The sequence below is a fragment of the Neoroseomonas marina genome, from assembly GCF_012927745.1.
GTDB lineage: Bacteria > Pseudomonadota > Alphaproteobacteria > Acetobacterales > Acetobacteraceae > Neoroseomonas > Neoroseomonas marina.
This window is the reverse complement of record NZ_JABBKX010000001.1, coordinates 770,653-878,948: the sequence shown is the minus strand read 5'-3', so window position 1 is coordinate 878,948 and position 108,296 is coordinate 770,653. Positions and strand designations below refer to the sequence as shown.

The 108,296-nt window shown below is 71.7% G+C and carries 115 protein-coding genes (2 of these 115 only partly in view); 73 read left to right on the top strand and 42 right to left on the bottom strand.

Translation table 11 applies throughout. The features are described from left to right. The 13 genes from rpsN to rplQ all read left to right on the top strand — a co-directional run. On the top strand, positions 1 to 54 hold the 3' portion of the coding sequence (rpsN, locus tag GWK16_RS04320; protein ID WP_170052690.1) for a 30S ribosomal protein S14. Its footprint begins 252 nt before the window's first position; the window shows 54 of its 306 coding nt (coding positions 253-306); the start codon falls outside the window, past its left edge; the stop codon is at positions 52 to 54. A gap of 13 nt (positions 55 to 67) precedes the next feature. Continuing rightward, entirely contained in the window at positions 68 to 466 is a 399-nt protein-coding gene (gene rpsH / locus GWK16_RS04315) for a 30S ribosomal protein S8 (protein ID WP_168040322.1), read from the top strand. Positions 467 to 482: 16 nt separating this feature from the next. Next, positions 483 to 1,016, top strand: a complete 534-nt coding sequence (gene rplF, locus GWK16_RS04310) for a 50S ribosomal protein L6 (protein ID WP_168040324.1) — start codon at positions 483 to 485, stop codon at positions 1,014 to 1,016. After that, positions 1,016 to 1,378, top strand: coding sequence for a 50S ribosomal protein L18 (gene rplR, locus GWK16_RS04305; RefSeq protein WP_170052689.1), 363 nt, complete (start codon positions 1,016 to 1,018; stop codon positions 1,376 to 1,378). The genes rplF and rplR overlap by 1 nt, the downstream gene beginning before the upstream one ends. Before the next feature lie 12 nt (positions 1,379 to 1,390). Beyond that, positions 1,391 to 2,023 (top strand): 30S ribosomal protein S5, encoded by a 633-nt coding sequence (rpsE, locus tag GWK16_RS04300; protein WP_168040328.1) that lies wholly within the window; start codon positions 1,391 to 1,393, stop codon positions 2,021 to 2,023. After that, positions 2,016 to 2,204, top strand: coding sequence for a 50S ribosomal protein L30 (rpmD, locus tag GWK16_RS04295; protein WP_168040330.1), 189 nt, complete (start codon positions 2,016 to 2,018; stop codon positions 2,202 to 2,204). Before rpsE ends, rpmD begins: the two co-directional genes overlap by 8 nt. 4 nt (positions 2,205 to 2,208) lie before the next feature. Further along, on the top strand, positions 2,209 to 2,697 hold the full coding sequence (rplO, locus tag GWK16_RS04290) for a 50S ribosomal protein L15 (protein WP_170052688.1): 489 nt from the start codon (positions 2,209 to 2,211) through the stop codon (positions 2,695 to 2,697). A gap of 96 nt (positions 2,698 to 2,793) precedes the next feature. Continuing rightward, the gene (secY, locus tag GWK16_RS04285; RefSeq protein WP_170052687.1) at positions 2,794 to 4,152 is read left to right on the top strand and encodes a preprotein translocase subunit SecY; all 1,359 of its coding nucleotides are present in this window, start codon (positions 2,794 to 2,796) and stop codon (positions 4,150 to 4,152) included. A 25-nt stretch (positions 4,153 to 4,177) separates the two neighbouring features. Then, positions 4,178 to 4,831, top strand: coding sequence for an adenylate kinase (locus GWK16_RS04280; protein WP_170052686.1), 654 nt, complete (start codon positions 4,178 to 4,180; stop codon positions 4,829 to 4,831). 146 nt (positions 4,832 to 4,977) lie between these two features. Beyond that, positions 4,978 to 5,355: a 30S ribosomal protein S13 gene (rpsM, locus tag GWK16_RS04275; protein WP_168040338.1), complete on the top strand. Its 378-nt coding sequence runs from the start codon at positions 4,978 to 4,980 to the stop codon at positions 5,353 to 5,355. A gap of 1 nt (position 5,356) precedes the next feature. After that, entirely contained in the window at positions 5,357 to 5,764 is a 408-nt protein-coding gene (gene rpsK, locus GWK16_RS04270; protein ID WP_168040340.1) for a 30S ribosomal protein S11, read from the top strand. A gap of 49 nt (positions 5,765 to 5,813) precedes the next feature. Next, the gene (locus GWK16_RS04265) at positions 5,814 to 6,827 is read left to right on the top strand and encodes a DNA-directed RNA polymerase subunit alpha (protein WP_168040342.1); all 1,014 of its coding nucleotides are present in this window, start codon (positions 5,814 to 5,816) and stop codon (positions 6,825 to 6,827) included. A gap of 27 nt (positions 6,828 to 6,854) precedes the next feature. Next, positions 6,855 to 7,280: a 50S ribosomal protein L17 gene (gene rplQ / locus GWK16_RS04260; RefSeq protein ID WP_170052685.1), complete on the top strand. Its 426-nt coding sequence runs from the start codon at positions 6,855 to 6,857 to the stop codon at positions 7,278 to 7,280. Positions 7,281 to 7,782: 502 nt separating this feature from the next. Here rplQ and GWK16_RS04255 read toward each other — a convergent pair. The 3 genes from GWK16_RS04255 to GWK16_RS04245 form a co-directional block, all read right to left on the bottom strand. Next, a complete protein-coding gene (locus GWK16_RS04255; protein WP_170052684.1) occupies positions 7,783 to 8,205 on the bottom strand; it encodes a hypothetical protein in 423 nt (140 codons plus the stop codon). Between the two features lie 152 nt (positions 8,206 to 8,357). Continuing rightward, positions 8,358 to 8,978 carry a hypothetical protein gene (locus tag GWK16_RS04250; protein WP_170052683.1) on the bottom strand — a complete coding sequence of 207 codons (621 nt, stop codon included), beginning with the start codon at positions 8,976 to 8,978 and terminating at the stop codon, positions 8,358 to 8,360. A gap of 6 nt (positions 8,979 to 8,984) precedes the next feature. Then, positions 8,985 to 9,950 carry a Bug family tripartite tricarboxylate transporter substrate binding protein gene (locus GWK16_RS04245; RefSeq protein WP_170052682.1) on the bottom strand — a complete coding sequence of 322 codons (966 nt, stop codon included), beginning with the start codon at positions 9,948 to 9,950 and terminating at the stop codon, positions 8,985 to 8,987. Positions 9,951 to 10,090: 140 nt separating this feature from the next. On the opposite strand from GWK16_RS04245, the gene GWK16_RS04240 reads away from it, so the two are divergent. Then, the gene (locus GWK16_RS04240) at positions 10,091 to 10,813 is read left to right on the top strand and encodes a carbonic anhydrase (protein WP_170052681.1); all 723 of its coding nucleotides are present in this window, start codon (positions 10,091 to 10,093) and stop codon (positions 10,811 to 10,813) included. Here GWK16_RS04240 and GWK16_RS04235 read toward each other — a convergent pair whose 3' ends face one another. Next, positions 10,814 to 11,218, bottom strand: coding sequence for a ketosteroid isomerase-related protein (locus GWK16_RS04235; RefSeq protein ID WP_248291087.1), 405 nt, complete (start codon positions 11,216 to 11,218; stop codon positions 10,814 to 10,816). Positions 11,219 to 11,299: 81 nt separating this feature from the next. Between GWK16_RS04235 and GWK16_RS04230 the strand changes: the two genes are divergently transcribed. From GWK16_RS04230 to GWK16_RS04215, 4 genes are read left to right on the top strand one after another with little or no spacing between them, the layout of a single operon-like run. Further along, on the top strand, positions 11,300 to 12,169 hold the full coding sequence (locus GWK16_RS04230) for a glycine--tRNA ligase subunit alpha (RefSeq protein ID WP_170052679.1): 870 nt from the start codon (positions 11,300 to 11,302) through the stop codon (positions 12,167 to 12,169). Continuing rightward, positions 12,162 to 14,492, top strand: a complete 2,331-nt coding sequence (glyS, locus tag GWK16_RS04225; RefSeq protein ID WP_170052678.1) for a glycine--tRNA ligase subunit beta — start codon at positions 12,162 to 12,164, stop codon at positions 14,490 to 14,492. Before GWK16_RS04230 ends, glyS begins: the two co-directional genes overlap by 8 nt. A gap of 13 nt (positions 14,493 to 14,505) precedes the next feature. Next, positions 14,506 to 17,178, top strand: coding sequence for a pyruvate, phosphate dikinase (gene ppdK / locus GWK16_RS04220; protein WP_170052677.1), 2,673 nt, complete (start codon positions 14,506 to 14,508; stop codon positions 17,176 to 17,178). Between the two features lie 9 nt (positions 17,179 to 17,187). Beyond that, on the top strand, positions 17,188 to 18,342 hold the full coding sequence (locus tag GWK16_RS04215; protein ID WP_170052676.1) for a hypothetical protein: 1,155 nt from the start codon (positions 17,188 to 17,190) through the stop codon (positions 18,340 to 18,342). 136 nt (positions 18,343 to 18,478) lie between these two features. Here the strand turns inward: GWK16_RS04215 and GWK16_RS04210 are convergent, their stop codons facing one another. Then, positions 18,479 to 19,222, bottom strand: coding sequence for a polysaccharide deacetylase family protein (locus tag GWK16_RS04210; RefSeq protein WP_170052675.1), 744 nt, complete (start codon positions 19,220 to 19,222; stop codon positions 18,479 to 18,481). A gap of 83 nt (positions 19,223 to 19,305) precedes the next feature. On the opposite strand from GWK16_RS04210, the gene GWK16_RS04205 reads away from it, so the two are divergent. Further along, positions 19,306 to 19,740, top strand: coding sequence for a GNAT family N-acetyltransferase (locus GWK16_RS04205; RefSeq protein ID WP_170052674.1), 435 nt, complete (start codon positions 19,306 to 19,308; stop codon positions 19,738 to 19,740). On the opposite strand, the gene GWK16_RS04200 is transcribed toward GWK16_RS04205, so the two are convergent. Then, complete coding sequence (locus GWK16_RS04200) at positions 19,737 to 20,192, bottom strand: methyltransferase family protein (RefSeq protein WP_170052673.1); 456 nt, start codon at positions 20,190 to 20,192, stop codon at positions 19,737 to 19,739. The genes GWK16_RS04205 and GWK16_RS04200 overlap by 4 nt on opposite strands. Beyond that, complete coding sequence (gene ygfZ / locus GWK16_RS04195) at positions 20,189 to 21,013, bottom strand: CAF17-like 4Fe-4S cluster assembly/insertion protein YgfZ (RefSeq protein WP_170052672.1); 825 nt, start codon at positions 21,011 to 21,013, stop codon at positions 20,189 to 20,191. Before ygfZ ends, GWK16_RS04200 begins: the two co-directional genes overlap by 4 nt. 73 nt (positions 21,014 to 21,086) lie before the next feature. Between ygfZ and GWK16_RS04190 the strand changes: the two genes are divergently transcribed. The 3 genes from GWK16_RS04190 to GWK16_RS04180 are packed head-to-tail and all read left to right on the top strand — an operon-like array spanning position 21,087 to position 23,976. Beyond that, on the top strand, positions 21,087 to 22,025 hold the full coding sequence (locus tag GWK16_RS04190) for a glycosyltransferase family 9 protein (protein WP_170052671.1): 939 nt from the start codon (positions 21,087 to 21,089) through the stop codon (positions 22,023 to 22,025). Beyond that, the gene (locus tag GWK16_RS04185; protein WP_338144401.1) at positions 22,022 to 22,864 is read left to right on the top strand and encodes a glycosyltransferase family 2 protein; all 843 of its coding nucleotides are present in this window, start codon (positions 22,022 to 22,024) and stop codon (positions 22,862 to 22,864) included. The genes GWK16_RS04190 and GWK16_RS04185 overlap by 4 nt, the downstream gene beginning before the upstream one ends. Further along, on the top strand, positions 22,861 to 23,976 hold the full coding sequence (locus tag GWK16_RS04180; RefSeq protein WP_170052670.1) for a glycosyltransferase: 1,116 nt from the start codon (positions 22,861 to 22,863) through the stop codon (positions 23,974 to 23,976). The genes GWK16_RS04185 and GWK16_RS04180 overlap by 4 nt, the downstream gene beginning before the upstream one ends. Here the strand turns inward: GWK16_RS04180 and GWK16_RS25680 are convergent. After that, positions 23,946 to 25,175 carry an O-antigen ligase family protein gene (locus GWK16_RS25680; RefSeq protein ID WP_170052669.1) on the bottom strand — a complete coding sequence of 410 codons (1,230 nt, stop codon included), beginning with the start codon at positions 25,173 to 25,175 and terminating at the stop codon, positions 23,946 to 23,948. The two genes, GWK16_RS04180 and GWK16_RS25680, sit on opposite strands and share 31 nt — an antisense overlap. Positions 25,176 to 25,329: 154 nt before the next feature. Between GWK16_RS25680 and radA the strand changes: the two genes are divergently transcribed. From radA to GWK16_RS04155, 4 genes are all read left to right on the top strand, one after another. Then, positions 25,330 to 26,736, top strand: a complete 1,407-nt coding sequence (radA, locus tag GWK16_RS04170) for a DNA repair protein RadA (RefSeq protein WP_170052668.1) — start codon at positions 25,330 to 25,332, stop codon at positions 26,734 to 26,736. Between the two features lie 32 nt (positions 26,737 to 26,768). Then, positions 26,769 to 27,326 (top strand): CvpA family protein, encoded by a 558-nt coding sequence (locus tag GWK16_RS04165; protein WP_170052667.1) that lies wholly within the window; start codon positions 26,769 to 26,771, stop codon positions 27,324 to 27,326. A gap of 8 nt (positions 27,327 to 27,334) precedes the next feature. Then, on the top strand, positions 27,335 to 28,792 hold the full coding sequence (purF, locus tag GWK16_RS04160) for an amidophosphoribosyltransferase (RefSeq protein ID WP_170052666.1): 1,458 nt from the start codon (positions 27,335 to 27,337) through the stop codon (positions 28,790 to 28,792). An 82-nt stretch (positions 28,793 to 28,874) separates the two neighbouring features. After that, positions 28,875 to 29,585, top strand: coding sequence for an SDR family NAD(P)-dependent oxidoreductase (locus GWK16_RS04155; RefSeq protein WP_170052665.1), 711 nt, complete (start codon positions 28,875 to 28,877; stop codon positions 29,583 to 29,585). On the opposite strand, the gene GWK16_RS04150 is transcribed toward GWK16_RS04155, so the two are convergent. Continuing rightward, positions 29,577 to 30,125 (bottom strand): hypothetical protein, encoded by a 549-nt coding sequence (locus GWK16_RS04150; RefSeq protein ID WP_170052664.1) that lies wholly within the window; start codon positions 30,123 to 30,125, stop codon positions 29,577 to 29,579. The genes GWK16_RS04155 and GWK16_RS04150 overlap by 9 nt on opposite strands. A 105-nt stretch (positions 30,126 to 30,230) precedes the next feature. Between GWK16_RS04150 and GWK16_RS04145 the strand changes: the two genes are divergently transcribed. From GWK16_RS04145 to GWK16_RS04115, 7 genes are all read left to right on the top strand, one after another. Further along, positions 30,231 to 30,881, top strand: coding sequence for a tetratricopeptide repeat protein (locus GWK16_RS04145; protein WP_170052663.1), 651 nt, complete (start codon positions 30,231 to 30,233; stop codon positions 30,879 to 30,881). After that, positions 30,881 to 32,218: an outer membrane protein assembly factor BamB family protein gene (locus GWK16_RS04140; RefSeq protein WP_170052662.1), complete on the top strand. Its 1,338-nt coding sequence runs from the start codon at positions 30,881 to 30,883 to the stop codon at positions 32,216 to 32,218. The genes GWK16_RS04145 and GWK16_RS04140 overlap by 1 nt, the downstream gene beginning before the upstream one ends. 15 nt (positions 32,219 to 32,233) lie before the next feature. Beyond that, the gene (gene der, locus GWK16_RS04135; RefSeq protein WP_170052661.1) at positions 32,234 to 33,595 is read left to right on the top strand and encodes a ribosome biogenesis GTPase Der; all 1,362 of its coding nucleotides are present in this window, start codon (positions 32,234 to 32,236) and stop codon (positions 33,593 to 33,595) included. A gap of 77 nt (positions 33,596 to 33,672) precedes the next feature. Next, positions 33,673 to 34,845, top strand: a complete 1,173-nt coding sequence (locus GWK16_RS04130; RefSeq protein WP_170052660.1) for an FkbM family methyltransferase — start codon at positions 33,673 to 33,675, stop codon at positions 34,843 to 34,845. Positions 34,846 to 34,946: 101 nt separating this feature from the next. After that, a complete protein-coding gene (locus tag GWK16_RS04125; RefSeq protein ID WP_170052659.1) occupies positions 34,947 to 35,606 on the top strand; it encodes a sulfotransferase family 2 domain-containing protein in 660 nt (219 codons plus the stop codon). Next, complete coding sequence (locus GWK16_RS04120) at positions 35,606 to 36,271, top strand: sulfotransferase family 2 domain-containing protein (protein WP_170052658.1); 666 nt, start codon at positions 35,606 to 35,608, stop codon at positions 36,269 to 36,271. The genes GWK16_RS04125 and GWK16_RS04120 overlap by 1 nt, the downstream gene beginning before the upstream one ends. 48 nt (positions 36,272 to 36,319) lie before the next feature. Beyond that, a complete protein-coding gene (locus GWK16_RS04115) occupies positions 36,320 to 37,138 on the top strand; it encodes a YdcF family protein (RefSeq protein ID WP_170052657.1) in 819 nt (272 codons plus the stop codon). On the opposite strand, the gene mltG is transcribed toward GWK16_RS04115, so the two are convergent. The 4 genes from mltG to GWK16_RS04095 all read right to left on the bottom strand — a co-directional run bounded on the left by mltG (position 37,068) and on the right by GWK16_RS04095 (position 40,953). Then, positions 37,068 to 38,159, bottom strand: coding sequence for an endolytic transglycosylase MltG (gene mltG / locus GWK16_RS04110; protein WP_170052656.1), 1,092 nt, complete (start codon positions 38,157 to 38,159; stop codon positions 37,068 to 37,070). The genes GWK16_RS04115 and mltG overlap by 71 nt on opposite strands. Positions 38,160 to 38,172: 13 nt before the next feature. Next, a complete protein-coding gene (gene fabF, locus GWK16_RS04105; protein ID WP_170052655.1) occupies positions 38,173 to 39,456 on the bottom strand; it encodes a beta-ketoacyl-ACP synthase II in 1,284 nt (427 codons plus the stop codon). Between the two features lie 31 nt (positions 39,457 to 39,487). After that, positions 39,488 to 39,727 carry an acyl carrier protein gene (locus GWK16_RS04100; protein ID WP_170052654.1) on the bottom strand — a complete coding sequence of 80 codons (240 nt, stop codon included), beginning with the start codon at positions 39,725 to 39,727 and terminating at the stop codon, positions 39,488 to 39,490. A gap of 248 nt (positions 39,728 to 39,975) precedes the next feature. After that, positions 39,976 to 40,953, bottom strand: coding sequence for a Bug family tripartite tricarboxylate transporter substrate binding protein (locus GWK16_RS04095; RefSeq protein WP_170052653.1), 978 nt, complete (start codon positions 40,951 to 40,953; stop codon positions 39,976 to 39,978). A 161-nt stretch (positions 40,954 to 41,114) separates the two neighbouring features. Between GWK16_RS04095 and GWK16_RS04090 the strand changes: the two genes are divergently transcribed. From GWK16_RS04090 to GWK16_RS03995, 20 genes are all read left to right on the top strand, one after another. Beyond that, the gene (locus GWK16_RS04090; RefSeq protein WP_170052652.1) at positions 41,115 to 41,675 is read left to right on the top strand and encodes a chromate transporter; all 561 of its coding nucleotides are present in this window, start codon (positions 41,115 to 41,117) and stop codon (positions 41,673 to 41,675) included. Beyond that, the gene (locus tag GWK16_RS04085) at positions 41,672 to 42,196 is read left to right on the top strand and encodes a chromate transporter (RefSeq protein WP_170052651.1); all 525 of its coding nucleotides are present in this window, start codon (positions 41,672 to 41,674) and stop codon (positions 42,194 to 42,196) included. Before GWK16_RS04090 ends, GWK16_RS04085 begins: the two co-directional genes overlap by 4 nt. 175 nt (positions 42,197 to 42,371) lie before the next feature. Next, on the top strand, positions 42,372 to 43,772 hold the full coding sequence (locus GWK16_RS04080) for a dipeptidase (protein ID WP_170052650.1): 1,401 nt from the start codon (positions 42,372 to 42,374) through the stop codon (positions 43,770 to 43,772). A gap of 63 nt (positions 43,773 to 43,835) precedes the next feature. Continuing rightward, a complete protein-coding gene (locus tag GWK16_RS04075; RefSeq protein ID WP_170052649.1) occupies positions 43,836 to 44,156 on the top strand; it encodes a hypothetical protein in 321 nt (106 codons plus the stop codon). Between the two features lie 366 nt (positions 44,157 to 44,522). After that, complete coding sequence (locus GWK16_RS04070) at positions 44,523 to 45,938, top strand: FAD-binding oxidoreductase (protein WP_170052648.1); 1,416 nt, start codon at positions 44,523 to 44,525, stop codon at positions 45,936 to 45,938. Then, positions 45,845 to 46,822 carry a glycosyltransferase family 2 protein gene (locus tag GWK16_RS04065; RefSeq protein WP_338144413.1) on the top strand — a complete coding sequence of 326 codons (978 nt, stop codon included), beginning with the start codon at positions 45,845 to 45,847 and terminating at the stop codon, positions 46,820 to 46,822. The genes GWK16_RS04070 and GWK16_RS04065 overlap by 94 nt, the downstream gene beginning before the upstream one ends. A 99-nt stretch (positions 46,823 to 46,921) precedes the next feature. Continuing rightward, positions 46,922 to 48,073, top strand: a complete 1,152-nt coding sequence (gene lptF, locus GWK16_RS04060; RefSeq protein ID WP_170052646.1) for an LPS export ABC transporter permease LptF — start codon at positions 46,922 to 46,924, stop codon at positions 48,071 to 48,073. Further along, positions 48,070 to 49,194: an LPS export ABC transporter permease LptG gene (lptG, locus tag GWK16_RS04055; protein ID WP_170052645.1), complete on the top strand. Its 1,125-nt coding sequence runs from the start codon at positions 48,070 to 48,072 to the stop codon at positions 49,192 to 49,194. The genes lptF and lptG overlap by 4 nt, the downstream gene beginning before the upstream one ends. A gap of 4 nt (positions 49,195 to 49,198) precedes the next feature. Then, positions 49,199 to 51,505: an LPS-assembly protein LptD gene (locus GWK16_RS04050; protein WP_170052644.1), complete on the top strand. Its 2,307-nt coding sequence runs from the start codon at positions 49,199 to 49,201 to the stop codon at positions 51,503 to 51,505. 63 nt (positions 51,506 to 51,568) lie between these two features. Then, positions 51,569 to 52,939, top strand: coding sequence for a peptidylprolyl isomerase (locus GWK16_RS04045; protein ID WP_170052643.1), 1,371 nt, complete (start codon positions 51,569 to 51,571; stop codon positions 52,937 to 52,939). A gap of 10 nt (positions 52,940 to 52,949) precedes the next feature. Further along, entirely contained in the window at positions 52,950 to 53,783 is an 834-nt protein-coding gene (gene rsmA / locus GWK16_RS04040; RefSeq protein ID WP_338144400.1) for a 16S rRNA (adenine(1518)-N(6)/adenine(1519)-N(6))-dimethyltransferase RsmA, read from the top strand. Between the two features lie 93 nt (positions 53,784 to 53,876). Next, complete coding sequence (locus tag GWK16_RS04035; RefSeq protein ID WP_170052642.1) at positions 53,877 to 54,440, top strand: hypothetical protein; 564 nt, start codon at positions 53,877 to 53,879, stop codon at positions 54,438 to 54,440. A 100-nt stretch (positions 54,441 to 54,540) separates the two neighbouring features. Further along, positions 54,541 to 56,052 (top strand): replicative DNA helicase, encoded by a 1,512-nt coding sequence (locus tag GWK16_RS04030; protein WP_170052641.1) that lies wholly within the window; start codon positions 54,541 to 54,543, stop codon positions 56,050 to 56,052. Next, positions 56,045 to 56,509, top strand: coding sequence for a GNAT family N-acetyltransferase (locus GWK16_RS04025; protein ID WP_170052640.1), 465 nt, complete (start codon positions 56,045 to 56,047; stop codon positions 56,507 to 56,509). Before GWK16_RS04030 ends, GWK16_RS04025 begins: the two co-directional genes overlap by 8 nt. Continuing rightward, complete coding sequence (gene alr, locus GWK16_RS04020; RefSeq protein WP_170052639.1) at positions 56,509 to 57,600, top strand: alanine racemase; 1,092 nt, start codon at positions 56,509 to 56,511, stop codon at positions 57,598 to 57,600. Before GWK16_RS04025 ends, alr begins: the two co-directional genes overlap by 1 nt. Before the next feature lie 4 nt (positions 57,601 to 57,604). Continuing rightward, positions 57,605 to 58,390, top strand: coding sequence for an MlaE family ABC transporter permease (locus GWK16_RS04015; protein WP_168040442.1), 786 nt, complete (start codon positions 57,605 to 57,607; stop codon positions 58,388 to 58,390). 160 nt (positions 58,391 to 58,550) lie between these two features. After that, complete coding sequence (locus GWK16_RS04010; protein ID WP_170052892.1) at positions 58,551 to 59,318, top strand: ABC transporter ATP-binding protein; 768 nt, start codon at positions 58,551 to 58,553, stop codon at positions 59,316 to 59,318. A gap of 177 nt (positions 59,319 to 59,495) precedes the next feature. Then, positions 59,496 to 60,071 carry a peroxiredoxin gene (locus GWK16_RS04005; protein ID WP_170052638.1) on the top strand — a complete coding sequence of 192 codons (576 nt, stop codon included), beginning with the start codon at positions 59,496 to 59,498 and terminating at the stop codon, positions 60,069 to 60,071. A gap of 136 nt (positions 60,072 to 60,207) precedes the next feature. Next, on the top strand, positions 60,208 to 60,744 hold the full coding sequence (locus tag GWK16_RS04000; protein ID WP_170052637.1) for a carboxymuconolactone decarboxylase family protein: 537 nt from the start codon (positions 60,208 to 60,210) through the stop codon (positions 60,742 to 60,744). Between the two features lie 358 nt (positions 60,745 to 61,102). Then, positions 61,103 to 61,987: a TauD/TfdA dioxygenase family protein gene (locus GWK16_RS03995; protein WP_170052636.1), complete on the top strand. Its 885-nt coding sequence runs from the start codon at positions 61,103 to 61,105 to the stop codon at positions 61,985 to 61,987. Between the two features lie 243 nt (positions 61,988 to 62,230). Here GWK16_RS03995 and GWK16_RS03990 read toward each other — a convergent pair whose 3' ends face one another. From GWK16_RS03990 to GWK16_RS03965, 6 genes are read right to left on the bottom strand one after another with little or no spacing between them, the layout of a single operon-like run. Continuing rightward, the gene (locus GWK16_RS03990; protein WP_170052635.1) at positions 62,231 to 63,730 is read right to left on the bottom strand and encodes a Ppx/GppA family phosphatase; all 1,500 of its coding nucleotides are present in this window, start codon (positions 63,728 to 63,730) and stop codon (positions 62,231 to 62,233) included. 16 nt (positions 63,731 to 63,746) lie between these two features. After that, positions 63,747 to 65,912, bottom strand: coding sequence for an RNA degradosome polyphosphate kinase (locus tag GWK16_RS03985; protein ID WP_170052634.1), 2,166 nt, complete (start codon positions 65,910 to 65,912; stop codon positions 63,747 to 63,749). Positions 65,913 to 65,921: 9 nt separating this feature from the next. Then, positions 65,922 to 66,677 (bottom strand): HdaA/DnaA family protein, encoded by a 756-nt coding sequence (locus GWK16_RS03980; protein WP_170052633.1) that lies wholly within the window; start codon positions 66,675 to 66,677, stop codon positions 65,922 to 65,924. Continuing rightward, positions 66,674 to 67,846: an AI-2E family transporter gene (locus GWK16_RS03975; RefSeq protein WP_338144399.1), complete on the bottom strand. Its 1,173-nt coding sequence runs from the start codon at positions 67,844 to 67,846 to the stop codon at positions 66,674 to 66,676. Before GWK16_RS03975 ends, GWK16_RS03980 begins: the two co-directional genes overlap by 4 nt. Next, the gene (locus GWK16_RS03970) at positions 67,843 to 68,454 is read right to left on the bottom strand and encodes a CDP-alcohol phosphatidyltransferase family protein (RefSeq protein WP_170052632.1); all 612 of its coding nucleotides are present in this window, start codon (positions 68,452 to 68,454) and stop codon (positions 67,843 to 67,845) included. Before GWK16_RS03970 ends, GWK16_RS03975 begins: the two co-directional genes overlap by 4 nt. Beyond that, positions 68,438 to 69,175 carry a hypothetical protein gene (locus tag GWK16_RS03965; RefSeq protein ID WP_170052631.1) on the bottom strand — a complete coding sequence of 246 codons (738 nt, stop codon included), beginning with the start codon at positions 69,173 to 69,175 and terminating at the stop codon, positions 68,438 to 68,440. The genes GWK16_RS03970 and GWK16_RS03965 overlap by 17 nt, the downstream gene beginning before the upstream one ends. A 147-nt stretch (positions 69,176 to 69,322) precedes the next feature. Here GWK16_RS03965 and purM point away from each other — a divergent pair, with 147 nt between their 5' ends. From purM to GWK16_RS25675, 3 genes are all read left to right on the top strand, one after another. After that, positions 69,323 to 70,399, top strand: a complete 1,077-nt coding sequence (gene purM, locus GWK16_RS03960) for a phosphoribosylformylglycinamidine cyclo-ligase (protein ID WP_211187119.1) — start codon at positions 69,323 to 69,325, stop codon at positions 70,397 to 70,399. Between the two features lie 61 nt (positions 70,400 to 70,460). Further along, on the top strand, positions 70,461 to 71,138 hold the full coding sequence (purN, locus tag GWK16_RS03955) for a phosphoribosylglycinamide formyltransferase (protein WP_170052629.1): 678 nt from the start codon (positions 70,461 to 70,463) through the stop codon (positions 71,136 to 71,138). Positions 71,139 to 71,166: 28 nt separating this feature from the next. After that, positions 71,167 to 71,328 (top strand): aa3-type cytochrome c oxidase subunit IV, encoded by a 162-nt coding sequence (locus GWK16_RS25675; RefSeq protein WP_209442080.1) that lies wholly within the window; start codon positions 71,167 to 71,169, stop codon positions 71,326 to 71,328. A 177-nt stretch (positions 71,329 to 71,505) separates the two neighbouring features. On the opposite strand, the gene ndk is transcribed toward GWK16_RS25675, so the two are convergent. Both ndk and GWK16_RS03940 read right to left on the bottom strand, forming a co-directional pair. After that, positions 71,506 to 71,928 carry a nucleoside-diphosphate kinase gene (gene ndk / locus GWK16_RS03945; RefSeq protein ID WP_170052627.1) on the bottom strand — a complete coding sequence of 141 codons (423 nt, stop codon included), beginning with the start codon at positions 71,926 to 71,928 and terminating at the stop codon, positions 71,506 to 71,508. A 97-nt stretch (positions 71,929 to 72,025) separates the two neighbouring features. Continuing rightward, the gene (locus GWK16_RS03940) at positions 72,026 to 72,826 is read right to left on the bottom strand and encodes a 2-keto-4-pentenoate hydratase (protein WP_170052626.1); all 801 of its coding nucleotides are present in this window, start codon (positions 72,824 to 72,826) and stop codon (positions 72,026 to 72,028) included. 161 nt (positions 72,827 to 72,987) lie between these two features. Here GWK16_RS03940 and GWK16_RS03935 point away from each other — a divergent pair, with 161 nt between their 5' ends. Continuing rightward, positions 72,988 to 74,856, top strand: coding sequence for an ABC-F family ATP-binding cassette domain-containing protein (locus GWK16_RS03935; protein WP_170052625.1), 1,869 nt, complete (start codon positions 72,988 to 72,990; stop codon positions 74,854 to 74,856). 1 nt (position 74,857) lies between these two features. Here GWK16_RS03935 and GWK16_RS03930 read toward each other — a convergent pair whose 3' ends face one another. After that, positions 74,858 to 75,034 (bottom strand): hypothetical protein, encoded by a 177-nt coding sequence (locus tag GWK16_RS03930; RefSeq protein ID WP_170052624.1) that lies wholly within the window; start codon positions 75,032 to 75,034, stop codon positions 74,858 to 74,860. A 170-nt stretch (positions 75,035 to 75,204) separates the two neighbouring features. On the opposite strand from GWK16_RS03930, the gene GWK16_RS03925 reads away from it, so the two are divergent. After that, on the top strand, positions 75,205 to 76,170 hold the full coding sequence (locus GWK16_RS03925) for a Bug family tripartite tricarboxylate transporter substrate binding protein (RefSeq protein ID WP_170052623.1): 966 nt from the start codon (positions 75,205 to 75,207) through the stop codon (positions 76,168 to 76,170). Positions 76,171 to 76,173: 3 nt separating this feature from the next. Here GWK16_RS03925 and GWK16_RS03920 read toward each other — a convergent pair whose 3' ends face one another. The 4 genes from GWK16_RS03920 to GWK16_RS03905 are packed head-to-tail and all read right to left on the bottom strand — an operon-like array spanning position 76,174 to position 79,945. Next, a complete protein-coding gene (locus GWK16_RS03920) occupies positions 76,174 to 76,623 on the bottom strand; it encodes a DNA polymerase III subunit chi (protein WP_170052622.1) in 450 nt (149 codons plus the stop codon). 4 nt (positions 76,624 to 76,627) lie between these two features. Further along, positions 76,628 to 77,041: a hypothetical protein gene (locus GWK16_RS03915; RefSeq protein ID WP_170052621.1), complete on the bottom strand. Its 414-nt coding sequence runs from the start codon at positions 77,039 to 77,041 to the stop codon at positions 76,628 to 76,630. Then, positions 77,038 to 78,465: a M17 family peptidase N-terminal domain-containing protein gene (locus GWK16_RS03910; protein ID WP_170052620.1), complete on the bottom strand. Its 1,428-nt coding sequence runs from the start codon at positions 78,463 to 78,465 to the stop codon at positions 77,038 to 77,040. The genes GWK16_RS03915 and GWK16_RS03910 overlap by 4 nt, the downstream gene beginning before the upstream one ends. A 10-nt stretch (positions 78,466 to 78,475) precedes the next feature. Next, positions 78,476 to 79,945 carry a leucyl aminopeptidase gene (locus GWK16_RS03905; protein WP_170052619.1) on the bottom strand — a complete coding sequence of 490 codons (1,470 nt, stop codon included), beginning with the start codon at positions 79,943 to 79,945 and terminating at the stop codon, positions 78,476 to 78,478. 110 nt (positions 79,946 to 80,055) lie between these two features. Here GWK16_RS03905 and cysQ point away from each other — a divergent pair, with 110 nt between their 5' ends. The 3 genes from cysQ to GWK16_RS03890 all read left to right on the top strand — a co-directional run bounded on the left by cysQ (position 80,056) and on the right by GWK16_RS03890 (position 82,105). Next, positions 80,056 to 80,826: a 3'(2'),5'-bisphosphate nucleotidase CysQ gene (gene cysQ / locus GWK16_RS03900; protein WP_170052618.1), complete on the top strand. Its 771-nt coding sequence runs from the start codon at positions 80,056 to 80,058 to the stop codon at positions 80,824 to 80,826. Then, a complete protein-coding gene (locus tag GWK16_RS03895; RefSeq protein WP_170052617.1) occupies positions 80,823 to 81,794 on the top strand; it encodes an L-threonylcarbamoyladenylate synthase in 972 nt (323 codons plus the stop codon). Before cysQ ends, GWK16_RS03895 begins: the two co-directional genes overlap by 4 nt. A 116-nt stretch (positions 81,795 to 81,910) precedes the next feature. After that, positions 81,911 to 82,105, top strand: coding sequence for a hypothetical protein (locus GWK16_RS03890; protein ID WP_170052616.1), 195 nt, complete (start codon positions 81,911 to 81,913; stop codon positions 82,103 to 82,105). Positions 82,106 to 82,429: 324 nt separating this feature from the next. Here GWK16_RS03890 and GWK16_RS03885 read toward each other — a convergent pair whose 3' ends face one another. Further along, positions 82,430 to 83,392: an alpha/beta fold hydrolase gene (locus GWK16_RS03885; protein ID WP_170052615.1), complete on the bottom strand. Its 963-nt coding sequence runs from the start codon at positions 83,390 to 83,392 to the stop codon at positions 82,430 to 82,432. A 124-nt stretch (positions 83,393 to 83,516) separates the two neighbouring features. Here GWK16_RS03885 and GWK16_RS03880 point away from each other — a divergent pair, with 124 nt between their 5' ends. Then, a complete protein-coding gene (locus GWK16_RS03880; protein WP_170052614.1) occupies positions 83,517 to 84,497 on the top strand; it encodes a Bug family tripartite tricarboxylate transporter substrate binding protein in 981 nt (326 codons plus the stop codon). Between the two features lie 39 nt (positions 84,498 to 84,536). Here the strand turns inward: GWK16_RS03880 and GWK16_RS03875 are convergent, their stop codons facing one another. The 6 genes from GWK16_RS03875 to GWK16_RS03850 form a co-directional block, all read right to left on the bottom strand. Next, positions 84,537 to 84,896, bottom strand: coding sequence for a low affinity iron permease family protein (locus GWK16_RS03875; RefSeq protein WP_338144398.1), 360 nt, complete (start codon positions 84,894 to 84,896; stop codon positions 84,537 to 84,539). Positions 84,897 to 84,999: 103 nt separating this feature from the next. Then, on the bottom strand, positions 85,000 to 85,740 hold the full coding sequence (fabG, locus tag GWK16_RS03870; RefSeq protein ID WP_170052613.1) for a 3-oxoacyl-[acyl-carrier-protein] reductase: 741 nt from the start codon (positions 85,738 to 85,740) through the stop codon (positions 85,000 to 85,002). Positions 85,741 to 85,753: 13 nt separating this feature from the next. Beyond that, complete coding sequence (locus GWK16_RS03865) at positions 85,754 to 86,401, bottom strand: hypothetical protein (RefSeq protein ID WP_170052612.1); 648 nt, start codon at positions 86,399 to 86,401, stop codon at positions 85,754 to 85,756. Positions 86,402 to 86,482: 81 nt separating this feature from the next. Then, the gene (fabD, locus tag GWK16_RS03860; protein WP_170052611.1) at positions 86,483 to 87,442 is read right to left on the bottom strand and encodes an ACP S-malonyltransferase; all 960 of its coding nucleotides are present in this window, start codon (positions 87,440 to 87,442) and stop codon (positions 86,483 to 86,485) included. Positions 87,443 to 87,537: 95 nt separating this feature from the next. Further along, entirely contained in the window at positions 87,538 to 88,347 is an 810-nt protein-coding gene (locus GWK16_RS03855) for a class I SAM-dependent methyltransferase (RefSeq protein ID WP_170052610.1), read from the bottom strand. 393 nt (positions 88,348 to 88,740) lie between these two features. Further along, positions 88,741 to 89,715, bottom strand: a complete 975-nt coding sequence (locus tag GWK16_RS03850) for a Bug family tripartite tricarboxylate transporter substrate binding protein (protein ID WP_170052609.1) — start codon at positions 89,713 to 89,715, stop codon at positions 88,741 to 88,743. A 456-nt stretch (positions 89,716 to 90,171) separates the two neighbouring features. On the opposite strand from GWK16_RS03850, the gene rpsF reads away from it, so the two are divergent. The 5 genes from rpsF to GWK16_RS03825 all read left to right on the top strand — a co-directional run bounded on the left by rpsF (position 90,172) and on the right by GWK16_RS03825 (position 93,784). Then, positions 90,172 to 90,645, top strand: a complete 474-nt coding sequence (gene rpsF / locus GWK16_RS03845; protein ID WP_170052608.1) for a 30S ribosomal protein S6 — start codon at positions 90,172 to 90,174, stop codon at positions 90,643 to 90,645. 6 nt (positions 90,646 to 90,651) lie between these two features. Further along, on the top strand, positions 90,652 to 90,930 hold the full coding sequence (gene rpsR / locus GWK16_RS03840) for a 30S ribosomal protein S18 (RefSeq protein WP_168043298.1): 279 nt from the start codon (positions 90,652 to 90,654) through the stop codon (positions 90,928 to 90,930). A 25-nt stretch (positions 90,931 to 90,955) separates the two neighbouring features. After that, the gene (locus GWK16_RS03835) at positions 90,956 to 91,861 is read left to right on the top strand and encodes a hypothetical protein (protein WP_170052607.1); all 906 of its coding nucleotides are present in this window, start codon (positions 90,956 to 90,958) and stop codon (positions 91,859 to 91,861) included. Further along, positions 91,858 to 92,433: a 50S ribosomal protein L9 gene (rplI, locus tag GWK16_RS03830; RefSeq protein ID WP_170052606.1), complete on the top strand. Its 576-nt coding sequence runs from the start codon at positions 91,858 to 91,860 to the stop codon at positions 92,431 to 92,433. Before GWK16_RS03835 ends, rplI begins: the two co-directional genes overlap by 4 nt. Positions 92,434 to 92,554: 121 nt before the next feature. Then, positions 92,555 to 93,784 (top strand): SAM-dependent methyltransferase, encoded by a 1,230-nt coding sequence (locus tag GWK16_RS03825; RefSeq protein WP_170052605.1) that lies wholly within the window; start codon positions 92,555 to 92,557, stop codon positions 93,782 to 93,784. Here the strand turns inward: GWK16_RS03825 and GWK16_RS03820 are convergent. From GWK16_RS03820 to GWK16_RS03810, 3 genes are read right to left on the bottom strand one after another with little or no spacing between them, the layout of a single operon-like run. Beyond that, positions 93,781 to 94,704 (bottom strand): AEC family transporter, encoded by a 924-nt coding sequence (locus GWK16_RS03820; RefSeq protein WP_170052604.1) that lies wholly within the window; start codon positions 94,702 to 94,704, stop codon positions 93,781 to 93,783. The genes GWK16_RS03825 and GWK16_RS03820 overlap by 4 nt on opposite strands. A gap of 3 nt (positions 94,705 to 94,707) precedes the next feature. Then, the gene (gene gmk / locus GWK16_RS03815) at positions 94,708 to 95,343 is read right to left on the bottom strand and encodes a guanylate kinase (protein ID WP_170052603.1); all 636 of its coding nucleotides are present in this window, start codon (positions 95,341 to 95,343) and stop codon (positions 94,708 to 94,710) included. Next, positions 95,333 to 96,238 carry a YicC/YloC family endoribonuclease gene (locus GWK16_RS03810; protein ID WP_170052602.1) on the bottom strand — a complete coding sequence of 302 codons (906 nt, stop codon included), beginning with the start codon at positions 96,236 to 96,238 and terminating at the stop codon, positions 95,333 to 95,335. Before GWK16_RS03810 ends, gmk begins: the two co-directional genes overlap by 11 nt. A 29-nt stretch (positions 96,239 to 96,267) precedes the next feature. Between GWK16_RS03810 and GWK16_RS03805 the strand changes: the two genes are divergently transcribed. Beyond that, positions 96,268 to 97,050: an SDR family NAD(P)-dependent oxidoreductase gene (locus tag GWK16_RS03805; protein WP_170052601.1), complete on the top strand. Its 783-nt coding sequence runs from the start codon at positions 96,268 to 96,270 to the stop codon at positions 97,048 to 97,050. 50 nt (positions 97,051 to 97,100) lie between these two features. Here the strand turns inward: GWK16_RS03805 and GWK16_RS03800 are convergent, their stop codons facing one another. Next, complete coding sequence (locus GWK16_RS03800; RefSeq protein ID WP_170052600.1) at positions 97,101 to 97,625, bottom strand: DUF1993 domain-containing protein; 525 nt, start codon at positions 97,623 to 97,625, stop codon at positions 97,101 to 97,103. A gap of 253 nt (positions 97,626 to 97,878) precedes the next feature. On the opposite strand from GWK16_RS03800, the gene GWK16_RS03795 reads away from it, so the two are divergent. Continuing rightward, the gene (locus GWK16_RS03795) at positions 97,879 to 98,967 is read left to right on the top strand and encodes an acyltransferase family protein (RefSeq protein WP_170052599.1); all 1,089 of its coding nucleotides are present in this window, start codon (positions 97,879 to 97,881) and stop codon (positions 98,965 to 98,967) included. Here the strand turns inward: GWK16_RS03795 and GWK16_RS03790 are convergent. The 3 genes from GWK16_RS03790 to GWK16_RS03780 all read right to left on the bottom strand — a co-directional run bounded on the left by GWK16_RS03790 (position 98,964) and on the right by GWK16_RS03780 (position 101,957). Further along, positions 98,964 to 99,851 carry a DMT family transporter gene (locus GWK16_RS03790; RefSeq protein ID WP_170052598.1) on the bottom strand — a complete coding sequence of 296 codons (888 nt, stop codon included), beginning with the start codon at positions 99,849 to 99,851 and terminating at the stop codon, positions 98,964 to 98,966. The two genes, GWK16_RS03795 and GWK16_RS03790, sit on opposite strands and share 4 nt — an antisense overlap. An 88-nt stretch (positions 99,852 to 99,939) precedes the next feature. Then, the gene (locus GWK16_RS03785; protein ID WP_170052597.1) at positions 99,940 to 100,626 is read right to left on the bottom strand and encodes a nitroreductase family protein; all 687 of its coding nucleotides are present in this window, start codon (positions 100,624 to 100,626) and stop codon (positions 99,940 to 99,942) included. After that, a complete protein-coding gene (locus tag GWK16_RS03780) occupies positions 100,623 to 101,957 on the bottom strand; it encodes a dihydroorotase (RefSeq protein ID WP_170052596.1) in 1,335 nt (444 codons plus the stop codon). Before GWK16_RS03780 ends, GWK16_RS03785 begins: the two co-directional genes overlap by 4 nt. A gap of 106 nt (positions 101,958 to 102,063) precedes the next feature. Between GWK16_RS03780 and GWK16_RS03775 the strand changes: the two genes are divergently transcribed. Then, complete coding sequence (locus tag GWK16_RS03775; protein ID WP_170052595.1) at positions 102,064 to 103,038, top strand: patatin-like phospholipase family protein; 975 nt, start codon at positions 102,064 to 102,066, stop codon at positions 103,036 to 103,038. A gap of 12 nt (positions 103,039 to 103,050) precedes the next feature. Here GWK16_RS03775 and GWK16_RS03770 read toward each other — a convergent pair whose 3' ends face one another. Beyond that, positions 103,051 to 103,743 (bottom strand): trypsin-like peptidase domain-containing protein, encoded by a 693-nt coding sequence (locus GWK16_RS03770; protein ID WP_170052594.1) that lies wholly within the window; start codon positions 103,741 to 103,743, stop codon positions 103,051 to 103,053. Between the two features lie 191 nt (positions 103,744 to 103,934). Beyond that, positions 103,935 to 105,125, bottom strand: coding sequence for a ribonuclease D (gene rnd, locus GWK16_RS03765; RefSeq protein WP_170052593.1), 1,191 nt, complete (start codon positions 105,123 to 105,125; stop codon positions 103,935 to 103,937). Between the two features lie 113 nt (positions 105,126 to 105,238). On the opposite strand from rnd, the gene GWK16_RS03760 reads away from it, so the two are divergent. The 3 genes from GWK16_RS03760 to GWK16_RS03750 all read left to right on the top strand — a co-directional run. After that, positions 105,239 to 106,189, top strand: a complete 951-nt coding sequence (locus tag GWK16_RS03760; RefSeq protein ID WP_170052592.1) for an aldo/keto reductase — start codon at positions 105,239 to 105,241, stop codon at positions 106,187 to 106,189. 191 nt (positions 106,190 to 106,380) lie between these two features. After that, positions 106,381 to 108,183: an aspartate--tRNA ligase gene (gene aspS / locus GWK16_RS03755; RefSeq protein WP_170052591.1), complete on the top strand. Its 1,803-nt coding sequence runs from the start codon at positions 106,381 to 106,383 to the stop codon at positions 108,181 to 108,183. A 34-nt stretch (positions 108,184 to 108,217) separates the two neighbouring features. Beyond that, a protein-coding gene (locus tag GWK16_RS03750; RefSeq protein WP_170052590.1) for an EipB family protein crosses the window boundary here: on the top strand, positions 108,218 to 108,296 show its 5' portion. The gene runs 782 nt beyond the window's last position; the window shows 79 of its 861 coding nt (coding positions 1-79); the start codon lies at positions 108,218 to 108,220; its stop codon lies off the right edge, out of view.

The following is a 108,296-nucleotide window of genomic DNA, read 5'->3' as shown; positions in this document are numbered from 1 at the left end:
CGGGAACTGGCCTCCAAGGGCCAGATCCCCGGTGTGGTCAAGGCGAGCTGGTAAGGAAGGACCGGCCATGTCCATGTCCGATCCGCTGGGCGATATGCTCACGCGCATCCGCAACGCGCAGGCCGCTCGGCAGTCGCGCTGCAAGGCGCCGGCGTCGAAGCTGCGCGAGAACGTGCTCGAGGTGCTGAAGCGCGAGGGCTACATCCGCGCCTGGCGCACCGAGGAAGTGCGCCCCGGCATCCGCTTCATCGATATCGAGCTGAAGTATTCCGAGGGCGAGCCCGCCATCAAGGAGATCACCCGCGTCTCCAAGCCGGGCCGGCGCGTCTATTCGAAGATCGCGGAGCTGCCGAAGTTCTACAACGGCCTCGGCACCTCGATCCTGTCCACGCCCCGCGGCGTGATGAGCGAGAACGAGGCCCGCGCCGCCAATGTCGGCGGCGAAGTCCTCTGCCGCGTGTTCTGACGGGAGGCGAAGGAAGATGTCTCGCGTTGGGAAGTATCCCGTGCCGGTGCCGTCGGGCGTCTCGCTCGCGCTGGCCGGCCGCACGCTGACTGCCAAGGGCAAGCTCGGCGAACTCAAGCTCGACCTCACGGACGACGTGGACGTCGAGATCAAGGCCAACGAGGTCGCGGTGTCGCCGCGCCGCACGGACCGCCGCGCGCGGACCATGTGGGGCACGACGCGCAGCCTGATCAACTCCATGGTGACGGGCGTTTCCACGGGCTTCTCGAAGTCCATGGAGATCAACGGCACCGGCTACCGCGCCGCGGTGCAGGGGTCCGATCTGGTGCTGAACCTCGGCTACAGCCACGAGATCCGCTACGCGATCCCGAAGGGGATCAAGATCACCTGCGAGAAGCCGACCGCCATCAAGGTGGAAGGCACGGACAAGCGCCAGGTGGGGCAGGTGGCGGCCGAGATCCGCGCGTACCGTGGTCCCGAGCCCTACAAGGGCAAGGGCGTCAAGTACGACAACGAGACCATCCTCCGGAAGGAGGGTAAGAAGAAGTAATGGCCAGCAAGCTCGATCTCGAGGCGCGGCGCCGCCGCCGCCTCCGCTTCCAGCTCAAGCAGAAGTCCGGTGGGCGCGCGCGCCTCTCGGTCTTCCGTTCGGGCAAGCACATCTACGCGCAGGTCATCGACGACAAGGCGGGCCGCACCGTGGCGGCCGCCTCCTCGCTCGAGAAGACGATGCGCGAAGGGCTGAAGACCGGCGCCGACAAGGACGCGGCGACCGCGGTCGGCAAGCTGGTGGCCGAGCGGGCTCTCGCGGCGGGGGTGACGGAAGTCGTCTTCGACCGGGGCCCCTATCTCTACCATGGGCGCGTGAAGGCGCTCGCGGACGGCGCCCGCGAGGGCGGGCTGTCGTTCTGAGGGTGATGAAGCATGGCACGTGAACCGAGGACCGGCGGCGAGGGTGGCGGCGAAGGCGGGCGTGAGCGCCGTGGCCGCCGCCGCGACGGTGACCGCGACAACCGCCAGGAGCGCCAGGAAGGCGACGAGCTGAAGGACAAGCTCGTCACCATCAACCGCGTCGCCAAGGTGGTGAAGGGTGGCCGGCGCTTCTCCTTCGCGGCCCTGGTGGTCGTGGGCGACGAGAAGGGCCGCGTTGGCTGGGGTGCGGGCAAGGCCCGCGAGGTGCCGGAGGCGATCCGCAAGGCGACGGAGCGTGCGAAGCGCACGATGATCCGCGTGCCGATGCGCGAGGGCCGGACCCTGCACCACGACGTGATCGGCGAGTTCGGCGCCGGCCGCGTCATCCTGCGCGCCGCCCCGGCGGGTACCGGCATCATCGCCGGCGGCCCGATGCGCGCGGTGTTCGAGACGCTCGGCATGGGCGACGTCGTCGCCAAGTGCACGGGCTCGGCGAACCCGCACAATATGGTGAAGGCCACCTTCGCCGCGCTGCAGCGCTGCACGTCCCCGCGTGCCGTCGCTTCCCGCCGCGGCAAGAAGGTCGCCGACATCCTGGGCCAGAAGAAGGACGCCGCCGAGGCGACGGAGGCCACCAGTGTCTGAGCAGAAGAAGACCGTGAAGGTGACCCAGCTCGGGTCCCCGATCGGCCGCAAGCCGGGCCAGAAGGAGACCCTCATCGGTCTCGGCCTGAACAAGCGCCATCGCACGCGCGAGCTGGAGGACACTCCGGCCGTGCGCGGGATGATCCGCAAGGTGGCCCACCTGGTGAAGGTGGAGGGCTGAACCGATGAAGCTCAATGAACTGCGCGACAACGAGGGCGCCCGCCCGAAGTTCAAGCGCATCGGCCGTGGCATCGGCTCCGGCAAGGGCAAGACCGGCGGCCGCGGCGTGAAGGGTCAGAAGGCCCGCACCGGCGTGTCGATCAACGGGTTCGAGGGCGGTCAGCTCCCGATCTATCGTCGCATGCCGAAGCGCGGCTTCGTGAACGTGTTCCGGAAGGACTACGCGGTCCTGAACCTGGGCGCGCTGGATGCGGCGATCGAGTCGGGCCGCCTGCCGGCTGACCAGGCGATCGACGAGACGGCGCTGAAGGCGGCCGGCGTGGTCCGTTCCTCGGCGAAGTTCGCCGGCGTGCGCCTGCTCGCCAAGGGCGAGATCAAGCGCGCGGTGAACATCACCGTCTCCGGCGCCTCGGCGGCCGCGATCGCGGCGGTGCAGGCTGCCGGTGGCAGCGTGACCGTCACCGCGGCGCCGGCGGAAGCCGCGTCCGAGTGACCCTTGCCCCTGGCCGGGCAGAGGCTTAGGTCAGGGTCCGGTCTACGCTGCGGCGCGCAGGGGCACCTGTGCGCCGCAGTGCTGAGGAGATAACGCATGGCGTCCGCTGCCGAGCAGGCGATGTCGAACCTCAACTTCGGGGTTCTGGCGAAGGCGACCGAGCTCAAGAAGCGCATCTGGTTCACCCTGGGCGCGCTCATCGTCTACCGCATCGGCACCTATGTGCCCGTCCCCGGCGTCGATGCCGCGGTGATGGGCGAGATCCTGGCCCAGCATGGCGGCGGGATCCTCGGCATGTTCGACATGTTCACGGGCGGCGCGCTCGGGCGCATGACGGTCTTTGCCCTGAACATCATGCCCTACATCAGCGCCTCGATCATCGTGCAGCTGATGACGGCGGCGATTCCTGCCTGGGAAGCGCTGAAGAAGGAAGGCGAGGCGGGGCGCAAGAAGCTCAACCAGTACACCCGCTACCTCACCGTCATCATCGCCATCTTCCAGGCGTGGGGGATCGCGATCGGGCTCGAATCGATGCGCGGGCAGTTCGGCGCGGCGGTCTACGACCCGGGCTGGTTCTTCCGCTTCTCCTGCGTGATCACGCTGGTCGGCGGGACCATGTTCCTGATGTGGCTGGGCGAGCAGATCACCGCGCGCGGGGTCGGCAACGGCATCAGCCTCATCATCTTCGCGGGCATCGTCGCGAACCTGCCGCACGCCCTGATCACGACCCTGGAGCTGGGTCGGACGGGGGCGCTGTCGACCATCTTCATCATCGCCTTCCTGATCATCGCGCTGGCCGTGATCGCCTTCGTGGTGTTCGTGGAGCGTGCCCAGCGCCGGATCCCGGTGCAGTATCCGAAGCGCCAGGTCGGCAACCGCATGTTCAGCGGCGAATCGACGCATCTGCCGCTCAAGCTGAACACCTCGGGCGTCATTCCGCCGATCTTCGCCTCCTCGTTGCTGCTGCTGCCGGCGACGGTGGCGGGGTTCTCGACCGACCCGACCCAGGAAGGCTGGCTGCAGACCATCACCGCGATGGTGGCGCATGGCCGGCCGCTCTACATGGCGCTCTACATGGCGCTGATCATCTTCTTCGCCTTCTTCTACACCGCGGTCGTGTTCAATCCGACCGAGACGGCGGACAACCTGAAGAAGTACGGCGGTTTCGTGCCGGGCATCCGCCCCGGCCAGCAGACGGCGGACTACCTCGATCGGGTGCTGACGCGGTTGACCGTGGTCGGCGCCATCTACCTCTGCATCGTCTGCATCATCCCGGAGATCCTGATCAGCCAGTACGGCGTGCCCTTCTACTTCGGCGGCACTTCCCTTCTGATCATCGTCTCGGTCACCATGGACACGGTGGCGCAGGTGCAGTCGCATCTCTTCGCCCACCAGTATGAAGGCCTGATCAAGAAGGCCAGACTGGGTGGGCGCGGCATGCCGCGCCCGCGCTGATGCCGGCGATGGGGGAAGGACACGGATGAACCTGATTCTGCTGGGCCCGCCCGGGGCCGGTAAGGGGACGCAGGCCAAACGGCTGGAAGACCAGTTCGGGATCGCCCAGATCTCGACCGGCGACATGCTCCGGGCCGAGGTGAAGTCGGGCAGCGAGATCGGTCTCAAGGCCAAGGCGATCATGGAGCGGGGCGAACTGGTCCCCGACGAGGTGATCACCGCGATGCTCGCCGCCCGGGTCTCCCGCCCGGATTGCGCCAAGGGCTTCATCCTGGACGGCTTCCCCCGCACCGTGCCGCAAGCCGAGGCGCTGGACCGGATGCTGACGGAGAAGGGCCTGAAGCTCGACCACGTGATCGAGCTGAAGGTCGACGACGGCGCCCTGGTGGAGCGCATCGCGGGGCGCTTCACCTGCGCCAAATGCGGGGCCGGCTACCACGACACCTTCAAGCCGACGACGAAGCCCGGCGTGTGCGACAATTGCGGCGGCACCGAGTTCACCCGCCGGGCGGACGACAACGCCGAGACGGTCAAGGCCAGGCTCGAGGCCTACCACCGGCAGACGGCGCCGCTCCTGCCCTACTACGCGGCCCAGGGAAAGCTGAGCGGCGTGGACGGCATGGCGGCCATGGACGAGGTGGGGCGCCAGATTGGCGCAATCCTCTCCGGGAAGGGTTGACTCTATGGGGGGCGGGGGCTAGATCGCCCGCTCCCGCGACCGGGCATGCCCGGCCGCCGTTCATCGTTGCATGGATTTGTTCACTGCGCCGAAGGGGTCGATGCCCCGCACGGCAATTATCGGGGCTGAGCCCCAGGAGAGGCACTGTGGCGCGCATCGCCGGCGTGAACATCCCGACCAACAAGCGGGTGCTCATCTCGCTTCGCTACATCTTCGGCATCGGGCCGCAGAACGCGAAGGACATCTGCGGCAAGCTCGGCATCCCCGACGATCGTCGGGTGAACCAGCTGACCGATGACGAGGTCCTCAAGATCCGTGAGCTGATCGACCGCGATTATCGCGTCGAGGGTGACCTGCGTCGCGAGCAGGCGATGAACATCAAGCGCCTGATGGACCTGGGCTGCTACCGCGGCCTGCGTCACCGCAAGGGCCTGCCGGTCCGCGGCCAGCGCACCCACACCAATGCCCGCACCCGCAAGGGCAAGGCCGTGCCGATCGCCGGCAAGAAGAAGGTGACGAAGTAAGATGGCCCGCGAACCCCGCGGCGGCGCCGCCCGTGGCCCCGTCAAGCGCAAGGAACGGAAGAACATCACGTCGGGCGTCGCCCACGTGCTGGCGTCGTTCAACAACACGATCGTGACCATCACGGACGCCCAGGGCAATGCCATCGCCTGGTCGTCCTCCGGCTCCCAGGGCTTCAAGGGCAGCCGCAAGTCCACCCCGTACGCGGCGCAGGTCGCGGCGGAGGATGCCGGCCGCAAGGCGCGCGAGCACGGCATGGAGACGCTTGAGATCATGGTGAGCGGCCCCGGTTCGGGCCGCGAGTCGGCGCTGCGCGCCCTTCAGTCGGTCGGCTTCTACGTGACCGCCATCAAGGACGTGACGCCCATCCCGCACAACGGCTGCCGCCCGCGCAAGCGCCGCCGCGTCTGAACCAGACGCGCCGCTGACCCCCGCACGGCCGCCGACAGGAGATTGAAGAGTGCTCGAGAGGAATTGGCGTTCGCTGATCGAGACGCAGAAGTCCGTCGAGATGGGCGCGGACCCGCTGCGCACGGCGACCGTGGTGCTGGAGCCGCTGGAGCGCGGCTTCGGCATGACGCTCGGCAACGCGCTGCGGCGCGTGCTGCTGTCGTCGCTGCAGGGCGCGGCCGTGACCGCCATCCGCATCGACGGCGTGCTGCATGAGTTCAGCTCCATCCAGGGCGTGCGCGAGGACGTGACGGACATCGTCCTGAACGTGAAGCAGCTTGCCATCCGGATGCAGGGCGAAGGTGCGAAGCGCCTGCAGCTCACCGCGACCGGCCCGGGCGAGGTGACCGCCGGGCAGATCCAGACCACCGGCGACATCGAGATCGCGAACCCCGAGCTGGTGCTCTGCACCCTCGACGACGGCGCGAAGCTCGCGATGGAACTGACGGTCGACGTCGGCAAGGGCTACGTCCCGGCCGCGGAGAACCGCCCGGAGGACGCGCCGATCGGCCTGATCCCGGTGGACGCGATCTATTCCCCGGTGCGCCGCGTGGCGTATCGCGTGGAACCGACCCGCGTCGGCCAGAAGACCGACTACGACAAGCTGATCCTGACGGTCGAGACGGACGGCACGCTGGCCCCCGAGGATGCCGTCGGCGTCGCCGCCCGCATCCTGCAGGAACAGCTGCAGATCCTGATCAACTTCGACGAGCCGCGCGCGCGCGTCGAGGAAGAGATCCGCGACGACCTGCCGTTCAACCGCAACCTGCTGCGCAAGGTCGACGAGCTCGAGCTCTCGGTCCGCTCGGCGAACTGCCTGAAGAACGACAACATCGTCTACATCGGCGACCTGGTTCAGAAGACCGAGCAGGAAATGCTCCGCACCCCGAATTTCGGGCGCAAGTCGCTGAACGAGATCAAGGAAGTGCTCGCCTCGATGGGCCTCGGCCTCGGCATGACCGTCACCGGTTGGCCGCCCGAGAACATCGAGGAACTCGCGAAGAAGGTGGAGGAGCCCTTCTGAGGGCTCACCCGGTAAGGATACAGAACCATGCGTCACGGAATTGCCGGGCGTAAGCTCAGCGTCACCTCCGCCCATCGCGTTGCCATGTTCCGCAACATGGCGACCTCGCTGCTGAAGCACGAGCAGATCACGACCACCCTGCCGAAGGCCAAGGAGCTGCGCCCGTACGTCGAGCGCATCATCACCCTCGGCAAGCGCGGTGGCCTGCATGCGCGCCGCCAGGCGCTCGCGCAGATCCGCGACGAGAAGATCGTGGCGAAGCTCTTCACCGAGATCGCCGACCGCTACAAGACCCGTCAGGGCGGCTATTGCCGCGTCCTCAAGGCCGGCGTGCGCTACGGCGACGCCGCGACGATGGCGGTGATCGAGCTGGTGGACCGCAATGTGGCCGCGAAGGGCCAGGACAGCGGTCCGAAGCCGGAAGCCGCGACGGAAGAGACCGCCGAGTCCTGATCCTCGGGATCGGCACGGAGTTCGAAGGGGCGGATGGGCAACCATCCGCCCTTTTCATGTTCGTGGTTTGCGGGCCCGGCGCCGGCGAATGGATACACGATCAGGTAGGCTGCCGGGCCGACGAAGGCCGAAACGGCGAGCAGAGTGCTGATCAGCGCCTCGATCGGCCGGACGAAGATCGCCGACCCCGACTGGCGGATGCGTAGCGCTGTGATCTGCCCCGTCTGCGAGGACGGTGCCTCCGGGGCGTTGATGGTCAATACAAACCACCACGCGACCCAGAGCAGGATGAGGAGTCCGCAGAGGAGGAGAGCCATCAGCCGGTGGTCGCGGTGCCCGGGCTCCCCCGCGGCGGGCAGGTCGTCCCGGCCAAGGTGGGTGCCAGCGTATCCGGCATAGCGCCCGTCCAGGCCGACGCTCGCACCTCGATGAGGGTCGTGTCGCGACCTGTGCTGTCCGCCATTTGGCTGCTCCTGCACCGGCGGGCCGGCTTGCCCCGCGGCTACCGCCTGCCCTCCGGTGCCGAGGGCCGCGGCCCCATCGCCTCCGCCAGCGCCGGGATGAATTCGCGCAGGCCCTCGCGCAGCGCCTCGGGCCAGGCGCGCGGGTCGGGCGGGACCGACAGGCGCACGCTGCCGTTCTCCGTGAGCAGCATGAAGATCCGCTCGTCATGGACGTCGAAGGCGAGGAAGGCACCCCCGTCGCGGCAGCCTTCCGGCCTGCAGCCGAAGCCGTAGACATACCGGTCGCCGGCGAGCGCCACTGGCGGGCCCGGATCGCGGAGCCTGGCGGCCAGCGAACGGCGATGTCCGCCGCTGTTGAAGCGCAGGCCGGTCGTCAGTTCGGGACGCTGCGCGAGGGCCAGCACCGGCTGCCCGATCACGGCCGTGATCGAATCCTGCGCGGCGACAGGCATGGCGATCATCAGCGCCAACAGGATCGGCGGGACCGAACGCCGCCCGAAGCCGCCCCCACTGCCGGGTCCATCCGCGGATCGCCGAAGGCGAGCCGCCCATGCCAGAAAGAGCGGAGCGGCCGAGGAGGTTCTCCTCCCTCGCATCGTCGACAACGGCATTCTCACCCCTTCACCATGTGACCGATCGCCGCCGCCGTCGACACCAGTGCGAGGACGCGCCGTGGCGCGATCCATCGTTCGGGCATGCGGCAGACGATCGACAGCACCCATCCGGCCAGCATCACCATCACCAGTCCCGCCACGAACCCCGCTAGCACCCCGGTCCCGAGCACCAGCGCTGCGTCGACCGTGTCTTCCCAGGCGAGCGGCACGAAGGCTTGGGCGTAGGCGCCGATCCGGGTGGTCGCGACGGCGGCGGCCAGGACGGGGCCGGCCCTGCGCCGCGGCAAGCCCCGCCACGCCAGTCCGGCGACGACGAGCCACCAGGCCACCTCGAGCAGTCGCTCGGGCCGCGACATGGCTTCGCCCGGGATCCAGCCATTGTCGCCCGGCACACCCAGTCCTGCCCGAAGCAGCACCGCCGCTGCCGCCCCGGCGCACGCCCATCCCGCCAGGCGCGGGAGATCCCCTGGCCCGCCCAGCAGCAGGGCGAGCGCGATGCCGCCGAGCACCGCCGGCATCCGCTGCGCCTCCTGTGCCGCCAGCGCGCCGCCATACAACGCCCCGTCCGGCACGAGCCAGAACAGCCCCAGGACGGCGACGGCGAGCAGCGCAAGTCGCATGCGCGGCTACTCGATCCGGATGTTCGCCTCACGCACCAGCGTCGTCATGGCGGCCCGGCCCTCCGTGACGTAGCGCGCGAAGTCCGCCGGTGTGCTGCCCACGGGGATGGCACCGAGCCGGTCGAGCCGGGCCCGCACCTCCTCCTCCGCCAGGCTGGCGGCCAGCGCCTGCTGCAGCCGCGCGGCGATCTCGGGGCTCGTGCCGGCGGGGGCGAACAGGCCGACCCACTCGCTCACGTCGAAACCCGGCAGGCCGGATTCGGACAGCGTCGGCACATCGGGCAGGTTCGCCAGCCGCTGCGCCGAGGCAACGGCGAGGAAGCGCGCCCGCCCGCTCTCGACCACTGGCCGCGCCGAGAGCGCGGTGATGAACACCCCGTCCAGCGTGCCGGCGGCCAGGTCGCGCGCCGCGTCGGCGCCGCCGCGATAGGGCACGTGCTGCACCTCGATCCCGGCTTCGCGGGCGAAGCGGGCGAGGCCGAGATGCCCCGCCGTCGCATTGCCCTGGGTGCCCATGTTGATGGTGTTCGGCCGCGCCTTGGCGAGCGCGATGAAGGCCGCGAGGTCGCGTGCCGGGAAATCGGCCTTCACCGCGACCACCTGCGGGAAGGTGCAGACTTGGCTGATCGGCAGGAAGGCCGTCGCGTAGTCGAAGGTCAGGCCGCGCAGCAGGGCATGATTCACGATATGGGAGGACGCATCCCAGAGCAGCGTGAACCCGTCCGGCGCCGACCGCGCGACCTCGCCGCCGCCGATCGATCCGCCCGCGCCGGTGCGGTTCTCGACCACGAAGGTGGTGGACAGCCGCTCGCCCATCCGCGGAAGCACGGTGCGGGCGGCGGAATCGGCCGCGCCGCCGGGCGCGAAGGGCACCAGGACCCGGATCGGCCGGCCGGGCCAGGGCTGGGCGAGGGCAGGGGCCGCGATCGGCAGCACGGCTGCCGCAAGCGCGGCGCGACGGGTGATCGGCATGGCGGGCCTCCGGGCGTATCGCGCCTCCTCTGCGGGGCGCCTCAGCGGCCGTCAAGCCGCCGCTTGAAGCCCGGGCCGGCCCTGCGCCAAGGTCCGCTTCCGCACCCGAGGCACAAGGGGGCGGAGGATCCGGGAACGCCATGACCGAGACGCTCGATCACCTCTTCGACCGGAACCTGGAATGGGCGGAGCGCAAGACGCGGGAGGACCCGACCTTCTTCCGCCGCCAGTCGGAACAGCAGACGCCGACCTATCTCTGGATCGGCTGCTCGGACAGCCGGGTGACGGCGAACGACGTGCTGGGCCTCGATCCGGGGGAGGTCTTCGTCCACCGCAACATCGCCAATGTCGTGCACACCAGCGACCTCAACATCCTCTCGGTGCTCGAATACGCGATCGACACGCTCGGCGTGCGGCATGTGATCGTGGCCGGGCATTACGGCTGCGGCGGGGTGCAGCGGGCGATGGTGGACCGCCGCGGGGCGCTGGTGGACCACTGGCTGCAGCCGCTCTCGATGTTCTTCCGCAAGCATCGCGCGGTATTCGATGCCATGCACGACGACCGGCGGCGCTTCGAACGGCTCTGCGAGGTCAACATCGAGATGCAGGTCCGCCGCGTGGCCGCGACGCCGATCGTCGAGAATGCCTGGGCGCGCGGCGCGGAACTGCACCTGCATGGCTGGATCTACGGCATGCATGACGGGCTGCTGCGCGACCTCGGGCCGCATGTCTCCTCGATCGCCGAGCGCGACTCGCTGCCCGCCATCGACACCTGCGTGCACCACAGGCCGGAGCCGGTCAGCGCGCTGCGCCGCCACGCCATCTCGGCCTTCGGCGCGGCGCCCTGCTGCAACGGCGGCTGATCAGCCGCCCACCTGCCGGATCCAGTCCTGCAGGTTGTAGTGCATGGTCACCCGCGCGATCCGGCCGTCCCGGATGTCGTAGAAGGCCCCGGCCGGCAGGCGGTAGCGCTGGCCGGCCGCCGGCGGCAGGCCCTCATCGGTGGCGAGGTATTCGCCCTCCACGATGAATTCGGCCGACGCGCGGGTGCCGGTCGGTTCGGCCATCACCACGATGTCCACCAGGCGTTCGCGATAACAGCGGTCCATCCGGGCCATGAAGGCGGCGAAGGCCTCGCGCCCCACCTCCCGGCCGCCCTGGTTCACGTCGTGGGCGACATCCTCGGTCAGCAGCGCCAGCATCGCCGGGCGATCCCCCCGGTTGAAGGCGTCGAGGTAGGCGCGGATGAGGTTCGCAGCGGTGTCCAAGGCGGTTTCCTTGCCGGTTGAGGGTCTGGCGCCTATAGGTGCGCCGCAACACAGCCCCGCGCCAGACCCTCCGGATTGCCCATGCCGCAGAAGCCCCCGAGCTTCCAGGACATCATCCTGCGCCTCCATCGCTTCTGGTCGGAGAAGGGCTGCGTCATCCTCCAGCCCTACGACATGGAAGTGGGCGCGGGCACCTTCCACCCGGCGACCACGCTGCGCGCGTTGGGTCCCAAGCCCTGGAAGGCGGCCTATGTGCAGCCCTCCCGCCGGCCCTCGGACGGCCGCTACGGCGAGAACCCGAACCGGCTGCAGCATTATTACCAGTACCAGGTCATCCTGAAGCCGAGCCCGGCCGACCCGCAGGGCCTGCTGATCGAATCCTACCGCGCCCTCGGCATCGACCCGTCCCTGCACGACATCCGCTTCGTCGAGGACGATTGGGAGAGCCCGACCCTCGGCGCCTGGGGCCTCGGCTGGGAGGTCTGGTGCGACGGGATGGAGGTGACGCAGTTCACCTACTTCCAGCAGGTCGGCGGCATCGCCTGCGAACGGCCCTCCGCCGAGCTCACCTACGGCCTCGAGCGCCTCGCGATGTACATCCAGGGCGTGGAGAACGTGTACGACCTCGCCTTCAACGACGACGGCGTGAAGTATGGCGAGGTCTTCCTGCGCGCGGAGAAGGAGTACAGCGCGCACAATTTCGAGCACGCGGACGTCGCGATGCTGTTCCGCCACTTCGAGGACGCGGAGAAGGAATGCGCCGCGCTGCTGGAGCGCGGCCTCGCGCTGCCGGCCTATGACCAGTGCATCAAGGCGAGCCACCGCTTCAACCTGCTCGACGCGCGGGGCGCGATCAGCGTGACGGAACGCGCCGCCTATATCGGCCGCGTGCGCAACCTGGCGAAGGGGTGCTGCGAGTCCTGGCTCGCGGGGGAGACGGCCGGTGCCTGAACTGCTGCTGGAACTGTTCTCCGAGGAAATCCCGGCGCGGATGCAGGCGCGGGCGGCCGAGGACCTCGCCCGCCTGTTCGCCGAACGCTGCGCCGCGCTGGTCGAGGCGCCGCCCGTCACCTTCCACGGCCCCCGCCGCATCGGTCTGTCCGCCCTGCTGCGCGCCGCGGTCACCACCGAGGGCAAGGAGGAACGCGGACCCCGCATCGGCGCCCCCGACCAGGCGCTGGACGGCTTCCTGCGCAAGCACGGCGCGACGCGCGATGCGCTGAAGCAGGAAGGCCAGTTCTGGGTCCTGTCCAAGCCGGGCGAGACGGTCGAGGCCCGCGCCCTCGTCGCCGCCGCCATCCCGGCCATCATCCGCGCCTTCCCCTGGCCCAAGTCGATGCGCTGGGGTGGCTCCTCGCCGATGGCGTGGGTGCGGCCGCTCAAGCGCATCCTGTGCGTGCTCGACGGCGCCGTGGTGCCCTTCGACCTGCGCGCCGGCGAGGATGACGGGCATGGCCTTGCCTCGGGCAACGAGACCGAGGGCCACCGCATCATGGCCCCCGGCGCCTTCGCCGTGCGCGGCCTGACCGACTACCAGGAAGGCCTGCGCGAGCGCCGCGTGGTGCTGGACGCCGCCGAGCGCGCACGCGAGATCCGCGACGGCATCGCGGCGCTGGCCGCGGCCGAGGGCCTGACGGTGGTGCCGGACGAGGGCCTGGTCACCGAGGTCGCCGGCCTGGTCGAATGGCCGGTGCCGCTGCTGGGGCGCATCGACGACGCCTTCATGGACCTCCCGCCCGAGGTCATGCGCACGACGATGCGCGTGAACCAGCGCTACTTCGCGCTGCGCCAGGCGGATGGGTCCGCCGCGCCGCGATTCGCGCTGGTGGCGAACATCGCCGCCCCCGATGGCGGGGCGTCGATCGTCGCGGGCAATGAGCGCGTGCTGCGCGCGCGCCTGTCGGATGCGCGGTTCTTCTGGGACCTCGACCGCAGGCAGTCGCTCGAATCCTTCCTGCCGAAGCTCGATTCCGTGGTGTTCCACGCGAAGCTCGGCACGCAGGGGCAGCGCGTCGCGCGGCTCGAACGCCTCGCGCGGATCATCGCGACGAAGGTCGGGGCCGATCCGGCCGATGCGGCCCGCGCGGCGCGGCTCGCCAAGGCCGACCTCGCCTCCGGCATGGTGGGCGAGTTCCCCGAACTGCAGGGCGTGATGGGCCGCTACTACGCCCTCGGCCAGGGCGAGAAGCCCGCGGTCGCCGAGGCGATCGCCGCGCATTACCGCCCCCTCGGCCCGGGGGACGAGGCGCCGGCCGAGCCGGTGGCGATCTCCGTCGCGCTCGCCGACAAGCTCGATCAGCTCGCGGGCTTCTTCGCCGTGGGCGAGAAGCCGACCGGGTCCGGCGACCCCTTTGCGCTGCGCCGCGCGGGGCTCGGCATCATCCGCATCGTGCGGGAGAACGGGCTGCGGCTCGCCCTGCGGCACCTGCTGGAAGAGGCGATGGCCGGCTATGTCGATCAGTGGCGCCACTCGCCCTGGATCGCCGCCGACCCGAAGCAGGTCGCCACGCTGATCGAGAACCGCGAGATCCGTCAGGAATTGCTCGAGACCGCCGCCCGGTTGGAAGGCGAGGGCTGCGCCGCGAATGAACGGATCCTGGTGCGGCTGATGGACCTCGGCCACGTACCCGCCCTGCGCGAGCGCGGCATCTCGGTCTTCGTCGCGCCGCAGACCGGCTCCTCCGGCGAACTCACCCGCGTGTTCCGCGCGACCGACGCGGTCGAGGTGCCCAAGGCTGCCGCGCTCGGCCGCGAGCTGATGGACTTCCTCGCGGACCGCCTGCGCGTCCAGCTCCGCGCCGAGGGCACGCGCCACGACGTCGTCACCGCCGTCCTCGGCGCTGCGCCGGACGACGACCTGAACCGCCTGCTCCGTCGCGCCGATTCGGTCCGCGCCTTCGTCGAATCCGAGGCCGGGGCCAACCTCCTCGCCGCCCATCGCCGTGCCGCCAACATCCTCCGCATCGAGGAAAAGCGCGACGGCCACATTTACGATACCGGCTACGAGCACCACCTTCTGAAGGCGCACCAGGAGGAGGCGCTCGCCGCCGCGCTGGAAGCGGCCGCCGCCCGGATCGAGCTCGACCTCTCGGCCGAGGATTTCGAACGCGCGATGGAGGCCATGGCCACGCTGCGCGCTCCGGTGGATGCCTTCTTCGACAAGGTGATCGTCAACGATCCCGCGCCGGAACTCCGCCGCAATCGCCTGAAACTACTCGCACGCCTCCGCGCCGCGATGGACGCGGTGGCGGATTTCTCGAAGATCGAAGCCTGAGGGGGAGCCCCCGATGACGCAGTGGGTCTACAGCTTTGGTGCCGGCCGCAACGAGGGTCGCGCCGACATGCGCAACCTGCTTGGGGGCAAGGGCGCGAACCTGGCCGAGATGGCCTCGATCGGCCTGCCGGTGCCGCCCGGCTTCACGATCACGACCGAGGTCTGCACCTGGTACTACCAGAACGGCGAGACCTATCCCTCGGACCTCGAGGCGCAGGTGAAGGCCGGCCTCGCCCGCGTCGAGGAAGCCGTCGGGACGAAGTTCGGCGACCACCACAAGCCGCTGCTCGTCTCGGTCCGCTCCGGCGCCCGCGTCTCCATGCCCGGCATGATGGACACGGTGCTGAATCTCGGCCTGAACGACGCGACGGTCGAAGGGCTGGTGACGGCCTCGGGCGACGCCCGCTTCGCCTGGGACAGCTACCGCCGCTTCATCCAGATGTACGGCTCGGTCGTCCTCGGCGTGGATCACCACCGCTTCGAGGAAATCATCGAGAACGAGAAGCTCGACACCGGCAAGATCGAGGACACCGAGCTCACCGCCTCCGAATGGCACCGCGTGGTGCACGGCTACAAGGAGATGGTGCGCGAGGTCACCGGCAAGCCCTTCCCGCAGGATCCGTGGGAACAGCTCTGGGGCGCGATCGGCGCCGTGTTCTCCTCCTGGCAGAACCAGCGTGCCATCACCTATCGCCGCCTGCATGACATCCCCTCCGAATGGGGCACCGCGGTCAACGTCCAGGCCATGGTCTTCGGCAACATGGGCGAGGATTGCGCGACGGGCGTCTGCTTCACGCGCGATCCGTCGACCGGCGAGAACATCTTCTACGGCGAGTACCTAATCAACGCGCAGGGCGAGGACGTCGTCGCCGGCATCCGCACCCCGCAGCCCATGTCCGAGGCCCGCGCCAAGCCGGGCGAGCGCAGCATGGAAGCCGCCATGCCCGCCGCCTATGCCGAGCTGGTGAAGGTGCGCGAGACGCTCGAGCGCCACTACCGCGACATGCAGGACATCGAGTTCACGGTCCAGTCGAACAAGCTCTACATGCTGCAGACGCGCAACGGGAAGCGCACCGCGGCCGCGTCGCTCAAGATCGCCGTCGACATGGCGCGCGAAGGGCTGATCGACCACGCGGAAGCCGTGAAGCGCGTGAACCCCGCAGCACTCGACCAGCTGCTGCACCCGACCCTCGACCCCAAGGCGCCGCGCAAGATCCTGGCGAAGGGCCTGCCGGCCTCGCCCGGCGCGGCCTCTGGCATCGTCGTCTTCTCGGCCGATGAGGCCGAAGCCCGCGCGCAGAAGGGCGAGGCCGTCATCCTCGTGCGCATCGAGACCTCGCCCGAGGACATCCACGGCATGCATGCCGCCAAGGGCATCCTGACCACGCGCGGCGGCATGACGAGCCACGCGGCCGTCGTCGCCCGCGGCATGGGCCGTCCCTGCGTCGCCGGCTGCGGCGGCGTCTCGGTCGACTACAACAACCAGGTGCTCTCCTCCGGCGGCGTGCAGGTGCGCGGCGGCGAGGTGCTGACCATCGACGGCGGCACCGGGGAGGTCTTCGTCGGCCCCGTCGCCATGATCGAACCGCAGCTGTCGGGCGACTTCGCGACGCTGATGGGCTGGGCGGACGAGGTGCGGCGACTCAAGGTCCGCGCCAACGCCGAAACCCCGCTCGATGCCGAGACGGCCCGCAAGTTCGGCGCCGAAGGCATCGGCCTGTGCCGCACCGAGCACATGTTCTTCGACCCCGAGCGCATCGGCGCCGTGCGGCAGATGATCATGGCGGAAACCGAGGCCGGCCGCCGCGTCGCGCTGGCCCGCCTGCTGCCCTTCCAGCGGCAGGATTTCGTCGACCTGTTCCGCATCATGGCCGGGCTGCCGGTCACGATCCGCCTGCTCGACCCGCCGCTGCACGAATTCCTGCCGCACACCGACTACGAGATCGCGGAGGTCGCGTCCTCCCTCGGCACCGATGTCGAGGCGATGCGCCGCCGCGCGCAGGAACTGTCGGAAGCCAACCCGATGCTCGGTCATCGCGGCTGCCGGCTCGGCATCTCCTTCCCCGAGATCTACGAGATGCAGGCCCGCGCGATCTTCGAGGCCGCCTGCCAGATCGGCAAGGAAACCCACAAGGCGCCGCATCCGGAGATCATGATCCCGCTGGTGGCGACGCGGCGCGAGCTCGAGATCACCCGCGCGCAGGTGGATCGCGTCGCGCAGGAGGTCTTCGCGGAGACCAAGTACCATGTCGAATACAGCGTCGGCACGATGATCGAGCTGCCGCGCGCGGCTCTGACCGCCGATGCCATCGCCGATGCCGCCGACTTCTTCTCCTTCGGCACCAACGACCTGACGCAGACCACCTTCGGCCTGTCGCGCGACGACGCCGGCAAGTTCCTGCCGCTGTATGTCGAGAAGGGCATCTTCCCGAAGGACCCCTTCGTGTCGATCGACCCGGACGGCGTCGGCGCCCTGGTGAAGATCGCCTCCGAGAAGGGGCGGCGGGTGAAGCCGGACCTGAAGCTCGGCATCTGCGGCGAACACGGCGGCGACCCGTCCTCGATCCATTTCTGCGAGAGCGTCGGCCTCGACTACGTGTCCTGCTCGCCCTACCGCGTGCCGGTCGCACGCCTGGCCGCGGCACAGGCGGCGCTCGCGGGCGGCGGCGGCGACCGCACGGCCTGAGCCCCCGGCGTGGCCGCAGACGAGGAGGACAACGGTCGCGTAGCGCGGATGCGGCGCATCTGGGTTCGCTCGACGATCATCGCGACGGCCGGCGCCTTCCTCGGCGGCGTCGCTGTCATCGGCGCGCAGTACTTCCTGCTCGCGATCAGCACGGGGTACCCGCCCTTCGTGCAGTCCATCCGCTGCCAGGCCCTGGGCGACCCGCACGCGCTGCCCGAGGCCGAAGCACCAGCCATCGCGATGTTCGGCGCCGGTGCCATGGCATCCGGCCTGCCCGAGGATGGCGGCCCGCTTCTGCTGCCGAGCGTCGTCGCGGGAGCCACCATATCCTGCACCGTGGAGGCGCCCGGCGCCGATTACGCCGCATGGACGATGGGCGGGCCGCGCCCCGACTACCGTGCGGGCCCGCTCGACAGCGATGCCAGTTGCCAGGGGCGCGAGACCTTCACGAGCCAGGGCGCGCAGGGCCTTCGCGTATCCGCCTGTCAGAACTATGTGCTGGCCGTGCCGGGGTTGCATCTGCTCTCGGTCAAGGTGATGTCGCGCGGCGCACCAGCGGTTGACCGCGGCCAGATTGCGGTGCTGGTGCGCGCCCCGCCACCGCCGCCGCCCGCAGCGCAGCGTATCCAGGCCACGGTGGTCACCATGCCCCACACGGCGGCATTGGAACGACGCCAGACGATTTCGCAGACCCTGTCCGAGCGCGGGCTCCTGCCGACCGACCGCAGCTATGCGCGCGTGGTCTACCGCCTGGCGCCGGGCGAACGCTTCCTCGACGCGCGGTTCGAACCGCGCAACGCCGCGCATGCCTCAGCCGTGCGGGTGGGGCTGGACGCCGACGGCATGACGGTCAGGGCGCGCTTCGCCCTGCGCAGCGGACCCATCATCGACCGGTACAACGGTTGGCTGAACGGGGACGCCGTGGTGCGGGTGGAAGTGAGCCAGCCCGGGGATGCGATCGAGCTTCCCGAAGCCGTCCTGCCGGTTCCCGGCAGCGTCCTCCTTCGGTTGCCGGTGGGTGTGGCGGTCACGCAGGTGCGACTCAGGCGACCGGACACCGGTGCCCAGGCGGAAGCACCGCTCGGCGGAACGATGCTGCTCGGTCACGCCCGGATCGAGGTCCGGATGTCCGAAGACGGGCTGCAATTGGTCGCGAGCCGCTGAGGCGACGGTGCCGAAAGGCGACGTTGGACCGCGCCCCAATGCCGCGGGCGACGGCCGACATGGCGTGCGGGCGGGGATGCCCGGCATGACCGGAACAGTTGGCCGGGCCAGCGTCCAGGAGGGATGAGCGCCGCGATCACACCCGCGATGGCGCGTCGGCTTCCTCGACGGGCACGGCGTCGAGCGGCACCAGCCGGAACCCGCGTTCCGCCAGCCGCGCCACGCCTTCGACGACGCCCGGACCGCTCGGGCGTTCGGGATGGTTGGTGTGGGCGATGATCACATCGCCATCCCGCGCGGCGGCGATGCGCGCCGCCACGCGGGAGGCCGGCAGCGACGCGCCTTCATCGCCGTTCACCGAATAGCCGGCAACCCGCAGGCCCGTGGCGCGGATCGCGGCAAGCGCCTCGGGGCTGTAGAGCGCCGTCGCGCCGCGGAACCAGCCCGGCGCCGGCGCGCCGGTGGCGAGGACGGCGGCGGCGCCGCCTGCGACCTCGCGATGCACCGCCTCGATCGTGCCGGCGACCGCGACGCCGTAGAGCCGCCCCGCACCGAGCACCGCCGGGACATGGCGCGCGCCGTGGTTCTGCAGGGTGAACAGGTCCGCCCGCCCGCGCAGCAGCGCGACCGTATCCGGGTTGGCGCGCAGCCAGACGCCCGTGACGAAGATCGTGGCCGGCAGGCCGAGCCGCACCAGACCGCCCAGCACCCGCAGATCCGCATGCCCCGAACAGGCATCGAGCGTCAGCGCCACGCGCGGCGGCGCGCCGGGCGCCGGCGCAAGGCGCAGCCGTGGGGAGAGATGCGCGTCCGCCCGCGCCGGCCGCGCGGCCAGGGCGACCGCCGCGACCAGCGCGCCGCGCCGGCCGATGGCGGGCATGCAGCAGCGGCACGGGAACGGCTTCGGATCCATCGCGGGCGGAGGCGTAGCATCGGCGCCTGGCCTGGTCGATGATCCGCTTCATGGACATCGATACCTGGCCCGAAGGCACCGCCCTGACCGTGGCCGAGGACCCCGAGCCGGGCTTCCGGGCCGAACTCGCGCGACAGATCCACGCCTTCCACGGCCAGACCGTGCCTTACGACGCGCGCCGCTTCGGCCTCGCGCTGCGCGACGCGGAGGGACGGCTGCTGGGCGGCGTGTCGGCGGTGACGAGCTGGGGCTGGCTGTTCATCGAGGCCGCCTGGGTCGATGCGGCACTGCGCGGCCAGGGCACCGGGCGGCGGCTCGTGCAGCGCGCCGAGGCGCAGGCGCGCGACTGGGGCTGCCACGCCGCCTGGCTCGACACCTTCCAGGCGGAAGGCTTCTACCTCGCCCTCGGCTATGAACGCTTCGGCGTGCTCGAGGATTATCCCGCCGGCCAGTCCCGCGCCTTCCTGCGCAAGCGGCTCGCCTAGACCCAGCGACGCACTCGCCCCCGATACGCTTCGTAGGCCGCCCCGAAGCGCGTCGCGAGGTAGGCTTCCTCCTTCGCCACCACCAGCCGGTCGAGCACCAGGTGGCTCGCTACCACCGCGACCCAGCCCCAGAGGTCGCCCCAGCGCAGCGCGAAACCGGCCACGCCCAGGATGAAGCCGAGATAGATCGGGTTGCGGCTGAAGCGGAATGGGCCGGTCTCGACCATCGCCGTATCGGGCTTGTCGGGCCGCGGATCGTTGCCGGCCTTCAGCATCACCAGCAGCGCCCAGCCGATCAGCGCGATGGCCGCGAAGATGACCAACCCGCCGAGTTCCGGCAGAGGCGGGCCGATCCGCACCGGCACGATGCGTTCCAGCCCCCAGGCCACGGCCAGCAGCGCGGCGACCATCACCGGCGGCGGGATGCGCACGCCGGGGCCGTGGTCGCTCATGCCTCCTCGCGGGCCGGCAGGCGCATCCAGGCGGCGATGCGGGGAACCAGGCGCGCCTCGCCCGCCGTGAAGGGCGCGCGGTCCAGCGCATCGATCCGCAGCAGCGCGATGCCGGTCCCGTCGCGGCCGGAGCGCATCTCGCCGATCTCCGCCCCCGCGGCATCAGTCACGATCGTCCCGCGCGCGGGCAGGGGGCCGTCCACCGCGACCGGCACCAGCCGTCGCTTGATCAGCCCGCGATAGCGCGTCCGCGCCGTCAGTTCCTGGCCCATGTAGCAGCCCTTGGACCAGGACACGCCGTTCAACTCGTCGAAGCCGGCTTCGAGCAGGACCGACTTCTCGCGCTCCATATCGCGCGACCCGTCGGGCAGGCCGAGCGCGAGGCGGTGGCGGTCGTAGTCATCGGCCGTGGCATCGGTCGCGAGCGGCGCATGGGACAGCACCCGCCAGCCCGCCTCGGGCAGGCGCGGATCCGGCACCACGATGTCACCGGCACCCGGCGCCGCGCCCCAGGCGGCGTGGACGTGCCAATTTTCCGACGCATCGCGCAGCGTCACCTTGGACCGCAGCCGGAAGCGCCCGAGCCGCGTGGCGAGGTCCCCGATCTGCGCCCGCTCGGCGTCCAGCAGGAAGGCGTCCTCGGTCGCGACGACGAAGAAATCCGCGAGCCACTTGCCCTGCGGCGTCAGCAGCGCGCTCCAGGCGGCCTGGCCGGGCACGAGGTGGGTCACGTCGTTGGAAACGAGGCCCTGCAGGAAGGCGGCCCGGTCCGGGCCGGCGACCTCCAGCACGCCCCGGTCGGGGAGGATGGCGAGACTCATGACCTGTCAGGTGTGCCGGATCGGCCACGGCTGCAACCTCCCCCCCCGGTCCGGAGCGTGATACAGGCGCCGCGTGCGCGTCCTCTTCATCACCTCGACCCGGATCGGCGACGCCGTGCTGTCGACGGGGCTGCTCGACCACCTGATGCGGGAGCATCCGGTGGCGCGCTTCACCATCGCCTGCGGGCGGGTGGCCGAGGGCGTCTTCAGCCGCATGCCGGCGCTCGAGCGCCTGATCCCGATCGAGAAGAAGCGCTACGGCCTGCACTGGCTCGGCCTGTGGTGGCAGGTGGCCTTCCGGCGCTGGGACCTGGTGGTGGACCTGCGCGGCTCGGCGATCGCCTGGATGCTGCTGGCGAAGCGGCGGGCAGTGATGCGCGGCGGGCGGCGGCCGGGGCATCGGCTGCTGCATATCGCGCAGACGCTCGGCATCAGCCCCGCGCCACGCCCGGTCGCCTGGTTCGGGCCGGCGGAGGAGGCGAAGGCCGCCGCCCTGCTGCCCAAGGGCGCGCCGGTGCTGGCCTTGGGGCCGACCGCGAACTGGGTGCGCAAGGTCTGGCCGCCCGATCGCTTCCTGACCCTCGCGCGGCTGCTGACCGAACCGGGCGGCGCGCTGGAAGGGGCGCGGATCGCGGTGCTCGGTGGGCCAGGGGAGCAGGAGCGCGCCATGGCCGCCCCCGTCCTGGCGGGACTGCCCGACGCGGTGGACCTGGTCGGGCAGCTGGACCTGCCCGAGGCGGCCGCGGTGCTGTCGCGCTGCGCGCTCTATGTCGGCAATGATTCCGGGCTGATGCATCTCTCGGCCGCGGCGGGGACACCGACAATCGGGTTGTTCGGACCGACCCCGGCCTCCGAATACGCGCCGGTGGGCGTCCGGGCGCTCGCGGTCCTGGCCAAGGGGCCGCCGGGCAACGCACCGATGGGCGCTCTCTCCGCGACCCGCGTCGCGGAACAGGCCGCTGCCCTTCTCGCTCGCCCCGATCCCGTCGAACTGGGGGAGGCGGTGTCGTGAGCGCGCCCGATGACCGCATTGCCAAAGGGCCCGGAGGCCTGAATCGGCCGTGCCCGACCAACGGCGCCCCGCGCCTGTCCGCCCTCATCGTCGCGCGCAACGAGCAGGAACGCCTGCCCGATTGCCTCGCCTCCGTCGCCTTCGCCGACGAGGTCGTCGTCGTCCTCGACCGCAGCACCGATGCGAGCGCCGAGATCGCCAAGGCCGCCGGCGCCCGCGTCGTCGAAGGCGCCTGGGAACTGGAAGGCGCGCGCCGCAACACCGGCATCGACGCCTGCACCGGCGACTGGATCCTCGAGGTCGATGCCGACGAGCGGGTGAACCCCGCTTTGGCCGAGGCCGTGCGCGCGACCATCGCCACCAGCACCCATGCCTGGCACCAGGTGCCGGTCGACAATTACGTGGGCGACCGGCTGGTTAAGTACGGCTGGGCGGGGTCCTTCGGCACGACCTCCGTGCCGCGGCTGTTCCGCCGGGGGGCGAAGCGCTGGCGGGCGCAGCGCGTCCATCCGGGGCTCGACTGGACGGGCAAGGAAGGACCGAAGATCACCACCGGCGCGCTGGTGCACCTGGTGGATCGCGACATCTCGGACATGCTGCGCCGGCTCGACAAGTATTCCTCGGCCAAGGCGGCGGACCTGCTCGCGGGCGGGGATATCGGCACGCTGCGCGCCAATGTCCGGCGCTTCTTCTCACGCGGGTTGAAGTCCTACGTCTCGCGCAAGGGCTACCGCGAAGGGGGCTGGGGCGTGCTGCTCGCGCTCTGCACCGGGGCCTTCCCGCTGCTGTCCTACCTCAAGGCGCGGCTCGAACCCGAACGCCACCGGCCGGCGCCGTGATCCTGATCCTCACCCAGTGCTTGCCGCCCGATCCGGGCGGCATCGAGGTGCTGGTGGGCGGGCTGGCGACGGCCTTCGCCGGATCGGGCGAGGAAGTGCTGGTCCTCGCCGACCGCATCCGCGGCAAGGGGCTTGCCGAGCCTGCCTGGCCGCAGGGCGTCACGGTGCGGCGCTTCGGCGGGCCGAAGCCGTTGCGACGCCTGGCCAAGGGCTTCGCGGCGCGGAGGCTGCTCGCGCGCGGCGGGGTGCAGGCGGTGGTTACCGATACCTGGAAGAGCGCGGCGCTGCTGCCGAAGCGGGCCGGCCTGCCGGTGCTGGTGCTGGCGCATGGCAATGAGGTGCTGCCCGTCGCCTCGGCGCGCCGGGTCGCGCGGCGGCGCGACGCCTTCGCGCGGGCGACGGTGGTCGCGGCGAACAGCGCCTATACGGCGGCGCTGGTGCGCGAGGCCCTCGGCAATGCCGCCCCTAGGGTCGAAATCGTCCCCCTGCCGTTGCCCGCCCCGGTCGCGGCGACGCCCGAGGCAACGTCCTGGGCCGCGAGCCTTGCCGAAGGCGCAACGCCGATCCTCGCGACGCTCTCGCGCCTCGAACCCCGCAAGGGCATCGACCAGGTGATCCGCGCCTTGCCGGCGCTGGCCGCGACGCATCCCGCGATCCGCTTCCTCGTCGCCGGCGGCGGGCCGGACCGGGCGCGGCTGGAGGCGCTGGCCGCCTCCGAAGGTGTCGCCGACCGCGTCCGCTTCCTCGGCCGCATCGACGAAGCGCAGAAGGCTGCGCTGCTTGCCCGCGCCGACCTCTTCGCCATGCCGGCGCGGCGCGAGGGCAACTCGGTCGAAGGCTTCGGCATCGTCTATCTCGAGGCCGCCTGGCAGGGCTGCCCGTCGCTCGCCGGCCGCGAGGGCGGCGCCGCCGAGGCGGTGGCGGACGGCGAGACCGGCCTGCTCTGCGACGGCGCCGATCCCAAGGCCGTCGCCGCGGCGCTCGACACGCTGCTTGCCGATCCCGCGCGTCTCAAGGTGATGGGCGCGGCCGCCGCCGCCCGCGTGCGGGCCGACTTCCTCTGGCAGCACGCCCTGCCGCGCTACCGCGCCTTGCTCGGCCTCAAGGCCTGAAGCGCGGCTGCGACCAGCAGCGCGAAGCCGATCCACCATTCCTGCCAGACGCCGTAGGACAGCATCCCGGTCACCGCGCCGGCCGCGAGCGCGCCGACCGCGCCTGGCCCGATCCGCGCCGCCGCGAACCCCAGCGCCACCGCGAGCCAGGCCGCCAGCGCCGCCCCCGCCACGCCGAGGTCGAGCCAGATCTGCAGCGCCGCGTTGTGGGGATGCAGCGGCAGCCGCTGCGGCTGCGGCCGCGCGAACCAGGCCCGCGATTCCGGGGAGGTCAGGCCGAAGCGGTCGAGCGTCTCCTCCGGGAACAGGTCGCGCCCGCCCGGGATCGTCCGACCGCTTTCCGCACCCCAGCCGAGCAGCGGCTTCTCGGCGATGCGGCCCTCCACGAAGTCCCAGATCAGCACGCGATGCGCCGCACTCATGGGAATCCGCTCGAGGGACGGCAGATTCGGCCGCGCCGCCACGACGACCAGCGGCGCCGCCAGGATCGCCGCGCCGACGAAGGCGCCGATCAGCCGGCCGAGTTGCTGCGACGAGACCCGCGCCAGCACGAACACCGCCACGCCGATCACCCCGCTGATGCGCGCTGATTCCGCCGGGATCACCAGCGCGACCGCGAGCGTGCCGACCACCAGCGCCGCCCGCGCCTTCCACGGAATGCCAGGCAGGGCGGCCACGATCGGCGCCAGCACCGCCATGACCGAGACCGCCGGCTTGAGGCCGTAGACAAGCTCGACCCGCGCCTCGGCCAGGCCCCGCACCCCGGCGCGGATCGCATGTCCGGTGAGCATGTCGAGCCCCGCCAGCCCGGCGCCCACGGCAAGCCCCGCGAACAGGGCACGGGACAGCAGCCGCGGCGCGGCGGGGTCCTCGGCCACCACCCGCACCGTGGCGGCGCCGAGCAGCACGAAGCCCGCGAATTTCACACCGGTCACCACGGATCGTGCCGGATCGATCGCCCAGGACGCGCTCGCCGTCGCCAGCGCGGCGAGGCAGAGCAGGGGCAGCAGCGGCCCTTCGAGGCGTGGCCACGGCCAGGTGCCCGTCGCCCGGCGATGGGTGACCACCGTCGCCACCAGCCCGATCGTCACCGCCAGCGCGATGCCGCGGAACTGCAGCACGCCGATCGCGGGCACGAGAAGGAGGAGGATGGCGATGGGCAGGCTCGGCGCCTGCGCCGTCCTGGCGTCGGTGGTCACGTGAGGCCGTTCCGCTGGGTCCCGATGGGTGGTGGAAGCATGGGGGGCAGGGGATGTCCAGGAGGCTTCCGGCCCGGCCGCCCGACCGCTTCCCGCGCGGCGCGAAACGGCGCACACCCCTTTCGCCCCGATCGCTGGAGAAGACCGAGTCGCCATGGCGCGCGATAAGACCCGCTTCGTCTGCCAGGCCTGCGGCACGGTCCACCCCAAATGGCAGGGCCGCTGCGAGGGCTGCGGCGAATGGAACACGCTCGCCGAGGAAGCCCCCGCGCCGCGCGGTCCCGGCCCGGCGGCCAAGGCGGGCGGCGGGCGGCGTGTCGAATTCGTCGGGCTGAAGGGCGAAAGCGCGCCCCCGCCGCGCATCCCGACCGGCATCGCGGAACTGGACCGGGTGCTCGGCGGCGGGCTGGTCGCGGCCTCGGCCGTGCTGGTCGGCGGCGATCCGGGCATCGGCAAGTCCACCATCCTGCTGCAGGCGGCCGCCCGCGTGGCCTCGGCGGGCCGGCGCGTGCTGTACGTGAGCGGGGAGGAGGCAGTGGAGCAGGTCCGCCTGCGCGCCGCCCGGCTCGGCCTGACCGAGAGCCCGATGGCGCTCGCGGCCGCGACCGCGCTGCGCGACATCGTCGCGAGCCTTGAGCAGGAGACCGACGCCGCGCTGGTGGTGATCGATTCCATCCAGACCGTCTGGCTCGACGCCCTCGATTCCGCGCCCGGCACGGTCGCGCAGGTGCGGGCCTGCGCGGCGGAGCTGATCCGGCTGGCCAAGGCGCGGGGCTTCGCCATCGTGCTGGTGGGGCATGTCACCAAGGAAGGCACGCTGGCGGGACCGCGCGTGCTCGAGCACATGGTCGACGCGACGCTGTATTTCGAAGGCGACCGGGGCCACCAGTTCCGCATCCTGCGCGCGGTGAAGAACCGCTTCGGCGCGACGGACGAGATCGGCGTCTTCGAGATGACCGGCACCGGCCTGGTCGAGGTCGCCAACCCCTCCGCGCTCTTCCTCGCGGAACGGCGCGGCAACGTCTCGGGCAGCGCGGTCTTCGCGGGCATCGAGGGCACGCGGCCGGTGCTGGTCGAGGTCCAGGCCCTGCTGTCCCCGTCTTCCGGCGGCACGCCGCGGCGGCAGGTGGTGGGCTGGGATTCCGGGCGGCTGTCGATGCTGCTCGCGGTGCTCGAGGCGCGCTGCGGCATGTCGCTCGGCCAGAATGACGTCTACCTGAACATCGCGGGCGGGCTGCGGATCGCCGAACCGGCCGCGGACCTCGCGGTCGCCGCCGCCCTGGTCTCGGCCGCGACGGACCGCCCGACCGATGCCGAGGCGGTCTATTTCGGGGAGGTCGGTCTGTCCGGGGAGGTCCGCCAGGTCGCCCAGTTCGAATCCCGCCTGCGGGAGGCGGCGAAGCTCGGCTTCACCGCCGCGACCCTGCCCCGACGGATCGCCCGCGGCGCCCGCCCGGCCGCCCCGCCGCCGGGGATGTCGCTCAGCGAGACCGGGCACCTCGCGGACTTGGTGGCGGTGTTTGCGGAAAAGTCGGTGAAGCCCCGTCGTGCCGGGCCGTGACGCGGTGCAGCCCGGCGGCTATAGGGGGCGCGATGACCTGGGTGGACGGTGTTTTCGCGGCGGTGGTGCTGGTCTCGGCCCTCGTCGCCTTCTTCCGCGGCCTGGTGCGGGAGGTCCTGAGCCTCGGCGCCTGGGTGGGCGCGGCGGCCGCGGCCTTCTTCGCCAGGCCCTACCTGCTGCCGCACACGACGCAGTTCATCGATCCGCCCTGGGCCGCTGACGCCGTCGGCGCCGGCGGCGTCTTCATCGTCGCGATCATCATCCTCAAGGTCCTGACCAACATGATCGCGGACCGGGTGCAGGACTCCGCCATCGGCGGCGTGGACCGCGTGCTGGGGCTGCTTTTCGGCGCCGCACGGGGTGCGGTGCTGCTGGTGGTTGCCTATATCCTCGCCGGGATGTTCGCCCCCGAGACCGCGGCCTGGCCCGAGCCCGTGAAGCAGGCCCGGAGCCTGCCCTTCATCGCGGAAGGCGCGCGCATCGCCGTCGAGAAGGTGCCGGAACACTACCGGCCCCGCCTCGTCCCCCCGCCGGTGCCGCCAGGCCCGACCGTCGACGACCTGTTGCGCCCGCCGGCGCGCACGAATTGAGGACTGCCATGGACGCCCTGCCCTGGGACGACGACAAGCCGCATGAGGAATGCGGCGTCTTCGGCGTTTGGAACGGCGGCGACGCCGCGGCGCTCACCGCGCTCGGCCTGCACGCCCTGCAGCACCGCGGGCAGGAAGCGGCCGGCATCGTCACCCTCGACGAGAAGGGCCTGTTCCACGCGCACAAGGGCCTCGGCCTGGTGGGGGACAATTTCGGCGAGGCGAAGGTCATCGCCTCGCTGCGCGGCGGCGCGGCGGTGGGCCACAACCGCTATGCGACGACCGGCGAAACGGCGCTGCGCAACGTCCAGCCGCTCTATGCCGATTTCGAGTTCGGCGGCTTCGCGGTCGGCCACAATGGCAACCTCACCAACGCCCAGGTGCTGAAGCGCGCGCTGGTGCGGCGCGGCTGCCTGTTCCAGTCCACGACGGATTCGGAAGTCTTCATCCACCTCATCGCTATCAGCCTCTATTCCACCGTGCTGGACCGGCTGATCGACGCGCTGAAGCAGGTGCAGGGCGCCTACAGCCTGGTCGCGCTGCATAACGGCGCGCTGATCGGGGCGCGGGATCCGCTCGGCGTGCGGCCGCTGGTGCTCGGCCGCCTTGCGAATGGCGGCCATGTGCTGGCGTCGGAGACCTGCGCGCTCGACATCGTCAGCGCCGAATTCGTGCGCGACATCGAGGCCGGCGAGATCGTCGTCATCAACGACGAGGGCGTGCGCAGCGTGAAGCCCTTCGGGCGCAACGAGGGCCGCTTCTGCATCTTCGAATACATCTACTTCGCGCGCCCGGACTCGGTGATGGAAGGCACGCCGGTCTACGAGACGCGCAAGCGCATCGGTGCGGAACTCGCCCGCGAATCCGGCGTCTCGGCGGATGTCGTCGTGCCGGTGCCCGATTCCGGCGTGCCCTCGGCCATGGGCTACGCGGCGGAGGCGGGCATTCCCTTCGAGCTCGGCATCATCCGCAACCACTATGTCGGGCGCACCTTCATCGAGCCGACGGACCAGATCCGCAATCTCGGCGTGAAGCTGAAGCACAGCGCGAACCGCCCGATGCTCGAGGGCAAGCGCGTCATCCTGGTCGATGACTCGATCGTGCGCGGCACCACCAGCCGCAAGATCGTGGAGATGGTCCGCGCCGCCGGTGCCAAGGAGGTGCACATGCGCATCTCCTCCCCGCCCACGACCCACTCCTGCTACTACGGCATCGACACGCCGGAGCGCGCGCAGCTGATGGCCGCGAAGCACGACGTGGAGGAGATGGCGCGCATCATCGGCGCCGACAGCCTCGCCTTCATCTCCCTCGACGGCCTCTATCGCGCGCTCGGCCGCAAGGGCCGCGACCCTCTGAAGCCCGAGTTCTGCGACGCCTGCTTCACCGGCGAATATGCCATCCCGTTGACCGACTGGCAGGACAACAGCGACCGCCAGCTGTCGCTGCTGCAGCCGGCCGGCGCCTAGGCCCAGGTCCCCAGTTCCCGCGGGCCGTCCGGCCTGCGGCGGGAGGGCGACACCCTCCCCGGACGTCACCGAGAGATCCTTCATGACCGACCTGACTGGCCGCGTGGCCCTCATCACCGGCGCCTCGCGCGGCATCGGCGCGGCGGTGGCCGTGGAACTCGGCCGCCGCGGGGCGCAGTGCATCCTCGTCGCACGGACCCAGGGCGGCCTCGAGGAGATCGACGATGCGATCCGCGCGGCGGGCGGCCTGCCCGCGACGCTGCTGCCGCTCGACCTGCAGAAGCGGGCGCAGGACGTGGACATGCTCGGCCCGTCGATCGTCGCGCGCTTCGGCCGGCTCGACATCCTGGTCCACGCCGCGGGCGTGCTGTCGAAGCTGACGCCGGTCGCGCACATCCAGCCGCGCGACATGGAGGAATCCCTCGCGGTGAACCTCTCGGCCGCCTGGCGGCTGATCCGCACCTGCGACCCGCCGCTGCGCGCGGCGCCGGCGGGACGGGCGGTGGTGCTGACCGATGCGGTCGCCTCCGCACCGGCCGCCTATTGGGGGCTGTACGGCGCGGCGAAGGCGGGAATGGACCATCTGGTCCGCTGCTGGGCGGCGGAGGTGGCGACCACGCCGCTGCGGGTGAACCTCGCCGATCCCGGTCCCGTGGCGACGCAGCTCCGGGCCAATGCCTTCCCCGGCGAGATGCCCGGCACGTCGCGCAGCCCGTCCGAGGTCGCCCCGGCGATCGCCGATCTCTGCGCCGAGACCGAGACCCGCCACGGGGAGACGATCCGCCTAGGGTGAGGTCGGAGGCTGCAGCATCTGCGCGGCCGCGCCGGCGGCGATGCCCCCGGTGACCGGTTCCGGCACGCCTGAACCGGGTTGGATGACGGGTGGCGGAGCGGCGGCCGGTGTCGGCGGGGTGGCGGGTTCGGGCGGTCCCGGGGAGGGCAGGGCGCGGGCGATGCGGCCGATCCAGCCGATGCGGTTGTTCTCCTGCGCCGGGTTCAGCGTCGCCGGGCCGTCGGCAACCCCGCGATAGGCCGGCCAGGCCGCGGGCGGAATGGTCCAGCAATCGACCGCGCCGAGGCTCCGGGTGCACATGGGCGGCGGGGCAGGCGCGTCGTCCCGCCCGCAATAGGCTTCCCCCCGCCCGATCCGCGCGATGGAACAATCCTCGCCGGTCACCAGCGAAACGATCGAATCCCCCGTGGTGCGGCCGAAGGCCCGCAGGGAAAGGCCCTCGACGGCGGCTGGAATGGCCAGAAGGGGCGCCCCAGGCGCGCCGATGGCCTGGCAGCCGCCCAGCAGGACCGTGGCGAACAGAGGGGGCAGGCGCCGCATGGCGTCAGGAAAACCCCATCGGGCTTAACGCACCGCCAACGGGCCTGTATGGTCCGCCCCCTTTCGGGTGGCAGCGCCGCCCGACCGCAGCCAGGGATGATGCACTTGCCCGACATCTTCGACGAGGTGGAGGAGGATCTCCGCGCCGAACGCGCCAAGCAGATGTGGCAGCGCTTCGGTACGCCGATCGCCGGCCTGCTCGTGCTGGTCGTGGCCGGCGTGGGCGGCTGGCAGGGCTGGCAATGGTACCAGAACCGGGAACGGGCCACGGCCTCGGTCGCCTTCATGGCCGACCACCGCGCGGCCGAGGCCGAGGGCGCGGACCTGGCCGCGATCGCCGGCCGCTTCGAGAGCCTGGCCGCGAACAGTCCCGCCGGCTACCGCACCATCGCGCTGCTGCGCGCTGCCGCGCTGAAGGCCGAGACCGGCGACATGCCGGCCGCCCTCACGCTCTATGATCGGGTTGCCAATGACGGCGAGGCCGATCCGATCTACCGGGAGTACGCGACGCTGATGTGGGTTCTGCGGTCGATGGACACTGCCGAGCCGTCGGTGCTCGCCGCCCGCATCGCGCCGCTGACGCGCCCGGGCCAGCCCTGGAGCGCCTCCGCGCGCGAACTCTCGGCCTTGGTTGCGCTGAAGTCCGGCCAGCGGGACGAGGCGCGCCGCGCGCTCGAGGCCCTGGCCGCCGACGTCACCGCGCCACGCAGCATCCGCGACCGTGCGGGGCGGATCGCTTCGGGGATCGCGGGCTGATGCGGCGGGTCCTGACGCGCCGCGGCGCGCTGCTCGGCGGCGCCGCGCTCCTCGCGGGCTGCGAGACGATCGACGACATCCTCGGCGAAAAGCGCCAGCGCTTCGACGGCGAGCGCCGCTCGGTCGTCGACGTGCCCGAGCGCCGGCTTTCGGCCGACGACGCGGCGCAAGGCACGGCGGTCACGCTGCCCCCCTCGGCCCCGCGGGCCGACTGGCCCCAGATCGGCGGCGACGCCGCGCATTCCGGGGGGCATCCGGCCTTCGGCCCCTCCCTGTCCCAGGCGTGGCGAAGCAGCTTCGGCACCGGATCGGCCTATCGCCGGCGGATCGTCACGGGCCCTGTCGCGAGCGGGGGCATGGTGTTCGCCGCCGATGCGTCGGGCGACATGACGGCGATCGACGCGACGAACGGCGGTCGCCGCTGGCGCCGCGACATCGGCCGGGAGAACGAGAGCAGCCCGCCGCTCGGCGCCGGCGCGGCGGCGGCGGGGGAGACGCTCTACGTCGCCACCGGCCTCGCGGAACTCATCGCGCTCAATATCGCGGACGGGGCGGTGCGCTGGCGGGTCGACCTGCCGGCACCGGCGCGCGGCGCGCCGTCCATCGCTGACGGCCGCGTCTATGTGCCGACCGTGGCCAGCCAACTCGTCTGCCTCGCGGCCGATGACGGCAAGCGGATCTGGTCGCACCGGGCGTCGGCCACGACGACCATTCCCCTCGGCCTCGGCACGCCAGCGATCGAGGGCGAGACGGTGGTGGCGGGCTTCCCCTCGGGCGAGCTGTTTGCGATGCGCGTGACGGACGGGCGCGTGCTGTGGACCGAGAGCCTCGCGGCCGCCGGGACCGGGGCGCTGTCCGATATCGCGGGCGTGCGTGCCTCCCCCGTGATCAGCGGCGGGCGGGTGATCGCCGTCGGCGTCGGCGGGCTGACCGTCTGCGTCGACCTGCGGTCGGGCCGCCGCCTGTGGGAGCAGGAATCGGGCGGCACGGAATCGCCCTGGATCGCCGGGGAGTGGGTCTTCCTCACCAACGATGTCGGTCAGGTCGCGGCGATCGGGCGGGACAGCGGCCAGGTGCGCTGGGTGACCTCCCTGCGGCCCGAGCCGCGCGGCAACCGGCGGCCGGACCGCATCCAGCTGTCCTCGCCCGTCCTGGCCGGCGGACGCCTGCTGGTCGGCACGGGCCGGGAGGAGATCGTGTCCATCGACCCCGCGACCGGCACCGTCCAGGGCCGCACTTCCCTGTCCGGCGGGGTGACGCTGCAGCCGATCGTCGTCGGCAACACACTGATCGTGGCGACCGACGCCGCGGATCTCGTCGCCTTCTCCGGCGGCTGACCGCCGGAGCCCGCCATGCGCCCCACCGTCGTCATCCTCGGCCGGCCGAACGTCGGGAAATCCACGCTGTTCAACCGCCTGGCGCAGCGGAAGATCGCCATCGTGGACGACACCCCCGGCGTGACGCGCGACCGCAAGGAAGCGGAAGCGCGGATCGGCGGGCATGACGTCACGCTGGTCGACACCGCCGGGCTCGAGGAAGCGCCGCCGGACACCGTCGCCGGCCGCATGCGGCAGAGTTCCGAGATGGCGCTGCGTGCCGCCGACCTGGTGCTGTTCGTGGTCGATGCGCGGGCCGGGCTGACCCCGTCCGACCGCGCCTTCGCCGCCTGGCTGCGGCGGTCCTCCCTGCCGGTGCTGCTGGTTTCCAACAAGGCCGAGGGCCGCGGCGGCGCGGTCGCGGCGATGGAGGCCTATGAGCTCGGCCTGGGCGACCCGATCGCCGTCAGCGCCGAGCACAACGAAGGCGTCGGCGCGCTGCACGAGGCGGTGTCCGAGGCGCTGGGCGAACCGCCGGAGGAGGAGGACGAGGACCTCGCCGTCGACGACCCCGAGCGCCCGCTGCGCCTGGCCATCGTCGGCCGCCCCAATGCCGGCAAGTCGACCCTGCTCAACGCCCTGATCGGCGAGGAGCGGATGATCACCGGCCCCGAGCCGGGCCTGACGCGCGATGCCGTCGCGGTGCAGTGGCGGGACGCGACCGGCGGGCGCGTGCGCCTGGTGGACACCGCCGGCATGCGCAAGAAGGCCCGCATCGCCGAGCGGCTGGAACAGATGTCGGTCGCCGCGACTCTCGGCGCGCTGAAGGAAGCCGAGGTCGTCATCCTCGTGGTCGACGCGCTGCTCGGCATGGACGAGCAGGACCTGCGCATCGCGCGCCTCGCCGAGCGCGAGGGCCGCGGCGTCGTCATCGCCTTCAACAAGTGGGATGCGGTCGAGGACCGCGCGGCGACGCGCAATCGGCTGGACGACGTGCTCACCGCCTCGCTCGCGCAGCTGAAGGGGATCTCGGTGGTGCCGCTCTCGGCCAAGACCGGCCGTGGCGTGGACAAGCTGATGCCGGCCGTGCGCGCCGCCTATGCGTTGTGGAACCGGCGCATCGGGACCGGCGAGCTGAACCGCTGGTTCGAATCCGCGCTGACGCGGCATCCGCCGCCGGCGGTGGACGGGCGGCGCGTGAAGCTGCGCTACGCGACCATGCCCAAGGCGCGGCCGCCGACCATCGCGGTCTTCGGCACCCGCGCCGAGGAACTGCCCGAGGATTACCGCCGCTACCTGGTCAACGCCTTCCGCGAGGCCTTCGGCATGCCCGGCGTGCCGGTCCGGCTGCAGCTGCGCGGCACGAAGAACCCCTACGCCGAGGGCGAGCGGGACTAAGCCCCGGCCGGGGTTAACCCTCCCGCAACACCACCCGGCAGAAAGTGCCGCATCGGCCGGGGACGGGGTGCGGTGGCATGCAGGACGAAGCGGGGTCGCTGATCGACCGGATCACCGCGCGGCGGGCGATCCTGGGGCGGATCGAGCTGGTCGGGCGGGACCTTGGCGCGCTCTACGAAAGGCTGGACGGCATCGCCGGGTCGCTGGTGGCGCTCGAGGCGCGGGAGGATCCCGTGCCGGTGTTCGAGGACAGGCTCGCGAAGTTCGGCGGCCGCATCGGGCAGGTCGAGGAACGGCTGAACGCGGCGGAGGAACGCCTCGCGGCGCTCGGCGGGCTGGCCGAACGGCTCGACCGGATCGAGGCCGCGATCGCCGCCCGCGGGCCGGCGCCCGCCGGCGCCCATGACCGCATGCCCTATGTCACCACCGCCGACCTGCGCGCGCTTGGGCGCGTCGAGGCCGAGGCGGCGATGCGCGCGCGCTGCATGGTCGTGCCCGTCGATGAGACGACGGCGCTCTGCCGCATCCTCGGCCGCTACAAGATGTATGTGGACCGCCGCGACATCGGCTTCGCGCCGCACCTGATGTTCGAGGGCTTCTGGGAATACTGGCTGACCGAGTTCATCTGGCGGAACGTGAAGCCGGGCGAGGTCGCGCTCGATGTCGGCGCGAACCATGGCTACTACAGCGTGCTGATGGCCGACCTGGTCGGGCCCGAGGGCGGCGTCCATGCCTTCGAGCCCAATCCGCGGCTGCTGGACCTGATGGAGCGCACCTTCGCGCTGAACGGCTTCTGGCACACGGTGCGCCGCCACGGCGTCGCGGTGGCCGAGGCCTCCGGCCCGCCCATGACCTTCGCCGCGACCGAGCGGGAGCCGAAGAACGGCCGGCTGCTGATGCCCGGGGAGGAGGCCGAGCCCGAGGCGGTGCTGACCCCCGTCCCGGTCGTCGCGCTGGACGAGGCCATCGAAGGCCCGGTCGGCTTCGTGAAGATCGACGTGGAGGGGGCGGAGGAACTCGCCTGGCGGGGGATGCAGCGGCTGATCGACCGCAGCCCGGACATCCGCATCGTCATGGAGTTCAACCCGGGGCGCTGCCGCACGCCGGCCGAGACGCTCGCCGCCATCGCCGCCCGCTTCGCCCTGCGCGAGGTCGGCTTCGACGCCCAGGCCCACCCGGTGACGGCCGAGGAGGTCCTCGGCCGGGCCGAGGACACGCTGCTCTACCTCTCCCGCCTCGACCCGGCCTGACGGGCGGCGCGCGCAAGTTGCCGGGGCGCCGGGCCCTGCGGTATCGGTGACACCTCCCCGCCCTCCCGGCATGGCGGGACGGGAAACGGGACCATGCCGCGATGATCTTCTCGCCCAGCCGGGGCTTCTGCTTCGTCCACGTCTCCAAGACCGGCGGGACGTCGATCGAGGCCGCCTACATCCCGCATATCCGTTTCGGGGACGTGATCCTCGCCGCGCTGCCGGAAGGCATGGACACCTGGTACGGGCGGCACCTGTCGGTCGGCAAGCACACGCCGGCGCGGCGCATCCGGCTGCTGGCGGGGCGGATGGCCTGGGAACGGATGCTGTCCATCGCCGTGGTGCGGGACCCGGTCGAGCGCATCGTCTCCTACTATCGCTGGATCCATTCCACGCCCCATGCGGGGCAACGCGAGCGCGAGCTCGGCGAGGTGAAGGATTTCAGTGCTTTTGCCGAAAAGGTGTGTCGCTTCCTCCTGCACCAGGTCGACATGGTGACGGACCCGAAGACCAACGACGTGATCGTGAAGCACCTCATCCCCTTCCGCCGCCTCTCCGAAGGCTGGGCCGGCGTCGCTACGCGGCTCGGCATCGAGGCGCCGCTGCCGCATGTGAACGCCTCCTCGCCCAAGATCGCCGTCGAGGTGCCGGAGGCCGCGCGCGCCATGCTGCGGGAGGTCTACGCCCGCGACGTCGCCCTGGTCGCCCATGCGGAGAACGTCTTCGCGCCGCTGACCGCCGGCGGGCAGCAGGCCGCCTGATGATCTGGTCCCCGTCCCGCAACTTCTGCTTCGTCCATGTGCCCAAGACCGGCGGTACGGCGGTGGAGCAGGCCTACAAGCCGCATCTGCGCTTCGGCGACGTGGTACTGGCGGCGTGGCGGCGCAGCCTCGACAACTGGTACGACGACGTGCTGTCGATCGGGAAGCACTCCTCCGCCGCGCACATCGCGGAGCAGGTGGGCAAGGAGCGCTTCCGCCAGGTCTTCTCCTACGCGATCCTGCGCGACCCGCTCGAACGCTTGGTCTCCTACTACAAGTGGATCCAGAGCTTCGAGCATCCGGGCAACCTCGAGCGCTGGCTGCGCTCGCATCGCAGCTTCGAGGATTTCGTCGAACCGGCGTCCGAGCATTTCGCCCTCCAGGCCGATCTGGTCTGCGATCCGGACACGGGCCGGCCGATGGTCACCGTGCTCGCGCCCTACACCGATATCGCTGCGTCGTGGCGCGTGGTCTGCACGCGGCTCGGCGTCGCGGCGGGGGAATTGCCGCGGGCCAATGCGTCCATCGCCATCCCGGTCGAGGTCACGGATCGCGCCCGGCAACTGGTCGGGCGGCGCTATGCGCGCGACGTGGCGCTGTATCGCGACGCGGTGGCGCGCTGGAACGCGCAGCACGCCGCGGGGCCGCGCCTCGGTGCCGCCTGATTCGCCCGGCAGGGTGGCGCCAGCCTTTGCGCAGGCGACCGCACCGACATGACCGACATTCTCTTCGCCCTGTCCAAGATCCTCTGGTTCCCCGCGCGGCCGGGGCATTTCGCGCTGATCGTCGGATTCGTCGGGCTGTTCATGCTCTGGCGTGGGCGGCGCTCGGGGCGCTGGCTGGTGCTCGCCTCGCTCGGCTTCTTCCTGATGCTGGTCGTCACACCGGTGAACCAGTGGATGCTGCTGCCGCTCGAGGACCGCTTCCCGCGCCCCGCCGTCGCACCGGCGCATGTCGACGGCATCATCGTCCTCGGTGGCGCGGTCGAGCAGAACATCACCCAGGACCGCGGCATTCCCTCGCTGAACGGCGCGGCGGAGCGCATGACCGAGGGCGTGATCCTCGCCAACCGCTATCCCAATGCGCGCATCGTCTTCACCGGCGGGCAGGGGTCCTTCGTGCATGGCCAGGTGACCGAGGCCGATGTCGCGCGCCAGCTCTGGACCGCCATGGGCATCCCGGCCTCCCGCGTCATCTACGAGGACGCGGCCCGCAACACGCACGAGAACGCGGTGAACACCTTCCGCCTCGTGCAGCCCCGGCCTGGCGAGACCTGGCTGCTCGTCACATCGGCCTCGCACATGCCGCGCTCGATGGGCGTGTTCCGCCAGGCGGGATGGAAGGACATCGTGCCCTGGCCGGTGAACTACCGGACCGGGCATTCCTGGCAGGTCTGGTACGATGCGCCCTTCCCCGAGCGGCTCGGCCAGTTCGAATGGGCCTTCCGCGAATGGCTCGGGCTTATCGCCTACCGTTTGATGGGCCGGACGGAGAGCGTGCTGCCGGCGCGGGAGGCGGCGCCGGCGCGCTAGCGCCGCCCGAACCGCCGCGCTCGATCTCCCGCCAGCGGGCGACGTTGCGGTTGTGCTCCTCGAGCGTGCGGGCGAAGGCGTGGCCGCCGGTCCCGTCGGCCACGAAGTAGAGGAATTCCGTCGCCTCCGGACGCACCACCGCGGCGATGGAGGCGCGCCCCGGACTGGCGATCGGCGCCGGCGGCAGGCCCCGGTTGCGATAGGTGTTGAAGGGGTTGTCGCGATCGAGGTCGGCACGGCTGATCGGCCGGTCCATGGGCGCCCCGCCCGTCGCGGCATAGGCGACGGTCGGGTCGGATTGCAGCGGCATGCCGCGGCGCAGCCGGTTGATGAAGACGCCGGCGACGCGGGCGCGTTCCTCGGGCTTGCCGGTCTCGCGCTCGACGATCGAGGCGAGCACCAGCGCTTCCCGTGCATTGGCCAGGGGCAGGTCCGGGGCGCGGCCGGCCCAGGCCTCCGCGAGGGCCCGTTCCATCGCGGTGTCGGCGCGGCGGACGATCGCGCCCCGCGTCTCGCCCCATTCATAGGCGTAGGTTTCCGGCAGCAACTCGCCTTCGTTGAAGTCGGGGATGTCGCCGGTGAGGCTCTCGGTGCGTTCCAGCAGCGCCCGGATCTGATGCGCCGTCAGCCCTTCGGGAATGGTGAAGCGACGCTGGACCGGGCGTTCCTGCCGCAGGATCCGCAGCACCTCGCGCAGCGGCGCGGCGGCGGGGAAGATGAATTCGGCCGCGCGCAGGGGGCCGTCGCCGCGTGTCAGCCAGGCGGCCGCGGCGAAGGCGCGCGCATCGCGGATCACGCCGCGCTCGGCGAGCGTCGCGGCGATGCGTTCCATGCCGCCGCGCGGCACGACGATCTGAGCGGGTTCGGCGAGCGGCCCCGGCGACGTCCAGGCGCGCCAGGCGATCAGCGCGCCGGCCGATCCGCCGGCAAGCAGGACCAGGAGGAGGGCGAGCGCGACGAATCGCCATCGCAGCCGCCGGCGAACCGGCGGGGGCGGTGGCGACGACGGCGCGTCGAACATGCCGGGCCGCGCCTCAGGGCGCGGCGCGGAACACGATGCTGGCGTTCGTGCCGCCGAAGCCGAAGGAGTTGGACAGCGCGACGTCGATCTTGCGCGGCTGCGCCTGCAGCGCGACGCGATCGATGATGCTCTCGCGCGACGGCTTCTCGAGGTTCAGGGTCGGCGGCGCGACCTTGTCGCGGATGGCGAGGACCGAGAAGATCCCTTCCACCGCGCCCGCGGCGCCGAGCAGATGCCCGATCGCGGACTTGGTGGAGGACATCGCGAGCCCCTTGCCCGCTTCGCCCCACAGGCGCTCGACCGCCTCGAGCTCGAGGTCGTCGCCGAGCGGCGTCGAGGTGCCGTGCGCGTTCACGTACTGCACCTGCTCCGGCGTCACGCCGGCGCTGCGCAGCGCCGCGGTCATGGCGCGGAAGGCGCCTTCGTGGCCCTCGGCCGGTGCGGTGATGTGATAGGCGTCGCCCGACATGCCGTAGCCGATGACCTCGGCGTAGATCTTGGCGCCGCGCCGCTTCGCCTGCTCGTATTCCTCGAGCACCACGACGCCGGCGCCTTCGCCCATCACGAAGCCGTCGCGGCCCTCGTCCCAGGGGCGGGAGGCCTGCTGCGGCGTGTCGTTGAAACCCGTGGACAGGGCGCGCGCGGCGCAGAAGCCCGCGACGCCCAGTTCGCAGACCGCGGCTTCGGCGCCGCCGGCCACCATCACATCCGCATCGCCGAGCGCGATGAGGCGGGCCGCGTCGCCGAGCGCATGCACGCCCGTCGCGCAGGCCGTGACGACCGAATGGTTCGGGCCCTTGAAGCCGTACTTGATCGACACCTGCCCGGAGGCGAGGTTGATCAGCGCGGAGGGGATGAAGAAGGGCGAGATGCGCTTCGTCTTGCCCTGGACCGCGAGGCGCGACGCTTCGTCGATCGTCTCGAGCCCGCCGATGCCCGAGCCGATCATCACGCCGGTGCGGCAGCGGCCTTCCTCGTCCTGCGGCGCCCAGCCGGAGTCGGCGACCGCTTCCTCAGCCGCGACGAGCGCGAGCTGGATGAAGCGGTCCATCTTCTTCTGGTCCTTGACCGGGATCCATTCGGAGATGTCGAGCGCGCCGTCCGCCCTGGTGCCCGCGGGCACCTGGCCGGCGATCTTGGCCGGCAGGGTCGAGGTGTCGAAGGACTGGATGGCGCCGATGCCGGATTCGCCGGCCAGCATCCGCTTCCAAACATGCTCGACACCGAGGCCGAGCGGGCACGCGATGCCCATGCCGGTCACGACGACACGTCGCGGCGAAAAACCGTTCTGGAACACGCGCGCTTCCCCCTAACCCCGGCCTTGGGCCTTACTCGCCCTTCTGCTTCTCGATGTATTCGATCGCGTCCTTGACGGTCGTGATCTTCTCGGCGGCGTCGTCGGGGATCTCGACGCCGAAGGCCTCCTCGAAGGCCATGACCAGCTCGACCGTATCGAGGCTGTCGGCGCCCAGGTCATCGATGAAGGAGGCTTCGGGGGTGACCTTCGCCTCTTCGACGCCGAGGTGCTCGACGACGATCTTCTTCACCTTCTCGGCGGTGTCGCTCATCGCGGTGACTCTCTCCGTTCTGCCGGGCGGGCGCCCGTGCCTTGCTGTGTCTGTTCCGCCCGGCGCCGGCCGGACTCGTGCCCCGGGCCCTCGCGGAACCCGGCGCTTATCATGGAAGTGCAGCGGGGCCTAGGCGGTCCCGCCGGTCCCGGTCAAGGGGCAGGCCGGCGGGATGCTTCGGGCGGCGCTCGCCGCGCTGTAGCGCCGGCACGGCGTGGCCGGCAAGCAACACCGCCGCCGATCCGGGGTCAGTCGACGGTGATGTTGGCCTGGCGGATCACGGTCGCCCAGCGCTCGCGTTCCCAGCGGATCAGCTCGGCGAAGGCCTTCCCGTCCATCGAGGAGGGTTCCGCACCCTCGTCCCGCAGGCGGCGAATGACCTCGGGATTGGCCAGTGCCTCCCGCAGCGCGCCATAGAGCTTCGCCTGCACATCGGCCGGAGTTCCGCGCGGCACCAGCAGCCCGTACCAGGCGGTCGCCTTGTAGCCGGGGACGGTGTCGGCCACCGGCGGGACCTCGGGCAGGACCGCGATGCGACCCTCGCCGGTCACGGCGAGCGGGCGGACCTGGCCGCCCTGGATCAGCCCGACCACGGAGGGCAGGGTGGTGATCATGAAGTCCAGATGCCCCGCGACCACGTCGGTCAGCGCGGGCCCCGCGCCGCGGAACGGCACGTGCTCCGCGCGCAGCCCCGCCATCTGCAGCATCAGCGCGGCGGCCAGGTGGCTTGCCGAACCGTTCGAGGCCGAGCCGTAGGTGGCCTGGCCGTTGGCCGCGCGGACCTCGTCCAGCAGCTGGCGCAGGTTCTGCGCCCGCGACTTCGGCCCGACCACCACCACCAGTGGCGCGTCGGCGACGAGGCCGATGGGCTCGAGCGCGCGTTCGGGGTCGATGCGCATGTTGCGGAACAGGGAGACGTTCACGCTCATCGGGCCGTGGTTGCCCATCAGGATGGTGTAGCCGTCAGGCCGTGCCGTCGCGGCCGCCTCGGTCGCAATGTTGCCGCCCGCCCCCGGGCGATTCTCGACCACCACGGGCTGGCCCAGGACGCCCTGCATCGCCGAGGCGACGGTGCGCGCGATCAGGTCCGTGCCGCCGCCGGGAGCGAAGGCCAGCAGGATGCGGATCGGGCGGTTGGGGAAAGTGGCGTCCTGCGCGGCGGCCGGCAGGATCGTCAGGGCGGGGGCGGCGCCGAGGGCGCCGAGCAGGGTCCGGCGGGTCGTCATGGTGTGCTGGCCTTCCTCTGCGCCAGGTTCGCCCGGCGATAGGGTTCGAAAGGCCCGTCTAGACCACCGGCCGGCCGGAGGGAACGGCCGCGTCACGCAGCGCTGCCCCGACTCCGCGGGGGGATTGATCCGGCCCGCGCCGCGCGGTCCCCTGTGGGGGCATGAGCGAAACGGATACGCCCCGCCCCGTCCCGACGCTGCTCGACCTCTTCCTGACCTACGGGAAGATCGGACTGATCGGCTTCGGCGGCATCAACGCCTGGGCCCGCCGCGTCCTGGTCGAGGAGAAGCGCTGGCTTACCGACCAGGAATACGCCGAGACGCTGGGCCTGGGGCAGGTCCTGCCCGGGCCCAACGCGCTCAATGCGGCGATCATGGTGGGGGACCGCTTCCATGGCACGGCCGGGGCAATCGCGGCCCCCGGGGCGATGTTCGGCGGTCCCCTGGTGCTGCTGGCCGGCCTTGCGACCTTCTACGACGCCTACGGGGAGGTGCCGATCGTCAAGGCGATCCTCGCCGGCCTCGCGGCCGCCGCGGCGGGCATGGTCATCGGCACCGCTGCCAAGATGACCCAGAAGCTGAAGCCCCCGCCGGCGCTGCTGGCGGTCGGACTGATCGCGCTGGTCGCCGCCGGGGTGTTCCGGGTGCCGCTGCCCTGGGTGGTCCTGGGGCTGGCGCCCTTCGGCATCCTCGCGGCCCGTCACGTGATGCGCGCGAAATGACGGCGACGGTCTTCTGGCAGCTCGTCCTCGGCTTCGGGGCGATCTCCCTGGTCTCGGTCGGCGGCGGCATCGCCGTGCTGCCGGAGATGCACCGCCTCGTGGTCGAGGTGCATGGCTGGATGACCGACGCCGATTTCGCACGCCGCTTCGCGCTGGCGCAGGCGGCGCCGGGGCCGAACGTGCTCGTGGTCGGCCTGTTCGGCTGGCATGTGGGCGGCATCGCCGGGATGCTGACCGCGGTGCTGGCGATGACCCTGCCGACCTCGCTGATGGCCTTCGGCTTTTCCCGGCTCCGGGCCCGGCTGGCGGGCAAGACCTGGCTGCGGATCGCCGAGCGGGGCCTGGTGCCGATCGCGGTCGGCCTGATCGCGGCCTCCGGCCTGATTCTGGCGCGGGGCGCCGCCAGCGGCTGGATTCCGGTGGCGGTCACCGCGGGCTCGACGCTGTTCGTGTGGCGCACGGACTACTCGCCGCTGTGGATCCTGGCGGGCGGGGCGATCGTCGGGGCGTTGCTGCTGTAGGCCGGGCCGCGGGGCACAGGCGCGACCGCGGCGCGCGCGCCGGTCGTGCCGCCATCGGCCAGGAGGGAGGCCCGGCCGACCGTCGCCGCCCTGGCCCCGGACGGCCACCGGCTGCGCGTCGAGGCCCCGGCTGGCCGTTGACGGCGGGGACGGGCGGCGGGACGCTCGGCGCGCCATGCCTGAAGCACCCGCCGCCGCCGCGCTGATCTCCTGGACCGCGCTGCAGCGCGGGGAGGAACCGGCCGACGGCGCCAGGGCGGCACTCGAAGGCGAGGCCTTCCCGCCCGATGCCGCGACGACCGATGGCGGCCTCCTGCTGGTCCCCGAGGCCGCATGCTGCCTCGGCTGCCGGCCGGATCCCGACACGACGGTCGAGGTCACGCTGTCCATGCCGTGGCGGCCGAGGCCAGGACGGCTGCGGGTGGAAGGCGTCTGGCGGCGGGTCGCCGGCGAGGGCTGGCGCGGTCGCTTCGAGGCCGCGCGCGTCCTGCCCCTGCCGTCGCCCGTCTTCGGGATGGGGCGCCGGGCGCTGCTCGCCGCGCCGCTGGTCTGCGCGGCGCCGCGCGTGGCGCGCGCGCAGGGCTCCGGTGCGGCACAGGCGTTGGTCGCGGCTGCGCGGCCGGCCGACCTCCACAGCCATGCGGGGCGGGTGATCCTCGCCCGACGCGCCGTCCAGCGGCCGTTCCAGCCCGTGGCGGCGCCGATGCGCGAGGGCGGGATGACGCTGATTGCGCTCGCCATGGTCGCCGACACGCCCACCACCCAGGTGGTCGAGAACCGGATCGAAGCGTTCCGCGAGCCCGATCCGGGGGAACTCTGGCAGCACGGCCTCGCCGCCTTCGCCCGGCTGCAGGCGCTGGTGGCGGGGGAGGGGCTCGTGGTCGTGACGGACCGGGCGGGCCTCGCGCGCAGCCGCCAGGCTGGCGCGCCGCCGGCCGTGGTGGTCGCGGCCGAGGGCGCCGACATGCTCGAAGGCCGGATCGAGCGCGTGGAGGTCCTGTTCCGCGAACAGCGCCTGCGGCACCTGCAACTGGTGCACTACCGGGTGAACGAGCTCGGCGACATCCAGACCGCCGCCCCCGTCCATGGCGGGCTGACCGGATTCGGCGCCGAGGTGGTCCGCGCCTGCAACCGACTCGGCATCCTGGTGGACGTCGCCCATGGGACGGAGCCGCTGGTGCGCCGGGCGGCGGAGGTCACGACGAAGCCCCTCGTGCTCTCCCACACCGCGATAGCGCGCCGGCCGAGCCTGCGCAGCCGTTGGGTGACCGCCGACCACGCCCGGCTGGTGGCTGCGACGGGCGGGGTGGTCGGCGTCTGGCCGATCGTCGACCGGCCTCCCTCGGTGCGGGCCTACGCGGAGAGCATCGCGCGCATGGTGGATGCGATCGGCATCGACCATGTCGGCGTCGGCAGCGACATGCGCGGGCTGCTCTCTCCGGCCTCCTTCGAGGAGTACCGGCTGACGCCCGACCTGGCGGAGGCGTTGCTGGCGGTCGGCTTCGACCCGGCGAGTGCGGCCAAGGTGCTGGGGGGCAACTACGCCCGCGTGCTTGGGGCCGTGCTGCCGGGCTGACCGCGATTGCGGCAGCCGGGCAGTCGGCCCATAGGGTGCCGCCTGACCCGAAGGACCCCCGCGATGGACAAGGATGCGCTGACCGCCTGGGCGCTCGCCAATGGCTGGCAGATGATCGGCGGGCATCCCAGCCTGACCAAGCCGACCTCCCCCAAGGAGGCGATCGTGCGGATGCTGCTGAAGGCGACGGTCGTCACCATCGAGGTGAAGAAGCCCGCCGGAAAGTGGGAGAAGGTCGCGAGCGAGCCCTACGGCAAGGTCGAGGCCGACCCCGAGGGCGGCCCGCCGCAGGGCCTGGGGCTGGGCAGGATCCCGAGCCTGTCCATGCTGATGCAGGAAAACCGCGACCGGATGGTCTTCGCGCGAATGTCCGGCAAGGGGTGAAGCCCCCGCCGCCGCAAGGCCGCCGAGCCCGAAGATGATGCCGACCGGACGGACGTTCCGGCATTCCGGCGCGACGTCCCAGGCGCCTCGCGCCTGGTCGAGTTGCTGCCGGAAGCGTGCGGTCTCCTGCACCAGGGCGGGGATCGCCGCGTCGCGTACGAGGTTCCAACCTGTCTCGAGTTGCCGTCAGACCTCGATCTTGCCGATACGCTTCTGTACGTTCCGGAAGACGAACGAACCGAGCAACGAATACTTGCCCCAGCGGCTCGTCGTGGGCGAAGGCTTGGCCGGCTCCCGTCGGCCCAGCGAGAATCGGCCATGCGGCCGCTTGACCCGGCACGCCCGGGCGCGGAGTTTCCGCTCACCATGAACGCCCCCGTCCTGCCCGACGCCCTTGCCACTCTGCTCGGCCCCGCCGGCATTCTGACCGACCCCGCCGACATCGCCCCGGCGCTGTCCGATTGGCGGAGCCTCTACCAGGGCAAGGCGATGGCGGTGCTGCGCCCGGCCTCGACCGAGCAGGTCGCCGCCTGCGTCAAGGCCTGCGCCGCCGCGGGCATCCCGATCGTGCCGCAGGGCGGCAATACCTCCATGGTCGGCGGCGCGACGCCGTCGGAGGACGGGCGCTCGGTCGTGCTCTCGCTCGCGCGCATGAACCGCATTCGCGCCCTCGATCCCGTCGACATGACCATGACGGCCGAGGCCGGCGTGGTGGTGAAGACGGCCCAGGACGCGGCGGCCGACGCGAATTGCCTGTTCCCGCTGTCCTTCGGTGGCGAGGGCACGGCGACGGTGGGCGGCGTGCTGTCCACCAACGCCGGTGGCAACACCACCGTGCGCTACGGCAATGCACGCGAACTGATGCTCGGGCTCGAGGTCGTGCTGCCGGACGGCCAGATCTGGAACGGGCTCCGGCGGCTGCGCAAGGACAACACGGGCTACGCGCTGCGGCATCTGTTCGTCGGCGCGGAAGGCACGCTCGGCATCGTCACCGCGGCGACGCTGCGTCTCTTCGCCCGCCCGCGCGCGAATGAGGTTCTGTTCTGTTCGGTGCGCGACGAGGATGCCGCCCTCAATGTCTTCCGCCGCTTCCGCGAGGCGGACGAGACCGCGATCCGCGCCTTCGAATACATGTCGGGCGTCGGCGTCGATTTCGCCGTGAAGCACATCCCCGGCGTGACGCTGCCGGTCGCCGATCGCGCCGACCACTACATCCTGGTCGACCTCGCCTCGACCCGCGCCGATGCCGACCTGCAGGGCCTCGCCGAACAGGTGCTGGGTGCGGCGTTGGAGGAGGGCGAGGTGCTCGACGCCGTCATCGGCGGCAACGAGGCGAAGCGCCAGGCGATCTGGCGCATTCGCGAGGAACACCCCGAGGCGCAGCGCAAGGAGGGCGCTTCGGTGAAGAACGACGTCTCGGTGCCCGTCTCCAAGGTGCCGGAACTGATCCGCCGGGCATCCGCGGCCTGCGTCGCGCTCATCCCCGGCACGCGGCCGGTGCCCTTCGGGCACATGGGCGACGGCAACATCCACATGAACCTCGAGCAGCCGGTGGACATGGACGGCGCGGCATTCCTCGCCCGCAGCCACGACATCATGGACACGGTGAACGCGGTGGTGCGCGAGCTCGACGGATCCTTCTCGGCCGAGCATGGCATCGGCCGGCTCAAGACCGACATGATGGAAGCCTGGCGCGGCGGGGCGGAACTCGACGCCATGCAGCGCATCAAGGCGGCGCTCGATCCCGCGGGCCTCATGAATCCGGGCAAGGTCCTGCCCTGAGCGCCGCGGCGCCGGGCGGGCCTGGGACCGGCGACGCCCCCGCCCGCGTCACCATCGTCGCCGTCACCTACAACAGCGGCGCGGTGATCGAGGGTTTTCTCGCGGCGCTGCCGGAGGGCGTGTCCCTGGTCGTGGTGGACAATGCGAGCCGTGACGGCACGGCGGACCGGGTCGCCGCCTCGGCGCCCGCTGCGCGCATCGTCCGCAGCCTGGTCAACCGTGGATTCGGCGCGGGCTGCAATGCGGGGCTCGACTTCGTGGAGACGGACTACGCGCTGCTGCTGAATCCCGATGCGCGCCTCGCGTCCGGGGCGCTCGCAGCGCTGGTCGCGGTCGCCGACGCCTGCCCGGATGCGGCGATCGTCGCGCCGGCGATCGCCGGGGCGGGCGGCCGGCGCGTGCGGTCCTACGACGTCGCGCAGCAACGTCGCCGCGCCTTTCCCCGCAAGCGCGGCGCGGAAGCCTGGCCCGAGGGTCCGGTCTGCGTCGATTTCGTCTCCGGCGCGGCGATGCTGGTCCGACGCGCGGACCGGCTGCGCTTCGACGAGGCGCTGTTCCTCTATTACGAGGATGACGAGATCTGCGCCGCGGCGCGCGCCCGCGGCCGGTCGGTGATCTACGTCCCCGACGCCGTGGCCGAGCACGAGGGCGGACGGTCCACCCCGCCATCCCTGCGTGTCCGGTGGCTCAAGGCCTTCCACATGGCGCGGTCGCGGCGGATCTATCATGCCCGCCACGGCCGCCCCGAGGTTGCCGGGCGGCTGCTGCACCACGCCGGCAAGGCGCTCGGCCACGCCATCACGTTCCAGGGAGGGAAGGTGGTGGAGGACGTCGCGGGATTCGCGGGCACCCTGTCCGTCCGCGCGGACCGCGGCGGGGCCTGACCTCGCCCTTTCGCGGCGGCCGCGGGGCACCTGTCCGGCCCCGCCCGGCGTCAAGGCTTCCGGCGCGGGGGACAAACCTCTAGTTTCCCCCCGGCCCGCATGACCCGGATCGACCGTTACATCTTCCGCCAGCTTGCCGTCGCGCTCGCCGCCGTGTCGATCGGCTTGGCGGCGCTGGTCTGGCTGACGCAGTCGCTGCGCTTCATCGAGCTGGTGCTCGATCGCGGCCTGTCGCTCGTCGTCTTCGTCGAGCTGACGAGCCTGATGCTGCCGAACTTCTTCGCGGTCATCCTGCCGATCACGACCTTCGTCGCGGTGCTGTTCTCCTATGTGCGCCTCGCCTCGGATCGCGAACTCGTGGTGATGCGCGCGGCGGGGTTGTCGCAATGGCGGCTCGCGCGGCCTGCGGTGCTGGTGGCGCTGGTCTCGACCGCGATCTGCCTGTTCCTGAACCTTTGGCTGGTGCCGCTGAGCCATACGGCCTTCCGGCAATGGCAGTTCGAGATCCGCAATCAGTTGGTCGGCGTGCTGCTGCAGGAAGGCGTCTTCTCCCAGGTCGGCGACGACCTGACCGTCTATGCGCGCTACCGCGACCCCGACGGGACGCTGCGGGGCATCCTGGTGCATGACCAGCGCGAGACCGGTGCACCGGTGACGATCCTGGCCGAGGCGGGGCGCATCACGACCACGGCGAACGGCCCGCGCGTGACGCTGCTGAACGGCGTGCGCCAGCAGGTCGAGCAGAGCTCCGCCGGCGCCGCGCCGGGCACGCCGCCCCTGCGGCTGAACACGCTGTCCTTCAGCGAGAACAGCATCGACCTCGCCCGCACCGGCCGGGGGGACGAGGCACGCAGCCGCGATTCGCGCGAACGCTCGATCGAGGAACTGCTCAATCCCGACCCGGCCGAGGGCCTGCGCGAGCGCGATATCCGGCGCTTCTATGCCGAGGCGCATCAGCGCCTCTCCTCGCCGCTGACCGCCCTGTCCTTCGCGCTGGTGGCCCTGGCTGTCGGGCTGACCGGGCAGTTCCGGCGGCATGGCGGCGGGGCGCGCATCGCGGTCGGCATCGCCATCGTCGTGGCGCTGCTCGCCTTCGGGCTGACGGCAGGCAACATGGCCGCGCGCAACAACGCCTGGGTGCCGCTGATCTGGGTGCAGGCCATCCTGCCGGGCATCGTCGCGACCTGGTGGATGATGGGCGCGCCGGGGATGCCGCGGCCCGCGCCCCCGCCGCTGGCGGCCGAGACATGAGGCTCGCACGCACCCTCACGCTCTATGTCTCGCGGCGCTTTGCGGCGATGACCCTGGCGATGCTGGCCGCGCTCGCGGGTCTGGTCGCCTTGTTCGACCTGATCGAGTTGCTGCGCCGCGCCGCGACACGGCCGGAGGCCACCTTCGGCCTGGTCAGCCAGATCGCCGCGCTGCGGTTGCCCTATGTGGCGATGCAGATCCTCCCCTTCGCGGTGCTGCTCGGCGGCATCGTCGCGTTCTGGCGGCTGACGCGCTCCTCGGAGCTGGTGGTGGCGCGCGCCGCGGGCGTCTCGGCCTGGGGGTTCCTGACCGGTCCGGTGGCGGTGGCCGTCACGCTCGGTGCGCTGGCGACCGGCGCCATTTCGCCCGTCTCCTCGGCGATGCTGGCGCGGGCGGAGCGCCTCGATCAGCAGTTCCTGCGCAACACGGGTGGGATCACCGCGCTGGCCGGCGGACGGCTGTGGCTGCGGCAGGCCGATCCGGGCATCGAGCCGCGCGGCGTCGCCATCCTGTCGGGACGCCCGGTCGCGGCGCGCGACCTGCGCCCCGGGGAAGCCTTCCGCCTCGATGGGGTCAGCCTGTGGCGCCTGTCCTCCGAGGACCGGCCGCTGGCGCGGGTCGAGGCCGCTTCGGCCATCCTCACGCCGGGGCGCTGGCTGATACCGGATGCCGTGGTCTTCGGGGCGGACCGCGTGCCGGCGCCGGCCCAGAGGCTCGAGATCCCGACCGACCTGACGCCGTCGCGCATCGAGGAATCCTTCGCGAGCCCCGACACGCTGTCCTTCTGGGCGTTGCCGTCCTTCATCGAGGTGCTGGAGGGCGCGGGCTTCTCCGCGGTTCGGCACCGCCTGCACTTCCAGTCGCTGCTGGCGCTGCCCCTGCTCGCGGCGGTGATGGCGCTGCTGGCCGCCGGCTTCTCGATGCGATCCTCCCGTCGTGGCGGCGTCGCGCAGATGATCGGCGGCGGCGTGGCGGCGGGCTTCGCACTCTTTGTCATCGACAAGGTGACCGGCGAGTTCGGGGAGGCCGGCACGCTGCCGGTCGTCTTCGCCGCCTGGGCGCCGGCCGGGGCGGGCTTCCTGCTCGCCACCGCATTGCTGCTGCATCTCGAGGACGGTTAGCGCCATGCCGCAGATCACCTGGCGGGCGCCTTTCCTCGCCGCCCTCGCCCTCGGCGCCGGACCGGCCTTCGGCCAGGCCGTCGTCACGCCGCCCATCAGCGCGCCGACTAACATCGCGCCGGTTCTGCCCGGCGAGCCGCCTGCCGCGGCGGCCGCGTCAGCGCCGGCGCCCGCGGCGCGGCCCGGCCTGCCGGGGCTGACGTCCGGTTCGCCCGCCGACGACCAGCAGCCCGTGACCTTCACCGCGGATGAGGTCGAGTACGACCAGAACCGCGCCCTCGTCGTCGCGCGCGGCCATGTCGAGGCCTGGCAGGGCGCCCGCGTGCTGCGCGCCGACGAGTTCACCTACGACCGCAACACCGGCGTCGCGACGGCGCGCGGCAACGTCCAGCTCATCGAAGGCGACGGCCAGATCGTCTTCGCGGACAGCGCGGTGCTCGAGAACCAGTTCCGCGATGGCGTGCTCGAGGGGCTGCGCGGGTTGCTGGCGCAGAACGGCCGTGTCGCGGCGAATGGCGCGCGGCGCACCGACGGCTCGCTGTTCGACCTGTCCCGGGTCGTCTATTCGTCCTGCGATCCGTGCCGGGAAGACCCGCTCGCCCCGCCCATCTGGCAGTTGCGGGCGCGCACAGCGACGCTGGACCAGACCGCCCGGCAGGTGCGCTATCGCGATGCCTTCATCGAGATGGCCGGCGTCCCGGTGCTCTGGACGCCCTACCTGCAGCATCCGTCGGGGTCGGCGCCCCGGCAGTCGGGGTTCCTCAGCCCGACCTTCGGCATCACGAGCTACCTCGGCGGCTTCGTCGTGACGCCCTACTACTGGGCGATCGACGAGAATCAGGACCTTGTGCTGCGGCCGCTGATCGCGACGCGGCAGGCGCCCAATCTCGGCCTCGAATACCGTCGCCGCTTCAACTTCGGTGAGATCCAGGCCGATGGCTCGATCGGCTACCTGAATGGCGATTCCGATACGCCGCGGGGGTTCGCCGGGCACATCTTCTCGCGCGGGCGCTTCGCGATCGACGAGAACTGGCGCGCCGGCTTCGATCTCAATCGCGCGAGCAGCGAGGAATACCTCCGCATCTTCCGCTTCGGCGCCCGTCGCCTGCTGCTCACCAACGCCTATACCGAAGGCTTCTGGGGCACGGACTCCTACGCCCGCATCGACAGCAGCATCTACCAGGGGCTGCGGTCCACCGACGACAACAGCCAGATCCCGGTCGTCTTCCCGAACATCTACTACGACTGGCGGGCGCCGACCGACGGCCTGGGCGGCACCTTCACCTTCGACACCTGGAACTTCGCGACCTTCCGCGACGCCGGCACGGACACCCAGCGGGCGAACGTCCGCCTCGGCTACTCGCTGCCCTACGCCGACAGCGCGGGTGGCCTGTGGACCGTGCGCGCGGTGAGCGACATCTCGGGCTACAACTACACGGACCTCGCCGGGGCGCCGAACTTCTCGACCACGGCGAACAATGGCGGGGTGGCGACGGGCAACATCCGCGCCGCGCTGGATTGGCGCATGCCCTTCATCCGCTCGGCCGGCGAGTACGGGCATCACGTCATCGAGCCGCGCCTGCAGGTCGTCACCGGCCCCCTGACCGGGCAACAGACGAACGTCCCGAACGAAGACAGCATCGACTACGAGTTCACCGACGCGAACCTGTTCAACCTGAATCGCTTCGGCGGGCGGGACCGGCAGGAAGGCGGCACGCGCTTCGACTATGCGCTGCGCGGCGCCTGGCATTTCCCGAACGGCGGCATGCTCGAAGGCCTCGCCGGCGCCTCCTACCGCGTCCAGAACGACGGTGGGCCGTTCTACACGGGCAGCGGCCTCGAGAACCGTGCATCGGATTACGTCGGCCGCGCCCGCGTGCTGCCGGTGCCGTGGCTCGAATTCATGGGCCGCGGGCGCTTCGCGCAGGAGGACGGCGCCGTCCGCTTCCTCGACCTGTCGACGACGGTGAACTTCGACAGCGGCACCTCGGTGTCCGGCGGCTATCTCTACACGCCGCCGGTGCCCTACCTGACGCCGGTGCAGACGCGCAACGAGATCGCCGCGGGCGTCACGCAGCGCTTCGGCCACTGGCGCGTGAGTGCCTATGGTCGCTACGACCTCGAGCTGAACCGGCCCGTCGCCGTCACCGCCACCGCCGGCTACGAGGATGAGTGCTTCATCCTGGAGGCCCGCTTCCTCAAGCGCTTCGCCGAGGATCCGTCGACCGGGAACCTCTATCCCGCCAATACGCTGCTGTTGCTGCGGATCGGGCTGAAGACGATCGGCGATTTCGGCTTCCGGGCGATCTGAGACCGGGACGGCAACAGCCTCGACGCTTCCCCCACGCGGCCCGAAGTCCTAAGAAGGCCGGCCATGACCGCCGAGAAGATCCCTGCCGTCCGGCGCGCCCTGCGCCTCGCGGCCCTCCCCGCGGCCGCCCTTGCCGGGCTCCTCGCCCTGTCGACGCCGGCTCCCGCCCAGGGCACGAACCGCGTCGCCGCGGTCGTGAACGGTGACGTCATCACCTTGAACGAGGTCGAGAGCCGGCGACGGCTGCTTGCCCTCTCGGCGGGACTGACCGGGGGCACCGGCGGTCGCGCCAACGACCAGATCCTGCGCCTGCTGATCGACGAGCGCCTGCGCACGCAGGAAGTGGCGCGCCGCCGCATTCCCGTGACCGACCAGGACATCGCGACCACCGTCGGCGACATCGAGAGCCGCAACGGCCTGCCCCCCGGCGGCCTGCGGGAGAACCTGCGCCGCGCCAACATCGACCCGCGCGTGCTGTACGACCAGATCCGCGCGCAGATCGGCTGGAACCGCCTGCTGCGCGGCCAGCTGGGCAACCAGGCGAACGTCACCGACCCCGAGGTGGCCGACTTCATCGCCACCCAGAACGCCCGCGCCGGCCAGCCGGAATTCCTGGTCTCGGAGATCTTCATCCCGGTCTCGAATCCAGGCCAGGACGCCGAGGTCCAGCGCTTCGTCAGCGACATCATCGCGCGCCTGCGCCAGGGCGCGCCCTTCCCGATGGTCGCGACGCAGTTCAGCCAGGCGCAGAGCGCGCTGCTCGGCGGTGACCTCGGCTGGATCTCGCCCGAGCGGCTGGATCCGGAAGTCGCGGCCATCGTGCGCCAGATGCCCGAGGGCGCGGTGTCGAACCCGATCCGGGTGCCGGGCGGCTTCGTCATCGTCACGCTGCGCCAGAAGCGCACCGCGGGGCGCGACATGGCGACCATGCTGACGCTGCGCCAGGCCTTCTTCCCCTTCGAGGGCCAGGTGAACCCGAACGCGCCGACCGCGCAGCAGCTGCGCCAGGTCGAGCGCGGGCAGCAATTGTCGGAGACGGCGCGGTCCTGCGAGGCGGTCGAGGCCGCCGCGCGGGGCGGGTCGCGGCCTGCGGATCCGGGCCAGATCCGCCAGGACACCGTCTCGCCGCCGGAGCTGCGCGAACTGCTTGCGAGCCTGCCGATCGGGCGGCCGTCCCAGCCCATCATCTCGCCCGACGGCGTGATGGTGCTGGTGGTCTGCTCGCGCGAGACGCGCAATCTGGCGGAGGTGACGCCCGAACAGGCGCGCGACCGCATCCTGCGCGACCGGGTCGAGCTCACCTCCCGCCAGGTGCTGCGCGACCTCCAGCGGCGCGCGCAGATCGACATCCGCAACACCGCGCAGGCGTCCGAGGCCTCGGCGCAGCAGCCGGCCCAGCAGCCGCAGCAGCAGCCGGCGCCGCGCCGCCGCTGACCTCGGGCCGGTGACCCCCCCCGACCTGCCGAGCCTGCGCGAGACCGTCGCGCGGCACGGTCTCGACGCACGCAAGTCGCTTGGCCAGCATTTCCTGCTCGATCCCGCGGTCTGCGCGCGTATCGCCGGGTTGGCGGGGGACCTGGCGGGGCGGCACGTGCTCGAGGTCGGGCCCGGCCCCGGCGGGCTGACCCGGGCGCTGCTGGCGAGTCCTGCCGCGGAGGTCGTCGCCGTCGAGCTCGATCGCCGGGCCGTGGCGGTCCTCGCGGAACTCGCCGCGCTGCATCCGGGGCGGCTGCGGGTGGTCGAGGGAGATGCGCTGCGCGTCGACCCGGCGGAACTGCTGCCGGCCCCGCGCCGCATCGTGGCGAACCTGCCCTACAACGTCGCGACTCCGTTGCTGGTCGGGTGGCTGCGCCGCGCCGCCGCGATCGAGGGCATGGCCCTGATGTTCCAGCAGGAAGTCGCCGAGCGGATCTGCGCCGCGCCGGACACGGAGGCCTATGGGAGGCTGTCGGTGCTGGCGCAGTGGCGCTGCCGTTGCGACCTGCTGATGCGCCTGCCGCCCGGGGCCTTCAGCCCGCCCCCCAAGGTGTGGTCGGCGGTCGTGGGCTTCACGCCCCATGCCGAGGACCCCGGCCCCGCGCTGTTCGCGGCGATGGAACGCACCACCGCGGCCGCCTTCGGCCAGCGGCGGAAGATGCTGCGTGGGGCGCTGAAGTCGCTGGGCGAGGCGGAGGCGCTGCTCGCCGCCGCCGGGATCGACGGTGCGCGGCGGGCGGAGACGCTGAGCGTGGCGGAATTCGACCGTCTGGCGCGGGCGCTGCTGGCGCGCGGCGCCTGACGCTTCGCGACGGAGCCGGACGCGCAGGGAATCCTTGCGCCGGCGCGCCTGTAACCGGAACATCGTCACACGGTCTCGAAGGGAGAGGTCCAGGTGACGGTACACGCGTTCCGCAGGCGCCTGGTGATCGGCGCGCCCCTCCTTGGCGGCATGGCCGTCCTTCTCGGCTGCGCCCAGGCGCCGCCGCCGCCGGCGTCGGCGCAGGTGGCGACGAGCCCGGACGTCCTCATCCGCAACCTGCCGCCAGGCCAGCCGGCGCTGGTGGCCACCGGTCTCGCCGCCTACGGCACCGTCCAGGCGGTGGACCCGTCCTCGCGCGAGGTGGTGCTGCGGACGGCCAGCGGCGGCACGCTGGGGCTGCGGGCCGGGCCGGAATTCCGCTCCTTGCGGCAGTTGCGACCCGGCACGCGGGTCGTCGCCGCCTACGACGGCAGCGGCACCGCGCGCCTGATGATGCCCCCGCGGCCCGGCACGCCGATGCGCCCCGGCGTCCAGCTCGGCACCGTCGAGGCGGTGGAAGTCGGCGGGCGTCGTTTCGTGATGGGCGGGGCGCAGGGCGGGCGACGCCTCGTCACCATCGAGAACGCGGCGATGATGGCCTTCGCCACGCGCCTCGCGCCTGGCGACGAGGTGGCGGTGACGACCGCCACGCCGTGAGGCGCGCGGCCGGGTGACGGGCGCGCGCGATCTGCGCTTTCCCCCGTTATCCACCCGATCCACAGCGGGCGACTCTGCCCGGTGGGAGTAGACTGCGCCGATGAATGAAATCGATCCCGCGGCAGGCAGCCTGCTCGGCCTGTCGCAACGCCTGCCGCCGTCGAACCTTTCGGCGGAACAGGCGCTGCTGGGCGCGCTGCTCGCGAACAACAAGGCCTATGAGCGCGTCTCGGAGTTCCTCGCGGCCGAGCACTTCGCCGATCCGATCCATGGCCGCGTCTACCAGTCCATCCAGCGGCGCATCGAAGCGGGGCAGCTCGCCGACGTCGTGACGCTGCGCGCGGAATTCGAGCATTCCGGCGTGCTCGAGGAGGTCGGCGGGCCGGCCTACCTGGCGCAGCTGCTCTCGGCCATGGTCGGCATCATCAATGCCGGGGAATACGGCAAGGTCATCTACGACGCGTATCTGCGGCGCCAGCTGATCGACCTCGGCGAGGTGGTCGTGAACCGCGCCTTCGGGGCGGAGCCTGAACTCGACGCCAAGGGCCAGCTGGAAGCGGCCGAACAGGCGCTGTTCGACCTGTCGAAGGAAGGTGGGGCGGGCGATGGCGGCTTCGTCTCCTTCGAACGTGCGCTCACCATCGCCGTCACCAATGCGGAAAAGGCCTTCAGCACCCCCGGCGGCGTGTCGGGCCTGCCCACGGGGCTGCGCGACGTCGATGCGAAGATGGGCGGCCTGCATCCGTCGGACCTGCTGATCGTCGCGGGCCGTCCCGGCATGGGCAAGACCGCCTTCGCGACCAAGGTCGCCTTCGGCGCGGCGAAGTCGATCCTGCGCGAGGCCCGCGAGAAGGACCCCAATGCCGTGCCGCGCGGCGGTGTGGCGATCTTTTCGCTCGAAATGAGCGCCGACCAGCTCGCGACGCGTCTGCTGTCGGAGGAAGCGCGCATCTCAGGCGATCGCATCCGCCGCGGCGAGATCGGCCAGCGCGACTTCGACCGCTTCGTGGAGGTGAGCCGCGAACTGGCCTCCCTGCCGCTGTGGATCGACGACACGCCGGCCATCACGATCTCCGCGCTGCGCACGCGCTGCCGCAGGCTGAAGCGGACCAAGGGTCTCGACCTGGTCGTCGTCGACTACCTGCAGCTGATGCGGCCCGCGGCCGGCACGCGGCCGGAGAACCGCGTGCTGGAAATCTCGATGATCACGCAGGGGCTGAAGGCGATCGCCAAGGAGCTCGCGGTGCCGGTCATCGCGCTATCGCAGCTGTCGCGCCAGGTCGAGAGCCGCGAGGACAAGCGGCCGCAGCTGTCCGACCTGCGTGAATCGGGGTCGATCGAGCAGGACGCCGACGTCGTCATGTTCGTCTATCGCGACGACTACTACCTGCAGCAGCGCCAACCCAAGGAACTCAACTTCGACAATCCGGAGAAGTTCCACGAGGCCACGGAGAAGTGGCAGAAGGACATGGAGCTGGCGCACAACAAGGCGGAGCTCATCATCGCCAAGCAGCGTCACGGCCCGACCGGCACCATCCGGCTGTTCTTCGAATCCGAGTTCACGCGCTTCGGCGATCTCGACACCCATCACGACGAGGGTTTCCGTGAGTGATGCCGCCGTCACGGTCCGCCTCGCGCGGCCGGAGGACTACGACGCCTGGCTGCCGCTCTGGCTCGGCTACAACGCCTTCTACGGGCGCGAAGGCGCGACCGCGCCGGCGGAGCGAATCACCCGCCTGACCTGGTCGCGCTTCTTCGAGGCCCTGGAGCCGATGGAATGCCTGGTGGCGGAGGCGGATGGGCGGCTGATTGGCCTCGCCCACCTCATCTACCACCGCAACACGATGCTCGAGGGCTGCACCTGCTACCTGCAGGACCTGTTCGCGGCGCCCGAGGCGCGTGGCCGCGGCGTGGGGCGCGCGCTGATCGAGGCGCTCTACGCGCGTGCCAAGGCCCTGGGCGCGCAGCGCGTCTACTGGCATACGCACGAGACGAACGCCCAGGCACGACTGCTCTACGACCGGGTCGCCGCCCATGGCGGCTTCCTGCTCTACCGCAAGGACCTGTGATGCCGCGCGTCGCTTCCACCGAAGCCGTTCTGACCGTCGACCTGCCTGCCATCGTCGCCAACTGGAAGGACCTCGCCGCGCGCGGCGCGCCGGGGGCCGTCGCGGGGGTCGTGAAGGCGGATGGCTACGGGCTCGGCGCCGCCGAGGTGGGTCGCGCGCTGCGTGCGGCGGGCTGCCGTCACTTCTTCGTCGCGCAACTGCAGGAAGGGATCGACCTGCGCGCGGCGATCGGGCCGGGGCCGATGATCGCCGTGCTTGGGGGCTTCCGGCCGGGCGAGGACGACGACGCCGGGCTGGTGCCGGTGATGAACTCGCTGGGCGACGTCGCGGCCCATGCAGGGGCGGGCAGGGCATCGGGCGTGGCGCGGCGGGCCATCCTGCATGTCGATACCGGCATGGCGCGACTCGGCCTGGATGCCGGGGAGCTGGCGCGGCTGTCGGCCGATCATGGCCTGCTGGCCGGCGTCGATCTTCTCTACGTGATGACGCATCTCGCCTGCGCGGATGAGGCGTCGAGCCCGATGAACGCGGCACAGGCCGCGCGCTTCGCGGACGCCTGCGAGGGGCTGCCGGCCGCGCGGCGCTGCTTCGCGAATTCCTCCGGCATGTTCCTCGGGCCGGATTTCGCTTCGGATCTGTCGCGGCCGGGCTGCGCGCTCTACGGCATCAATCCGACACCGGACCGACCGAACCCGATGCGGCAGGTCGTGCGGCTCGATGCGCCGGTGCTGCAGGTGCGGGAGATCCCGGCCGGAATCCCAGTCGGCTACGGGGCGACCTGGGCCGCCGGGCGGCCCAGCCGGGTCGCGACGGTTGCGGTGGGCTATGCGGATGGCTACCTGAGAAGCCTCTCGAGCCGGGCGGTGGCGGATTTCCGCGGCCGTCCGGTGCCCCTCATCGGCCGGGTGTCCATGGACCTGACGACCTTCGACGTGACCGACCTGCCGGAGATCGCCGCCGGCGACCGCCTGACGCTGATCGGCGGCGCCGGCTGCAGCCCGGACGAGGTCGCCGCGCGGGCGGGGACCATCGGGTACGAGGTGCTGACCTCCCTCGGTGCGCGCTACGTCCGCGACTACCTCCGGGGCTGAGGGCTTGGACCTGGTCCTGAACCCCGTCGCGGCCGTCGGGCGAGGCGTTCTGTCAGCCTGCCGGACGGTGGGGGCGGTCGCTCTGTTCGCGCTGCAGGGGCTGTCGCACCTGGTCCGGCCGCCCTTCTACGGGCGTCTGTTCCTGCGGCACCTGGTCGAGATCGCCTATTTCTCCCTGCCGGTCGTCGCGCTGACCGCGATCTTCACCGGCATGGTGCTGGCACTGCAGTCCTATACCGGCTTCGCGCGCTTCAACGCCGAAGGTGCTGTCGCGAACGTCGTGGTGCTGTCGATCACCCGCGAGCTCGGCCCGGTGATCGCGGCGCTGATGGTCGCCGGGCGCATCGGCGCGGCCTTCGCGGCCGAGATCGGCACCATGCGCGTGACCGACCAGATCGACGCGCTGACGACGCTGTCCACCAACCCGATGAAGTACCTGGTGACGCCGCGGCTGCTCGCCGGCGTGGTGGCGCTGCCCTTCCTCGTGGTGGTGGCGGACGTCCTCGGCGTGATGGGCGGCTGGCTGATCGGGACGACGAAGCTCGGCTTCGCGTCGCTCTCCTACCTCAAGGCCACCATGGACTTCCTGCAGACGATGGACGTCGTCTCGGGCCTGGTGAAGGCGTCGGTGTTCGGCTTCGTCATCACGCTGATGGGCTGCTGGTGCGGCTACAACAGCAAGGGCGGCGCGCAGGGCGTCGGCGCGGCGACGACCGCGGCGGTGGTGTCGTCCTCCATCCTCATCCTCGCGCTCGACTACGTGCTGACCGAGATGTTCTTCGCGCGATGAGCCAGAAGCAACGCATTCGACCGCACCGGCGGCCCGCGGCCACGACGCGGGTCGAGGCCGCGAATGCGGCCCACGGCAGGTGCCGCGAAGCCAAGCCGCACGGATGTGCGGCGCCCGGCGCTTGAGGGGCGCTTTCGTGGACACGAAAGCGCACAACGAAATGGTCCCGAAGATCCGCTTGCGCGGCCTCGCCAAGGCCTTCGGCGAGAAGAAGGTGCTCGACGGCGTCGACCTCGACATCCGCGCGGGGCACGGGATGGTCATCCTGGGCGGGTCGGGATCCGGCAAGTCGGTGACGATCAAGTGCATCCTCGGCCTGATCCAACCCGACGCCGGGACGATCGAGGTCGATGGCCGCGACATCCTCGCGATGCCGCGGCGCGAACGCGACGAACTCAACGACCGCATCGGCATGCTGTTCCAGAACGGGGCGCTGTTCGACAGCCTGCCGGTCTGGGAGAATGTCTGCTTCAAGCTGCTGGCGCAGAAGCGCATCACGCGGGCCAAGGCGCGCGACAAGGCGGCGGAGGTGCTCGCGCAGGTCGGGCTCGCCGCGTCCGTGGGGGATCTCTCGCCGGCGGAACTCTCGGGCGGGATGCAGAAGCGCGTCGGCCTCGCGCGCGCCATCGCGGCGCAGCCCGACATCATCTTCTTCGACGAGCCGACCACCGGCCTCGACCCCATCATGGGCGCGGTGATCGACGGGCTGATCGTGGACGTGGTGAAGCGGCTCGGCGCAACCGCCGTGTCGATCACGCATGACATGGCGAGCGCGCGCCGGATCGGCGACGACGCGGCCATGCTGCACAAGGGGAAGATCGTCTGGCGAGGGCCGGCGGCGACCCTCGGGGATACCGGCAACGCCATGGTCGACCAGTTCGCCCGTGGGGAACGGGACGGGCCGATCCAGATGGAGCTTCGCCGCTGATTCAGTGGCTTATCGATTTGATCCATCGGTGAATTCCGATCAAATCGAAAACATCGATCGATTTCTTCGAAATCTCTCATTGGACAGGATGAGCCCTCCAAGGGCATTGCTGCGCTGCACATAGTGCAGTGCACAAAGGGGCTTCGCGGCCCCCGCAACCTTGAGGAGCACGACCGCATGCTGACCGTCGGCGACACCTTCCCCACCTTCGCCCTGACCGCCGTGAAGGGCGGCAAGGAGGGCCTCGGCGGCCCCGGCAAGTCCTTCACCGAGATCACCAGCGAGACCGATGCGGGCAAGTGGAAGATCGTCTTCTTCTGGCCGAAGGACTTCACCTTCATCTGCCCGACCGAGATCGCCGCCTTCGGCAAGCTCGCCGGCGAGTTCGCCGACCGCGACGCGGTGGTCTACGGCGTGTCGACCGACAGCGAGTTCGTCCACCTGAACTGGCGCGTCTACAACGACGACATCCGTGACCTGCCGATCCCGATGCTCGCCGACGTGAAGCGCGAGCTGTCCTCCGCGCTCGGCATCCTCGACAAGAACGCGGGCGTCGCGCTGCGCGCCACCTTCATCGTGGATCCGGACGGCACCATCCAGTGGGCGGCGGTGAACGGCCTGAACGTCGGCCGCAACCCGCAGGAAGTGCTGCGCGTGCTCGACGCGCTGCAGACGGATGAGCTCTGCCCCTGCAACTGGGAGAAGGGCAAGGACGTCCTGAACGCGCAGGAATTGTTCGAGAAGGCCGCCTGACGGCGGCCGTCGCACGCGCAATTCGCCGCCACACCAACCCCAACTGCACGTGCGAACGGGGGGCAGGCAGCCCCCCGTAGACCCCCCGGTCCTGCGAGCCGTCGGCTCGCAGGACATGTCGTTCCCGGAGGCCATGATGTCCCTCGAAGCCCTGCGCGCCCGCCTGCCCGAACACGCCAAGGACCTGAAGCTGAACCTCGGTTCGCTCGCCGCCGAGCCGGTGCTGACGGCCCAGCAGCTCGCCGGCACCTTCGTCGCCAGCGCCATCGCCGCACGCAACGCCGAGGTGACGCGCGCGATCCTCGCCGAATTCGGCCCGAAGCTGTCGCCCGAGGCGCTCGCCGCCGCCAAGGCCGCGGCCGCCATCATGGGCATGAACAACGTCTACTACCGATTCACGCACCTGGTCGGCGGCGACTATCCCAACCTGCCGGCGAAGCTGCGCATGAACGTCATGGCGAAGCCGGGCGTGGAGAAGGTCGACTTCGAGCTCTGGTCGCTCGCCGTCTCCGCCATCAATGGCTGCGGCATGTGCATGGAAGCGCACGAGAAGGTCGTGCTGCACGGCGGACTGTCGAAGGAAGCCGTGCAGGCCGCCGTCCGCATCGCGGCGGTGGTGCACGCGGTGGCCGGCGTGCTCGACGCCGAGGACGCGCTCGCCGCCGCAGCCTGACGCGGGTTCAGTCGGATGGCGGCCGCCGCGCCGCCATCCGGCTCTGAATGCCGGGATCCGGCGCACCGGGCGCCGCGGCCTCCTTGAGCCGCCAGCGCATGGCGCGGAGGCGCCCGCGGCTCTCCGCGGGCCAGACCTCGGCGGCCCGGCGATATCCGGCACCGCCCTCGCGCAGGAAGCGCACCGCTGGTCCCGACTGGCCGAGGTGGCTCCGGATCGCGACCTTGCAGCGCAGGCCGCGGGCCGTGCCTGGCTGAGCACGCTCGTCCCGGATCTTGACCCTCCGGCGCCCCGGCGCGACCCTCTTGCCGAAGAACGCCCGGCCCGCCGGGACCGGGCCGGTTGGAGGAGACCGCCCATGCCGCTGACGCTGAAACCGCTGCATCCGCTCTTCGTCGCCGAGGCATCGGGTGTCGATCTGCGCAAGCCGCTGCCGCCCGGCATGGCCGACGAGATCCACCAGGCGATGAACCAGTACGCGGTGCTGGTGTTCCGCGACCAGGACATCGACGACGACCAGCAGATGGATTTCGGGCGGCAGCTCGGAAAGCTCGAACCCACGCGCGGGGTCGTCGACGCCCACAAGCACCGGCTGAAGCACAAGGAGATGAACGACATCTCCAACCTCGACACCGACGGCAAGCTGCTCGCCGCCGACGACCGGCGCCGCATGTTCAACCTGGGCAACCGGCTCTGGCATTCGGACTCGTCCTTCAAGTCCACGCCGGCGCTCTATTCCATGCTGCACGCCCGCGTGATTCCGCCGCAGGGCGGGGAGACCGAATTCGCCGACATGCGCGCCGCCTGGGATGCGCTGCCCGACAGGACCAAGGCGAAGCTCAAGGACCTCACGACCTGGCACTCGCTGATCTATTCGCGCGCGCAACTCGGCTTCGACGAATACACGCCCGAGGAAAAGAAGGCCTTCGCTCCGGTGCCGCAGCGCCTGGTGCGCCGGCATCCCGGATCGGGGCGCGTGTCGATCTACCTCTCCTCCCACATCGGCCGCGTGGACGGCATGCCGGTGCCCGAAGGCATGGCGATGATCCGCGACCTGACGGAATTCGCGACGCAGCGGGACTTCGTCTACAGCCATGCCTGGCGCAAGCACGACCTGGTGGTGTGGGACAACCGCTGCACCCTGCACCGCGCCCGACCCTTCGAGGACAACACCCACCCGCGCGACATGCGGCGCGTGACGCTGGAAGACGTGGCGCCGACGCTGGAACAGGCGGCGGCGTGACGGCTGCGGGCGGGGGAAGGCGCTGCCCTCCCCCGGACCCCCACCCGCCAGAGGCCGAAGGGCCTCTGGACACCAGGACTTGATCGGGGATGTCGGGGAGGGGCATGGCGCGCCCGTCGCGCAGCCCTCACCGTGGACGTCCGTCCTCGAATTCCCCGATGAATCTATCGGTTTCCAAAGGCCCTTCGGCCTTTGGTGGGGTGAGGTCCGGAGAGGGGCAAAGCCCCTCTCTGGTCAACCGCGTCAGCCCGCGACTTCCACCGCCGCTTCGAGCCCCATCGTCGCCGCGAGGGCTTCCACGCGCCGCAGCACGCTTTCGCCGGCGAAGACGCCGCTGCCTTCCACCAAGCGCAGCACGAGCCTGCCGCCGCTGCGTTCGAGGCCCGTGCCGGCCAGCAGTTCCGGCGTGCCGCCCGACAGCGTGTAGGCGAGACGCAGCGCCGTGCCGAGCACTTCCGCCCGCCGTACCGCCGCGACGTCGAGCAGCACACGCGCGGCCTGCAGGAAGGCCGCGTCGGGCCCGGCCTCGTAGCGCAGGGCCACGGCGAGGGCGAGGAAGGCGCGGGCATGGTGGTCGAGGCCGACGCCGGGCTGGCGGAGCACGCGGAAATAGGCGTGCTCGGCGCGGTAGTCCGGATGGTCGTGGCTGCCGATGTCGCTCGCCCAGCAGGCCGCGGCGCGCATGGCCGCATCGGCGGGGCTTTCGCGTTCGAAGAGCGGCGCCGTCCAGCGTGCCAGGGCGGGCGGCAGGCGGGGGTCGCGGCCGAAGCGGGCGGCGAGTTCCACCGATGCGGCGAGCAGCGGGTCGCGCCGTCGTTCCTCGGGCCCGAGCTGGCGGGCATACCAGCCCTCGCGCAGCCCGTTGGCGCTGAAGACGACGCGGCGCGCGCCGGAGGCGCGGAGCAGCCGACGCATCACCATCGCCGCCCAGGGGAGGTCCTGCAGGCGCTTCGTCGGCGCGCCGGGCATGCGTTCGAGGGTGCGACGCGTCGCGGCCATCACCACGCCGGACAGGTCGCGTGCTTCCTCCCGCGACAGCACGTAGTGGTGCACGATCGACAGCGGATAGGCGGTCTGGGCGATGTGCATGCGCGCGAGCGCGCGCCAGGCGCCGCCGACGAGATACAGGTCGCGCCCCGCGGCCTCGTTCAGCCAGGGGACGCGGCCGAATTCCTCGGTGGCGAAGCCGCGGCCGCGCTGGATGTCGCCGCCGGAGCGTTCGGCGAGGCGGATGGCGCCGAGCGGCAGGCTGACCGCGCGCCCTGCGCGGCCGTGGGAGAGTTCGACGAGTTCGAGCGACCCGCCGCCGATGTCGCCCAGCACGCCGTCCGCGTCGGGAAAGCCAAGCAGCACGCCGTCCGCCGAGAGCAGCCCTTCCTCCTGCCCGGTCAGCACGCGGATCCGCAGGTCCGGCAGCCGCTGCTGCAACGCGGCGACGAAGGCGGACCCGTTCGCGGCATCGCGCACGGCCGCGGTTGCGAGCACCTCCACCGGATCCGCGCCCATGGCGCGCGCGACGGTATGGTAGCGGACCATCACGGTCAGCGCCTGCTCGACGGCTTCCTCGTTCAGCTTGCCGGTCGTCACCAGGCCGCGGCCGAGGCCGAGCACCGCCTTCTCGTTGAAGATGGTCAGCGGATTGCGGCCGCGTCCCTCGAAGACGACGAGACGCACGGAGTTCGACCCGAGGTCGACCACGGCCGAACGGGGCTGACGCAGGCTACCGCCCACGTCGTCGCGCATCGCAGAATCCACGCTGTCAGTCCTGCATCACCCGGTCCTGTCGCGGTCGGCGCTGCGTGCCCTTGAGCGCGCTGCCCCGCCCCGACAGGGATGGGTTGGTCATGAAATACTCGTGCGCCGACACCGGCTTCTCCCCGGGGGCGAGGCGGGTCCATTCGCCATCCGGGCCGAGCTGCCAGGACTGCATCGAATCCTTCATGTTCACGACCATGATCTGGTCGAGAACCTGCGCGTGCACGGTGGGGTTCTCGACCGGCACCATCGTTTCCACGCGCCAATCCATGTTGCGCGCCATCCAGTCCGCGCTGCTGATGAACACCTTGGCGCGGCGGGACGGCAGGCGATGCCCGTTGCCGAAGGCGCAGACGCGGGAATGTTCCAGGAAGCGCCCGACGATCGACTTGACGCGGATGTTCTCGCTCAGCCCGCGCACGCCCGGTCGCAGGCAGCAGATGCCGCGGATCACGGCATCGACCTTCACGCCGGCGCGCGATGCGGCGTAGAGCGCGTCGATCAGCGTCTCGTCGACCAGCGAATTCATCTTGATCCAGATCGCGGCAGGCTTGCCTTCCTTCGCGAAGGCGATTTCCCGTTCGATCAGGCCGAGCAGCGTCGGGCGGATGGTGAGGGGGGAGAAGGCGAGCTTCTCCATCGTCTCGGGCCGCGCATAGCCGGTCATGAAGTTGAACAGCTTCGCCGCGTCGCGCGTCAGCGCCGGGTCGGCGGTGAAGTAGGACAGGTCGGTGTAGATGCGCGCGGTGACCGGGTGGTAGTTGCCGGTGCCGAAATGCGCGTAGGACCGCAGCTGCGCGCCTTCGCGGCGGACCACCAGCGAGACCTTGGCGTGCGTCTTCAGCTCGACGAAGCCGTAGACGACCTGCACGCCCGCGGCTTCCAGCTCGCGTGCCAGGGCGATGTTGCGCTCCTCGTCGAAGCGGGCCTTCAGCTCGACGATGCCGGTGACGGACTTGCCGGCCTCGGCCGCCTCGATCAGCGCCTTGGCGATCGGGCTGTCGCGCGTCGTGCGGTACAGCGTCTGCTTGATTGCGACGACGTTGGGGTCGCGCGCCGCCTGGCGCAGGAACTGCACCACCACGTCGAAGGATTCGTAGGGGTGGTGGACGACGATGTCCTTCGCCTTGATCGCCGCGAAGCAATCCCCCGCATAATCGAGGATGCGTTCGGGGAAGCGCGGCGTGTAGGGCGTGAAGAGCAGGTCCGGCCGATCGTCGACGATCAACTGCGTGAGGTCCGACAGGCCGAGCAGCCCCTCCACGACGAAGAGTTCCGACTTCGGCGCCTGCAGTTCCTCCGCGACGAAGTCCATCATGTCGGCCGGCGTCGCGGCGGTGACGGACAGTCGGATCGGGCGGCCGCGGCGGCGGCGCTTCAGCGCGGTCTCGTAGGACCGCACCAGGTCCTCGGCCTCTTCCTCGAACTCGACGTCGGTGTCGCGGATGACGCGGAACAGGCCGCTCTCGGCGGGGATGAAGCCGGGGAACAGGCGATCGAGGAAGAGGACGATCAGGTCCTCGAGCAGCACGAAGCGGATCTCGCGCGATCCGTCGCGCGGCGGCAGGCGGATGAAGCGCTGCACCTGCGGGGAGAGCGGCAGCAGGGCGCGCATCGTCCCGCCATCCTCCTCCCGCACCAGCTTCAGCACCATGCATAGCGCGAGGTTGGCGATGAAGGGGAACGGATGCGCCGGATCGACCGCGAGCGGCGTCAGCACCGGGAAAACGCGGTCCATGAACACGCCGTCGAGCCATTCGCGATCCGCGGCGTCCAGTTCGGCCGGTTCGCAGACGACGACGCCCGCGCCGCGCAGCAGCTCGCGCAGATTGCTCCAGGCCTGCTGCTGGCCGTTGATCAGCGCCTGCGCCCGTTCATGGATGGCGGCGAGCTGCTGCGTCGGCGTCTTGCCGTCGTGGCTGAGCTTGCCGATGCCGGCACGTTCCTGCCCCACCAGGCCGGCGACGCGCACCGAGTAGAACTCGTCGAGGTTCGAGGCCGAGATCGCCACGAAGCGGAGCCGTTCCAGCAGCGGATGATGCGGGTTGGCCGCTTCCTCGAGGACCCGCTGGTTGAAGGCGAGCCAGGAGAGTTCCCGGTTGATGTAGCGCGCGGGGCTGGAGAGGAGGGCCTCGGCCTCCTCCGTGGCAGTCGGGAGGGCGTCGTTCATGGGCCGAGACTACAGCAGGGCCGGCACGGGCGGCGAGGGCGCGGCGGTATTTGTCTCGGAAGCGTCATCACCCGGTGCGGGACCGAAGCCTTCCCAGCTCTCCAAAGTGGCGCGGGCCAGGGGGCGGGTGACCGGCAGGCCGGCGACCAGCGCGGCACGATCCAGCCGTGCGACCGCTTCGGCCAGCGCCGCGGCCTCCCGCGGCAGGCGGGCGAGCAGCCAAGCCTGGACCTCCGGGGCGACGCGCAGTTGCCGATCGGCAAAGAGCTTCGCCAACAGCGCCCCGAGCAGCGCCTCGCCCGGATGGCCGATGCCGATGGCGGTCACGGCGCGCAGCCGGCTCGCCAGGTCCGGCAGGCGGACGGGCCAGCGGGATGGGGCTTCCCGCCCGACCAGCAGCAGCCCCTCGCCGCGCTCCGCGGCAAGGTTGAGAAGGTGCAGCAGGGTCCGCTCGTCAGGTACCGCATCGGCGTCGTCGACCACCATGCCGGCGCCCGCCGGCGCCTGCAGGCCGCGCAGGGCGGGGCCTTCGAGCCAATGCCAACGATGCGCGGCGGCGAAAGCGCGGGCCATGTGGGTCTTGCCGACGCCCTCGGGCCCGAACAGCGCGAGCCGCCGGGCCGGCCAGCGTTCCGGCTGGTCCAGCCAGGCCAGCGCCTCGGCGTTCGAAGCGTCCTCGATCAGGTCGGCGCGCGAGGAGGAGACCGGCAGGGCGAGCGGCAGCGCGAACTGCCGCGCCGCGGCGGGGCGCCGCGCCGGGCTCACGTGCCGGTCCGTGGCGGGTCGAGGTAGAGCGGGCTTTCGAGGTAGCGGCGCAGCCAGTAGCGCGCGACGACGCCGAGTGCCGCGGCCATCGGCACCGCCAGCAGCACGCCGAGGAAGCCGAAGGCCACGCCGCCGGCGAACAGCGCGAAGATCACCCAGACCGCGTGCAGTTCCACCCGGTCGCCGAGCAGGTAGGGGTAGATCACGTAGCCCTCGATCGTCTGGCCGACCACGAAGACGCCGACGACCATCAGCACCTCGTTCCAGGTGCCGAACTGGCCCATCGCCAGCAGCACGGCGGCGGCGAAGCCGGTGAGCGAGCCGACATAGGGAATGAAGGTCAGGATGCCGGCCATCAGGCCGATGGTCAGGCCGAGCTCGAGCCCCACCACCTGCAGCGCGATGGCATAGAAGATGCCGAGCGCCGCGCAGCACAGCAATTGCCCGCGCAGCCAGGCCGAGAGCACGCGGTCGGTGTCCTTGGCCAGTTGCCGGAGCACGCTGGCGTTGCGTCGCGGCAGCCAGGATTCGACGCGCCCGAGCATCACCTGCCAGTCCCGCAGCAGGTAGAAGGCGACGACCGGCACGACGACGACCAGGGTGAAGACCTGGAACAGCGCGAAGCCGCCGCCGATCAGCCGCGTCGCCGCGGTGCCGAGCCAGGACAGCATCGTCGCCGCCTGGTTGATCGCGAGGTCGCGCAGGCGCTGGTCCACCATGTCCGGGCCGAGCGCTTCCTCGAGCCTTTCGAGCCCGTGGCGCAGCAGCGTGCCGACGCCCGAGATGTAGGCCGGCAGCCGCTGCACCAGCACCCCGATCTGCGCGAGGATCAGCGGGTAGAGCAACAGCACGGCCGCCAGGGTGAAGGCCATCAGCAGGAAGATCAGCAGGAAGGCGGCAAGGCTCCGGCGCACCCCGATGCGTGTCAGCCGCGTCGCCAGCGGGTCGAGGAAATAGGCGACGACGGCGGCCAGGACGAAGGGCGTCAGGATTCCCTGGAACAGCCACAGGCTGAACAGCAGGACGGCGGCGAAGCCCACGACGAGGCTCGTGCGCTGCGCGCGCGTGGCGGTGCGCGGGGCGGTCGGCGGCGGGAAGCGCGCCGCGGGCGGCGCGGGGACGCGGCCCGGCGGTTCGGGCCGGGCCGGCGGGCGGGACGCGTCGCTCACTTCGCCCCCGTTGCCGTCAGCCGTGCCGCCTGCATCACATACGCCGCGCCGGAAGCGAAGGTGGTCACGGCGACGAGCAGGATCATCGCCTCGAGCAGGAAGGGGGCCGAGACCTGCCAGCCCGAGAGGAACAGCGCCAGCGCCGCCAGCGCGATCTGCGCGGCGGTGTTCGCCTTCGAGATCAAAAGCGGCTTGATCCGCGCCGGCACGCCGAGCACCCAGAGCAGGATGACCCCGCCGACGATCAGCAGGTCGCGGAACACCACCAGGATGGCGAGCCAGTCCGGCAGCACGTTCATCGCCGCCAGCGTGACGTAGACCGACACCAACAGCGCCTTGTCCGCGATCGGGTCGAGCAGCGCGCCGAGCGCCGAGCGGGCGTTGCGCACGCGGGCGAGCCAGCCGTCGATGGCGTCCGAGATGCCGGCGCCGACGAAGACCAGGAACGCGGCGTCATGGCGGTGCTGCAGCATCAGCCAGACCGCCGCCGGCACGGCAAAGAGCCGCCCCAGCGTAATGAGGTTGGGCAGGGTGAAGAGTCCCGCCTCGGCATCGCCCGAGGCCGGGAGGGCCGTCCGGCGGGGGCGCTGGTCAGGAGCGTCCGGCAAGCGCCACGCGCCAGGCGTCCCCCGGCGCCCCCGAGCCCGGCACGAGGGTGATCCCCTGCTGGGCGAGCTCCTGCGCCGCGACGCCGGGCGCCGTCCGCAGGCCGAGCCGCAGCCGCGCCCGGTCGGTCGAGATCGCGGTGACCTCGATGCGCGCCTGGCCGCGCAGGCGCCGGCGCAGTTCCAGCCATTCGTTCAGGGATCCGTAGAGCGCGACGGCCTCGACCGTGGAGGCGACCGGCACCGGCGCCGCAGGGCGGGGCGGGGCATCGCCGTCGGGCGCGGTGCCGGCGGGGGCCGGACCGGGCGTACCGCCGCCGTCCGCCACGGCGCTGCCGGTGATGGCGCGCACGCGGGACGGAACGAAATTGACCGTGATCCGCCCGGCATACCGCGTGGGGGAGGTTCGTTCCTCCTCGATGATGATCGAGGCGACCATGGATTCGATCTGCGCGTCGCTGAGCTGGCGGGTCACGCCCGCCGCGCTGGCGATGCGGTCCCAGGCGGCGCGGCGGCCGGCGACGAAGGCGCGTTCGCGGGCGATGACGCCGTTCTCGGCCGTCGCCTCCGCGGGGACGCCGCGCTGGACGTAGGAGATCGCCGCCGGTGCGGCGGCTGGCGCGGCAGTGACGGGCGCTGCAGCGGGGCCGGGCGTCGGGACGGTGTCCTGCGCGCGCGCCGAGGCCATGGGGACCGCGACCGCCAGCAGGGCGGTTGCGATCATCCACGCCGCATGGTTCTTTCCGCGCGCCCGCGCGAGTCCACCCTTGAGCGGCATCGAATACCCCATACCGTGCCGGCGTTGGGCGCCGGCTCCTCGCGGCGCCATGCCGCGGTGCCAGGCTCAGCCCATACCCGATCGGAGGCCGCCCTGACCAGTTCCCCGTCTTCCCCCCTGACCTACCGCGCCGCCGGCGTCGACATCGAGGCCGGCGATGCGCTCGTCGACGCGATCAAGCCGCTGGCCCGCGCCACGGACCGCCCGGGCACCATGGGCGGGCTCGGCGGCTTCGGCGCGCTGTTCGACCTCAAGGCCGCGGGATTCAAGGATCCGGTGCTGGTCTCCTCGACCGACGGCGTGGGCACCAAGCTGCGCGTCGCGATCGACGCGGGGATCCATGCGACGGTCGGCATCGACCTGGTTGCCATGTGCGTGAACGACCTGGTGGTGCAGGGGGCGGAACCGCTCTTCTTCCTCGACTATTTCGCGACCGGGAAGCTCGAGGTCGCCGCCGCGCGCGACGTGGTCGCCGGCATCGCCGAGGGCTGCCGCATCGCCGGCTGCGCCCTGGTGGGCGGCGAGACCGCCGAGATGCCGGGGATGTACGCGAAGGGCGACTACGACCTCGCGGGCTTCTCGGTCGGCGCGGCGGAACGCGATGCGCTGCTGCCGCGGGGCGATGTCGGCCCCGGCGACGTGGTGCTGGGCCTCGCCGCTTCGGGCGTGCATTCCAACGGCTTCTCCCTGGTGCGGCGGATCCTCGAGCGGTCGAATGGCGGCTTCGATGCGCCGGCGCCCTTCGCGGCGGGCAAGACGCTGGGACAGGCGTTGCTGGAACCCACGCGCATCTATGTGAAGCCGCTGCTCGCGCTGCATCGTGCGGGGCTGCTGAAGGCCGCGGCCCACATCACCGGCGGCGGGTTGCCCGGCAACCTGCCGCGCGTGCTGCCCGAGGGCGCGGTCGCGGTCATCGACGCCGCGGCCTGGGCGCCGGCGCCGGTCTTCGGCTGGCTCGCCCGGGTTGGCGAGGTGGCGGCGGAGGAGATGCTGCGCGTCTTCAACTGCGGGATCGGCATGGCCGTGGTGGTCGCGCCCGAGGCCGCCGAGAAGGCCGCCGCCCTGCTGTCCGAGCATGGCGAGACGGTCAGCCGCATCGGCCACATCGAAGCCGGCGCGGGCGAGGCCCGCGTGCGCTTCGAGAACCTGCGGCCCGGCTGGCCGGCGTGACGCCTCCTGCACTTCGGGCCCGGTGGCGCTCGGCTGCGCGGTGGTCGGCGGGGCACCGCGCATGACCCGCACCCGTGTCGCCGTGCTGATCTCCGGTCGCGGGTCGAACATGGCGGCGCTGCTCGCCGCCGCGGAGGATCCGTCCTATCCGGCCGAGATCGCCCTGGTTCTGTCCAATCGCCCGGATGCGGCGGGTCTGGCCCATGCCGCGTCCCGCGGCGTGGCAACAGCGGTGGTCGAAAGCCGGGCCTTCAAGGGCGACCGGGCCGGATTCGAGGCCGCGATGGAAGCCGAGATCGCCCGCCACGGCGCGGAGATCATCGCGCTGGCCGGCTTCATGCGGGTGCTCACCGAGGCCTTCGTGACGCGCTGGGAGGGCCGGATGATCAACGTCCATCCCTCCCTGCTGCCGTCTTTCCCCGGCCTCGACACGCATGCCCGGGCGCTGGCTGCCGGGGTGCGGCTGCATGGCTGCACCGTCCACCTGGTCACCGCCGGGGTGGATGAGGGGCCGATCCTGGCCCAGGCGGCCGTTCCGGTGCTGCCGGGGGACAGCGAAGCGGCCCTGGCCGCCCGGGTCCTGGCCGAGGAGCATCGCATCTACCCCGCCGCCCTGGCCTGGCTTGCAGCTGGGCGGGTTCGGGTCGAAGGTGGCCGGGCCGGCATATCGGATGCGCCGTGGGCGACCGGGAGCCTCGCGAACCCCTTGCCGTCCGCGCCCGGCCTTTCTAAACGCTGATCCAGAGATAGCTTCCCGAGGACGCGCCGTGGCCGAGCAGCAGACCCACTATGATTTCGTCGAAGTGAAGTCCGCGGACATCCTGGCCGACCGCGAGCGCTCGTGGGAGGGCTTCACCTCCTTCGTGACCTGGTCGACCGGCGCCTGCATCGTCGTCCTGGTCCTGATGTACCTGTTCCTGGTGCGCTGACGCGCGCAGGACCGCGCCCTCCCGGCTTCGGGCCGGGCGGTGCGGGGCATGGATCCTTGATCGGATGAGACGCTGCGGCGCCCCCTGGGGCGCCGTTCGCGTTTGGGCGCCACGACGGCGCGGCCGGCCTCAGGGCCGGCAGGGCGGCGGGGGGCAGGCCCCCCGCCCGCCGGAGGATCAGCCGACGATCTCGGTGCCGGCGAAGAAGTAGGCGATCTCGATCGCCGCGTTCTCGAGGCTGTCCGAACCATGGACCGAGTTCGCCTCGATGCTCTCGGCGTACAGCTTGCGGATGGTGCCCTCGGCGGCATTGGCCGGGTTGGTCGCGCCCATCAGCTCGCGGTTCTTCGCCACGGCATCCTCGCCCTCGAGCACCTGCACCACGACCGGGCCGGAGACCATGAAGTCCACCAGGTCGTTGTAGAAGGGACGGGCGGCGTGCACCTCGTAGAACTTCTTGGCGTGCGCGCGGGACATCCACACGCGCTTCTGGGCCACGATGCGCAGGCCGTTCTTCTCGAAGATGGCGTTGATGGCGCCGGTCAGGTTGCGGCGGGTCGCGTCGGGCTTGATGATGGAGAAGGTGCGCTCGATGGCCATGGCTGGCGGTCCTTGTGCGTTCGCGGGAATTCAGGCGGGCGCCGGATAGGCGGGGAACGGCCCCGGCGCAAGCCCCAAGCCCCCGCGGGAGGCCCGATCAGGCGCCGATCCGGACCTCCACCATGCCGAGGGCACCGAAATCCGCCCGCGCCGTCTGCCCCGCGCCGACTGCGACCGGGGGCGCGACCGTGCCGGTGGAGACGAAGTCCCCTGCCCGGAGGTAGCGCCCCTTGGCCGCCAGCGCATTGGCCAGCCAAGCGGCAGCGCCGAAGGGCCCGCCATCGACGTTGCGGCCCCGCCCCAGGACCGGTTCCCCGCCGTCGACCTGCAGGGCGATGGGGCTGTCCATGGGGTCGAAGGCGGTCCAGTCCGTCACGGGCGTCCCATGCACCCAGCAGCCGTGCGAGGCATTGTCGGCGGTGACCAGCGCCGCCCCGGCCTCGGTCCAGGGTTCGAGGCGCGATCCGACGATCTCGATCGCCGGAACCAGGGCGTCGGTCGCGGCCGCGATGGCCGCGGCGTCATAGGGCGCACCGGTGGGCGGCAGGTCGCGGGCGATGCGCAGGCCGATCTCGGGCTCGAAGACCCGGAAGAAGCCGGGCAGGGCGGGGAAGTCGGCCGGGGAGGGTTCGGTCACCGCGTCATACAGGCGGCCGTAGAAGGGCCCGTCGAGGCCGAGATGCGCCCGCGCGGCGGCGTTGGTGCAGCCGATCTTCCAGCCGATGGGCCGCGCGCCGCGCGCCTCGATCAGAGCCTGGAGCGCTTCCTGGATGGCATAGGCCTGCGCGATGCCGGCGGGCCGTTCGGCGGGCGGCGGCACGGGCAGGGGCGCGCCGCGCTCCCGGTGGTCCAGGATCAGGCGGGCTGCGTCCTCGGCCGAGAGGGTGTTCCAGTCCATGGGCGCTCCCGTGCTGCCGTGTCCCGGGCGGCGCGGCGAGGCGACGCCCGGCGGACCATAAGGCCGGTCCGGGGCCGCTATCGCAACAAATGAAAGTCACAGGCCGCGCCGCGGCTTCGGCAGGTGCCATAAGCGGGCCGCTGTTCTACAAGGCGGCCCCCATGACCGTCCTTTCCATCCGCGACCTGACCATCCGCGTTGCCGGCCGGCCGCTGCTGGAAGGGGCGAACCTGCAGATCGACGACGGCCGCAAGGTCGGCCTGGTCGGGCGCAACGGCGCCGGCAAATCGACCCTGCTGCGCGCGATCACCGGCGACCTGCAGCCCGATGGCGGTGAACTCCGCCTCGCCCAGCGCGCGCGCATGGCGCATGTGGCGCAGGAAGCGCCCGGCGGCGACGAGGCGCTGATCGACGTGGTGCTCGCCGCCGATACCGAGCGCACCGCGCTGATGACGGAGGCCGAGACCTCCGCCGATCCCGCGCGCCTCGCCGAGATCCACGACCGGCTGATCGCGATCCGCGCCGACAGCGCGCCGGCGCGAGCGGGTGCAATCCTCTCGGGCCTCGGCTTCGATGCGGCGGCGCAGGCGCGGCCGTCGCGGGAATTCTCCGGCGGGTGGCGGATGCGCGTGGCCCTCGCCCGCGCGCTGTTCCTCGAACCCGAATTGCTGCTGCTGGACGAACCGACCAACCACCTCGATCTCGAAGCCACCATGTGGCTCGAATCCTGGCTGCAGCGCTTCGCCGGCGCCGCGATCGTCGTCAGCCACGACCGCGGGCTGCTGGAACGCTGCGTCGATTCGATCGCGCATCTCGACCAGCGCAAGATCACGCTCTACCAGGGCAACTTCGCCGATTTCGTGCGCATGCGCGCCGAGCGCCAGGCCCAGCAGGCCGCGGCGAACGAACGCATCGCCGCCGAACGCGCGCACATCCAGTCCTTCATCGACCGCTTCCGCTACAAGGCGTCCAAGGCGCGCCAGGCGCAGTCCCGCATCAAGGCGCTGGAACGCATGCCGGCGATCGAGGCGGTGGTCGAGGACACGCCCGTCCGCTTCGCCTTTCCGTCTTCCGACGAATTGCCGCCGCCGATCCTGTCGCTGAACGGCTGCTCGGTCGGCTATGGCGGGCCGCCGATCCTGCGCAACCTGACGCTGCGGCTCGACCAGGACGACCGCATCGCGCTGCTGGGCGCCAATGGCAACGGCAAGTCGACGCTCGCGAAGCTGCTCGCCGGGCGCCTGCAGCCCGAGGGCGGAACGCATTTCCGCAACGCCAAGCTGCGTGTCGGCTATTTCGCGCAGCATCAGGCGGAGGAACTCGACCTGAACGGCACGCCGCTGACGCACATGCAGGCGGCGCTGCCCAGGGCGACGGAGACGGCCTGCCGGTCGCAGCTCGCCCGCTTCGGGCTCGACGCCGACCGCGCGGACAACCGCATCACCGCGCTGTCGGGCGGCGAGAAGGCGCGGCTGCTGCTGGCGCTGACGACGCGTGACGCGCCGCAGCTGCTGATCCTCGACGAACCGACCAACCACCTCGACATCGATGCGCGCGAGGCATTGGTGAAGGCGCTCGCGGATTATTCCGGCGCTGTGGTGCTGATCACCCACGACCCGCATCTGGTGGAACTCGCCGCCGATCGGCTCTGGCTGGTCGCGGACGGCACGGTGACGAATTTCGACGGCGACCTCGACGACTACCGCGCGCTGCTGGCCGAACGCGCCCGTGGCGCCGGCGGCCGCGCCGAGCCCGGCGGTGCCAAGGCAGGCGCGCGGCGCGAGCGGGCGGAAACCCGGGTCGCGACCGCCCCCCTGCGCGCGCGCATCAAGGAGATCGAGCAGAGCCTCGAGAAGCTCGCGCGTGAGGACGCGCTGATCGAGAAACGACTCTCGGACCCCGACACCTATGCGCGCTTCAAGCCCGAGGACATCGCCTGGGCGAATACCCGCCGCGCCGCGATCGCGAAGGATACCGCGGCGCTGGAGGAGGAATGGCTCGAGGTGTCAGCGCGGCTCGAGGCTGCTTGAGTCACCCCGCCCGGCGCACCTGCTGCCCGCCGGCGCGAACCTGTTCCTCCTCGAGCGTCCGCCGCATGAAGGTCGGCCACAGCGCGCGGCCGGTCGGCGGTTCCTGCACCGGACGCTTCTCCGGTGGTGCGATCCGGGCGGCCTCGCGGGCCGGCCGGGGCGATTCGATGTTCGCCATCACGCCCCTCCTTCACCTGACGCAGTGATCGAACGCTAGCGCCCGGTGGCGGCCGAAAACAACGAAAGCTTGCGTGACAATGGACGCGTCAGGCGGGCTGGACCGACGGCGCAGGATCGGCCAGAGGAGCGCCATGGCCGGCGCCCCCGCGCCGCCGGGAGGAGACCGCCATGATCCGCCGCCGCGCCCTGCTCGCGACCCCGCTTCTCGCCGCCCCCGCCGTTGCCGGGGCGCAGGCTTGGCCGTCGCGGCCGGTGCGCGTCGTGGTGGCCTATCCGCCGGGCGGTTCGACCGACGTGCTGGCGCGTTCGTTGGCGGCGGCGCTGCAGGAGGCCTTCGCGGGCAGCACCTTCGTCGTGGACAACCGGCCGGGCGGCGCGGCCGTCGTGGGCACCCAGGCCGTGGCGCAGGCGGCGCCGGACGGGACGACGCTCTCGCTCGGCAACAATCAGACCCATGCGGCGAATGCGGCGATGCTGCCCTCGCTGCCCTTCGATCCGGTGGCGGATTTCGCGCCCATCGCACGGCTGGCCGCGGTGCATCACGCGCTGGTGGTGCCGATGAACGGCGCGCGGACGCTGGCGGAACTCGCCGCCAAGGGGAAGAACGGCGGGCGGGTGACCTATGCCTCCTCTGGCGCCGGGTCCGCGAGCCACGTCATCGCCGAGACCTTCGTGAAGCGCGAAGGCATGGACGCCACCCACGTTCCCTATCGCGGCGGCGCGCAGGCGACGACGGACACGGTGTCGGGCACGGTGGACTTCTTCGTCTCCACCTGGCCGCAGGTGGTGCAGCTGGTGCGGGAGGGGCGTCTGCGCGCCCTCGGCGTCGGCTCCCCCGCCCGGCTGCCCGAGACGCCCGACGTGCCGACCTTCACCGAGCAGGGCGCGCAGGACCTCGCGGTCGATGCCTGGTTCGGCCTGTGGGCGCCGGCGCGCACCGATGCGGCCATCGTCACGCGCCTGTCGGACGCGCTGATGCGTATCCTGGCCGAGCCCGCGATGCGCGAGCGCCTGACGTCCCAGGGCTTCGTCGCGGCGCCGATGCCCGCCGACGCCTTCGCCGCCTTCCAGCGCGAGGAGGTGGAGCGCTGGCGCCGGATGGTGGAGATCACCGGGATCCGGCTGCAGGGCTGACCCTCAGCCCTTCTTTTCCCATCCCGACGCGCCCTGCTGCCAATAGGTCAGGGCGTGTCCGGCGGCCCTCGCCGCGGCCCATCGGCGACGCGCCGCGGCGACCGCGGCTTCGTCCGACCCGTCGAACAGGTCGAGCACGCGGTCGTAATCCCCGAGATGCGCGCTGTCGGCGCCGTCCACCAGGAACAGGAAGCGCGCGCCGTTGCCCGGCGCGACGTCGGCGGTGGACAGCAGGATCGGCTGCAGCGGGTCGTTCTCGCCGCCCGCCATCCCGTGCGGCAGCCAGTCAGGCTCCGTCGCGGTCCACAGCGCGGCGTCGAGCGCCTTGGCGCGTTCCGCTTCGCCGCAGAGCACGAAGGCGCGTCCGCCGGTCGCGAGCGCGCGGCCGAGGAGCCGCGGCAATGCCTGGTCCAGTTTCGTGCGGGTGAGGTGGTAGAAGCCGATCTCGGTCACGCGGCTACTTTCGCGGCAGGGCGCCGGCATTGCAGCGGACGCGGTAGAAATTGTGCGCCGGCTGGTCGGCGTCCGGCTGGCGCACCCAGGTCTCGACCAGCACCGTGCCGGCGGGTTCGACCACGGCCCGGTTGAACACCGCGGTGACGCGGGAGGCATCGCGCGGATCGGAGAAGGTGATGAGCCGCACCGAGACGCCATTGCCCATCGGCATCAGCTCCGTGATCGAACGCTGGCCATTCTCGAGCATCAGCAGGATGCGGCGGACCGTGCCGTCCTCGATGCTCATGGCATAGCCGCGTGTGCCCATCATGCCGGGCCGCGACGTCGCCTCGACCTGGTCGCAGGGCATCATGGTCTGCGCGGCGGCAATGCCCGGCAGGGCCAGGAACGCAAGGGCAGCGATGCGCGCGATCATGGTTCCTCCTCGAAGCGCTGGGCGACCAGGCGGTCGAGCAGCCTGACGCCGAAGCCTATCGGACCGGCCGGGCCCAGCGCATGAGGTTCTTCAGCCGCCATGACTCCCGCGATGTCGAGATGCGCCCAGGGGACGTCCCGCACGAATTCGCGCAGGAAGGCGGCAGCGTGGCAGGCATCGGGCTGCAGGCTGCCGTGCTCGTCGCCCGCGGCGCATTGCTTGAGATCCGCGATGTCCGAGACGAGATCCTCGCGGTGGCGGTCCCCGATCGGCATCGGCCAGAGCGGTTCGCCGACGGCTTCGCCCGCCGCGGCGGCGGCTGCCATCAGCGCCGCATCGGTGCCGAAGATCGCCGCGCGGTGATGGCCGAGCGCGGTGATGGCCGCCCCCGTCAGCGTCGCGAGGTCGATCACCGCCCGCGGGCGGAAGCGATGCGTCGCGTGGTGCAGCGCGTCGGCGAGGACCAGGCGGCCCTCGGCATCCGTGTCGATCACCTCGACCGTGCGGCGGGAGGCGGTGCGGATCACGTCGCCGGGCCGGTAGGACCGGGCGCCGGTCGCGTTCTCGGCGATGGCGAGCACCGCCACGGCGGGCGCGGGCGACTTCCGCCGCGCCAGCGCGAGCATGGCGCCGACGCAGGCGGCCGCGCCCGCCATGTCGGCGCGCATCTCCTCCATGCCCTCCGCGCCCTTGATGGACACGCCGCCGGTGTCGAAGACGATGCCCTTGCCGACGAAGGCGACGGGCGGGACCGGCAGCACGCCGCGCCAGCGCAGCACGGCAAGGCGCGGCGGGGAGGCGCTGGCTCCGCCGACCGCGAGCAGCGCGCCGAAGCCGTGGCGTTCGAGCCAGCCGCGGCCGTGGATCTCGACCTCGAGGCCTTCGTCTTCCAGCGTCTCGAGCCGCCTGGCGAAGGTCTTGGTGGTCAGGCGGTTGGCCGGTTCGACGATCAGGTCGCGGGCCATCAGGCAACCGGCGACGCCGGCGGACATCCCGACGAAGGCTGCCTCCGCCGCGTCCGGCTGCGGGGTATGGACGCTCAGGCGTCGCGGATGCTTCGGCGGCGCGCTGGTCCTGAGCGCGGCGAAACGCCAGGCGGCGAGCGCAACGCCCGCAGCCGTTGCCGCAGCGCCGTCAGGCGTCAGCGCGCCGGCATCGATGGCCAGTTCCGCCACCTCGCCTGCAGCCAGCGCGGCGGCAGCGCCCGCCTTCTCGAAGGCGAGCGGCGTCGGGTCCCGGCCAAGTCCGACCAGCAGCCGCCGGGGCGCGCCGGGCAGGTCGAGCAGCTCGCCCGCACCACCTGTGAAACGCGCCGCCTGTGCCGCGGCCACCGAGGCGCGCGGCACCGCCGCGCCCTGCGCGACGGGCAGGATGCAGGCGGCTTCGGCGCCCGGCGCGCCGCGGGTGAAGCGGACGGCGATCACGCCGGCGCGCTCAGCCCTCGTAGTGCTCGGCGACCAGACGGTCGAGCAGGCGCACGCCGAAGGCCGTGGCACCCTTGGGCGTGGTCGGCAGGTCCTTGCCGCTCCAGGCCGTGCCGGCGATGTCGAGATGCGCCCAGGGCCTGCCCTGCACGAAGCGCTGGATGAACTGCGCCGCGGTGATCGACCCGCCGGGCCGGCCGCCGACATTCTTCATGTCGGCGATGTCGGACTTGATCTGCTTGTCGTAGGCCTCGCCGAGCGGCATGCGCCAGCACGCCTCGCCCACCTGCTTGCCCGCGGCCTCGATGCGCTGGGCGAGCGTGTCGTCGTTGCTGAACAGGCCTGCATGTTCGTGGCCGAGGGCGATGATGATCGCGCCCGTCAGCGTCGCGAGGTCGACCATGAACTGCGGGTCGAACTTCTCGATGCAGTAGTGGATGACGTCGGCGAGGACGAGGCGCCCTTCCGCGTCGGTGTTGATGACCTCGACCGTCTGGCCCGAGGCGGTGGTGACGACGTCGCCCGGGCGCTGCGCGGTGCCGGAGGGCATGTTCTCCACCAGGCCGACGATGCCGACCACGTCGGCCTTGGCCTTGCGGCCGGCGAGTGCGGCCATCAGGCCGATCACCGTGCCGGCGCCGGCCATGTCCCACTTCATGTCCTCCATGCCCGCGGCGGGCTTGATGGAGATGCCGCCGGTGTCGAAGGTCACGCCCTTGCCGATGAAGGCGAGCGGCTTGCCGGCCTTCTTGCCCTTGGGCGCGCCGTTCCAGGTCATGACGACCATGCGCGGTTCCTGCGCGCTGCCCTGCGCGACGCCGAGCAGCGCGCCGAAGCCGAGCTTCTTCATCTCCTTGGGCCCGAGGATCTCGATGCCGACGCCGAGCTTCTCGAGCGCCTTGCAGCGGTCGGCGCATTCGGTGGGCGTCAGCACGTTGGGCGGCTCGCTGACCAGGTCGCGGGTCAGGAACACGCCGTCGGCGATCGCCTGCAGCGGGGCGAAGGCGGCCTTGGCCTTGGCCACGTCCGATGTCGCGACGGCCAGGCGCTCGAGCTTCGGCTTGTCCTCGGGCTTCTCGGTCGTGCGGTAGCGGTCGAAGCGATAGGACCGCAGCGCCACCCCCATGGCGAAGGCGGCGGCGAGCGCGGGGGTCAGGCCGTCGGCGGCGACCACGGCCTCGCGTTCCGGGGCGATCGGGTTGGCGACGGCCCCACCCGCGGCTTCGGCCGCCGCCTCCGTGGGGTCCTTGCCGAGGCCGATCGCGACCACCTTGGCGAGGCCGGCGCCGGGCGCCCAGAGCATCGCGCTCTGGCCCTTGCGGCCCTTGAAGCGCGCGGCCTCGAGCCCGCGGGAGATGGCGCCGCCGGTCGCATCGTCGGCCTGCTTCGCGAGGCCCATGAGCGGCGCGTCCTCCGTCACCGGCAGGACCAGGGCGCCGGCACGCGGCAGGGCAGGCTTGACGAAGGCGATGTCGGGCATGGGAACTCCGGGCGGGGGGGGCGTGTTCAGCCTGTCACATTAGGCATCGGCCGGGCGCGCGGCCAGGGGCGGGGCTTGTCGCAGGGGCCGGGCGGGGCCACACCCCGCGCATGGATGATGACGCCCTGCTCGCGCTCGCCGTCCGCCTGGCCGACCAGGCGGCGGCGGCCATCAATGCCGTGCGCGCTGCGGGCTTCGCGGTGGAACGCAAGACCGACCGCACCCCGGTGACCGAGGCCGACCGCATCGCCGAGGCGCTGATCGTCGAGGGCCTGCGCACCGCCGCCCCGGCCATTCCCGTCATCGCCGAGGAGGAGATCGAGGCCGGCACCGCGCCTGCCGATCCGGGGCACCGCTTCTGGCTGGTCGACCCGCTGGACGGCACCCGGGAGTTCGCCGCCGGGCGCGATAATTTCACCGTGAATGTCGGGCTGGTGGAGGACGGGCGCGCGGTGCTGGGCGCCGTCGCGATCCCGGCGACGGGGGAGGTCTTCTGGGGACGGGTCGGCGCCGGGGCATTCAAGCGCGATGCGACGGGAACGCGGCCCATCGCGGTGCGCGCGGTTCCGGCCGAGGGCGTCACGGTCATGGGCAGCAAGCATTACCACGACGATCCGCGCCTGGACCGCTTCCTGGCCGGGCGGAAGGTCGCGCGGATCGTCAACATCGGCTCCGCGGAGAAGTTCTGCCGGGTGGCGGAGGGCAGCGCCGATCTCTACCCGCGCTTCGGGCGCACCATGGAATGGGACAGCGCGGCCCCGCAGGCCGTGCTGGAGGCGGCGGGCGGCAGGATCCGCCTGCTTGAGGGCGGCGGGCCGCTGACCTACCGCAAGCCGCGCTGGGAGAATCCGGGCTTCGTCTGCGAGGGGCGGCCGGCGTGACGGAGTTGCTGCGGGCCGAGGAGGTCGATCGCGCCGCCGCGCTGCTGCGCGCGGGGGATCTCGTCGCCTTCCCCACCGAGACCGTCTACGGCCTGGGCGGCGATGCGCGGAACGGACGCGCGGTGGCGGCGATCTTCGAAGCGAAGGGCCGGCCGCACTTCAATCCGCTGATCTGCCACGTTCCCGATGCCGAGGCCGCCTTCGCGGAGGTCCTCGCCGACGACCGCGCGCGGGCGCTGGCGGCCCGCTTCTGGCCCGGGCCGTTGACCCTGGTGCTGCCGCGACGGCCGGATTGCCGGATCGACCTGCTCGCGGGGGCGGGGCTCGACACCCTGGCGGTGCGTGTGCCGGCGCATCCTCTGGCGCTGGCCCTGCTGCGGGCCGCGGCGCTGCCGGTGGCGGGGCCCTCGGCCAATCGGTCCGGCCAGGTCAGCCCGACCACGGCGCAGCACGTGCTGGACGGCCTGGGCGGCCGGATCGCGGCGGTCCTCGACGGCGGCCCCTGCGCGGTCGGCGTGGAAAGTACGGTTCTGCATCTGGCGAGCGGCGGGGCGGCCCTGCTGCGTCCCGGCGGCGTGACTGCGGAGGAGATCGAGGCCGTGATCGGCCCCATCGCGCGGCCCCTGCCCGTGGCGGCGGCCGAGGCGACACGCACGCTGCGGTCGCCAGGCATGATGCTGTCCCATTACGCGCCGTCCCTGCCGGTGCGGTTGGAGGCGGCCAGCGTCGCCGCGAACGAGGCGTTGCTGGCCTTTGGCCCGGCGCTGCCTGGCGCGGGGGCGGTGTTTCAACTGTCCGAGGGCCGTGACCTGCGGGAGGCGGCGGCGGGTCTGTTCGCCGGGCTCCGCTGGCTCGATGCCGAGGGCCAGCGGCGGGGCCTGCGGCGCATCGCGGTGATGCCCGTGCCCCCGGAGGGCCTTGGCGAGGCCATCAACGACCGCCTGGGGCGTGCCGCGGCGCCGCGCTGACGGCGCGGCCGATGCAACCATGACGAGCGCCCAACGTTCCCCAGACTGTTCGCTCGCATGACGAGCGTGTCCGCCAGCCGGTGCCGAGGCGCCGGTGGCCAGTCGGGAGTTCGGACATGCATCCCGCGCTTCGCGGCGCTTCCTGCGCCGCCGCCCTGAGCCTGCTGGGTCTCGCCGCCTGCACCGTCAACAATCCGCCGCCCCCGGCGCCGGTGGTCGTGCAGGAGCCCATGCGGAGCCCCACCGTCGTGCAGCCGGGCACCACGGCCATCGTTCCGCCGGGGTCCGTCATCGTTCCGCCGTCCCGCTGAGGCGGCGCTCGCGGAGTCGGGCCGCCGAGGCCCGGTCCGCATGCGCAGGCGGGCGGCGTCGCGTGTCACCACGTGACCCGGGGCGCCGCCGAAAGCGGCCCGCGCCCTGGGCTGGTCCTCCAAACGCCGGAGCGGCATCGAGCTGACCTCTCGGGCACACCAGCCAAGGTGCAGCGCGTCGCGGGGCATCGGGCGTCCCGCGCCGATGGGGCGCATCCTGGTGCGCGGCGGGCCCGGGCACGAGATCGCCTGCGCGCTGGCCGGTGCTGACGGCCAGTCTGGCGCCCAAGCCTGCCCCGGCCGAATGACGGCCCCGGCGCGGCCTCAGGCCCAGAGGCCGCGCCGCGCCAGCCAGTCCTGCACCAGGACCGCGACCTCGTCCCCGTTGCGGTCCATCATGATCATGTGGCTGTTGCCGCGGATGCCCTGCGTCGGCAGGTCGACCACCTCCACGCTGCCGCCCGCGGCGCGCACCTGCTCCGCGAAGGCGATGCCGCGTGCGCGGATCGCCGGCCAGCGCGGGTCGCCCTCGATGTAGTCGCCGAACAGCATCAGCACGGGGATGTCGCGCAGCGCGGCGGCCTTCTCCGCAATCCCGGTCGAGGCCGGCTCCACCAGCACCAGCGCCCGCACCTTGTCCGGCCATTCCTGCGCGGCACGCCAGGCGAAGAAGCCGCCCTGGCTGTGCGCGACCACCACCGACGGCCCGACGCGGTCGAGCAGCGCGCCATAGGCCTCGAGCGTCATCGCATCCGTCGAGGTGAAGCGCGGCACCGTCTGACGGATGAAGTTGGCCCAGGATTGCGCGTCGCCGGGGAACTGGTTGCCCGGCAGCAGCGCGCCGTCCTGCGGCGTGCCGGTCCCGATGCGGAAGCGCTCCCATGGGTTCTCGACCGTCAGCGTCACCGGGATGCCGCCGGTCTCCTCCGGGATGCGCATCCAGCCGGACCGGCCGCGCTCGACGGCGTCCGAGACCACTACCTCCCAGCCGCGCCGGAGGAAGAAGTGCTGCCAGCCCTCGCGCCCGTCCGGCGTGGTTTCCCAGCAGGCGCCGGTCAGGCCGCCGCCGTGCCAGAACATCAGCGGCACTGCGCCCCGGCGCGGGGCCGGGACCATGACCTGCGCATACATCCCGCCGACCAGGTAGGTGCCGTTCGGATCCAGCACCGCCGGGGCGCTGCCGGGCGTGAAGAGGACCTCCCGCACCGGCTCCCCGTCCACCCGCGTCGTCCTGCCGCCGACGTGGAAGGACCCCCAGCGGGCGAGGGCGATCGGCGTGTCGTTCATGGGCGGCGCGTCCTGACAGGGGTGGCCACCATGGCCGCGCCACCGCCGCCCCTCAAGACGCCTGGACGCCGCCAGGCGGCCCCGGCAGGCTGTTGCGTGGGAGACAAACTCCGGGAGAGACCCAATGATCCGCCGCCGCGCCCTTGTGGCCGCACCGGCGCTGGCTCTTGCCGCGCCGCGCATCGCCGCCGCACAGCAGGGGCCCTGGCCCAACCGTCCGCTTCGCATGGTCATCCCATGGCCGCCGGGCCAGCAGACCGACGTCGCGGGACGGCTGATCGCGCAACTGCTGTCGGAACGGCTGGGCCAGCCCGTGGTGCCGGATAACCGGCCCGGCGCCGGCGGGCAGATCGGCACCAATGCCGTCGCGAAGGGCGCGCCCGATGGCTACACCATCCTCGCCGCCTCCATCGGCCCGATCACCTTCGGGCCGCTCGTCACGCGCACGCCCTACGACGTCGAGAAGGAGCTTGCCCCGGTCGCGAGCCTTGGCGCCGCACCCTTCATCGCGCTGGTGAAGCCCGATTTCCCGGCCCGCGACCTGCGCACCTTCATCGAGCTGCTGAAGGCCAACCCGGGGAAGTATTCGCACAACTCCTCCGGCGTGGGCGGGGCGCAGCACCTGGTCACGGCGCTGTTCCTCGCGAAGGCGGGGGTCGAGGCGCTGCACGTGCCCTTCCAGGGCAGCGGGCCGGCGCTCGCGGCGCTGCTGGGCGGGCAGGTCGACTTCGGCTTCGACACGCCGGCGGCCGCGGGGCGCCTGGTGCGGGACGGGCAGTTGCGGGCGCTGGGCGTCACCTCGGCGCAGCCTTCCGCGCTGGTGCCGGGCGTGCCGGCCATCGCCCAGGCCGGCGGGCCGTCCGACTACGACGTGGTGTCGTGGTTCGGCGTCATGGTGCCGGCCGGCACGCCGCGCCCGATCATCGACCGCATGGCGGAGGAGATCCGCCAGGGCGCCAATGGCCAGGAACTCCGTGATCGCTTCGCATCCATCGGCATGTCGGTGGACGGCGCGAACGGGCCCGGGCAGTTCATGGCCAATCTCCGGCAGGGCTGGGCGACCTTCGAGCCGGTGATCCGGCAACTGGGCATCCGGGCGGAGTAGCGGTTCGGCGAGGGGTCCGCACGGCGACCGCGGCGCGGATCATTGCGCCGTGTCGCGCAGCGTGTCGAAGCGCCGCTTCATCGCGTCGAGCTGTTCCTCGGTGCAGTCCTCGAGGGAGATCATCTGGTCCTGCGCGCCCTGGGTGACGCGGATCAGCTCATCGAGCTTGAGCTGGATGGCGCGCGTATCGCGGTTCTGGGTGTTCTGCATCAGGAAGACCATCAGGAAGGTGACGATGGTCGTCCCGGTGTTGATGACGAGCTGCCAGGTGTTCGAGAACTCGAACAGCGGGCCGCAGACGGCCCAGGCGACGATGAAGGCCAGGGCCACGAGCGATGTCGAGGCACGGCCGGCCTGGCGGCCGGTCCACTGGGCGATCGTCTCGAACAGCCTGGACACGATGCGTCTCCCACCCCGCGCCGCTCGCCGGCGCCAGATCGGAAACGCGAAGCCGGCGCGGCGGTTGCGCGAGGAACGTCCCCGCGGCCGCAGCGCGCCGGCGTCAGATCATCGCCATGCCGCCATTGACGTGCAGCGTCTGGCCGGTGACCCAGCCCGCTTCCGTGGAGGCGAGGTAGACGACGGCCGAAGCGATGTCCTCCGGCGTGCCCATCCGCTGCGTCGGGATGCGGGAGAGCAGCGCGGTCTTCTGCGCGTCGTTCAGCGCATCGGTCATCGCGGTCTTCACGAAACCCGGCGCCACCACGTTCACCGTCACGCCGCGCGTCGCGACTTCCTGCGCGAGCGACTTCGACATGCCGATCAGGCCAGCCTTCGCCGCGGCGTAGTTCGCCTGGCCCGCATTGCCCGTCACGCCGACGATGGAGGCGATGGACACGATGCGCCCGTAGCGCTTCTTCATCATGCCGCGCAGCGCGGCGCGCGCGAGGCGGAAAGGCGCGGTCAGGTCGACCTCGAGCACCGCGTTCCAGTCCGCGTCGCCCATGCGCAGCGCCAGCATGTCGCGGGTGAAGCCGGCATTGTTCACCAGGATGTCGAGGCCGCCGGCCTCGGCCTCGATCTTCTCGACCAGCGCCGCCGGGGCGGCCGCATCCGACAGGTCCGCCGGCGCGACGATGACGCGCGCGCCGCCCAGCGCCTCGGCCACGCGGGCGAGTTCCGCCTCGCGCCGGCCGGTGATGGCGACGGTGGCACCCTGCGCGTGCAGGGCGGAGGCGATCGCCTCGCCGATGCCGCCGGTGGCGCCGGTGACGAGCGCGGTCTTGCCGGTCAGGTCGAACATGAAGGAACTCCGCTCAGGGGTTGAGGCCCCGCAGGGCTGGATCGAAGGAAGTCGCGGTCGAAAGGTCGAACCAGGCACGGGCATGGGCTTCGCCGGCGCCGTTCAGCGCGAAATGCCGCCCGAGGCCCGGAACGTACAACTGATCCATCAGGAGATGGGGCGCCTCGGGCGCGATGGTGTAGGTGTCCCCGTTCGCCTCCGCCGTCCGGCCGGGCCCGGCATGCGCCGCGATGAGGATGCCGGGCCGGAGCCTCGCGCGGACGATGATGTCGCAGTCCGTCCAGGCGGGCGGCAGGGCGAGCTGGCGCCGCGCCATCGCGATGAGCGGCACGCCGGCCGTGCGCGCCCTGCCGAGCAGCAGCTGCATCCGGTCGTCGTTCATCCACCAGGGCGAGTTGAGCAGCGGCACCAGGGCGTCGGCCCCGGCGCCGACATACTTCTTCGCCGCGAAGCGATAGAGCATGTCTTCCTGCAACTCGACGCGGCGCTTCACCACCAGGCCGCCGGTCCGGTGGAAGACGAAGCCCTTCGGCGCGTCGGGGTCGGGGCGCGTCTCGAGCGTCTTGCCGCGCCCATGGGACGCGTTGCGCCACTGATACCCCTCGGCTTCCTGCCGCAGGGCGCTGTCGCGCCAGAAATGTTCGTTGGATGCCGAGGCCATGTGTCTCTCCGGGCTGTGGTCGGATTCCCGATCCGGTCCCGCCACCTGATCAGGCGGCGGGCACCCCGGCGACAAAATGCTTCAGAGCGTCTTCAGGAAGGCCTCGACATCGGCAGGCGTGCCGATGGCCAGCGCGGTGGCCTCCGGGGCGTTGCGCTTCATCAGGCCCGTCAGCACCTTGCCGGCGCCGATCTCGACGAAGGTGTCGCAGCCCATCGCAGCCATGGCGGCGACGCATTCGCGCCAGCGCACCGTGCCAGTCACCTGCTTGACCAGCAGGTCGCGGATCTCGACCGGATCGGACGCCTTCGCCGCGGTGACGTTGGCCACCACCGGCACGACCGGCGCGCGCAACTCGGCCTTGGCCAGCGCCTCGGCCATCGCGTCTGCCGCAGGGGCCATGAGCGCGCAGTGGAAGGGGGCGGAGACGGGCAGCAGCATGGCCCGCTTCACGCCATCGGCCTTGGCGATCTCGATGGCGCGCTCGACCGCGGCCTTGGCGCCGGAGATCACGACCTGGCCGCCGCCATTGTCGTTGGCGGCCTCGACCACCTCGGCCTGGCCGGTCTCGGGGTTCGGCGCGGCCTTGGCGCAGATCGCCCGCGCCTGGTCGATCTCGGCGCCGAGCAGGGCGGCCATCGCGCCGGTCCCGGGCGGCGTCGCCTTCTGCATCGCCTCCCCGCGCAGGCGCAGCAGGCGCGCGGCGGTCGCGACGTCGAAGGCGCCGGCGGCGGTCAGCGCGCTGTATTCGCCGAGCGAATGGCCCGCGACCAGCGCGACCCGGTCGGCGAGGCGGAAGCCGCCCTCGGCTTCCAGGGCACGGACCACGGCCAGCGAATGGGCCATCAGAGCCGGCTGGGTATTGGCCGTGAGGGTCAGTTCCTCCTGCGGGCCTTCCCACATCAGCTGGCTGAGCTTCTGGGAGAGGGCGTCGTCCACTTCCTGGAAGACGTGGCGGGCGGCGGGGAAGGCGTCGGCCAGGTCGCGGCCCATGCCGACGGCCTGGCTGCCCTGGCCGGGGAAGACGAAGGCGAAAGCCATGTTCGCGCGTTTCCGTGCTGTTACGTTCGGTATGGGCGCGCGGGATGCGGCCCGGGGGGCCGCTTGTCAACCGGTTCCGGCACCCGGGTGGGGTGTCAGCCCGGCGCCACCCCGCGCACCACCCAGGCCGTCGCGGCGTAGGAGCGCGGGCCGTCCGGCTCGCCATCGAGGTAGGCGCGGCGGACATGGTCCCGCAGCCGGGCCTGCGCCGCCGGTTCGAGGCCGGAGACGTAGGACGCGGCCGGCCCCTGCGCGCCCAGGTAGGGACGCCAGAAATCCTCGAAATCCGCGTAGTCCATGCGGATCGTGAGGGCGCCGTCGCGGACATCCTCGAAGCCGGCCGCGCGCCAGGCGGCGCCGAGCTCGCCGGGGCGCGTCATCGGCCGGATGCAGTTCTGGGCGCGCAGGGTATCGACGCCCGGATCGATCGCGGCGGCGGTGTCGAGGAAGATCCGCTGTGCGACGAATCCGCCCCGGGCGTCCCACACCGCGGCCGCCGCCACGGCGCCGGGGCGGGCGACGCGGCGCATCTCCGCGACGGCGTCGGTCGCCCGCGGGACGAAGTGCAGCATCAGCAGGGACAGCACGCGGTCGAAGCGCGCGGCGGGAAAGGGGATGGCGCAGGCATCGCCGACCTGGAAATCGATGCGCGGGTCCGAGGTGCGGCCGCGCGCGTGCTCGACATAGGCCGCGGAGAAGTCGACGCCGCTGATCCGGCAGGCGGCCTCGCGCGCCGCGAGCGCGAGGGTCAGGCTGCCCGTGCCGCAGCCGAGGTCGAGCACCTCGCCGCCCCCCACGGGCCCGACGAAGTCGAGGAAGGGCTCCGCCAGGCGGCGGCTCCAGCGGCCCATCTGCATCTCGTAGGCATCGCCGTCGGTGGCGGCGAAGGTCGAGGAAACGGCCATAGCGCATTCCGGCGGGGCGTTGGCGGCCCGATCCTGGCACAGCGGTCGCAGCAGCGTGGAATAATTCCGTTTGGCGATCACGCGCCGCGCGAGGCGGATCCTTCGCGGGCGTGGCTTTTCAGCGGGTGCCGCCGCTGCCCGGGAGCCGATTTCGGTCAGTTGGCGGTGGGGGGCTGACTGGGAGCGATGGCGCAGGGCAGCGCTGTCCGAAGCGCCGGCAGCAATCCTCCTCCCAGGCTCGATACGCATCCCTCCACCGCTGGGCATCTGCCTCGGTCCTGAACGGCGGCATGTTCGGTCCGCCACTGAGGCAGGGCGCTTGCAAGGCTGCGGCCGAGCCGGCCGCTGTGAGGACGCTGAGCAAAGCCAGGACCGTAGCGGGCACGGCGCGCCTCAGTTCATCTGTATCCCGGCATCCCGCACCACCTGCTTCCAGCGGGCGAGTTCGGTCGAGATCGTCTGGCCGAGCTCGGCGGCGCTGCTGGCATCGACGGTGAAGCCGGCGGCGGTCAGGCGCTCGGTCACCTCGGCCTGGCGCAGGGCGGCGACGACCGTTTCGTTCAGGCGGGCGACGGCCGGGGCGGGCGTGCCGGCCGCGGCCAGGAAGGCCGACCAGGAGGCCGAGATGACCTGCGGATAGCCGGCCTCGGCCATGGTCGGGATGTCGGGCAGGGCGGCGAAGCGGCGCGGCAGGCAGATCGCGATGCCGCGCAGCGCGCCCGAGACGACATGCGGGCGGACGGTCGCCGCGTTCAGGATGCTCGCCTGGCACTGGCCCTGGATCATCGCCGTGACGGCCGGCGCGCCGCCGGGGAAGGGGACATGCGTCGCGCGCGTGCCGGTGGCGTGCAGGAACAGTTCCATGCCGAGCTGCTCGGTCGATCCGACCCCGCCCGAGGAGTAGTTCACCTTGCCGTCCTCCCGCTTCAGCCAGTCGATCACCTCGGGCACCGTCCGCGCCGGGACGTCCTTGTGGACCAGCAGCATGTTCGGGACGGTCATGGCGAGGCTGACCGGGGCGAAGTCCTTCTCCGGGTCATAGCCCGGTCGCGCCATGACCGCAGGGTTGATGGTCATGGTGCCCGAGGCCGCGACCAGCAGCGTGTGCCCGTCGGGCGGGGAACCGGCGACGTGGCGGGCGCCGATCGCCCCGGTCGCGCCCGGCCGGTTCTCGACCACCACGTTCTGGCCGAGGGCTGCCTGCATGTGCGGGGCGACCAGCCGCGCCACCAGGTCGTTCGGTCCGCCGGGGGCGAAGGGGACCACCAACACCACGGGCCGGGACGGCGCCCAGGCGGGCTGCGCGGCCAGAAGACGCGGTGCGGCCAGCATGGCGGCCGGCAGCAGAAGGGCGTGTCGACGGTTCATGCCGTGTCTCCCGGTGGCGTGGGCCGCGATAGCAGCACGAAGCGTGCCAGCGCGCATCCCCGGCGGTGCCGGCGCACGCGACGCTGGCCGCATCATGGCTCCGCGCAGCGCGCCGCTGCGGCGCGCCCGCACAACCCCCGCCGACCCGCCGCTGCCCCCGATGCGAGGGGTCCGGGATCCCGCTGCACGGCCCGGCGCTGATGGCGCCGTCCCCGGCCATGTTCGTGCCGCCTGCTCCGCCCAGCCTGCCCTCGCCGGCGGGCACGTCGCCGCCCGCCGTCGCGAACGGCCCGCCGTGCCCACGCTGACCGCTCGGGCGGCAACTCGACCCTTGCTTCCATGGGGCGCCCGTGCTTTACGCCCCGCTCCCCTGCCGGGCGCAAGGCAAGCGCCCGGCTATGCCCGTTTGCGCGCCCCATACCGGGGCCAGGGCTGAGCCAGCCACAGGGAGATCACATGCCGCTCTACGAATGCGTGTTCATCGCGCGCAACGACGTCACCCAGCAGCAGGTCGAAGCGATCGCCGAGCAGGTCGCCGGCCTTATCGCCGAAGGCGGCGGAGAGGTGAAGAAGCGCGAATACTGGGGCCTGCGCGGCCTCGCCTACAAGATCAAGAAGAACCGCAAGGGGCACTACATGCTCCTCGGCATCGACGCGCCCGCCGGCGCGCTGCCCGAAGTCGAGCGCCAGCTCGGCCTGAACGAGGACGTGCTGCGCTCCCTGACCGTGCGCGTCGAGGCGATCGACGAGGCGCCGTCTGCGGTGCTCGCCAAGCGTGGCGACGATCGTGAGCGCGACCGTGGCTTCCGTGGCCCGCGTCCGGCCGGCCGTTTCGGCTCGGGCCGTGGCCGCGAGCGCGGGGACGACCGCGAGGAATTCCGCGCCCGCCCGCGCGACGAGATGGAAGGCCCCGACGGGGCCGGGGAGTAATCGACGATGTCCGAATCCAGCGACCTGATCCCCGCCGCCCGCCGCCCGGCCGTCGGTGCGCGCCGCCCCTTCTACCGGCGCAAGAAGTCCTGCCCCTTCTCCGGCCCGCAGGCGCCGAAGATCGACTACAAGGACGTTCGCCTCCTGTCCCGCTTCCTCTCGGAGCGCGGCAAGATCGTCCCGTCCCGCATCACGGCGGTGAGCGGCAAGAAGCAGCGCGAACTGGCCCAGGCCATCAAGCGCGCCCGCTTCCTGGCGCTGCTGCCCTACGTCATCAACGACTGAGGGCGGGGAGCCCGGGGTCGGGACCATGGCGGGCGCGCTGAACAATCCGCGCTGGCTTGCGGCGACGGCGGGCGGCCTTGCGGCCGCGGTGCTGTCGCTGTGGGCGATGCGCGGGCTGCCGTTCGGCTTAGCCGCCTTCTGGCTGACGCCGCTGCCGCTCTTTGCCACGGGCCTGGGCTTCGGTCCGGGTGCGGTGGCGGGCGCGGCGGGCATAGGCGCGGCGCTCCATGTCGTCCTGGCGGGCACGCTGCCCATGATCGTCTTCCTGGTGGCCTTCGCGCTGCCGGCGGTGGTGATCGTGGCGACGGGGCTGCGCGGCGGGCGGATCGACCTGTCGGTGCCCCTGGCGATGTTCGGCCTCTGGCCGGCCATCGTCATCCTGGGCGCCGCATTGGCCTTCGCGGGCATGCCCGGCGGCCTCGGCGGCGCGATCCGCACCGCGGTGGAACAGGGCGTGCAGCGGATGGGCGGCCTGCCGGACGCCCTGTCGCCCGACGAACTGGTCCGCGTCATGGCGGCTGTACTCGGCTTCTGGGCGGCGATCTCCTGGTCGGTGAACGGGGCGGCGGCGCAGTCCGCGCTGGCGCGCTCCGGCCTCGCGATCGCGCCCACGCCCCGCTGGAGCGAGGCGCGGCTGCCGGGCTGGTACCCGGTGCTGCCGGGTGCGGGCGCGGCCGCCTGGCTGCTGTTCGGGGGCGAGGGAGAGGTGGTGAGCCTGTCCCTGCTGCTCGTGCTGCTACTGCCGGTGTTCGTCCAGGGCATCGCGGCAGTGCACCGCTACTCGGCGGGTCGTCCCGGCCGTCCCTTCATGCTCGGCATCTTCTACGCCGGGCTCGTCATCCTCAGCGTGCCGGCCGCGATCGCGGTCACGGCCTTCGGTTTCTACGAGCAATGGGGGCGGCGCGCAGGCCCGCCCGGAGGTGCAACATGATCGAACTCATCCTGATGCAGCGGGTCGACAAGCTCGGCCAGATGGGCGAGCTGGTGAAGGTCCGTCCAGGCTACGCGCGCAACTTCCTGATCCCCTCGGGGAAGGCGATCCGCGCGAGCAAGTCGAACCTCGAGCGCTTCGAGAGGGAGCGCGCGCAGCTCGAGGCCCAGAACCTCAAGCGCCGCGAGGAAGCCGAGCGCGTCGCCGAGCGCGTCGCCGGGCTCGCCGTCACGATCATCCGCCAGGCGGGTGAGAGCGGCGCGCTCTACGGCTCCGTCTCGACGCGCGACATCGCCGAGGCCTGCACGACCGCCGGCCTGAGCGTCGGCCGCGACCAGGTGATGCTGGGCCATGCGATCAAGTCGGTCGGCCTCGCCACCGTCCAGGTCGCGCTGCACCCGGAGGTCGCGATCTCCGTCACGGTGAACGTCGCCCGTTCGCCGGAAGAGGCCGAGAAGCAGGCGCGCGGCGAGCGCGTCGAGGCCGAGGCCGAGGCGGAGCAGGCGTCGCTCGAGGCCGAGCTCGCGGCGGAACTCGCCGCCGGCCAGGCCGACCAGGCCGCCGGCCGCTGATCCGTGTAGGCGCGGGGGCCGCACCGCCCCCGCGTCTCACGATTTGCTGCGCGGCTGCGCGCCCGTCTTGCACGGGCGCTTGTTCATGCGAATCTCCTCCGGTGACGAGGGAGGGGCTCGCATGCTGTTCCACCTTGCTCTTCGCCGGCTCGTGCGTCGCGGCACGTTGACCGTCAGGTATCCGGACGGAACCGTCCGGCGCTACGGGGACGGCAACGCCCCGATGGCCGGCATGGCCATCAACACGCCCCGCGCGCTCCGTCGCCTCACCCTCAATCCCGGCCTCGCGCTCGGCGAAGGCTACATGGAAGGGGAGGTCGAGCCGCTCGGCTGCAGCCTGTTCGATCTGCTGTCCTTCCTCGCCCTCAACATCGCCGAGGGCGGCATGCATCCGATCGAACACGCTCGCGAATGGCTGCGGAAGGTCACGCGGCACCTCGCGCAGATCAACCCGGCAGGCCGTGCGCGCCGCAACGTCGCGCATCACTACGACCTCAACGGGCGGCTCTACGCGCTCTTCCTCGATCGCGACCGCCAGTATTCCTGCGCCTATTTCCCCACAGGCCAGGAGACACTCGAGGAAGCGCAGGCCGCGAAGAAGCGGCACATCGCGGCGAAGCTGCTGCTCGACCGGCCAGGGCTCGAGGTGCTCGACATCGGGTCGGGGTGGGGCGGCATGGCGATCACCCTCGCGCGCGACTACGGGGCGCATGTCACCGGGATCACGCTCTCGACCGAGCAACTCGAGGTGTCGCGCCAACGCGCTGAGGAAGCGGGCGTCGCGGACAGGGTCCGGTTCGAACTGATGGATTATCGGGACTGGACGCGCCCGGTCGACCGCGTCGTCTCGGTCGGCATGTTCGAGCATGTCGGCGTGACGCATTACGCGCAGTTCTTCCGCGTCGTCCGCGACGCGCTGCGCGAGGACGGCGTGGCGCTGATCCACGCGATCGGGCGGATGGACGGGCCGGGCGGCACCAATCCCTGGATCAAGCGCTACATCTTCCCCGGCGCCTACTGCCCGGCCCTGTCCGAGGTGCTGCCCGGCATCGAGCGCGCGCGCCTGTGGGCGACGGACATCGAGGTGCTGCGCCTGCATTACGCCCAGACGATCGCGCATTGGCGCGCGCGCTTCGCGGGCAACCGGGATGCGATCGCCTCGCTGTACGACGAGCGCTTCTGCCGGATGTTCGAGTACTACCTTGTCGGCGTGGAACTGATCTTCCGCCACTGGGGGCACATGGTCTGGCAGGTGCAGCTCTCGCGCCGGCAGGATGTCGTGCCGCTCACGCGCGACTACGTGGTCGAGGCGGAGCGCGCGGCCGCCGCGCGCGGGCGCGAGGTCGCCTAGCCCTTCACCCAGGCCAGCACGGCGGCGAGCGTCGCGACCGAGATCAGCGTCGAGACCAGCACGGTCGCACCCGAACGGTCCGCCCCGGTGGCGTAGCGCCGCGCAAGCAGGAACGCGTTCGCCCCGGTCGGCAGCGCCGCGGTCATCACCGCCACCGCGGTTTCGAGCGGCGACAGCGCGAGCGCCGCGCAGACGCCCCAGACCATCAGCGGCAGCGCGGCGAGCTTCAGCACCGTCGCCCAGGCGACCTCCCGCCAGGATTGCCCCGCGCTGAAGGCAGCGAGGGAACCACCGAGGCAGAACAGTGCGACGGGTGGGGTCGCCGCGCCCAGCATCTCGAGCGTGCGGCGCGCCACGGCGGGCACCGGCAGGCCGAGCGTGCTCCAGCCCAGCGCGACGAAGACCGTCACCACCACCGGGTTGCGCAGGATGCCCGCGAGGGTCGCGAGCACGATGCGCCGCCAGGGCGCGTGGCGATGCATCCCGACCTCGGCCACCACGGTGCCGAGCGTCAGCAGCACCATGGAATGCAGCGCGATGATGGTGATCAGGATCGGCAGCCCCGGTTGGCCGAAGGTCGCGGCGATGAGCGGGATGCCCATCATCACCGTGTTGCCGAAGGTACAGTTCAGCGCGAAGAGCCCGGCTTCGGCGAGCGGCATGCCGAGCCGGCGCGTCCCCAGCCACAGCGCGAAGCCGTAGAGCACCACCGCGGCCGAGAAGAAGGCGAAGGCCGCCGGCCCGCCGCCGACCTGGCCCGAGGTGCCGCCGGCAAACAGCAACGCCGGCGCGGCGAGGTTGAAGGTGAAGGCGTTGAGGCCACGGAAGCCGCCCTCATCCACCAGCCGCCGGATCGCCGCGAGGTAGCCGAGCCCGACGATGGCGAAGACGGGTGCGACGATCTCGAGGATGACGCCCAAGCGTCAGACCGCCAGCAACCGCGCGATGAAGTCCGACATGCCTGGCTGGCGGCGCCGCTCGCTGCGCGCCGCGTGCAGGATGCTGCGCACTTGCGCGACCGTCGCCTCGAAGTCGCGATTGACGACGACGTGGTCGAACTCGTCCCAGTGCGTGATTTCTTCCCGCGCGGCGGCCATGCGGCGGGCGATCTCGACCTCGCTGTCCTGGCCACGGCCGCGGAGGCGCGCCTCGAGGTCGGGCAGGGAGGGGGGGAGGAGGAAGATGCCGACCACGTCCTCGGGCATCGCCGCCTTCATCTGGCGGTGGCCCTGCCATTCGATGTCGAACAGGACGTCCTTGCCGGCGGCGAGCGCGGCTTCGACCGGCGCGCGCGGTGTGCCGTAGGCGCGGCCGAGGAAGCGCGCGTGTTCGAGGAACTCGCCGCGCGCGGCCATGGCGTCGAACGCCTCGGGCGTCTTGAAGAAGTAGTGGACGCCTTCCTGCTCGCTGGGCCGCGGCGGGCGGGTGGTGGCGCTGACCGAGAGCGAGAGATCCGGCTCGGTGCCGAGCAGGGCGCGGGAGACGGAGGTCTTGCCTGCCCCCGGCGCGGCGGCGAGCACCAGGCAGAGCCCGCGCCGCGCAATGCCCTCATTCGACATTCGCGGATTGCTCCTTGAGTCGTTCGATCGCCGCCTTCAGCTCGAGGCCGATGCGCGTCAGCGCCGTGCTCGAGGATTTCGAGCAGAGCGTGTTGGCCTCGCGCACGAATTCCTGGGTGAGGAAGTCGAGCTTGCGGCCGATCGCCTCGCCGCTCTTCAGCAGGCGCCGGGCTTCCGCGATGTGGGCGGAGAGGCGGTCGAGCTCCTCCCGCACGTCCGACTTGGTCGCGAGCAGGGCGACTTCCTGCGCAAGGCGGTCCTCGGGCACGCGGCGCTCGCCTTCGAGCAGCGCCGCGAGGCTTTCGCGCAGCCGCGCCATGTGCAGGGCCGGCTGGTCGGCGGCCTCGGTGCCGGCGAGGTCGCGCAGGGCGGCGACCTCGTCCAGCAGCACGGTCAGGATGTCCGCGAGCTTCGCGCCCTCGGCGCGGCGGGAGGCGACGAGGCCGTCCACCGCGGTCGTGAAGGCGGCGGCGATGGTGGCGCGCTTCGCTTCCTCCTCGGCCTCGTCGGGTTCGGCGGCTTCGGCGCGGAGCACGCCGGGCAGCGTCAGCAGCGCCTCGGCGCGCGGCGGCGGGCAGCCGGGGATGCGGGCGGCGAGGTCGAGCGCGAGGCGCAGTGCCTGGTCGAGTGCGGCCGGGTCGGGCGTGAGGCGCGGCGGCGCGCGGTCCTCGCGCTTCACGGTCAGCGTCGCGGAGACGTTGCCGCGCTTGAGCACCTTCGCCGCCGCTTCCTTGAGGGGGGCCTCCAGCGCGTCGAAGCCGTTGGGCAGGCGCAGGCGGACGTCGAGCCCGCGGCCGTTGACGCTGCGGATTTCCCAGACGAAGGAGGTGCCGTCCGGCAGCGTGCCGCCGTCGCGGGCGAAGCCGGTCATGGAGGAGAGGGGGGTGGCGGCCATGCGCCGCTTCTCCACCGTGGAGGGGCCCGATGCAAGCCGCCTGGGACCATGTGCTGATCACCGGTGCCTCCTCGGGCCTTGGGCGCGCGCTGGCGGAGGCCTGCGCCCGGCCCGGGGCCGTGCTGCACCTGTCGGGCCGCGACGTGGCGCGGCTGGAAGCGGCCGCCGCCGCCTGCCGGGCGCAGGGCGCGGAGGTCCGGCCGGCGGTGCTGGACGTGACGGATGCCGGCGCGATGCAGGACTGGATCGCCGGGGCGGGGCGGCTCGACCTTGTGATCGCCAATGCCGGGATCTCGGCCGGGACCGGCGGGGCCACGGAGCCACCGGCGCAGTCCCGCGCCATCTTCGAGACCAACGTGACCGGCGTGCTGAACACCGCCCTGCCGGCGATCGAGGCGATGGCGGCGCAGGCGCCGGGTGCGGATGGCGTGCGGGGGCGGGTGGCGGTCATCGCCTCGCTGGCTGCCTTCGTCGCGGCACCCGGCGCGCCGGCCTATTGCGCGACCAAGGCCGCGGTCCAGCGCTGGGCCGAGGCGCTGGACGCCACGGAGCGCCTGCGCGGCATCCGCCTCCATGCCATCTGCCCAGGCTATGTCCGAACGCCGATGACGGCGCGCAACAGCTTCCCGATGCCGTTCCTGATGGATGCGGCGGACGCGGCGCGGCGGACGTTGGGCGGCATCGCGCGGGGCCGCGTCCGCGTCGCCTACCCCTGGCCGACCTATGCGATGGCGCGCTTCGCGGGCGCGCTGCCGCCGGCGCTCAGGGCGTGGATCTTCTCGCGGATGCCGGCGAAGGATCGCGCCGGCTGAGGCCGCGGAACGGCTGCATGCGCCGCCCGCCTCCCGGACGCAGTCCGGTCCTAGGGCGCGTTGGTGCGCAACCGGCCCTCGTAGTCGCGCTTGCCGATCGGCACGCCACGCGACCGCAGCAGGTCGTAGGCCGTGACGGCGTGGAAATGGAAATTCGGCAGCGAGAAGGAGAGGATGAAGGCCTCCGGCGCGAAGGCCAGGCGCCGTGGACCGATCTGGAGGTCCAGCGTCCTGCCGGCGCAGGCGTTCACCTCGTCGGGCGTGAAGGCCTCCAGCGCGGTTTCCGCCTTCACCATCATCGCGCGCAGATCCGCGAAGGGAACCGGTCCGACCAGCGCGGGCGGGGTGAAGGCACCCGTGGTCAGCGCTTCCACACCCCACACCGAATGGTGCCACGCGGCCTCGATCTGGAAATGGAAGGGCGCCATGTCGTCGACGAGGCGCGCATGCACGATGTCGTCGGGATCGATGTCCCGCGCGGCGAAATGTGCGGCGGCGCGGTCCAGGAAGCCCCCGATGGCCCGCACCGTCTGCAGGAAGGTCGGCACGCTGAGATCGTAGAGTGATGTCGACAAAGGTATTCCTCTCGCTTCCGGTGCGGCGCATCCCCGGCCCGGCACATGGCCGCGCCGCCGCAGCGGCGGGGATGACCGGCATGGGTGGCACGCCGGCCTGCCAGACTTCGAGAGGCGACGGGCGCGTCGCGCAAGACACGATGTTGATGGCCCGCGGTGCGACGTCCCGGCCCGGCCTCTGCAACCCGGTCGGGCCAAGAGTTTTTCCTGCCGCGACTTGAGGCGAACGACCCGATCGCCTGACAAGCCTGTCATGTCGCATACGTTGCCTGCCACTGGCATCGCCGGGGCTCTTCGTCAGCCGCTTCGGACCACGCGCGCCATCGTCCGTCTCGACTGGGTGGACGCTGCCAAGGGTATCGGCATCGCCCTCGTTGTCATCGGACATGCGCTCGGCGGGCTCATAGACGCCGGGATCGCGCCCTCCGCCGACTGGTTCCGGCCCGCGATGCTGGCCATCTACACCTTCCACATGCCGCTCTTCTTCTTCCTGTCGGGGCTGTTCCTGCCGCGCCGGCTGGAATCGGGTCCGCGCGGGATTGCGCAGCGCGCCCTGTCCGGATTGGTATGGCCCTACTTCCTGTGGGGCAGCGTGCAGATCCTCGTGATCCATGCGGCCGGAGCCTACGTGAATGCCCCGGTCCGCGACCTCCCCGGGGCGCTGACGGGCATGTTCTTCAGCGCCCCGCCGTCGCAGTTCTGGTTCCTCTACGTGTTGGTCCTCGTGCAGGCGGTGAGCGTCGCGGCGCTGCCGCTGGTGGGCGCGACGGGGATGCTGGCGCTGTCGGTCGTGCTCCGCGTGCTGGCGCCGGACCCCTTGCCGATCGTGCTGTCCTTCGGCGTCATGATGCTGCCGTGGTTCGCGCTCGGGTGCCTGTTCGGCGCGCGGGGCTGGTCGGCGCGGTTGCCGGGCCTGCCCGCACGCCGTGCCGCAGGCATGGCGCTGGCCTGCGCGATCGTGCTGGGCGGGACGACCGCCGGGTTGATCGGCAGCGTGGGCTGGGACGGCTTTTCCACCTTCAAGGCGGGCGAGATCGCCGGCCTGGCCTGGTCGCCGGAAGGGACCGCCGCGGCGCTGGCGGGCATCACGGCGGTCGTGCTGCTCGCGGCGCGCTGCTCGGGCGTCCTGCTCGATGTCCTCGCCCTTCTCGGGCGGCACAGCATGGCGATCTACCTGCTGCACATCCTCGCGATCGCGGGCATGCGCATCATCCTGGTGAATCTGACGGGCTGGACCGACCCGATGATGATCCTGCTGCTGGTGGCGGTGGGTCTTGGCGGGCCGTTGGTCGCGGCCTGGGTGGCGCGGCGGCTTGGCGTGGCCCGGCTGCTGGCGCTCTAGCCCCGTCGCGGTCCGCCGCCCGAGGTGACCAGCCACACCGAGGCCAGCACGACACCCCCGCCCGCCATGACGTGCCATGACGGCACCTCGCCCAGCCAGGCCGCGGCGATCGCGGTGGCGAACACCGGCTGCAGGTAGCCGACCATCGCGGAATCCGCCGCCCGCGCCCGCATCGCGAGGCCAAGGAACAAGGTCAGCGGCACGGCGGTCGCGAAGATGGCGAGGATCACCGCCACCACCCACACCTGCGGGGGCTGGGCCAGCGGCCCGGTGCCGTCGACCGCCAGCGCCAGGCTGCCCGACAGGATGCCCGAGACCGCCTGCTGGCCGAGCGCCAGTGCCGCCGCCGGACCACGGTTGGCGCGCCGCACCCAGATGGTGCTCAACGCGTAGGAGAAGGTCGCGGCCAGGACCAGCAGCGCCCCCGTGGCACTGGCGCCGCCGAGGCCGCCCGCGCCGACCACCAGCGAGATGCCGAGGAAGCCGAGCCCGATGCCCGCCAGCATCCGCGGCGTCGGCGTTTCCCCCTTCAGCAGCAGCGCCGCGAGCAGCGTCACGATCAGCGGCCCTGCCGCCTGCACGAGCGAGGCCGGCGCCGCTTCCATCCGCTGCAACGCCATCGGCAGCAGGGTGTTCGGGATCACGCCGCTCAGCAGGCCCAGCACGAGGGAGGTGATCAGCACGCTGCGCGAGATTCCGCGGAGCTCGCGGCGGAACCACAGGAACAGGAACACCGCCACGGCGGCCATCGCCCCGCGCAGGCCGGCCAGCGCGAAGGGCGGAAGGTAGGCGGCGAGGTAGCGGATCAGCGGGAAGGCCGCGCCCCACAAGGCGGCGATCGTCAGAAGGCGCAGCCAGAGCGCCAGGCCGGTGAGTGGTTCCATCTCGAAGTGCGGGGGAGGATGAACCTCCCCCGCGCCCTCCCTTCCTTGTCGCGGTCACGCCGCCTGCGGCGGCGCGACGGGTGCAGTGTCAGGCGCCGTCCCAGCCGAGGAAGGCGCAGAAGTCGCGCGCCGGGACGCGATCGGTGACAAGCGCGTTGACGGGCGCATCCGGGTCGGCATGGCCCAGCGCCATGCCGCAGACCACGACCTCGTTCTCCGGGATCGGCAGATGCGCGCGGATCGTCCGGTGATGCGGCGCGAAGGCCGCCTGCGGGCAGGTGTCGAGACCCATCCCGCGCGCCGCCGTCATCACGTTGCCGAGGAAGATGCCGTAGTCCAGCCAGGACCCGATCTCGAGCCGCCGGTCGATCGTGAAGACGATGCCGACCGGCGCGCCGAAGAAGTCGAAGTTCTTCGCGTGCTGGCGCTTCATCTTCTCCGCCTCGCCCCGCGCGATGCCGAGCAGGCCGTACATGTCCCACCCGACCTTGCGGCGCCGGGCGAGGTAGGGCTCGAAGAAGGCATCGGGGTAGTAGCGGTATTCTGATTCGACCGGCGTGCCGGCCAGCGCCTCCGCGACCAGCGCATCGGACAGGCGCCGCAGCGGCTCGCCCGCGAGCGCATAGCCGCGCCAGGGCTGCATGTTCGTCCCCGAGGGCGCACGCGCGGCGATGTCGAGGATACGCTCGACCGTCTCGCGTGGCACCGGCGTCGGCAGGAAGGCGCGGATCGAGCGGCGGGAGGTGATCGCCGCCGCGACCGGATCCTCGTTCACGCGCGCAGCGTGTCGGCGAAGGCGACGGGCTTGCCCACCGGCACGCCCAGCACCTCGTCGTCCCACATGACGACCTGGCCGCGCACGATTGTTCCCACCGGCCAGCCGGTGCAGACCGTGCCGTCGAAGGGCGTCCAGCCGGCCGGCGTCGCCAGCCAGTCGTTGCGGATCATGCGCTGGCGCTTGAGGTCGACCAGCGTGAAGTCGGCGTCGTAGCCGGCCGCGAGCCGCCCCTTGTTCAGCGCGCCATAGACCCGCGCCGGGCCGGCGCACATCAGGTCGACCAGGCGGGAGATCGACAGCCGTCCGCTGGTGACGTGGTCGAGCATCAGCGGCACCAGCGTCTGCACGCCGGTCAGGCCCGCCGCGGTGTTCGGCCAGGGGCGTTCCTTCGCCTCGCGCGAATGCGGCGCGTGGTCGGAACCGATGCAGTCCACCGTGCCGTCGTTCACCGCCGCCCAGGCGGCATCGAGGTGCCGCTGGTCGCGGATCGGCGGGTTCATCACCGCATAGCCGCCGAGCCGGTCATAGGCCTCGTCGGTCTGGGTGAGGTGGTTGAGCAGCACCTCGACCGTGCAGACGTCGCGGAAGTCGCGGAGGTAGGCGAGTTCCTCGGCCGTCGAGACGTGCAGGATATGCGCCGGCCGACCGGTCCTGCGCGCGATCGCCATCAGCCGCCTGGTGCCGAGCAGCGCCGTCTCCACGTCGCGCCAGACCATGTGGTTGCGATGCGGCATGCCGACGGTGAACATCGGCTTGCGTTCCTGCAGCCGGTACTCGTCCTCCGAATGGTAGCAGATGCGGCGGTGGCCGGAGCGCATCACGGCCTCGAGGCTCGCATCGTCCTCGACCAGCAGGTCGCCCGTGCTCGATCCGGCGAAGACCTTGATGGCGCAGACATTGGGCTGGCGCTCGAGCTCGGCGAGCTCGGCGATGTTCTTCTTGCTGGCCCCGACATAGAGCCCGACGTCGCACCAGGCGCGGCCCTGCAGGAAGGCGCGCTTCTCATCCAGGATGTCGCGGCTGACCACCGACTTCGCGGTGTTGGGCATGTCGAAGACGGCGGTCAGGCCGCCCAGCACGGCGGCCTTGGTGCCGGTCTCGATGCTCTCGACCGCGGGATCGCCTGGGTCGCGCAGGTGCACATGGGGGTCGATCAGGCCAGGCAGCACGTGCAGGCCGCCGCAATCGACAGTCTCGGCCGCCTCGGCATGGCGCAGATTGCCCAGGGTGACGATGCGCCCCTCGCGCACGCCGACATCGGCCGCCTCGACGCCCCAGGGCGTCACGACATGCCCGCCGCGGAGAAGGAGGTCGAAACGTTCGGACATGCGCTGGCTCCTCGGTGATCCGGCGCCCTTGTCGCACCGGGCACGGCGCCCCGGAAGCCCCGGCGGGTTGTCGGCGCGGGGCCGCCTTCCCAAATGCTATGCTGCAATGCAGCAAAATCGTGATCCGGCCGAACGGCCGCTGGCCCTGGCGCTCCAGGGCGGCGGGTCCTTCGGCGCCTTCACCTGGGGTGTCCTGGACCGGCTTCTCGCCGAACCAGGCCCACCCCTCGCCGCGCTGAGCGGTGCAAGCGCCGGGGCAGTGAATGCCGTGTTGCTGGCGGATGGGCTGCTCGCCGGCGGGCGGGAGGAGGCGCAGGCGCGGCTGGCGCGATTCTGGCGGCTGCTGTCGGACCGCGCGGGCTTCGCGGGGTTGCCGGTGTTCGGCTCGATCCTCGCCGCGGCGGACCTGCACGTGCCGCACTTCGCCATGTCGCTGCCGGGATCGGACCCGCTGCGCGAACTGCTCGGCGACCTGGTCGACTTCGCCCGGTTGCGGAAGGAACGTCCGGTCCCGCTGCTGGTCGCGGCGACGCGGGTGCGGGATGGTGAGGCCCGGATCTTCCGCGAGGATGAGATCACGCTCGAGGCCGTGCTCGCCTCCGCCTGCCTGCCCCTGCTGCGCGAGGCCGTGCGGATCGAGGGCGAGGACTACTGGGACGGCGGCTACAGCGCGAACCCGCCGGTGCGCGAGTTGATCCGCGTGTCAGGCGCCGACGACCTGCTGCTGGTGCAGCTTGCCCCGGATGAGCGCGCGACGACGCCGCGGCTCCGTCAGGACATCCGGCATCGTTCGCTCGAGCTCGCCTTCGCCGCGCCGCTCAGGCGCGAGTTGCAGGCGATCGAGGATATGCGGACCCTCTGTCGCGAGGCGACGCTGTTCCGTCCGCGCGCCTGCCGTCCCTTCGACCGGCTGCGCCTGCATCGGCTTTCGCTGTGGGAGGAAGTGCAGGACGCCGGGAGCGCCAATCCGGCGAACCTGTCCTGGCCCTTCCTCACGCGTCTTTCCGAGGCTGGTCGAACGGCGGCGGAGCGCTGGCGGGCGCCCGCCTCGGGCGAACCGCCGGCCGCCGCCGCGCGCTGAGCCGGGGCCGCGCTACCGCAGACCTTCCTGCTGCATCGTCCGGTCGATGACCCGGACGGGCAGGACGATCACCGAGCGATGCGGCACCCGGCTACCCGGCGTCACGGAAGCCGGGACGGCCGGATCCACCACGCCGCCCCGCAGCACGCCGCTGGCGATGCCGATCAGGTTGCCGCCGGAATCGACCACCGGTCCGCCGGCAAAGCCGCGCGCGGCGGGCAGTTCGGCGACGACCACGTCCCGCGGATTGGCGATCCCGTCGACCGGGGCCGAGAGCGGAACGACCGGCCCGCCGCCGTCGAAGACATTGCCCCCGTTGGCGGCCGCCATGAACAGACGCTGGTTGGGAGCCGGGTCCGCGGCGGCCTGCGGCGCCTGCAGGCCGGGTTCCTGCACCTGCAGGATCGCGAAGTTCTGGTGCACGGCGAGCTGCATGGCGCGGACCGGCAGGACGGTGCCATTCCGGCGCACCCGGAGCGGGAGCCCCACCCAATCCTCGACCGAGGTGGCGGTGGTCACGAGGCGCCCCGGCCCGAACGCCGTGGCCGAGCTGATGGCGGTCCCGGAATCGGATTCCACGATCCACAGGAGGTCCTTCGCGCGTTGCGTCGCGGCGAGGTCCTGCGGTCCCCGCGGTTCATCCTGCATGGCCGAACACGATGGCAGCAGGACTGCTGCCAGCAGCAGGCAAGCTCGACGTGTCATATCGGCGGATCCCTTGAATTGATGCTGGATGCCGAACGCTATGGTTGATTTCGGCAAATACATATTAGCCATCGCTAACCCGTGACGGGGTTCACAACTGCGATATGTCCATCAAACAGGGAGATCGTTATTTGCGCGTTAAAATATGGCCGCTCTGCGCGCGCCGTCCACGGCTGCGGTGCCGGCGGGGCTTATCCGGCCGGGATCAGCTTGACGCGCTTGCCGTCGACGCCGAGCGCCAGGCGCCCCGCTTTCAGGGCCAGCGCCGCCTCGCCGAAGACCTCGCGCCGCCAGCCATGCATCGCGGCGACGTCCGCGCCGTCGCCGGAGGCGAGGCGGTCGAGGTCGTCGCTGCTCGCGAGCAGGCGCGGGGCGACGTGGTGTTCCTCGCTCTTCGCGGCCAGCAGCACCTTCAGCAGCGCGACCAGCGCGGGGGAGGCCGGCGGGCCGGGGCGGTCCTTGGGCGCTTCCGGCAGGGCGTCGTCCGGCAATTCCTTGCCGGCCTTCACCGCCGCGAGCAGCCCGGCCCCGGAGCGGCCCTTGGCGAAGCCTTCGGAGATGCCGCGGGCGCGGGCGAGGTCGGCGACCGTCTCCGGCGTGGTGGCGGCGATCTCGAGCAGCGTCTCATCCTTCACCAGGCGCTGGCGGGGGATGTTGATGCGCTGCGCCTCGCGTTCGCGCCAGGCGGCGATGCATTTCAGCACGCCGAGGAAGCGGCGGTTGCCGGTGCGCGGGCGCAGTCGTTCCCAGGCCTGCTCCGGGTCGAGGCGATAGGTCGCCGGTTCGGCGAGCGCGCCCATCTCCTCCGCCACCCATGCGAGCCGCCCTTCGCGGCGCAGCTTGGCATCGAGCGCGGTGTAGATCTTGCGCAGATGCGTCACGTCCGCGGCGGCATAGGCGAGCTGCGCAGTCGAGAGCGGCCGGGCCGACCAGTCGGAGAAGCGGTGCGCCTTGTCGATCTGCGCCCCGGCAAGCGACCGGCACAGCGCGTCGTAGGAGACCTGGTCGCCATAGCCCGCGACCATGGCCGCGACCTGCGTGTCGAAAAGCGGGGTCGGCACCGCGCCGAACTTCAGCAGGAAGATCTCGACGTCCTGCCGGGCGGCGTGGAAGACCTTGGTCACCGCCGGGTCGGCGAGCAGTTCGCCGAGCGGGGCCAGGTCCAGGCCGGGGGCCAGGGTGTCGACCTCCGCCACCTCGGTCTCACCGGCGAGCTGCACCAGGCAGAGCTCGGGCCAATAGGTCCGTTCCCGCATGAATTCGGTGTCGACCGTGACGAAGGCCTCGGTCCGCAGCCGCGCGCAGAGCGCGGCCAGGGCGTCGGTCTCGGTGATCAGGACAGGGGTGGACTCGGCGGCGGCGGCAGGCGGGCGGCGACTCATCGGAGCCGCTTCTAGACCCCGGGGCGTGGGAGGAAAAGGCAATCCGGGCGCCCCGGGTGGCCGAAATGCGATGGCAGGCGCATCCTGCCACGGGTTGCAGGAAGGGATGACCGATGCAGATGCGCGCGCTCGGCCGGTCGGGGCTCTCGGTCCCGCCGGTGGTCTTCGGGGGCAATGTCTTCGGCTGGACGGCGGACAAGGCGATGTCCTTCCGTCTGCTCGATGCCTGCGTGGAGCGCGGGCTGATCGCGATCGACACGGCGGATGTCTACTCGGCCTGGGTGTCGGGACATTCCGGTGGAGAATCTGAAACCGTCATCGGCGAATGGCTGCATGCCCGCCCCGGCGTGCGGGACAAGGTGCTGATCCTGACCAAGTGCGGGATGGAGATGCCGGGGAAGGGGAAGGGCCTCTCGCCGGCCTGGATCGCGACGGCCTGCGAGGCCTCGCTCAAGCGGCTCGGGATCGGGACCATCGACCTGTATCAGGCGCACAAGGACGACGAGGCGACGCCGATCCCCGAGACGCTTGGCGCCTTCCAGAAGCTGATCCAGGCGGGGAAGGTGCGGGCGATCGGGTCGTCCAACTACAGCGCGGCCCGGCTGAAGTCGGCGCTCGACATCTCGGCGGCCCAGGGCCTGCCGCGCTTCGAGAGCCACCAGCCCGTCTACAACCTGATGGACCGGGGCATCGAGGCGGACCTGCTGCCGCTCTGCAAGGCCGAGGAGGTCGGGATCATCACCTATTCCTCGCTCGCATCGGGCTTCCTGTCGGGAAAGTACCGGACGACCGCCGATCTCGGGAAATCCGTGCGCGGCGAGCGCAGTGTCGCCAAGCACATGACCGAGAAGGGGATGCGCGTCCTTGCCGCGGTCGATGCGGTGGCGAAGCGGCACGGGGTGGGCCAGGCGGCGGTGGCGCTGGCCTGGCAGCTCGGCCGGCCGGGAATCACGGCGCCGATCGCCAGCGCGACCAGCCCGGAACAGCTGGCGGAACTGGCGAAGGCGGCCGAGCTCACGCTGAGCGAGGGCGATATGACCGAGCTGGACGCGGCGAGCGCGTAGGGTGGGCCAGGGGAGCGCTCCGCCCTCCCTCGGTCCATTTCAGGTGCCGGTGTCCAGAGGCCCTTCGGCCTCTGGCGGGGTGAGGTCCGGAGAGGGGCGGCGCCCCTCTCCAGGTCGTCCCACCGCTTGACAGCCCCCGCCCGGTCGGTCCCTTTGCGCGCCTTCCATTCGCATCGAGACCGGTTCCGCCCATGCACGCCTATCGCACCCACAATTGCGGCGCCCTTCGCGCCTCCGACGCCGGCAAGATTGTGCGGCTCTCGGGTTGGGTGCATCGCAAGCGCGACCATGGCGGGCTGCTCTTCGTCGACCTCCGGGACCGGTTCGGGCTGACGCAGTGCGTCTTCCCCTCGGGCTCGGTCGTGTTCGACGCGGCGGAAGCCGTGCGGCCCGAGAGCGTCATCACCGTCACCGGCGAGGTCGTGCTGCGCGAGGCCGGCACCGTCAACGACAAGCTGCCGACCGGCGAGGTCGAGATCCGCGTCCATGAGATGGCGGTGCAGTCCGCCGCCGAGGTGCTGCCGATCCAGGTCGCCGGCGACCAGGAATTCCCCGAGGAGCTGCGCCTGAAGTACCGCTTCCTCGACCTGCGGCGCGAGAAGCAGAAGCGCAACATCCTGCTCCGCGCGGGGGTCATCGCATCGATCCGCCGCCGCATGATCGAGCAGGGCTTCACCGAGTTCCAGACGCCGATCCTGACCGCGTCCTCCCCCGAAGGCGCGCGCGACTTCCTGGTGCCATCGCGCAACCATCCGGGCACCTTCTACGCGCTGCCGCAGGCGCCGCAGCAGTTCAAGCAGCTCGCGATGGTCGCGGGCTTCGACCGCTACTTCCAGATCGCGCCCTGCTTCCGCGACGAGGCGTCCCGCGCCGACCGTTCGCCGGGCGAGTTCTACCAGCTCGACTTCGAGATGAGCTTCGTCACGCAGGAGGACGTCTTCGCCGCGATCGAGCCGGTGATCGCCGGCGTGTTCGAGGAGTTCGCGGGCGAGCGGAAGGTCTACGGCGCGCCTTTCCCGCGCATTCCGTATGACGAGGCGATGCTGGTCTATGGCTCGGACAAGCCGGACCTGCGCAACCCGCTCAGGATCACCGACGTCACCGCACACTTCGCGGGGTCGGGCTTCGGGCTGTTCGCGAAGATCGCGGCGTCGGGCGGCATCGTCCGCGCGGTGCCGGCGCCGGGCGCGGCCGACAAGCCGCGCGGCTTCTTCGACAAGCTCAACGAGTGGGCGCGCGCCGAGGGCGCGGGCGGGCTCGGCTACATCCAGTTCGCCGCGGACGGGCCGAAGGGGCCGATCGCGAAGAACCTCGAGGCCGACCGCGTCGAGGCGATCCGTGTCGCCTGTGGTCTGAACCCGGGCGACGCCGTCTTCTTCGCCGCGGGCAAGAAGGACGAGGCGCCGAAGTTCTCCGGCAAGGTGCGCACGCGGCTCGGCGAGGAGCTCGGGCTGATCGCGAAGGACGAGTTCCGCTTCTGCTGGATCGTCGACTTCCCGATGTACGAGCTGAACGAAGACACCAAGCAGATCGACTTCAGCCACAACCCCTTCTCGATGCCGCAGGGCGGGCTCGAGGCGCTGAACACGATGAACCCCTTGGACATCAAGGCGTTCCAGTACGACATCGTGTGCAACGGGGTGGAACTGTCCTCGGGCGCGATCCGCAACCATCGGCCCGACATCATGATCCGCGCCTTCGAGATCGCGGGCTACACGGCGCAGGACGTCGAGGACCGTTTCGGCGGCATGCTGAATGCCTTCCGCTACGGCGCTCCGCCGCATGGCGGCTCGGCGCCGGGCATCGACCGCATCGTCATGCTGCTGGCCGACGAGCCCAATATCCGCGAGGTCATCCTCTTCCCGCTGAACCAGCAGGGCGAGGACCTGATGATGCAGGCGCCGGCGCCGGTGCCGGCGGCGCGGCTCAAGGAACTGCACATCAAGCTCGATCTTCCGCCCGCGAAGGGTGCGGCCGGGCCAAAGACACCCTAAGTTCCGGGTCCTGTCCTCTCGCCTGGAGACCGTGATGCGGCCGAGCCTTCTTTCCGTCCTCTGCCTGGCCGCCACGCTGGCCGCCCCCGTGGGCCATGCCCAGGCTCCCGCGG

What these genes read in the sequence shown, in the direction of transcription:
- rpsH (WP_168040322.1), top strand. Translation starts at nt 68, where the DNA reads ATGTCCATGTCCGATCCGCTGGGCGATATGCTCACGCGCATCCGCAAC.
- rplF (WP_168040324.1), top strand. Translation starts at nt 483, where the DNA reads ATGTCTCGCGTTGGGAAGTATCCCGTGCCGGTGCCGTCGGGCGTCTCG.
- rplR (WP_170052689.1), top strand. Translation starts at nt 1,016, where the DNA reads ATGGCCAGCAAGCTCGATCTCGAGGCGCGGCGCCGCCGCCGCCTCCGC.
- rpsE (WP_168040328.1), top strand. Translation starts at nt 1,391, where the DNA reads ATGGCACGTGAACCGAGGACCGGCGGCGAGGGTGGCGGCGAAGGCGGG.
- rplO (WP_170052688.1), top strand. Translation starts at nt 2,209, where the DNA reads ATGAAGCTCAATGAACTGCGCGACAACGAGGGCGCCCGCCCGAAGTTC.
- secY (WP_170052687.1), top strand. Translation starts at nt 2,794, where the DNA reads ATGGCGTCCGCTGCCGAGCAGGCGATGTCGAACCTCAACTTCGGGGTT.
- GWK16_RS04280 (WP_170052686.1), top strand. Translation starts at nt 4,178, where the DNA reads ATGAACCTGATTCTGCTGGGCCCGCCCGGGGCCGGTAAGGGGACGCAG.
- rpsK (WP_168040340.1), top strand. Translation starts at nt 5,357, where the DNA reads ATGGCCCGCGAACCCCGCGGCGGCGCCGCCCGTGGCCCCGTCAAGCGC.
- rplQ (WP_170052685.1), top strand. Translation starts at nt 6,855, where the DNA reads ATGCGTCACGGAATTGCCGGGCGTAAGCTCAGCGTCACCTCCGCCCAT.
- GWK16_RS04255 (WP_170052684.1), bottom strand. Translation starts at nt 8,205, where the DNA reads ATGATCGCCATGCCTGTCGCCGCGCAGGATTCGATCACGGCCGTGATC.
- GWK16_RS04250 (WP_170052683.1), bottom strand. Translation starts at nt 8,978, where the DNA reads ATGCGACTTGCGCTGCTCGCCGTCGCCGTCCTGGGGCTGTTCTGGCTC.
- GWK16_RS04245 (WP_170052682.1), bottom strand. Translation starts at nt 9,950, where the DNA reads ATGCCGATCACCCGTCGCGCCGCGCTTGCGGCAGCCGTGCTGCCGATC.
- GWK16_RS04240 (WP_170052681.1), top strand. Translation starts at nt 10,091, where the DNA reads ATGACCGAGACGCTCGATCACCTCTTCGACCGGAACCTGGAATGGGCG.
- GWK16_RS04230 (WP_170052679.1), top strand. Translation starts at nt 11,300, where the DNA reads ATGCCGCAGAAGCCCCCGAGCTTCCAGGACATCATCCTGCGCCTCCAT.
- ppdK (WP_170052677.1), top strand. Translation starts at nt 14,506, where the DNA reads ATGACGCAGTGGGTCTACAGCTTTGGTGCCGGCCGCAACGAGGGTCGC.
- GWK16_RS04210 (WP_170052675.1), bottom strand. Translation starts at nt 19,222, where the DNA reads ATGCCCGCCATCGGCCGGCGCGGCGCGCTGGTCGCGGCGGTCGCCCTG.
- GWK16_RS04205 (WP_170052674.1), top strand. Translation starts at nt 19,306, where the DNA reads ATGGACATCGATACCTGGCCCGAAGGCACCGCCCTGACCGTGGCCGAG.
- GWK16_RS04200 (WP_170052673.1), bottom strand. Translation starts at nt 20,192, where the DNA reads ATGAGCGACCACGGCCCCGGCGTGCGCATCCCGCCGCCGGTGATGGTC.
- ygfZ (WP_170052672.1), bottom strand. Translation starts at nt 21,013, where the DNA reads ATGAGTCTCGCCATCCTCCCCGACCGGGGCGTGCTGGAGGTCGCCGGC.
- radA (WP_170052668.1), top strand. Translation starts at nt 25,330, where the DNA reads ATGGCGCGCGATAAGACCCGCTTCGTCTGCCAGGCCTGCGGCACGGTC.
- GWK16_RS04165 (WP_170052667.1), top strand. Translation starts at nt 26,769, where the DNA reads ATGACCTGGGTGGACGGTGTTTTCGCGGCGGTGGTGCTGGTCTCGGCC.
- purF (WP_170052666.1), top strand. Translation starts at nt 27,335, where the DNA reads ATGGACGCCCTGCCCTGGGACGACGACAAGCCGCATGAGGAATGCGGC.
- GWK16_RS04155 (WP_170052665.1), top strand. Translation starts at nt 28,875, where the DNA reads ATGACCGACCTGACTGGCCGCGTGGCCCTCATCACCGGCGCCTCGCGC.
- GWK16_RS04150 (WP_170052664.1), bottom strand. Translation starts at nt 30,125, where the DNA reads ATGCGGCGCCTGCCCCCTCTGTTCGCCACGGTCCTGCTGGGCGGCTGC.
- GWK16_RS04140 (WP_170052662.1), top strand. Translation starts at nt 30,881, where the DNA reads ATGCGGCGGGTCCTGACGCGCCGCGGCGCGCTGCTCGGCGGCGCCGCG.
- der (WP_170052661.1), top strand. Translation starts at nt 32,234, where the DNA reads ATGCGCCCCACCGTCGTCATCCTCGGCCGGCCGAACGTCGGGAAATCC.
- GWK16_RS04130 (WP_170052660.1), top strand. Translation starts at nt 33,673, where the DNA reads ATGCAGGACGAAGCGGGGTCGCTGATCGACCGGATCACCGCGCGGCGG.
- GWK16_RS04125 (WP_170052659.1), top strand. Translation starts at nt 34,947, where the DNA reads ATGATCTTCTCGCCCAGCCGGGGCTTCTGCTTCGTCCACGTCTCCAAG.
- GWK16_RS04120 (WP_170052658.1), top strand. Translation starts at nt 35,606, where the DNA reads ATGATCTGGTCCCCGTCCCGCAACTTCTGCTTCGTCCATGTGCCCAAG.
- GWK16_RS04115 (WP_170052657.1), top strand. Translation starts at nt 36,320, where the DNA reads ATGACCGACATTCTCTTCGCCCTGTCCAAGATCCTCTGGTTCCCCGCG.
- mltG (WP_170052656.1), bottom strand. Translation starts at nt 38,159, where the DNA reads ATGTTCGACGCGCCGTCGTCGCCACCGCCCCCGCCGGTTCGCCGGCGG.
- GWK16_RS04100 (WP_170052654.1), bottom strand. Translation starts at nt 39,727, where the DNA reads ATGAGCGACACCGCCGAGAAGGTGAAGAAGATCGTCGTCGAGCACCTC.
- GWK16_RS04095 (WP_170052653.1), bottom strand. Translation starts at nt 40,953, where the DNA reads ATGACGACCCGCCGGACCCTGCTCGGCGCCCTCGGCGCCGCCCCCGCC.
- GWK16_RS04090 (WP_170052652.1), top strand. Translation starts at nt 41,115, where the DNA reads ATGAGCGAAACGGATACGCCCCGCCCCGTCCCGACGCTGCTCGACCTC.
- GWK16_RS04085 (WP_170052651.1), top strand. Translation starts at nt 41,672, where the DNA reads ATGACGGCGACGGTCTTCTGGCAGCTCGTCCTCGGCTTCGGGGCGATC.
- GWK16_RS04080 (WP_170052650.1), top strand. Translation starts at nt 42,372, where the DNA reads ATGCCTGAAGCACCCGCCGCCGCCGCGCTGATCTCCTGGACCGCGCTG.
- GWK16_RS04075 (WP_170052649.1), top strand. Translation starts at nt 43,836, where the DNA reads ATGGACAAGGATGCGCTGACCGCCTGGGCGCTCGCCAATGGCTGGCAG.
- GWK16_RS04070 (WP_170052648.1), top strand. Translation starts at nt 44,523, where the DNA reads ATGAACGCCCCCGTCCTGCCCGACGCCCTTGCCACTCTGCTCGGCCCC.
- lptF (WP_170052646.1), top strand. Translation starts at nt 46,922, where the DNA reads ATGACCCGGATCGACCGTTACATCTTCCGCCAGCTTGCCGTCGCGCTC.
- lptG (WP_170052645.1), top strand. Translation starts at nt 48,070, where the DNA reads ATGAGGCTCGCACGCACCCTCACGCTCTATGTCTCGCGGCGCTTTGCG.
- GWK16_RS04050 (WP_170052644.1), top strand. Translation starts at nt 49,199, where the DNA reads ATGCCGCAGATCACCTGGCGGGCGCCTTTCCTCGCCGCCCTCGCCCTC.
- GWK16_RS04045 (WP_170052643.1), top strand. Translation starts at nt 51,569, where the DNA reads ATGACCGCCGAGAAGATCCCTGCCGTCCGGCGCGCCCTGCGCCTCGCG.
- GWK16_RS04030 (WP_170052641.1), top strand. Translation starts at nt 54,541, where the DNA reads ATGAATGAAATCGATCCCGCGGCAGGCAGCCTGCTCGGCCTGTCGCAA.
- alr (WP_170052639.1), top strand. Translation starts at nt 56,509, where the DNA reads ATGCCGCGCGTCGCTTCCACCGAAGCCGTTCTGACCGTCGACCTGCCT.
- GWK16_RS04010 (WP_170052892.1), top strand. Translation starts at nt 58,551, where the DNA reads ATGGTCCCGAAGATCCGCTTGCGCGGCCTCGCCAAGGCCTTCGGCGAG.
- GWK16_RS04005 (WP_170052638.1), top strand. Translation starts at nt 59,496, where the DNA reads ATGCTGACCGTCGGCGACACCTTCCCCACCTTCGCCCTGACCGCCGTG.
- GWK16_RS04000 (WP_170052637.1), top strand. Translation starts at nt 60,208, where the DNA reads ATGTCCCTCGAAGCCCTGCGCGCCCGCCTGCCCGAACACGCCAAGGAC.
- GWK16_RS03995 (WP_170052636.1), top strand. Translation starts at nt 61,103, where the DNA reads ATGCCGCTGACGCTGAAACCGCTGCATCCGCTCTTCGTCGCCGAGGCA.
- GWK16_RS03990 (WP_170052635.1), bottom strand. Translation starts at nt 63,730, where the DNA reads ATGCGCGACGACGTGGGCGGTAGCCTGCGTCAGCCCCGTTCGGCCGTG.
- GWK16_RS03985 (WP_170052634.1), bottom strand. Translation starts at nt 65,912, where the DNA reads ATGAACGACGCCCTCCCGACTGCCACGGAGGAGGCCGAGGCCCTCCTC.
- GWK16_RS03965 (WP_170052631.1), bottom strand. Translation starts at nt 69,175, where the DNA reads ATGATCGCAACCGCCCTGCTGGCGGTCGCGGTCCCCATGGCCTCGGCG.
- purN (WP_170052629.1), top strand. Translation starts at nt 70,461, where the DNA reads ATGACCCGCACCCGTGTCGCCGTGCTGATCTCCGGTCGCGGGTCGAAC.
- ndk (WP_170052627.1), bottom strand. Translation starts at nt 71,928, where the DNA reads ATGGCCATCGAGCGCACCTTCTCCATCATCAAGCCCGACGCGACCCGC.
- GWK16_RS03940 (WP_170052626.1), bottom strand. Translation starts at nt 72,826, where the DNA reads ATGGACTGGAACACCCTCTCGGCCGAGGACGCAGCCCGCCTGATCCTG.
- GWK16_RS03935 (WP_170052625.1), top strand. Translation starts at nt 72,988, where the DNA reads ATGACCGTCCTTTCCATCCGCGACCTGACCATCCGCGTTGCCGGCCGG.
- GWK16_RS03930 (WP_170052624.1), bottom strand. Translation starts at nt 75,034, where the DNA reads ATGGCGAACATCGAATCGCCCCGGCCGGCCCGCGAGGCCGCCCGGATC.
- GWK16_RS03925 (WP_170052623.1), top strand. Translation starts at nt 75,205, where the DNA reads ATGATCCGCCGCCGCGCCCTGCTCGCGACCCCGCTTCTCGCCGCCCCC.
- GWK16_RS03915 (WP_170052621.1), bottom strand. Translation starts at nt 77,041, where the DNA reads ATGATCGCGCGCATCGCTGCCCTTGCGTTCCTGGCCCTGCCGGGCATT.
- GWK16_RS03905 (WP_170052619.1), bottom strand. Translation starts at nt 79,945, where the DNA reads ATGCCCGACATCGCCTTCGTCAAGCCTGCCCTGCCGCGTGCCGGCGCC.
- cysQ (WP_170052618.1), top strand. Translation starts at nt 80,056, where the DNA reads ATGGATGATGACGCCCTGCTCGCGCTCGCCGTCCGCCTGGCCGACCAG.
- GWK16_RS03890 (WP_170052616.1), top strand. Translation starts at nt 81,911, where the DNA reads ATGCATCCCGCGCTTCGCGGCGCTTCCTGCGCCGCCGCCCTGAGCCTG.
- GWK16_RS03885 (WP_170052615.1), bottom strand. Translation starts at nt 83,392, where the DNA reads ATGAACGACACGCCGATCGCCCTCGCCCGCTGGGGGTCCTTCCACGTC.
- GWK16_RS03880 (WP_170052614.1), top strand. Translation starts at nt 83,517, where the DNA reads ATGATCCGCCGCCGCGCCCTTGTGGCCGCACCGGCGCTGGCTCTTGCC.
- fabG (WP_170052613.1), bottom strand. Translation starts at nt 85,740, where the DNA reads ATGTTCGACCTGACCGGCAAGACCGCGCTCGTCACCGGCGCCACCGGC.
- GWK16_RS03865 (WP_170052612.1), bottom strand. Translation starts at nt 86,401, where the DNA reads ATGGCCTCGGCATCCAACGAACATTTCTGGCGCGACAGCGCCCTGCGG.
- fabD (WP_170052611.1), bottom strand. Translation starts at nt 87,442, where the DNA reads ATGGCTTTCGCCTTCGTCTTCCCCGGCCAGGGCAGCCAGGCCGTCGGC.
- GWK16_RS03855 (WP_170052610.1), bottom strand. Translation starts at nt 88,347, where the DNA reads ATGGCCGTTTCCTCGACCTTCGCCGCCACCGACGGCGATGCCTACGAG.
- GWK16_RS03850 (WP_170052609.1), bottom strand. Translation starts at nt 89,715, where the DNA reads ATGAACCGTCGACACGCCCTTCTGCTGCCGGCCGCCATGCTGGCCGCA.
- rpsF (WP_170052608.1), top strand. Translation starts at nt 90,172, where the DNA reads ATGCCGCTCTACGAATGCGTGTTCATCGCGCGCAACGACGTCACCCAG.
- rpsR (WP_168043298.1), top strand. Translation starts at nt 90,652, where the DNA reads ATGTCCGAATCCAGCGACCTGATCCCCGCCGCCCGCCGCCCGGCCGTC.
- GWK16_RS03835 (WP_170052607.1), top strand. Translation starts at nt 90,956, where the DNA reads ATGGCGGGCGCGCTGAACAATCCGCGCTGGCTTGCGGCGACGGCGGGC.
- rplI (WP_170052606.1), top strand. Translation starts at nt 91,858, where the DNA reads ATGATCGAACTCATCCTGATGCAGCGGGTCGACAAGCTCGGCCAGATG.
- GWK16_RS03825 (WP_170052605.1), top strand. Translation starts at nt 92,555, where the DNA reads ATGCTGTTCCACCTTGCTCTTCGCCGGCTCGTGCGTCGCGGCACGTTG.
- gmk (WP_170052603.1), bottom strand. Translation starts at nt 95,343, where the DNA reads ATGTCGAATGAGGGCATTGCGCGGCGCGGGCTCTGCCTGGTGCTCGCC.
- GWK16_RS03810 (WP_170052602.1), bottom strand. Translation starts at nt 96,238, where the DNA reads ATGGCCGCCACCCCCCTCTCCTCCATGACCGGCTTCGCCCGCGACGGC.
- GWK16_RS03805 (WP_170052601.1), top strand. Translation starts at nt 96,268, where the DNA reads ATGCAAGCCGCCTGGGACCATGTGCTGATCACCGGTGCCTCCTCGGGC.
- GWK16_RS03795 (WP_170052599.1), top strand. Translation starts at nt 97,879, where the DNA reads ATGTCGCATACGTTGCCTGCCACTGGCATCGCCGGGGCTCTTCGTCAG.
- GWK16_RS03790 (WP_170052598.1), bottom strand. Translation starts at nt 99,851, where the DNA reads ATGGAACCACTCACCGGCCTGGCGCTCTGGCTGCGCCTTCTGACGATC.
- GWK16_RS03780 (WP_170052596.1), bottom strand. Translation starts at nt 101,957, where the DNA reads ATGTCCGAACGTTTCGACCTCCTTCTCCGCGGCGGGCATGTCGTGACG.
- GWK16_RS03775 (WP_170052595.1), top strand. Translation starts at nt 102,064, where the DNA reads ATGCAGCAAAATCGTGATCCGGCCGAACGGCCGCTGGCCCTGGCGCTC.
- GWK16_RS03770 (WP_170052594.1), bottom strand. Translation starts at nt 103,743, where the DNA reads ATGACACGTCGAGCTTGCCTGCTGCTGGCAGCAGTCCTGCTGCCATCG.
- rnd (WP_170052593.1), bottom strand. Translation starts at nt 105,125, where the DNA reads ATGAGTCGCCGCCCGCCTGCCGCCGCCGCCGAGTCCACCCCTGTCCTG.
- GWK16_RS03760 (WP_170052592.1), top strand. Translation starts at nt 105,239, where the DNA reads ATGCAGATGCGCGCGCTCGGCCGGTCGGGGCTCTCGGTCCCGCCGGTG.
- aspS (WP_170052591.1), top strand. Translation starts at nt 106,381, where the DNA reads ATGCACGCCTATCGCACCCACAATTGCGGCGCCCTTCGCGCCTCCGAC.